At 62.3% G+C, this 98,959-nt stretch carries 83 protein-coding genes and 1 tRNA gene; 37 read left to right on the top strand and 47 right to left on the bottom strand.

Translation table 11 applies throughout. The annotated features are described in order from the left end of the window. The coding region (gene xseA / locus CDA63_RS10380) for an exodeoxyribonuclease VII large subunit (protein ID WP_126546812.1) at nucleotides 1-1,195 on the bottom strand (1,195 nt) is incomplete at its 3' end. 257 nt (nucleotides 1,196-1,452) lie between these two features. Here xseA and CDA63_RS10375 point away from each other — a divergent pair. From CDA63_RS10375 to CDA63_RS10355, 5 genes are all read left to right on the top strand, one after another. Then, nucleotides 1,453-3,549, top strand: coding sequence for a M13 family metallopeptidase (locus tag CDA63_RS10375; RefSeq protein ID WP_242434638.1), 2,097 nt, complete (start codon nucleotides 1,453-1,455; stop codon nucleotides 3,547-3,549). Between the two features lie 131 nt (nucleotides 3,550-3,680). Next, on the top strand, nucleotides 3,681-4,175 hold the full coding sequence (locus CDA63_RS20845) for a hypothetical protein (RefSeq protein WP_165768264.1): 495 nt from the start codon (nucleotides 3,681-3,683) through the stop codon (nucleotides 4,173-4,175). Nucleotides 4,176-4,438: 263 nt separating this feature from the next. Continuing rightward, nucleotides 4,439-5,122, top strand: a complete 684-nt coding sequence (locus CDA63_RS21350) for a plasmid pRiA4b ORF-3 family protein (RefSeq protein ID WP_088464385.1) — start codon at nucleotides 4,439-4,441, stop codon at nucleotides 5,120-5,122. A gap of 57 nt (nucleotides 5,123-5,179) precedes the next feature. Then, the gene (locus tag CDA63_RS10360) at nucleotides 5,180-5,797 is read left to right on the top strand and encodes a recombinase family protein (RefSeq protein WP_088464384.1); all 618 of its coding nucleotides are present in this window, start codon (nucleotides 5,180-5,182) and stop codon (nucleotides 5,795-5,797) included. A gap of 20 nt (nucleotides 5,798-5,817) precedes the next feature. Next, nucleotides 5,818-7,209, top strand: coding sequence for an ISKra4 family transposase (locus tag CDA63_RS10355; protein WP_088464383.1), 1,392 nt, complete (start codon nucleotides 5,818-5,820; stop codon nucleotides 7,207-7,209). A gap of 53 nt (nucleotides 7,210-7,262) precedes the next feature. Here the strand turns inward: CDA63_RS10355 and CDA63_RS10350 are convergent, their stop codons facing one another. Together CDA63_RS10350 and CDA63_RS10345 are read right to left on the bottom strand one after the other, a co-directional pair. Continuing rightward, nucleotides 7,263-8,009, bottom strand: coding sequence for a peptidylprolyl isomerase (locus CDA63_RS10350; protein WP_088464382.1), 747 nt, complete (start codon nucleotides 8,007-8,009; stop codon nucleotides 7,263-7,265). A gap of 111 nt (nucleotides 8,010-8,120) precedes the next feature. Then, nucleotides 8,121-9,359, bottom strand: coding sequence for a zinc dependent phospholipase C family protein (locus tag CDA63_RS10345; protein WP_088464381.1), 1,239 nt, complete (start codon nucleotides 9,357-9,359; stop codon nucleotides 8,121-8,123). A 153-nt stretch (nucleotides 9,360-9,512) separates the two neighbouring features. Between CDA63_RS10345 and CDA63_RS10340 the strand changes: the two genes are divergently transcribed. Further along, nucleotides 9,513-10,556, top strand: a complete 1,044-nt coding sequence (locus tag CDA63_RS10340; RefSeq protein ID WP_088464390.1) for a hypothetical protein — start codon at nucleotides 9,513-9,515, stop codon at nucleotides 10,554-10,556. A gap of 257 nt (nucleotides 10,557-10,813) precedes the next feature. Here the strand turns inward: CDA63_RS10340 and CDA63_RS10335 are convergent, their stop codons facing one another. Next, a complete protein-coding gene (locus tag CDA63_RS10335; RefSeq protein ID WP_088464380.1) occupies nucleotides 10,814-11,464 on the bottom strand; it encodes a hypothetical protein in 651 nt (216 codons plus the stop codon). 263 nt (nucleotides 11,465-11,727) lie between these two features. Beyond that, nucleotides 11,728-13,023 (bottom strand): amidohydrolase family protein, encoded by a 1,296-nt coding sequence (locus tag CDA63_RS10330; RefSeq protein WP_088464379.1) that lies wholly within the window; start codon nucleotides 13,021-13,023, stop codon nucleotides 11,728-11,730. A gap of 180 nt (nucleotides 13,024-13,203) precedes the next feature. On the opposite strand from CDA63_RS10330, the gene CDA63_RS10325 reads away from it, so the two are divergent. Beyond that, on the top strand, nucleotides 13,204-13,455 hold the full coding sequence (locus CDA63_RS10325) for an acyl-CoA-binding protein (protein WP_088464378.1): 252 nt from the start codon (nucleotides 13,204-13,206) through the stop codon (nucleotides 13,453-13,455). A gap of 121 nt (nucleotides 13,456-13,576) precedes the next feature. Here the strand turns inward: CDA63_RS10325 and CDA63_RS10320 are convergent, their stop codons facing one another. Continuing rightward, nucleotides 13,577-13,852 carry a CDGSH iron-sulfur domain-containing protein gene (locus tag CDA63_RS10320; RefSeq protein ID WP_088464377.1) on the bottom strand — a complete coding sequence of 92 codons (276 nt, stop codon included), beginning with the start codon at nucleotides 13,850-13,852 and terminating at the stop codon, nucleotides 13,577-13,579. Nucleotides 13,853-14,036: 184 nt separating this feature from the next. Further along, nucleotides 14,037-14,561 (bottom strand): GNAT family N-acetyltransferase, encoded by a 525-nt coding sequence (locus CDA63_RS10315; protein WP_088464376.1) that lies wholly within the window; start codon nucleotides 14,559-14,561, stop codon nucleotides 14,037-14,039. Nucleotides 14,562-14,720: 159 nt separating this feature from the next. Between CDA63_RS10315 and CDA63_RS10310 the strand changes: the two genes are divergently transcribed. Continuing rightward, complete coding sequence (locus CDA63_RS10310; protein WP_126546811.1) at nucleotides 14,721-15,350, top strand: hypothetical protein; 630 nt, start codon at nucleotides 14,721-14,723, stop codon at nucleotides 15,348-15,350. 98 nt (nucleotides 15,351-15,448) lie between these two features. Here CDA63_RS10310 and CDA63_RS10305 read toward each other — a convergent pair whose 3' ends face one another. Beyond that, on the bottom strand, nucleotides 15,449-15,919 hold the full coding sequence (locus tag CDA63_RS10305) for a hypothetical protein (RefSeq protein ID WP_088464374.1): 471 nt from the start codon (nucleotides 15,917-15,919) through the stop codon (nucleotides 15,449-15,451). Between the two features lie 124 nt (nucleotides 15,920-16,043). Here CDA63_RS10305 and CDA63_RS10300 point away from each other — a divergent pair, with 124 nt between their 5' ends. After that, nucleotides 16,044-16,667, top strand: a complete 624-nt coding sequence (locus tag CDA63_RS10300) for a deoxynucleoside kinase (RefSeq protein ID WP_088464373.1) — start codon at nucleotides 16,044-16,046, stop codon at nucleotides 16,665-16,667. An 87-nt stretch (nucleotides 16,668-16,754) separates the two neighbouring features. Here the strand turns inward: CDA63_RS10300 and CDA63_RS10295 are convergent, their stop codons facing one another. The 5 genes from CDA63_RS10295 to CDA63_RS10275 form a co-directional block, all read right to left on the bottom strand. Then, complete coding sequence (locus tag CDA63_RS10295) at nucleotides 16,755-17,423, bottom strand: DUF2461 domain-containing protein (protein ID WP_165768263.1); 669 nt, start codon at nucleotides 17,421-17,423, stop codon at nucleotides 16,755-16,757. 86 nt (nucleotides 17,424-17,509) lie between these two features. Continuing rightward, nucleotides 17,510-18,316: a DUF547 domain-containing protein gene (locus tag CDA63_RS10290; protein WP_088464371.1), complete on the bottom strand. Its 807-nt coding sequence runs from the start codon at nucleotides 18,314-18,316 to the stop codon at nucleotides 17,510-17,512. Between the two features lie 224 nt (nucleotides 18,317-18,540). Next, complete coding sequence (locus CDA63_RS10285) at nucleotides 18,541-19,371, bottom strand: MOSC domain-containing protein (RefSeq protein ID WP_088464370.1); 831 nt, start codon at nucleotides 19,369-19,371, stop codon at nucleotides 18,541-18,543. A gap of 57 nt (nucleotides 19,372-19,428) precedes the next feature. Then, nucleotides 19,429-20,394: a YitT family protein gene (locus CDA63_RS10280; protein ID WP_088464369.1), complete on the bottom strand. Its 966-nt coding sequence runs from the start codon at nucleotides 20,392-20,394 to the stop codon at nucleotides 19,429-19,431. 176 nt (nucleotides 20,395-20,570) lie between these two features. Continuing rightward, the gene (locus tag CDA63_RS10275; protein WP_088464368.1) at nucleotides 20,571-22,226 is read right to left on the bottom strand and encodes a S8 family serine peptidase; all 1,656 of its coding nucleotides are present in this window, start codon (nucleotides 22,224-22,226) and stop codon (nucleotides 20,571-20,573) included. A 331-nt stretch (nucleotides 22,227-22,557) separates the two neighbouring features. Between CDA63_RS10275 and CDA63_RS10270 the strand changes: the two genes are divergently transcribed. The 4 genes from CDA63_RS10270 to CDA63_RS10260 all read left to right on the top strand — a co-directional run bounded on the left by CDA63_RS10270 (nucleotide 22,558) and on the right by CDA63_RS10260 (nucleotide 27,736). Continuing rightward, nucleotides 22,558-25,113 (top strand): PIG-L family deacetylase, encoded by a 2,556-nt coding sequence (locus CDA63_RS10270; RefSeq protein WP_088464367.1) that lies wholly within the window; start codon nucleotides 22,558-22,560, stop codon nucleotides 25,111-25,113. Between the two features lie 97 nt (nucleotides 25,114-25,210). Continuing rightward, nucleotides 25,211-25,867, top strand: coding sequence for a phosphatase PAP2 family protein (locus CDA63_RS10265; RefSeq protein ID WP_088464366.1), 657 nt, complete (start codon nucleotides 25,211-25,213; stop codon nucleotides 25,865-25,867). Nucleotides 25,868-25,892: 25 nt separating this feature from the next. Further along, nucleotides 25,893-26,051 (top strand): hypothetical protein, encoded by a 159-nt coding sequence (locus CDA63_RS20840; protein WP_165768262.1) that lies wholly within the window; start codon nucleotides 25,893-25,895, stop codon nucleotides 26,049-26,051. Next, on the top strand, nucleotides 26,048-27,736 hold the full coding sequence (locus CDA63_RS10260; RefSeq protein WP_088464365.1) for a sodium:solute symporter: 1,689 nt from the start codon (nucleotides 26,048-26,050) through the stop codon (nucleotides 27,734-27,736). The genes CDA63_RS20840 and CDA63_RS10260 overlap by 4 nt, the downstream gene beginning before the upstream one ends. Before the next feature lie 251 nt (nucleotides 27,737-27,987). Here CDA63_RS10260 and CDA63_RS10255 read toward each other — a convergent pair whose 3' ends face one another. The 8 genes from CDA63_RS10255 to CDA63_RS10220 form a co-directional block, all read right to left on the bottom strand. Beyond that, nucleotides 27,988-28,893, bottom strand: a complete 906-nt coding sequence (locus CDA63_RS10255; protein WP_088464364.1) for a DUF2911 domain-containing protein — start codon at nucleotides 28,891-28,893, stop codon at nucleotides 27,988-27,990. A gap of 70 nt (nucleotides 28,894-28,963) precedes the next feature. Next, on the bottom strand, nucleotides 28,964-29,536 hold the full coding sequence (locus CDA63_RS10250) for a hypothetical protein (protein ID WP_088464363.1): 573 nt from the start codon (nucleotides 29,534-29,536) through the stop codon (nucleotides 28,964-28,966). Between the two features lie 67 nt (nucleotides 29,537-29,603). Beyond that, nucleotides 29,604-29,762, bottom strand: a complete 159-nt coding sequence (locus CDA63_RS20835) for a hypothetical protein (RefSeq protein ID WP_165768261.1) — start codon at nucleotides 29,760-29,762, stop codon at nucleotides 29,604-29,606. A 471-nt stretch (nucleotides 29,763-30,233) separates the two neighbouring features. After that, on the bottom strand, nucleotides 30,234-32,081 hold the full coding sequence (locus CDA63_RS10240; protein ID WP_088464361.1) for an ABC transporter ATP-binding protein: 1,848 nt from the start codon (nucleotides 32,079-32,081) through the stop codon (nucleotides 30,234-30,236). A 125-nt stretch (nucleotides 32,082-32,206) separates the two neighbouring features. Continuing rightward, nucleotides 32,207-32,686, bottom strand: a complete 480-nt coding sequence (locus tag CDA63_RS10235) for an energy transducer TonB (RefSeq protein ID WP_165768260.1) — start codon at nucleotides 32,684-32,686, stop codon at nucleotides 32,207-32,209. A 224-nt stretch (nucleotides 32,687-32,910) separates the two neighbouring features. Then, on the bottom strand, nucleotides 32,911-34,392 hold the full coding sequence (locus tag CDA63_RS10230) for a sodium:solute symporter (RefSeq protein ID WP_165768259.1): 1,482 nt from the start codon (nucleotides 34,390-34,392) through the stop codon (nucleotides 32,911-32,913). A 172-nt stretch (nucleotides 34,393-34,564) separates the two neighbouring features. Continuing rightward, nucleotides 34,565-35,587 carry an MBL fold metallo-hydrolase gene (locus CDA63_RS10225; RefSeq protein ID WP_088464359.1) on the bottom strand — a complete coding sequence of 341 codons (1,023 nt, stop codon included), beginning with the start codon at nucleotides 35,585-35,587 and terminating at the stop codon, nucleotides 34,565-34,567. A gap of 25 nt (nucleotides 35,588-35,612) precedes the next feature. Beyond that, entirely contained in the window at nucleotides 35,613-36,179 is a 567-nt protein-coding gene (locus tag CDA63_RS10220) for a hypothetical protein (protein ID WP_088464358.1), read from the bottom strand. A 193-nt stretch (nucleotides 36,180-36,372) separates the two neighbouring features. Between CDA63_RS10220 and CDA63_RS10215 the strand changes: the two genes are divergently transcribed. Further along, complete coding sequence (locus CDA63_RS10215; RefSeq protein WP_088464357.1) at nucleotides 36,373-37,029, top strand: hypothetical protein; 657 nt, start codon at nucleotides 36,373-36,375, stop codon at nucleotides 37,027-37,029. Nucleotides 37,030-37,120: 91 nt separating this feature from the next. Here the strand turns inward: CDA63_RS10215 and CDA63_RS10210 are convergent, their stop codons facing one another. Together CDA63_RS10210 and CDA63_RS10205 are read right to left on the bottom strand one after the other, a co-directional pair. Beyond that, entirely contained in the window at nucleotides 37,121-38,962 is a 1,842-nt protein-coding gene (locus CDA63_RS10210) for a M61 family metallopeptidase (RefSeq protein ID WP_088464388.1), read from the bottom strand. A gap of 79 nt (nucleotides 38,963-39,041) precedes the next feature. Continuing rightward, a complete protein-coding gene (locus CDA63_RS10205; RefSeq protein WP_088464356.1) occupies nucleotides 39,042-39,689 on the bottom strand; it encodes a class I SAM-dependent methyltransferase in 648 nt (215 codons plus the stop codon). Between the two features lie 50 nt (nucleotides 39,690-39,739). Here CDA63_RS10205 and CDA63_RS10200 point away from each other — a divergent pair, with 50 nt between their 5' ends. From CDA63_RS10200 to CDA63_RS10190, 3 genes are all read left to right on the top strand, one after another. Next, nucleotides 39,740-40,537, top strand: a complete 798-nt coding sequence (locus CDA63_RS10200) for a phosphatase PAP2 family protein (RefSeq protein ID WP_242434637.1) — start codon at nucleotides 39,740-39,742, stop codon at nucleotides 40,535-40,537. Nucleotides 40,538-40,667: 130 nt separating this feature from the next. After that, nucleotides 40,668-40,749 (top strand) — tRNA-Leu (locus CDA63_RS10195). 228 nt (nucleotides 40,750-40,977) lie between these two features. Further along, on the top strand, nucleotides 40,978-41,652 hold the full coding sequence (locus CDA63_RS10190; RefSeq protein WP_088464354.1) for a phosphatase PAP2 family protein: 675 nt from the start codon (nucleotides 40,978-40,980) through the stop codon (nucleotides 41,650-41,652). An 83-nt stretch (nucleotides 41,653-41,735) separates the two neighbouring features. Here the strand turns inward: CDA63_RS10190 and CDA63_RS10185 are convergent, their stop codons facing one another. The 3 genes from CDA63_RS10185 to CDA63_RS10175 all read right to left on the bottom strand — a co-directional run bounded on the left by CDA63_RS10185 (nucleotide 41,736) and on the right by CDA63_RS10175 (nucleotide 45,757). Then, a complete protein-coding gene (locus tag CDA63_RS10185) occupies nucleotides 41,736-44,078 on the bottom strand; it encodes a GAF domain-containing protein (RefSeq protein ID WP_088464353.1) in 2,343 nt (780 codons plus the stop codon). Nucleotides 44,079-44,189: 111 nt separating this feature from the next. Continuing rightward, nucleotides 44,190-44,753 (bottom strand): hypothetical protein, encoded by a 564-nt coding sequence (locus CDA63_RS10180; RefSeq protein ID WP_126546810.1) that lies wholly within the window; start codon nucleotides 44,751-44,753, stop codon nucleotides 44,190-44,192. A 113-nt stretch (nucleotides 44,754-44,866) separates the two neighbouring features. Continuing rightward, nucleotides 44,867-45,757: a T9SS type A sorting domain-containing protein gene (locus CDA63_RS10175; RefSeq protein ID WP_088464351.1), complete on the bottom strand. Its 891-nt coding sequence runs from the start codon at nucleotides 45,755-45,757 to the stop codon at nucleotides 44,867-44,869. A gap of 230 nt (nucleotides 45,758-45,987) precedes the next feature. On the opposite strand from CDA63_RS10175, the gene CDA63_RS10170 reads away from it, so the two are divergent. Next, nucleotides 45,988-47,340: a D-alanyl-D-alanine carboxypeptidase/D-alanyl-D-alanine-endopeptidase gene (locus tag CDA63_RS10170; protein WP_088464350.1), complete on the top strand. Its 1,353-nt coding sequence runs from the start codon at nucleotides 45,988-45,990 to the stop codon at nucleotides 47,338-47,340. 34 nt (nucleotides 47,341-47,374) lie between these two features. Here the strand turns inward: CDA63_RS10170 and CDA63_RS10165 are convergent, their stop codons facing one another. The 3 genes from CDA63_RS10165 to serA form a co-directional block, all read right to left on the bottom strand. Continuing rightward, a complete protein-coding gene (locus CDA63_RS10165; RefSeq protein ID WP_088464349.1) occupies nucleotides 47,375-47,965 on the bottom strand; it encodes a DUF4291 domain-containing protein in 591 nt (196 codons plus the stop codon). Beyond that, the gene (locus CDA63_RS10160; protein WP_088464348.1) at nucleotides 47,959-49,251 is read right to left on the bottom strand and encodes a TlpA disulfide reductase family protein; all 1,293 of its coding nucleotides are present in this window, start codon (nucleotides 49,249-49,251) and stop codon (nucleotides 47,959-47,961) included. The genes CDA63_RS10165 and CDA63_RS10160 overlap by 7 nt, the downstream gene beginning before the upstream one ends. Before the next feature lie 335 nt (nucleotides 49,252-49,586). After that, complete coding sequence (gene serA, locus CDA63_RS10155; protein ID WP_088464347.1) at nucleotides 49,587-51,515, bottom strand: phosphoglycerate dehydrogenase; 1,929 nt, start codon at nucleotides 51,513-51,515, stop codon at nucleotides 49,587-49,589. A 210-nt stretch (nucleotides 51,516-51,725) separates the two neighbouring features. On the opposite strand from serA, the gene CDA63_RS10150 reads away from it, so the two are divergent. Then, nucleotides 51,726-52,433: a hypothetical protein gene (locus CDA63_RS10150; protein WP_088464346.1), complete on the top strand. Its 708-nt coding sequence runs from the start codon at nucleotides 51,726-51,728 to the stop codon at nucleotides 52,431-52,433. A gap of 36 nt (nucleotides 52,434-52,469) precedes the next feature. Here the strand turns inward: CDA63_RS10150 and CDA63_RS10145 are convergent, their stop codons facing one another. Beyond that, on the bottom strand, nucleotides 52,470-53,180 hold the full coding sequence (locus CDA63_RS10145) for a DUF421 domain-containing protein (RefSeq protein WP_165768258.1): 711 nt from the start codon (nucleotides 53,178-53,180) through the stop codon (nucleotides 52,470-52,472). Between the two features lie 182 nt (nucleotides 53,181-53,362). After that, nucleotides 53,363-54,316, bottom strand: coding sequence for an aldo/keto reductase (locus tag CDA63_RS10140; protein ID WP_088464344.1), 954 nt, complete (start codon nucleotides 54,314-54,316; stop codon nucleotides 53,363-53,365). Nucleotides 54,317-54,417: 101 nt separating this feature from the next. On the opposite strand from CDA63_RS10140, the gene CDA63_RS10135 reads away from it, so the two are divergent. After that, nucleotides 54,418-55,248 (top strand): penicillin-binding transpeptidase domain-containing protein, encoded by an 831-nt coding sequence (locus CDA63_RS10135; protein WP_088464343.1) that lies wholly within the window; start codon nucleotides 54,418-54,420, stop codon nucleotides 55,246-55,248. Between the two features lie 164 nt (nucleotides 55,249-55,412). Here the strand turns inward: CDA63_RS10135 and CDA63_RS10130 are convergent, their stop codons facing one another. Next, nucleotides 55,413-56,759 carry an alpha-amylase family glycosyl hydrolase gene (locus CDA63_RS10130; RefSeq protein WP_088464342.1) on the bottom strand — a complete coding sequence of 449 codons (1,347 nt, stop codon included), beginning with the start codon at nucleotides 56,757-56,759 and terminating at the stop codon, nucleotides 55,413-55,415. A 117-nt stretch (nucleotides 56,760-56,876) separates the two neighbouring features. Then, entirely contained in the window at nucleotides 56,877-58,310 is a 1,434-nt protein-coding gene (locus tag CDA63_RS10125) for an alpha-amylase family glycosyl hydrolase (protein WP_088464341.1), read from the bottom strand. 289 nt (nucleotides 58,311-58,599) lie between these two features. Here CDA63_RS10125 and CDA63_RS10120 point away from each other — a divergent pair, with 289 nt between their 5' ends. From CDA63_RS10120 to CDA63_RS10100, 5 genes are all read left to right on the top strand, one after another. Then, nucleotides 58,600-59,829, top strand: coding sequence for a helix-turn-helix domain-containing protein (locus CDA63_RS10120; protein ID WP_088464340.1), 1,230 nt, complete (start codon nucleotides 58,600-58,602; stop codon nucleotides 59,827-59,829). Nucleotides 59,830-59,978: 149 nt separating this feature from the next. Then, nucleotides 59,979-60,506 (top strand): hypothetical protein, encoded by a 528-nt coding sequence (locus CDA63_RS10115; protein WP_088464339.1) that lies wholly within the window; start codon nucleotides 59,979-59,981, stop codon nucleotides 60,504-60,506. Nucleotides 60,507-60,595: 89 nt separating this feature from the next. Continuing rightward, a complete protein-coding gene (locus CDA63_RS10110; protein ID WP_088464338.1) occupies nucleotides 60,596-61,180 on the top strand; it encodes a YceI family protein in 585 nt (194 codons plus the stop codon). Between the two features lie 123 nt (nucleotides 61,181-61,303). Then, nucleotides 61,304-61,654, top strand: a complete 351-nt coding sequence (locus tag CDA63_RS10105; protein ID WP_088464337.1) for a hypothetical protein — start codon at nucleotides 61,304-61,306, stop codon at nucleotides 61,652-61,654. A gap of 258 nt (nucleotides 61,655-61,912) precedes the next feature. Continuing rightward, nucleotides 61,913-62,257, top strand: a complete 345-nt coding sequence (locus CDA63_RS10100; RefSeq protein ID WP_088464336.1) for a hypothetical protein — start codon at nucleotides 61,913-61,915, stop codon at nucleotides 62,255-62,257. Between the two features lie 163 nt (nucleotides 62,258-62,420). Here the strand turns inward: CDA63_RS10100 and ggt are convergent, their stop codons facing one another. After that, nucleotides 62,421-64,169: a gamma-glutamyltransferase gene (gene ggt / locus CDA63_RS10095; RefSeq protein WP_088464335.1), complete on the bottom strand. Its 1,749-nt coding sequence runs from the start codon at nucleotides 64,167-64,169 to the stop codon at nucleotides 62,421-62,423. A 139-nt stretch (nucleotides 64,170-64,308) separates the two neighbouring features. On the opposite strand from ggt, the gene CDA63_RS10090 reads away from it, so the two are divergent. After that, on the top strand, nucleotides 64,309-66,366 hold the full coding sequence (locus CDA63_RS10090; RefSeq protein WP_088464334.1) for an alpha-amylase family glycosyl hydrolase: 2,058 nt from the start codon (nucleotides 64,309-64,311) through the stop codon (nucleotides 66,364-66,366). A 74-nt stretch (nucleotides 66,367-66,440) separates the two neighbouring features. On the opposite strand, the gene CDA63_RS10085 is transcribed toward CDA63_RS10090, so the two are convergent. From CDA63_RS10085 to CDA63_RS10050, 8 genes are all read right to left on the bottom strand, one after another. Continuing rightward, nucleotides 66,441-66,929: a YdeI/OmpD-associated family protein gene (locus CDA63_RS10085; protein ID WP_088464333.1), complete on the bottom strand. Its 489-nt coding sequence runs from the start codon at nucleotides 66,927-66,929 to the stop codon at nucleotides 66,441-66,443. Continuing rightward, nucleotides 66,926-68,008, bottom strand: coding sequence for a glycosyltransferase family 4 protein (locus tag CDA63_RS10080; protein ID WP_088464332.1), 1,083 nt, complete (start codon nucleotides 68,006-68,008; stop codon nucleotides 66,926-66,928). Before CDA63_RS10080 ends, CDA63_RS10085 begins: the two co-directional genes overlap by 4 nt. Nucleotides 68,009-68,318: 310 nt before the next feature. After that, nucleotides 68,319-70,760, bottom strand: coding sequence for a zinc-dependent metalloprotease (locus tag CDA63_RS10075; RefSeq protein WP_126546809.1), 2,442 nt, complete (start codon nucleotides 70,758-70,760; stop codon nucleotides 68,319-68,321). Between the two features lie 406 nt (nucleotides 70,761-71,166). Continuing rightward, on the bottom strand, nucleotides 71,167-72,546 hold the full coding sequence (locus CDA63_RS10070; protein ID WP_126546808.1) for an esterase/lipase family protein: 1,380 nt from the start codon (nucleotides 72,544-72,546) through the stop codon (nucleotides 71,167-71,169). Nucleotides 72,547-72,605: 59 nt separating this feature from the next. Then, a complete protein-coding gene (locus CDA63_RS10065; protein WP_088464329.1) occupies nucleotides 72,606-73,514 on the bottom strand; it encodes a T9SS type A sorting domain-containing protein in 909 nt (302 codons plus the stop codon). Nucleotides 73,515-73,812: 298 nt separating this feature from the next. After that, nucleotides 73,813-74,175, bottom strand: a complete 363-nt coding sequence (locus tag CDA63_RS20830) for a T9SS type A sorting domain-containing protein (RefSeq protein ID WP_165768257.1) — start codon at nucleotides 74,173-74,175, stop codon at nucleotides 73,813-73,815. Between the two features lie 727 nt (nucleotides 74,176-74,902). Beyond that, entirely contained in the window at nucleotides 74,903-75,766 is an 864-nt protein-coding gene (locus CDA63_RS10055; protein WP_088464327.1) for a rhomboid family intramembrane serine protease, read from the bottom strand. A gap of 93 nt (nucleotides 75,767-75,859) precedes the next feature. Beyond that, the gene (locus CDA63_RS10050) at nucleotides 75,860-76,708 is read right to left on the bottom strand and encodes a hypothetical protein (protein WP_088464326.1); all 849 of its coding nucleotides are present in this window, start codon (nucleotides 76,706-76,708) and stop codon (nucleotides 75,860-75,862) included. A 229-nt stretch (nucleotides 76,709-76,937) separates the two neighbouring features. Here CDA63_RS10050 and CDA63_RS10045 point away from each other — a divergent pair, with 229 nt between their 5' ends. From CDA63_RS10045 to CDA63_RS21345, 6 genes are all read left to right on the top strand, one after another. Further along, nucleotides 76,938-77,348 carry a hypothetical protein gene (locus CDA63_RS10045; protein WP_088464325.1) on the top strand — a complete coding sequence of 137 codons (411 nt, stop codon included), beginning with the start codon at nucleotides 76,938-76,940 and terminating at the stop codon, nucleotides 77,346-77,348. A gap of 81 nt (nucleotides 77,349-77,429) precedes the next feature. After that, complete coding sequence (locus tag CDA63_RS10040) at nucleotides 77,430-77,690, top strand: hypothetical protein (protein ID WP_088464324.1); 261 nt, start codon at nucleotides 77,430-77,432, stop codon at nucleotides 77,688-77,690. A gap of 142 nt (nucleotides 77,691-77,832) precedes the next feature. Then, nucleotides 77,833-78,453: a M15 family metallopeptidase gene (locus tag CDA63_RS10035; protein ID WP_088464323.1), complete on the top strand. Its 621-nt coding sequence runs from the start codon at nucleotides 77,833-77,835 to the stop codon at nucleotides 78,451-78,453. A gap of 52 nt (nucleotides 78,454-78,505) precedes the next feature. Next, entirely contained in the window at nucleotides 78,506-79,792 is a 1,287-nt protein-coding gene (locus CDA63_RS10030) for a serine hydrolase (RefSeq protein ID WP_126546807.1), read from the top strand. Between the two features lie 81 nt (nucleotides 79,793-79,873). Beyond that, on the top strand, nucleotides 79,874-81,373 hold the full coding sequence (locus CDA63_RS10025; RefSeq protein ID WP_242434636.1) for a glycoside hydrolase family 10 protein: 1,500 nt from the start codon (nucleotides 79,874-79,876) through the stop codon (nucleotides 81,371-81,373). Between the two features lie 104 nt (nucleotides 81,374-81,477). Next, nucleotides 81,478-81,672, top strand: coding sequence for a hypothetical protein (locus tag CDA63_RS21345; RefSeq protein WP_242434635.1), 195 nt, complete (start codon nucleotides 81,478-81,480; stop codon nucleotides 81,670-81,672). Between the two features lie 167 nt (nucleotides 81,673-81,839). On the opposite strand, the gene CDA63_RS10020 is transcribed toward CDA63_RS21345, so the two are convergent. From CDA63_RS10020 to CDA63_RS10010, 3 genes are read right to left on the bottom strand one after another with little or no spacing between them, the layout of a single operon-like run. Further along, on the bottom strand, nucleotides 81,840-83,126 hold the full coding sequence (locus tag CDA63_RS10020; protein ID WP_088464321.1) for a hypothetical protein: 1,287 nt from the start codon (nucleotides 83,124-83,126) through the stop codon (nucleotides 81,840-81,842). A 51-nt stretch (nucleotides 83,127-83,177) separates the two neighbouring features. After that, the gene (locus CDA63_RS10015; protein ID WP_088464320.1) at nucleotides 83,178-84,767 is read right to left on the bottom strand and encodes a SusD/RagB family nutrient-binding outer membrane lipoprotein; all 1,590 of its coding nucleotides are present in this window, start codon (nucleotides 84,765-84,767) and stop codon (nucleotides 83,178-83,180) included. A 33-nt stretch (nucleotides 84,768-84,800) separates the two neighbouring features. Further along, nucleotides 84,801-87,956 carry a SusC/RagA family TonB-linked outer membrane protein gene (locus CDA63_RS10010; RefSeq protein ID WP_088464319.1) on the bottom strand — a complete coding sequence of 1,052 codons (3,156 nt, stop codon included), beginning with the start codon at nucleotides 87,954-87,956 and terminating at the stop codon, nucleotides 84,801-84,803. 309 nt (nucleotides 87,957-88,265) lie between these two features. Between CDA63_RS10010 and nagB the strand changes: the two genes are divergently transcribed. From nagB to CDA63_RS09985, 5 genes are all read left to right on the top strand, one after another. Continuing rightward, a complete protein-coding gene (gene nagB, locus CDA63_RS10005; RefSeq protein ID WP_088464318.1) occupies nucleotides 88,266-90,179 on the top strand; it encodes a glucosamine-6-phosphate deaminase in 1,914 nt (637 codons plus the stop codon). Nucleotides 90,180-90,340: 161 nt separating this feature from the next. Continuing rightward, entirely contained in the window at nucleotides 90,341-93,532 is a 3,192-nt protein-coding gene (locus CDA63_RS10000) for a SusC/RagA family TonB-linked outer membrane protein (RefSeq protein WP_088464317.1), read from the top strand. A gap of 12 nt (nucleotides 93,533-93,544) precedes the next feature. Beyond that, nucleotides 93,545-94,843 carry a RagB/SusD family nutrient uptake outer membrane protein gene (locus CDA63_RS09995; RefSeq protein WP_088464316.1) on the top strand — a complete coding sequence of 433 codons (1,299 nt, stop codon included), beginning with the start codon at nucleotides 93,545-93,547 and terminating at the stop codon, nucleotides 94,841-94,843. A gap of 50 nt (nucleotides 94,844-94,893) precedes the next feature. Next, nucleotides 94,894-96,072, top strand: coding sequence for an acyltransferase family protein (locus CDA63_RS09990; RefSeq protein WP_088464315.1), 1,179 nt, complete (start codon nucleotides 94,894-94,896; stop codon nucleotides 96,070-96,072). Nucleotides 96,073-96,214: 142 nt separating this feature from the next. Beyond that, nucleotides 96,215-96,739, top strand: coding sequence for a DUF2059 domain-containing protein (locus tag CDA63_RS09985; RefSeq protein ID WP_165768256.1), 525 nt, complete (start codon nucleotides 96,215-96,217; stop codon nucleotides 96,737-96,739). 126 nt (nucleotides 96,740-96,865) lie between these two features. Here the strand turns inward: CDA63_RS09985 and CDA63_RS09980 are convergent, their stop codons facing one another. Next, complete coding sequence (locus CDA63_RS09980) at nucleotides 96,866-98,494, bottom strand: 3-(methylthio)propionyl-CoA ligase (RefSeq protein ID WP_165768255.1); 1,629 nt, start codon at nucleotides 98,492-98,494, stop codon at nucleotides 96,866-96,868. Between the two features lie 160 nt (nucleotides 98,495-98,654). Beyond that, a partial coding sequence (locus CDA63_RS09975; protein WP_165768254.1) for a transposase occupies nucleotides 98,655-98,959 on the bottom strand: 305 nt, incomplete at its 5' end.

Raw genomic sequence — 98,959 nt, 5'->3', positions numbered from 1 at the left:
CGTGCTGGCGCAGGGCGTGGCGGGCGGCCCGGTGCAGCTGGTGTCGTCGCCGCCCCAGCAACTGCTCTTGCTGGCGCAGCTGGGCCCGGGGCGCGGTAGCCGCCGCCCTGATGCGCTCATGCAGCGCCTCGCGGTGGTCCTGGAGCTGGCTCTGCACGGCGCGCTGGGCCAAGCGCAGGCGGCGCCGCAGCTGGGCCGCCGCCGCCTGCACCTGCTGCTGGGCCATTTCCCGGATGCGGCCCCCGTAGCCTTCCAACGCCGCTTCGAGGCGCGCCAGCCGTTCGATGAGGTAGGCAGCCACGGCGGTCGGCGTTTTCAGGGCCAGGTGGGCGGTCAGGTCGATGACGGCCTCGTCGCGCTCGTGGCCGATGCCCGTGAGCACGGGCAGCGGAAACGCCCCCACGGCCGCCGCCAGCCCGAAATCATCAAAAGCCAGCAAATCGGCCTTCGAGCCCCCGCCCCGGATAATAACCACGGCCTCGAACTGGGCCCGGCGGGGCCGGATGGCGTCGAGGGCGGCCCGGATGCTGGCCGGAGCCCCCTCGCCCTGCATGGTGGCCGGAAACAGCGTCAGCGCGAAATCGTAGGGCGCTTCCTGAAGCTGCTGCACGAAATCCTGCCAGCCCGCCGCCGTGGCCGACGAAATAACCGCCACCCGCTGCACCCCCAGGGGCAGCGCCAGCCGCCGCTGCCGCTCCAGCAGGTCGTCGGCGGCCAAGCGGCGTAGCGTTTCAAGCCGCTGCCGGGCCAAATCGCCCACGGTGTACGTGGGGTCGAGGGCCAGTACATCGAGGCTCAGGCCGTACTGCTCGTGGAACTTGATCTGCACCCGGAGCATAATTTTGAGCCCCGGCCGCAACGTGAGGCCGGTTTGCTGCTCGAACGCCGTTGCCAGCTGCTGGTAGCGCTGGCTCCAGATGGTGGCCCGGGCCTGGGCCTTGAGCGTGGCCCCGCGGGCGGTGGTGTGCTGGTCGGTGAGGGTGAGGTAGCAGTGCGCCCCCACGGTGCGGGGCAGCGTGAGGTCGGAGATTTCGGCTACCACCCAGTAGGAGTCGGCGAACCGCTCACTCAGCGTCTGGCGCACCCGGGCCAGCAACTCGCTGAGCGGCAGCGCGGCGGGGGGCAAAGCCGCCCCAGTAGGCGACGAGGAAGGGGAAGAAAGGCCCGGCTCGGGGCGACGGTTGTACAAGGGCATCAGGCCCGCAAGTTACGCAGCCGCGCGGGGAGGTAGCACCACAAAACCGGTGGCCCCCGGGAATGCTGACCGGGAGCCGGGGCGGTTAGAACAGTGGTGAGTTCCGGGCGGCGCCGCCCCCGCGAAATTGTTGTCCGTCCAATGCTTGGGTAGCCCGTTGTACGCCATGCCTTGCGTTAGTAGTGATTCACTGAAAAACGATTTGCCCCTTATTTGGTAGATTTACTTTCCCACACGTCCACCTTTCCTCCTGTTTTATGAAAAGAAATAACAACCTGACATTAGCTGCGGTGGCTGCGGCCGGCCTGTCGCTGGCCAGCTGTGCTTCGAGCAAGCCGGCTATGCCCACCGCAGAGTCGACTACCACCGATGCCGCGCCCATGATGGCTGCCGACCCCACGGGTACCGGCCTGAACGTGGCCAACGTGAACCGGTCGGCCGACCCCTGCAACGATTTCTTTGAGTTTGCCTCGGGTAACTGGCTCAAAAACAACCCCATCCCGGACGCCGAGGTGCGCTGGGGCTCCTTCAACGAGCTATCCGACAAGAACAACGCCGTTATGCGTCAGATTCTCGACGAGTCGGCGGCCAACACTTCTGCCGCCAAGGGCTCGAACGCCCAGAAAGTGGGCGACTTCTACGCCTCAGCCATGGACTCGATGGGCATTGAGCGGGCGGGCCTCAAGTACCTGCAGCCCGAGCTCGACCGCATCAGCAAGCTCAAAACCCTGCGCGATGTGCAGGCCGAGCTGCCCCACCAGGCCCGCATCCAGACCGGCGCGTTCTTCAACGAGTACGTGGGCCAGGATGAGAAGAAGAGCGACGAGTACGCCGTGAACCTGGGCCAGGGCGGCCTGAGCCTGCCCGACCGTGACTACTACCTCAAGGACGATGCCCGCTCGAAAGGCATCCGGACGGCTTACACGACCTACCTGACCAACACCTTTAAGATGTTGGGCGACAACGAGAGCACGGCCGCCAAAAATGCCGCCGCCGTGCTGGCGCTCGAAACCAAGCTGGCCAAGGCCAGCAAGAGCCGCGTGGCTCTGCGCGACCCGCAGGCCAACTACCACAAAATGACGGTAGTGGAGGCCAACAAGCAGTACCCCAACCTCGCCCTGCCCGCCAGCCTCAAAGCCATAGGCCTGGGCGCGGCTCAGCAGGTGATTGTGGGACAGCCTGAGTTTTTCAAGGAGCTAAACAGCGTCATGAAAACGGCGTCGGTGAACGACCTCAAAACCTACATGCGCTGGCATCTGGTGTCGTCGGTTGCTTCGGCGCTGCCCAAGGCCTACGGCGACGAGCAGTTCCGCTTCTCCCAGATCCTGACCGGCGCCAAGCGCCAGCAGCCCCGCTGGAAGCGCATGTTGCGCTCGACCGACGGCGCGTTGGGCGAGGCTTTCGGGCAGGTATACGTCGAGAAAGCCTTCACCCCCGATACCAAGGCGAAGGCCCTGGTGATGGTGAGCAACATTAAGGCGGCCATGGGCGAGCACATTCAGCAACTCGACTGGATGAGCGCCACTACCAAAACGGAGGCCCTGAAGAAGCTGGCTGCCTTCACCGTTAAAATCGGTTATCCTGATAAGTGGAAGGATTATTCGGCCCTCAATATCTCGCGCGATTCGTACCTGCAGAACGTGCTGGCGTCCCGCGAGTGGGAAGCCAAGGATAACGTGAGCAAGTTCGGCAAGCCGATTGACCGCCAGGAGTGGGGCATGACGCCGCCCACGGTGAATGCCTACTACAACCCGAGCATGAACGAAATCGTGTTCCCGGCCGGCATTATGCAGCCACCCTTCTTCGACCCGAACGCCGACGACGCCGTGAATTACGGTGGCATGGGCGCGGTTATCGGTCACGAAATCACCCACGGCTTCGACGACCAGGGCCGCCAGTACGACGCCCAGGGCAACCTGCGCGACTGGTGGACCAAGGAGGACGCCGACAAGTTCCAGCAGCGCGCCGACATGGTCGACAAGCAGTATTCGGCCTTCTCACCCCTCGATTCGGTGTACGTGAACGGCAAGCTGACCATGGGCGAAAACCTGGCCGACTTCGGTGGGCTGGCCCTGGCTTACTCGGCTCTGCAGAAAGCCAACGCTGGTAAAAACGTGCCCAAGTACGACGGCTTCACGCCCGAGCAGCGCTTCTTCCTGGCCTGGGCGCAGGTATGGCGCACCAATGCCCGCCCCGAGTATCTGCGCCAGCAAGTTATGACTGACCCGCACTCCCCGGCCCAGTACCGCACCGTGGGGCCGCTCATGAACATGCCCGAGTTCTTTGAGGCCTTCGGCTGCAAGGAAAACGCCAAAATGATGCGCGCCGAAACCGACCGGGCCCGCATCTGGTAGGTTTACCTGCCTGAAGCACAAAAAAGCGGCCCGCATCTTTGCGGGCCGCTTTTTTGTGCTCAAGTGCTTCCGTTTTCGGGTCAGTTGCCGGTAAATCGCGTACTTACGGCAACCTCGCCTTGCCCTTACGTATGCTTTCTTTCGCTCGAACTCTAGGATTAGGGTTGCTATTGGCCGCCACAGTGGGCTGCCGGCCCGACACCCCCGCCACGGGGACGGCCAGCATGCCGCCGCCCGCCGCCGCCATGCCCGCCCCACCAGCTTCTTCCACCGATACGCCCGCTTCGGCCTCGCCACTTACCGCCCCCGATACGGCCCTGGTACAGAAAATCCGCAGCCCCCGCCGGGGCGATGTGTACGTGGTGGCCTACCAGCCAGCCGGTAGCTTGGAGGAGCGCTACTTCTTCTACCGCGTTAGTAAAGCCGGCCCGAAATCGGTCGATTTGCTGCCCGCCCGCCAGGAGTCAACCGACCCGCAGGCCGACGTCAGTGCCGCCGGCTTCTTCACCGATAAGGCCCTGACTTACACCCGCGCCGAAGCCCTGGAGCTGATGCAGGAGCAGCCCGGCGATGTGCAGCATACGCACCTCATCCGCATCCGGCGGGAAAGCGAGGTGATGAAATAGGGCGGTGGTATTCTGGCGGCTGAATTACACCGTAGGGCAGCAGTTTACAACATACTTGGAATCAATCATACTGTCATGTTGAGCCTGTCGAAGCATCTGCACCGCTTCGTAGCAATCGTTCAACTTGACGTTCTTTTGACTTCGTAAACAGCTTTAGGGCCCTCAAGGCATCAAATCACCACGAGAGCATCAAAAAGTGTGGGGCAGTTGGGGGAGGCCGCTTCTCCGGCTACCTTGGGAAGCCGTAGCTGTCGGCAAAGACCATGACCCAACCACCTGCTGCTTCCACTCCTGACCGCCTAGCTGGGGGCTACCAACTAAAGATTCATCTGCTCGGCATCAGCCCGCAAATCAGCCGGCGCGTGTTGGTGCGGGGCGACACTACCCTGGCCGAGCTGCATCATATTTTCCAGGTAGCGATGGGCTGGGAGAACTGGCACCTGCACTGCTTTCACTTGTGGGGCAAGGACTACGGCCTGAGCTACGCAGGCGGCACATGGTACGCCGATGACGCCCGGCGAGTCCACTTGGGCGATTTCCCGTGGCGGGTCAATGATAAGTTCACCTATACCTATGACTTCGGTGACTACTGGCAGCACCAGGTACGGGTCGAGAAAGTGCTGCCTGCAACAGCAGTCCCCACCGGGCCGGTGTGTCTGAGTGGCCGCCGCGCCTGCCCGCCGGAAGAAGTGGGCGGCCCCCGCGGCTATGACCAGCGCACGCTCGACCAGTTCAGCTGGGCCTACGAAGCGCATGACCGTTTACTGGCCGGCGAGGATATCCGAGAGGACGACGTACCGACCTGGTTCTGGACCTATCGGCCGGAACACTTCGACAAAGACCAGGTTAACCAGAAACTAGCCAAACTGTATCAACTAAAGGGTAATCCCGATTTTCTACTTTCGCAGGGCGGTTACGACTATTTCTTCGCGGATTTAATCTCCTGAAATTTGTATCAAGAAAACCAAGTGGTTTTCTTGATACAGCCCAGGTAGCTTTGCGCCATGCAACAGGCCGTTATTTTCGTGCGCGTCTCCAAAAAGGAGCAGGACTACCAGCGGCAGGTGGAGGACCTGCGCGCTGTGGCCCAGAGTCAGGCCGTGCAGGTGGTGGCCGAGATTTCGGAGAAGATTAGCGGCGCCAAACGGAATCAGGATCGGGAGGGCATCCAGCAGTTGCTGGAACTGAGCCGCCGGGGCGCCATCCAGAAAGTATTGGTGAGCGAAGTCTCGCGTTTGGGCCGCTCCACCGTGGAAGTGCTGCAAATCGTCGAGGAGTTGACGCAGCTGGGCGTCAGTATCTACGTCCAAAACTTTGGGATTGAAACGCTCAAAAACGGCAAACGTAATCCCGTCGCCCAGTTCATGTTCACGCTGCTGGCCGAATTTGCCCGCCTGGAGCGCGAGACCCTGCGCGAGCGCATCCTCTCGGGCATGGACGAGGCGCGGCGGCAAGGCGTCACGATTGGCCGCCCGGTGGGCGCGAAGGAAGACAAAGCCGTCTTTCTGAAAAAGTATGCCGCCGTCGCCCGGCAGCTGCGCGCGGGCCTGAGCGTGCGCAAAACGGCAAAGCTGTGCGACGTGGCCATCAACACGGTTCGTAAAGTGAAGGCCTTGCTGTAATCCTTAAATCCCTTGATGTCATGAACTTCAAACTACAATTGGTGGCGTGCCTGTCGGAAGGCGAAGAGCCCCTGCTCGAAGACGTGTTCACCTGGAGCCGGGAGGACCTGAGCTTAGCTAGCGTGGGCCTAACGCTGGCCGAATCGAAGGAGCTGCTGCAGCGCATTCAGCAAACGATGATTGGGCAGCAGATAACGACGCACCTGCAGGCGCACCAGCCCAGCGGGTTGCGCAAGAAAGGCAGCTACCCGCTCCAGTTGAAAACCTTATTCGGCAACGTCACGGTCGATAGCCCGCGCTACTACTTGCCACCCACCGAGGCCGGACCGAAGACCTTCAGTCCCCTGCAGCACCTGTTTCCGCAGCACGTGACGCCGGAGTTGCTGTACCTGGAAACCAAGTGGGCCAGCCTGATTCCCTACCAGAAAACGGCCGATTTGCTCCACGACGTGCTGCCCCTGAGTGCGAAGCTCACAGGCACGACCATCCAGCAGCACCTGCACGCCGTGGTCGAGGCGCAGGAACGGCAGCTGCCGCAGGAAGTGGCCCCTTTTCACGGCGTTTGCCAGCGCGACCGCGAGGCCTTGCCGTGCCCGCCCCACCCGCTGGTGGTCGGCCTCGACGGTGGCTACGTCCGGCACTGGCATAAAAAAGGCTGTTTCGAGGTGATTGCGGGCAAAAGCATTCCCGCCGAAGGGGCTGCCAAATGCTTCGGTTTCGTGCAGGAGGTCGATGCCAAGCCGCGCCGACGGGTGTTCGAGGTGCTGCGTTCGCAGGGGCTGCAGGCCAATCAAGCAGTGGAATTTTTCACGGACGGCGCCGCGGTGCTGCGGTCGCTGACCAGCTACCTGAGTGCGGAGTCCACCCACATCCTGGACTGGTTTCACCTGACCATGCGCCTGACGGTACTGCGGCAGTACGCGCTGGGCGTGGTCCAGGTCGATGCGGCCGGTGGCAAAGCGCTGCAGGACCGTTTGCATAGCATCAAGTGGCACCTCTGGCACGGCAACGCGGAACGAGCGGTGGAAAAAATCAGGGATCTGGACGATATCCTGGCCACGCATCAAGACGACCCGCTGGTGGCCAAGAAATATGGTAAGCTGAAGCCGTTGAGCAGATTAATTGCTGATTTCCAGACGTATGTAGAGCAAAACAGCAGCTTCATCGTGGACTACTCCGAGCGGCATCACTACGGCGAACGGGTGTCTACGGGCTTTGTGGAGTCGGCCGTGAACCAGGTGCTGGCCAAGCGAATGGTGAAGCGACAGCAGATGCAGTGGACCAAAAAGGGCGCGCATCTGCTCGTACAGGCCCGCACCAAGGTGCTCAACGAGGAATGGGAAGACTGTTTCCGACAGCAGTATCCGGGCTTTCGGTCAGTGCCAGCGGAACCGATGCAGATGGCCGCTTAGCCCAAGTGCCCCACACTTTTTGATGCTCTCAATCACCACTGCCCCATTTTACCTTACCTCAGCACTTTTACTTTAATGTCTACGTCGGTGGTGGGCCAGTTATCGGTGCCCACGGGCTCGTTGGCTATTTTGTCGATAACGTCGAGGCCTTCTACCACCTCGCCGAATACGGTGTACTGGCCGTCGAGGCCCGGGACGCCGCCCAGGGTGGCATAGGTTTGCACCTGATCGGGAGTAAGGGGCCGGCCGGCGTTGGCCCGGGCCTGAGCGGGCGGCATTTTCTCGCCCTGCACAATGTAGAAATCATTGTTAGAAGAGAGCCGGTCGGGGTTCATTTCGCCATCGTAGCGGGCCATGGCCAGGGCCCCGCGCTTATGGAAGTGCCCGGGTCGGATTTCGGGCGGCAGCCGGTAGCTGTGCAGGGCAATGGTGCGCCGCTCCGAGCCCCCGCCCTGCACAACCAGCCCCTTCACCACCCGGTTAAACACCGACTCGTCGAACACCCCCTTGCGGGCCAGCAGCAGGAAATTGGCCGTGTGGATGGGCGTATCGTCGTAGAGGCGGATGCGCATGTTGCCCAGCCGGGTTTGCAGCAGCACCTCGTGGCCGGGGTACTGGCGGCCGTAGGCCAGCAGCAGCCGGGCGGCGTTCGAATCGGCCAGCGCCATCAGGTCGGGGCCGGGCACTGGGGGCGGCGGGGGGGGCGTGGCGGCAGTATCTTCGGACGGCTGCTGGTTACAGGCGGGTAGCGCCAACGCCAACAGGGGCAGCAGCGGCAGGCAAAGAAATCGAAACTTCATAGCAAAAGGTGGGCAGGGAGTCGGAAAACGAAAAAGGGGCAGCTCGGCCCTATGGCCGCGCTGCCCCTTAAAGGTAAAAACCGAAAGCCGAACTGGCCGCGGTGCCTATGGCTACCAGCCCGAACCGGCGGGGGAGCCCCAGCTGTCGTCGGCCTTCTTCTTGGCCTTGGCAGGCTTGGCTTTTTCTTTGGTAGCGGGTCCGTCGGCGGGCTTCACTTTAGTCTTGACTTTGGTGGGCGCGGCCGGAGCCGGCGTCGGCGCGGCCGCCACCGGCGTTGCGGCCGGGGCTACTGTCTTTTTCGCCTCCATATCGGCCGAGAAGGTGGGCATTTCGCGGGCCGCATTGATAAGGTCGCGGCGGGCTTCGGCCTTCATGGGCTCCAGGGCCAGCAGGTTTTTCTGGTCTACGAGCACGTTTTCCTTCCAGGCGCTCAGTTCGTTGTCGAGCTTGTCCTTATCGGCTTTCGAAAACGGGCGCTTCAGCAGCTTGTCGAGGTTAGGCGAGCCGGCCTCTTTCCAGGCCGTCATCCACATCGAGGCCACCAACGTCGGGGCCAGCTTCATCCGGAAGGCCACCATACCGCCTACTTTTTCGTGGTAGGAAGCAGCAAAGTCGTCGGAGTAGGCCCGCTGGGTGCGCCCGTATTTGTGGCTGAATACGTACTTGGTTTGGGGCGTGTAGTTGCGGGTCACGTCCTCCTCAAAATCGAAGGTGGCACCCAAAAAGCCGTACGACTCCTGCACCACCTGCCAGACGTCGGAAAGCGCATCTTTCTGGTAGCGGCCCGGTTCGTTGTGGAGCTTGTACTTGCCAATAAACCGCTCGGGTAGCTTGCTTTCCCAAAGCGCCAGCAGCCCTTCCTGCTTGCTGAGCTGGCCATTGTAGTTCTCGGTGGTACGCAGCGGCACGTAGGCATCGGCCGCGTAGTGGCTCAAGTCGGCCGACAGGCTCAGGATAGCTGTGCTGTCGCCGTCGCGGAAGGCGGCCGTGAGCTTACCCTGGGTTTCGATGATGGCCCAAGGTAGCGTACCGTACTTGCGCAGCGTGTCGGCTGTGTACTTGGCCACGGCCTTTTCCCACTCCTTGGGCATGATGCCGAAGGGGTCCGTGCCGTAGTGGTCCATCTGGATGAAGTGCTTGGGTGCCTCTGCCGGGTCTTGGTCGCGGGACTCGTCGCCCACGCTGCGGTTCACGAGTTCCGGCAGGTGGCGGTAGTAGTAATTACGCATGGCCGGGGGCAGCGAATAAACGGCCAGCTGCGTGATGGTGCGGTGCGTAAATGTGCCCCAGCCCGGCGACAGCACCGGGCATAACAGCACGATAGAGAGGGTGAGTAGGAGTTTTTTCATGAGGGAGCCCGGGCCGCAAGATGGCCGCTAGCGAAGATACAATAGAACAGCTACATAGCGCCCGCAGGCAGGTATTTCCGGCGAAAGCCGCCGGAAGGGCGTATGATGCAACAACCCCTGCCGCCCCTCTTTCGCCCTTACCTCCGCCCGCCCGTGACGCTCATCTCGAAAAAGAAAATTACGTACCCCGTTGGCGAGTTGCTGCGCAACTACCTACTCGAATACGACCGCGAAACCCGCCTGCCGGTTACCTATTCCGACCTAGCCCGCTTCACCGGCGCCTTCCCGCTCCTCGACCGCCAGGGCAACGACTCGCTCTGGGAAACGGTGTACTACGAGCCCAACGCCCTGCGGGAACTGAGCGAGGGACTGGCCGAAGTGTACGCGTTGCTCAAAACCGCCGGCGACTTATCGTATACCGAGCACCTCATTGCCGACCGTATCGACTACTGCCGCTTCGGCAACAGCCAGCCATTTCGGGTGCGCATCGTCAACCAGCTCAACGATAACTACGATTACTTCTACGTGAAAAAGGCCGATGCCTCACGGGTCTATGGGCTGGAGCTGGAGCACATTCTCTCGCCCAACAGCATCAACTATATGCTCTATGGCCCCACGCTTATCGAGGAGCACATTGCCGGCATCCCGGGCGATGCGTTTATTCTGCATCACCTCTCGCGGCCTCATCTCAATCAGGTACGCATTGCCAAGGAGTTCGTGAAATTCAACGAGCGGTGCTTCGCCCGGCTGCTGGGCGATATGCGGGCTTACAATTACGTGATTGACGTGACGCTTGACTTCGAGGATGAGCAGTACCGGGTACGGGCCATCGACTTCGACCAGCAGTGCTACGAGGGCAAGAAGAACATGTACCTGCCCCAGTTCTTCAAAGACAACCGCAAAATCGTGCAGCTCTGCAGCCGGCTACTCAAGCCCGAAACTATCCGCCAGTACCAGGCCGAGGAGCGCACCCTGATGGGCCGGCGGGCCCGCTCGGAGCGCCACCGCCTCAAAGACCTCATCGACTGCCTGCGCCGCGACACCATTTCGACCCGCGAGAAAGTCAACCAGCTCAAGCATGAGCTCAACCGCCACCACGGCACCAAGCAGTTCAGCCGCTGCCGGGGCATGGGCGACGTGGTGCGCCTAAACTTGAAATTGATGCTTATTTCGCCCAAAAAGGCCCTGAAAAGGTAGTTGGTTGCTAGGCTAGCCTCCCAACACGGAGGCCTTAATGCAGCTCAACCTGCTCCACCGATTAGATTAACGTCTTGTTTGGTAAGTTAATAACAAAGTGTCTTTCGTCAGAATTAGAGAGAATTAACAGTAAAGTCAACTATGCTAAAAATCCCGGCAGCCGCAAAGGCCGTCGGGATTTTTAGCATAGTTATAAGCTAGTAGTACCGTCTAACGTAATGATCCTGAATAGCGGCTAAGTATTGTTCACTAGTGATTTATCTTCCTAAGCCAATAACCATTCCGACCGAAAACTCCACTCCTCCGGGGCTGATGGTCTGTACAAGGTCGCGCAGGCTTGGGCTTGGGTAGTACGCCGGATCGTAGGTGACGGGGTCGCCGGTGAGGCGCGAGCCGTAGCCCACCGTGCCCAGCAGGCCAATACGGCCCGGCTGCCAGCGAATACCGCCCCGCAGGTGTGCTACGGCGCTCGGGCTCATCGAATAAATGGCTTCTTCGCCATTCAGATCCACGTTTACGTTTTCGAGCCGGCCGGTGCGTACCAGGTTCACGCCCACATAAGGTGTAAACGCATGATCGGGCCGGAAGTAATAGCGGGCACCAACTCCAATTTTGGCTCCCACTCCGATGCCGGCGCCCACATTCACATCGAAGGCCGGCGACACATTGTAGGCGTATATAACGCCTAAGCCATAAGGGGCGCCCCACCCCATCTCCAGGCCGAGGCTGGAGCGGTAGTGCGGGAACGGGTCGGCGTTAGGCTGGGAGGTGCGTGCATTATCGAATCGGTCCTGGCCACGTGGGCGCTCGGGGTATTGCGCTTCGGGCTCACGGGGTAACTGCTGGGCCTGGCCAGCACTGGCGATGAACAACAGGGCCGCGGCCCCACCAATAAGGTAGCATTTCATAATAGGCGATAGTAAAAAGGTGAGAAGAACCCGTTCGAATCAGCTGCCCGATATTTAAATAGAAACGGCATATATAGCCAGGGCTACAACCGTGCCTAGTTATTGTAAAAAAGTTCATTAACCGCTAATTATTTTTCAAATAGGCCATTGCTATTCACCAGGTAGGTTTTGGGTAGGAGGAATTAACGCTTCGATGCAAGACATGCTTGCTTAGAAAGCAATTATCAGGCTCTCGGGAACAGGTGTATCCCGTGTTCATATCATTACTTATTCTGGTACACCGTACCCTGCTTCATCACGAAGCGCACCCGTTGCATGGCCTCGATATCCTGCACCGGGTCGCCCTCCACGGCCACCACGTCAGCCAGCTTACCTGGCTCCAGCGTGCCCAGGTTAGCCGTCTGGCCCAGTAGCTCGGCGGCCGATACGGTAGCCGACCGTAGGGCAGCTATAGGCGGCATGCCGGCCTCCACCATATAGCGGAATTCCAGCGCGTTCACGCCGTGGCGAAACACAGCCGCATCGGTGCCGAAGGCGATTTTAACGCCCGCCTTGTAGGCCCGCCCGAAGGTGCCCTGCAACTTGGGGCCGATGGCCAGGGCTTTGGGCGTGACGAGGGCGGGGTAGTAGTTTGGGATTTTGGCCGAGTCGGCCACCGATTTGCCGGCCGTGATGGTGGGAACGTACCAAGTGCCGTTTTTCACCATCAGCTTCATCGTTTCGTCGTCCATGAGCGTCCCGTGCTCGATGCTGGTTACGCCCGCCCGAATGGCCCGCTTCATGCCCTCGGCCCCGTGGGCGTGGCAGGCTACGGCCAGGCCCAAATCCCGCGCCGTTTCCACCACGGCCCTTATTTCGGCCTCTGTCATCTGGGCGGCCGAGCCGTCTTTGGCCACGCTGAGCACGCCGCCGGTGCTGGCAATTTTAATGAGGTCGGCGCCGCGCTTGTACTGCTCGCGCACGGCCTGCCGGGCTTCGTCGGGGCTATTAATAACGCCGTCGGCCGGGCCGGGCACGCCCATCAGGTCGAGGCGGTAGCCGTTGGTGGGGTCCATGTGGCCGCCAGTGCCCGATATGGCCTTGCGGGCCGTGAAAATGCGCGGCCCCACCACCTTCCCCTGGTTGATGGCGTTGCGCAACGCCACGTTCACACCCGAGCCGCCCAAATCGCGCACCGTAGTGAAGCCGGCCAGCAGGGTTTTGCGGGCGTGGTCGAGCGAACCGAACGCCACGTCGGCGGGGTTCTGGGTGAACTCGCGCAGGTACTCCTCCTTGCTGGTTTCGCCCTCCAGGTGCACGTGGCAGTCGATGAGGCCGGGCAGCACGGTGCGGTTCTTGAGGTCGATAACCTGGTCTTGGGGGCCGCTGGGGGTGGCGTAGCCCTTCTCGACAGCCAGAATGCGGCCGTTTTCTACTACCAGCGTCATGGCCGGCTGGGCGCGGTCGGAGCGCATATCGAGCAAGCGGCCGCAGTGCAGGTAGGTTTTTTGGGCTACGGCGGCCGGAGCCGATAGCAAGGCGCCGCCGAATAGCAGGCTAGTGAGGAGCGGTTTGAGCATAAGGAGCAGGAAAGTGAGGCGAAAAGATGGGTCGGTGCCTGGAAGATACGCGCAAAATAAACGCTGCAAGCCGACTATTTCGTCCGCAATCCGTACCTTTTGCCGAGGGAATCTGGAAGCCTGACAGTGCTTCGGGCTTCCCTCACTCATTCCATTCCTCCTATTCACCTCCAGCAACTTATGGCCACTCCCCAAGAATTTGAAGCCGCCGCCGCCCGCAGCAAAGAATTGCCTACCAAGCCCGATAACACGACCTTGCTCAAACTCTACGCCCTCTACAAGCAGGGCAGCGAAGGCGACATTTCCGGCGACCGGCCCGGGGGCTTCGACTTTAAAGCCATTGCCAAATACGACGCCTGGAATGGCCTGCGCGGTAAAGGCCAGGACGAAGCCCGCCAGGAGTACGTCGAGTTCGTGAACTCGCTGTTCTAAGCTAGGCCCTGCGGTTAGTCGATAACGGATTCAGCTGTTGGGTCCGCACTGCATTGAACGAGAAATGCCCCCGCTACTGATGTAACGGGGGCATTTCTCGTTTTTTGGCAATGCGCTAGATTTAGCCCAAGGGCTGATCGGGGGTGGCGGGCGGTGGGGTCGGCTTTGCCGGGGCCGTTCCGGGGGCGGGCAAATCGAAGGCGGTGGCGTCGTGCTCGAAGTGGCCTTTGTGCGAACCGTCGCAGTAAGGCTTGTTGGCCGATAGGCCGCAGCGGCAGATGCTGATCCGCTCGCGGCCGCCGAGGCCGTAGGTGTTGCCCTGGGCATCAACGAGTTCGAAATCGGTACCCTCTACCCGGAGGGAGCCGTTGCTGAGAACAGTGAGTTTAGTAGCCATGTACAGTGAATGAGTGACTCGGTGAATGCGTGAATGAGGCGGTAAATTAGGCAGAAGAAAAGTGCTATCCCCCGCAACCTGCCCGCTACGAGCTAGTACTTCACCTCTCACCTCTCACCTCTCACCTCTCACCTCTCACCTCTCACCTCTCACCTCTCACCTCTCACCTCTCACCTCTCACCTCTCACCTCTCACCTCTTACTTCCTTCCGCATCACGTAGTCGTTCATCCAGTAGGGGCCGATGGCAATATCCTCTTCGTGGTGGCGTTGGAAGCCCAAGTGCTCATAAAAGGCCAGGGCGGGATTGTGGCGGTTCACGTTCAGGTCGAGCATGTGGCCGCCGGCTTCGCGCACGGCCTGCTCGACGGCCCCAATGAGCTGCTGGCCCAAGCCCTGGCCCTGGTGCGAGGGTAACACGTAAATCTTGTGTAGCTTATAAAAGCCCGGCTCATCCTGGGTCGAAAAAGAGGCGTAACCGCAGGCCTGACCCGCCACGTACACGAGCAGAAACCGGTGGCCCTGCTCGCTCATCTGCCGCTCTAGGGAGGCCGCCGTGTAAATCACGCGGTACATGTATTCCAGTTGTTCGCGCGAAATGATGAAGCGGTAGGTGGGCTCCCAGGTGGCTTCGGCCAGCTCCAGAATAGTCGGAATATCGGCGGAGGTGGCGGGCTGGATGTGCGCGGGAGCGGCGGCAGAAACTGACATAGCGGGCAAAAAACGGCATAATTCGCGGCAAAACCGAACCCTTTAGGCTCACTTAGCCGTTTTGGGCCGGAAATTGCCTCATCCAACCGGCTGCTGGGGCTAACCCTATACAGCCCTCAGTTCCTTTTTCACCCCGACCTAACTTCCGTTCCTATGAAAATGATGGCCTTCTCCGCGCTGCTACTGCCTATGGGCCTATTGCTAGCGGCCCCCGCCACGGCCCAGCAAACGACCCGCCCTAATGACAGCCTCGAACGTACACTGAGCGACTTCAGCAGCTGGGTCGGCACGCAGGTCGAGCGGGCTACTGTGGCCACCCGCCGCGAACTGCCCAAAATATCGTCGGAGTTCGACCGCCAGAGCCGCCGCCTCGACCAAGCCGTGGACAGCTTGAGCGCCGATGGCAAACGGGAATACAAAACCCAGAAAACCCGCTACGAGCAGTGGGCCGCCCGCCAGGATAGCCTGGAGGCCACGGCCCGCCAGCAACCCACTGCCGCTCAGGCCCAGGACCGGATGCTGGGGCAAAAAGTGAACATCAGCCGGGTGCGCGCTACCGACTTACCCGACTTGTACCTGCGCTTGGTAGAAACCATGCGAACCGAGAAAAAAGGCTGGTCGCAGACGGAGTGGGTTGCCGCCAGCGACGTGCTCAGCCGTCTGAATGCCCGCTATGAGCAGGTTCGCACTGACCTTTCGCTGGAGGAACGTCTGCGCATCCGCACCTTGCAGGGCGAATTCCGAACCCTGGAAAAAGCCCGCGACGTGAAGGATGCCATCCGCGAGTGATTTGCCTGATGACTGGTCGCTCAAAGCATCGGCCCCGCCGCCCTGGTATAATTGGGGCGGCGAGGCCGATGCTTTGAGTGGCGTATTATAGGTTGCCTTTACGTAGAAGTGTCCATTGCCTCAAAGCCAGAGGCAGAAGACTGGCTCCGTTGCTGCAGCCACTGCAGAGCTGCGGGCATGTCGTAGAATAGCTTAAGGTGCAGATGCTGCTGCACCCGCTCATAGAAATCCAAGCTGGCCAGCTGGTTGTGCATATCGGGGGAGAAAACGTAGGCTATGGTGCGCAGCCCCGCGTGTATACATGCGGGCAGCCACTCATATTCCAGCCATTCCATCGCCTCGCTCCAGTCGCCGGTTGCCAGGCGTTTGTCATTGAGTAGGAGTGGGTTGTGGAGCTTGGTCTGGATGTCGAGGTAGCTGCGCGCCACCTGAACTACTTCGCGGCTGGTTAGGTTGCCAAACCATTGCACATAAACCAAACCGCGTTCGGGCGAGTGCTGGATATCCACGAGCGGCTTGCCGTTGGTGTCGGTCAGGGAGCCTAGAGGAACAAGGGACAGATTGTTCATGGCGTGAGGATTAGAGTTGTAATGTACAGATAACGAATTACATAAAACAACGGGTAGCCTGAGGCTGTGTTGGGTTCGGCCGGGAACTGCTATTTTTGGGGCTCTGCTTTTTCGCCCCTCACTTATGCACATTGCAATCGTCGGCAACATCGGGGCCGGCAAAACCACGCTGGCCAACAAGCTGGCCCATCATTTCAACTGGGAAGTCTTCCTCGAAGATGTAGACCACAACCCCTATCTGAAGGATTTCTACGACGATATGCCACGGTGGGCCTTCCACTTGCAGGTGTATTTTCTCAACAGCCGCTTCCGCCAGACGCAGCTGATCAAACAGATCCAAAAGACCAACAAAGGCGTCATTCAGGACCGCACGATTTACGAGGATGCCCACATTTTCGCGGCCAACCTCAGCCAGTCGGGCCTGATGAGTGAGCGTGATTACCAGAACTACCTGGGCTTGTTCGAGTCGATGATCAGCATGGTAGACCCGCCCGACCTGTTGCTCTACCTGCGGGCCGATCTGCCCAAGCTGGTGCAGCAAATCGAGCGCCGCAACCGTGACTACGAGAACAATATCAAGATCGATTACCTCAAGCACCTCAACGAGCATTACGAGGAGTGGATTCGCGGTTATAGCCACGGCAAGCTGCTCATCGTCGACGTCAATAACCTCGATTACGTGAATAACCCCGAGGACCTGAGTGTCATCATCGAGAAAATCAATAGCACGTTATTTGGGCTATTCTAGTAGGAATACGCGAAAAAGCAGGCCTAAATCAAAGTAAGTGGCAATCTGCCGGGCTTTGGTTTAGGCCTGTTTTCGTTGATTTTTACCTTATTCCAGGGCATGGTTCAGAAACGCAACCAGTGGCCTAGCCGCTTGCCAGGCTTCGAGCACGCGGGCCGCGAAGTCGGGCCGCACCACATCGGCGTCGGGAAAGTGCTGCCAGACGAAGAAGCTTTTCAGGCGCAGCCACTCGATGTCGGGGTCGGTGCGGAGGTAGCCTTTAGGGGCCGTTCTCAGGGCTTGCGACTGGTCGAGGCCAGCGGGGAAGTGATGGAGTAGCGTTGCGTTCTGCCGCAGGGCGTGAAAGGTGGGCCCGCTGTAATGAATTTCTTGGCGAATGCGGGCCAACTCCTCTGGGGCGGGCCGCCGGTAGCCGGCGCCCACGTAGGTGCCGCCGCCGGGCTGCACGGCCACGAAGTAGCCGGCCCGGGCGCTGTGCCGCCCGCCGGGCTTAAAGCCGGCGCCCATGTTGCGCTTGTACGGCTCGGGGTCGAGCTGGGAACGGTCGTTTTTGTTGATGCGAAACATCAGGTCGGCGGGGCGCAGGCCGCGCAAACCCGGTTCGAGGTCGGCCGCTGCCAATCTCAGCAGCTCGGCTACCAGGGCCGTGTATTCGGTGCGGGCCGCGTAGTAGCGGGGGCGGTGCTCGTCCATCCAGGCTTTGTGGTTGTGGGCGGCGAGGTCGCGCAGAAAAGCGAGAACGAGAGCGAGATTCATAGGGCAGGCGGAAAACCGGAGGGGCATAAAAAGCCCCGTACCGCTCAGCGGTACGGGGCAGCGCGGGCCGGAGTTGGCCGCCCCGGCTACTTCTTGGCTCTCAGGGCCTGCGTACTGCTGAGCGTGCTCCGGTTGTTGAGCGCCCAGTTGAAGGAGAGATAATCGATAGTCGCAGCAGGCAGTACCGGCGCGTGGGCGTAGCGGTTGATAAAGGCCAGCAGCTCGGGTTCCGACCCGAACTCGGGCGCGTAGGCCCGAAACAAATCCGAAAGGCGGATTTGCTGGGGGCTGAGTTGGTTGAGGGCCGAATCGTTGAGAAAGTGGCGGGTCTGCTCGTCGAGCTGGCGGTTGAGTTGGCTACCCTCATACGCCTCGGCCCGCAACGGGGCCGCCGCTGCCGCGCCGTAGGTGAGGGCGAAGTGTATGCGCGGGTCGTGGAACTGGTCGCGCAGCATTTCCCGCTCAATCTGGTTGAGCGAATAGTTGCGACCACCCACGTTCACGGCCACCGTTTCCCAAGCCGACTCGTAACCACCGACGGTTTTGACGCGGATATCGTTGATGCTGGCAACGGGGTAATATTCCAGTACTAGGTAGGTAGCAGCGGCGTTGTAGGTGTTAAGCCAGAAGGCCTTGGTTTCATCGGGCGTCCAGGTGGCGGCAGGCTGCACTTTGCGCAAGCTTAGCAGATAACCCCGCAGCTGGTCATCGTCAGCATCGAGCAGGGCCTCATAATCCACGCGGCCCTCGGCCGTGACGTAGTGGTGCAGTAAGCTATTCCAGACCTGCTGGAGTTGCTCTAGTTGCGGGTTGCCTGCGGCCCGGCTCGCCGTGGCCAGCAATACCAATGCCGCAAGTAGCAGCAGGCGGCGAATAGGCGAAGGCAGAGGCATAATGAGAAAAGAGAGCAGGCAACAACAACTCCCGAAAAAGTATATGTATTATCCGGGATGATATTGTTTTTTCAAAGGTATCGTATTTTTGCAGCCTGGCAAAACGCTAGCACACTAATAGATATATTAAAAAAGGTTTAAGCCGAGAAAACGCCCGGTGTACCGTGGAATCAGCATTTCTAGTTACTGCAACCACCCAGCTAGGCTATGCCGCAACGATTCCACTAAGCCTTGTAGCTGCTTACCGTTACCGTGTCGCCCACGCGCACCGGACCGGCAGCAGCGGTAGTGGTTACGTTCTGGCCGAACATGGCTTTGCCATCCTGGTTGCGGTAGGCGGCTAAGGTGCGCAGCGGCTCCCCGGTGGGGTTTTTCTGGGCCGTGGTTTGGTCGATGGTGGTTAGTATGCAGCGCCCACAGGCCCGCACGGCCCGGAAGGCTACCCTGCCGATGGTGAATTCGGCCCAGTCATCTTCGGCGAAAGCCGCGCCGCCGCTGAATACGAGGTTGGGTCGGAAACGGTCCATGCCTACTTGCTCGGTCAGGCGGCCGTTCAGCTCGGCCAACGATTCCTGACCGATGAGCAGGAAGGGGTAGCCGTCGGCGAAGCTGACCAGCTGGCCCTCGGGGTTGTAGTCGGGCTCTACGTCGCGGCGCACCATATCCGACATGTACACCAGCTTGCACGATTGGCCCAGCACCTCCGACAGCCATTCGTCGCACTCGGGCTGGGCCCGCCAAGCGAACACCATATCGTCCCAGATGGTGACAAAGAGTGTTTTTTCCGGTGTGCCCGCAAACGGCACGTACAGCGGCAGCATATCGGGCCGCTCCTGATGGCTGAGCAGGAAGCCGTTGTGGGCGGGTGCTACTTTCAGGTGAGCCATGGCCGCGGTCTGCCGCTGGGTCATGAACCGGTTGCGTTCATCCACGATCAGCCAGCGGCGGTCGTGGCGCAGGCCCCGGGGTTCTACCACAGCCTCCGTGAGGCGGATGCCGCCGAGCGATTTTACAGGGTAAATGTAGAGGTCGGTGAGCAGGAGGGGAGCAGCCATGAGGCAAAGATATCAGTTGCCGGTTGTCAGTGGCCACTGACAACCAACAACCAGCCCTTAGTGCAATGGCCGCTTCTTGATCATGCCGCCTTTGGTGTCTTTCACGCTGTGCATGACCATAAAGGCCTGGCGGTCGATTAGCTCGACTTCGGCCCGGAGCTGGGCGAGTTCGAGGCGGGTGATGACGGTGAACACGATATCGACGGGTTGGGGCTGGGCGCCGCGGGTGCCGTAGCCACGCTTGCCGTTGTACACGGTGGCCCCGCGGCCCAGCTTTTCGGTAATCATGCGCCGGATGGCCTCCGAGCGGCCCGATACGATGGTGACGCCGGTGTATTCCTCAATGCCATCAATGACAAAGTCGATGGTTTTGGCCGCCGAGAGGTAGGCCAAAATGGAGTACAGGGCCGTTTCGACCGATAGCACGTAGGCAGCTACGCCGAAAATTACGATGTTGAAAACCAGCACAATGTCGCCGACCGAGAGGCTGGTTTTACGGCTCAGGTAGATGGCCATGATTTCGGTGCCGTCGAGCACGCCGCCCCCGCGCATGGCCAGCCCGATACCGGCCCCGAGAAAAAAGCCCCCAAACACGGAAATCAGGAGCTTGTCGTGCGTCACAATCGGAAAATGCACGGTGGCCAGTACCAGCGCCAGGGCCAGCACGGCCAGCAGCGTCCGCATCGCCACGCCCCGGCCCAGCTGCTGGCCGGCCATAATCATGAACGGCACGTTGAGCACCACAATCAGGACTGACAAGTGCAACCCGAACACCTGCCGCAGCAGCAGCGACACGCCGGTTACGCCCCCGTCCAGAAAGCCGCCGGGCAGCAGGAAGCTTTCAAGCCCGAAACCGGCCGAGAACACGCCCGCCGCCAGCAGCAGCACACTCACTACCTGCCGCCGCCACCAGCGCCGGTCGCGGGCCGTGCGGCGGCCGGGAACTGGCCGGCGCTGGCGTGGCGGCGGCGAATCGTCGGAGCCCTGGAGCTTGCGCAGGAACAGCAGTTGCGGAATCAGCATAGGTAGAGTAGGGGGCAGAGCGGGTTAAAGATGGGTAAGATAGAACGTCATTCAGAACGGGACGAAGGATCTCTACCGTAATAGATAACCCTCAGCGTTAGAATTAGCATTACGGTAGAGATTCTTCGGCTCCGCTCAGAATGACGTTCTTTTTTACCCGCCCTCTTGCTCCCTAATCACTTCACAGCCGGCGTGCTTTGCTGAGCCAGCTGCACGGCGCGGTAGAGATTCACGATGCCGCCGGTGTTGGAGAGGTCGGCGAAATCGACCAGCTTGGTGCCGCCGGGCTGGCGCACTTTGGTGTGCAGGGGCTGGGCCGAGGCCAGAATGATGCGCTTGAGGTCGGCGGCCGTGAGCTGGGGGAAATAGCTTTTGAGCGTAGCCGCGATGCCCGTAACCACCGGGGCGGCCATGCTTGTGCCACTCAGGTTGCCGTAGCGGCCCCCGGGCAGGGTGGAGTAAATCTGGTTGCCGGGCGCGAACACATCGACCTGGGTTTTGCCGAAGTTGGAGAACTCGGCGGCCAGGCCGGCGTCGTTGTCGCGCGAGGATGCGCCCACCGTAATCAGGTTCGGAATGCGCTGGCCATTGCTGAACACCGGGGCCGGGTATTGGAGGGTTTTGTCGAGGTCGTTGTTTTCGTTGCCGGCCGAATGAATTAGCAGTACGCCCTTGCTGTCGGCGTAGCGAATAGCCTCTTCCACGGCGGGGCGCTGGGGCGAGTAGTACTTGCCGAAGCTCATGTTGATGATGCTGGCGCCGTGGTCGGCGGCGAAGCGGATGGCGTTGGCCACGTCCTTGTCGCGCTCGTCGCCGTCGGGCACGGCCCGCACGGCCATAATCCGGACGTCAGGCGCGATGCCCAGGATGCCGGCCGCGTTGGTGCGGTCGGCCCCGATGATGCCGGCCACGTGGGTGCCGTGCAGGGGGTCGGGTCCGGCTACGTCGGGGTTGCCGTAGTTGCGCTGGCCGGCGTTGGCGGGGTCGTCGCCCACGATGGGGCGGGGGTTGAACTTGAGGTTGAGGCCGTAGTCGAGCTGGTCCTGGGTTTCCTTGAGGCCGTTCTTCATCTCGGCCAGAATATCATCCAGCGACGCGAAACCGGTGGGCAGCAGCATCTGGTAGAGCTGGCCGGTGAGCTGGCGCATTTTGGGGTCGGAAGTAGGCGGGTTGCGCAGCGTGGCCGTATCGAGGCGCTCCACGCCTAGGTTGAGGCGGACCAGATCGGCGACCTGGGCATTGTCGGCGTACACTTGGCCGTACTGCTTCAGGCGGTCGGTGTTTTCCTTCACCTTGGCGTCGTAGCTCTTCTTTACTTTTAGATAGAGGTCGTACTCGGGGCGCTGGGCGGCGGGCAGGGCGGCGCGGCTCTTACCCAGGTACTTGGGTTGCAGCTGGGCCAGCAGGCGGGTGTCTTCGAGCGTTTCGAGGTTGATGTTGCGGCCGTCGGCCCCGCCCAGGTAGTTCCAGCCGTGCACGTCGTCCACGTAGCCGTCGTTATCGTCGTCGAGGCCATTGCCGGCAATTTCGCGGGCGTTGCGCCACAAAATGCGCCGCAGGTCGGCGTGGGCAGTATCGATGCCGGCATCAATGACGGCCACCACGACGGGCGTGGTGGGCTTACCGGCCAGCAGCTCCTGGTAGGCGCGGTTCACGCTCACGCCCATCACGCGGTCGGCGGTGGGGTCGAGTAGGTACCACTGCCGGAGGGCGGCGGCATCGGGCGTGACGGTTTCGGGGGGAGCGGGGGCCACCGATTGGGCCGAAGCCAGGAGGGGAAAGCTTAGCGCGAGCCCCAGCACGGACCGGCGCAGCAAAGAAGGAAAGGACATAGAGCCTAAAGAAGAACTAAATCAAAAAAATAACCGCCGCCGGAACATAGAACCGGCGGCCGGTGCGAACAGGATAGTCGATCCGATGGACAGGGCGCGGCCAACGGGTTGCCTGTAACGGCATAAACACATATTCCGTGCCTCAGACGCACGGTACCTGCGTTTTGTTGCCCCGTGCCCGGGTGCATAACCAGCGGGCCGGCGGAATGCGTTCCGATGCGGCGGGCAAACAATTGGGCAAGCGGGTGCTTTCCTCCCCACGGATGCATCCTGCAACCCCCGGCCCCGGCCCGTATCTTTACCCGCTCCGCCGTTCTTTTAAGCTTCCCGCATGACCCCTCGCTGCCCCCTCCGTATTGCCGCTTTATTGCTGGCGCTGCTCACGCATTCCCTCATTTATGCAGTCACGGCCCAGGCCCAGGCTCCCAAAACGTACTCGTCGTCCGAGATTCTGCTGGGGCTCAAGAAGCTCAACGTACTGGGCTCGGCCCTCTACATCGCCGCCCACCCCGACGATGAGAATACCCGCCTGCTAGCCTACCTGGCCAACGGCCGCCTCGTGGAAACCGGCTACCTGAGCGCCACCCGCGGCGACGGCGGCCAGAACCTCATCGGCCCCGAGCTGCGCGAGGGCCTCGGCGTCATCCGGACCCAGGAGCTGCTGGCGGCCCGCCGCGTCGATGGGGCCCGGCAGTTCTTCACCCGGGCCAACGACTTCGGTTTCTCGAAAACAGCCGCCGAAACCTTCACCATCTGGGACAAGGACCAAGTGCTGGCCGATATGGTCTGGGTGATTCGCCAGCGCCGGCCCGACGTGATGATTACCCGCTTCCCGCCCGATGCCCGCGCCGGCCACGGCCACCACACGGCCTCGGCCATGCTGGCCATTGAGGCCTTCGATGCCGCCGCCGACCCCAAGCGTTTCCCCGATCAGCTGCAGTACGTGCAGCCCTGGCAGGCCAAGCGCCTGCTCTGGAACACGGGCAGCTTCTTCGTGAAGCCCGGCGAGGACATGAGCCAGTATTTTCAACTCGATGCCGGCGGCTACAACGCGCTGCTGGGCCGCAGCTACGGCGAAATTGCCGCCGAAAGCCGCACCAACCACAAAAGCCAGGGCTTTGGTAGCAGCGCCCAGCGCGGCGAGGCCCCGGAGTATTTCCAGCTCCTGAAAGGCACCCCCGCCAAAACTGACCTGTTCGACGGCGTGGACCTGACCTGGAACCGGGTGCTTGGTGGCGCGGCCGTGGGTAAGCTGCTAGACCAGGTGATTCGGAACTATGATGCGACTAACCCGAGCGCGAGTGTGGCGGGGCTGCTGAAGGTGCGGGAGGAGACTAATAAAGATTGGTATTCTACTGCACCTGAAAGGACAAGTGCCAGTAAGTTTTGGCGTGAGGAAAAACGGAATGAAATTGATGAGATTATTAGGGCTTGTTTGGGTCTGCACGTCGAAGCAATTTTTGGTTCTGGCAATCCTACTGTTGTGTCAGGTCGAGGCAGTATTCCTGTTGTTTTAGAGATACTCAATAGGTCGAATGAATCAGTTTTGATAAAAAAGGTGGGACCAACTGACCTTGGTCCGGACGACGGTGCGGTTTACACAGAAGTAAACAAGACAGTGAAGCAGAATCAACCATTGGTTATAAAAACTCAGGTTCTATTTACTGCGCCTGAACCGTCCCAGCCGTACTGGTTGGTAAAACCATCTATACCAGGAATGTATCGTGTGGACGACCAACAATTGCGTGGTAAATCCGAGAATGATCCTCAGGACCAGATATTCGTCACCGTCGAAGTGCAGGGTAAGCTGCTCGATATTGCCGTTCCCGTCCAATACAAACATACCGACCCCGTGCGGGGCGAAATTTACGAGCCGCTGACGGTGGTGCCGCCGGTGATGGTGAACGTGGGCGGGCAGGCGTTCGTGTTTGCCGATACTCAACCCAAAACGGTGCCCGTGACGCTGCGGGCCGGCAAGGCGGGCGTGAAAGGTAGCGTGGCCCTCACGCTGCCCGCCGGCTGGGTGGCCGAGCCGGCCAGCCTGCCGTTCGACCTCGCTGCTAAAGACGCCGAGCAGACCGTGCAGTTCCAGGTGCGACCGGGGGCGGGAGCCAAGGAGGGCAAAACCGAGCTGCGGGCCGTGGCTACCGTGGAGGGCCAGGCGTATTCGCGGGGCTACCAGGTCATTGCCTACAACCACATCCCCACCCAAACGCTGTTCCCCGAAGCCACCGCCCCGCTCGTGAAGCTCGACCTCAAGCGCAAGGGTCAGCAAATCGGCTACCTGATGGGGGCCGGCGATGAGGTGCCCGAGGCCCTGCGCCAGATTGGCTACACCGTGACCCTGCTCAAGCCCGAAGACCTCACCGAAACCAGCCTGCGCCGCTTCGATGCCGTGGTGCTCGGCATCCGGGCCTACAACACCGTCGACCAGCTCAAAAGCCGCCAGCCCGCCCTGCTGGACTACGTGAAAAACGGTGGCAACGTGGTGGTGCAGTACGTGGTGAACCGCGGCACGGTGCTGCCCGAAATCGGCCCCTACCCGCTCACCCTCAGCCGCGACCGGGTGACGGTGGAAGACGCACCCGTAACGCTGCTCAACCCCAAACAGCCCCTGCTCAACACCCCCAACCGCATCACGCCCGCCGATTTCACCGGCTGGGTGCAGGAGCAGGGCCTCTACTACCCCGAGAAGTGGGATTCCCACTACCAGACTGTCATTAGCAGCCACGACCCCGACGAGCCCGCCCGCGAAGGCGCCATCCTGGTCGCCGATTACGGCAAGGGTCATTACATCTACACCGGCCTCTCCCTGTTCCGCGAGCTGCCCGCCGGCGTGCCCGGGGCGTATCGTTTGCTTACCAATATGGTGTCGTTGGGAAAGTGAACGAGGCTGTGGCACGGACTTTAGTCCGTCGCCCAAAATGCAAGGATCTTGAGAAAAGGGCGACGGACTAAAGTCCGTGCCACAGCTATGCGCTCTTATGCGTTTTTATCTATGCTTACTTCTCGGGGCTCTGCTGGCCATCCCGCTAATTCTACTGCTGATTATCGGCGTAGATGTACCGCTGGCTAAACTGCTGCACCCGCATGGCGCGCCGTTGCGGCCTTTCTTTCTGAGTTTCATGCACCTGCACGATTCATTGCAGGGCGCCCTACAGGCCCGGCAGCTCTGGGTGTGGTTGGCGTTACTGCTGCTGTTTGCCATCACGCGCTGGCGTCAACGGCCGGAAAGTACCATCTGGCTGGTCGCGCTCCTGACCTTGGTTGGCAGTCAGGCAGCACGCCATCTGCTGGCGATGTATTTCAAGCGGCCCCGCCCGCTTCAGGTGTTCGAACACCTGGCCGCCAACCCGGATTTCTGGCAGGCGGGTCAGTTCGATTCGTTTCCTTCGGGACACGCGGCTGGCGCGGCCGGGCTACTACTGCCTTGGGCGCTGCGGTTTCCGCGGGCGCGGCCTTGGCTGCTGGCGTGGCTGGGGCTGGTGTGCCTGGGGCGGGTGGTACTGGAGTTCCACTGGCTCAGCGACGTAGTAGCCGGCGCGGCTATAGGGCTGGTACTCACCTGCGGATTTGAGCTGGCTACGTGGTGGCTGCGGCCGAAACAGAAAGTGGAGCAACCAATTCTCCACTCAGGATGACAGGTGATTCAACTATCTTTCGACTTTGCCAGTCCCCAACCTACCCGCCGTGTCCGTCATCCCGCCCCAACCCACCGACAAACCACCGCTGCTGCCTTCGTGGCGGGCCTGGTACTGGCTGGTGCTGGGGGCGCTAGGGGCCGAAATCGGGTTGTTCGTGTACCTGACCCGGCTGTTTGCATGAGCGGGCTCGACTGGCTGATTCTGGGCGGCACGCTGCTGTTCATCGTGGGTTACGGCACCTGGCGCACCCGCCGCGCCGGCGACTCGCTCGACGACTACCTGCTGGGCGGGCGCACGGCCTCGTGGTGGGCGGTGGGCCTAAGTATTATGGCCACCCAGGCCTCGGCCATCACGTTTCTGAGCACGCCCGGCCAGGCCTACGACGACGGGATGCGCTTCATCCAGTTCTACCTGGGTCTGCCGGTGGCCATGGTCCTGATTGCCGTGTTCGCGGTGCCCATCTACCACCGGCTCCAGGTTTTTACGGCCTACGAGTATCTGGAAGGTCGATTCGATCGGCGCACTCGCACCTTTGCGGCGCTGCTGTTTCTGGTGCAGCGGGGGCTCAGCAACGGCCTCTCGCTGTATGCCCCGGCCCTAGTGCTGTCGGCCATTCTGGGCTGGAATATTCAGCTCACCGTCTGGCTTATTGGCGGGCTGATGATTGCCTACACCGTGAGCGGCGGCACCAAGGCGGTGGCCGTAACCCAGCAGGCCCAGGTGGCCGTTATTTTCACCGGAATGGTGATTGCCGGTTACCTACTGGTGCATTACCTGCCGGCCGAAGTAAGCTTCACCGACGCTATGCGCGTGGCCGGCCATGAGGGCAAGCTCAACCTCATCGACTTCCACTTCGACCCTTCCGACCGCTACAACTTCTGGTCGGGTATCACGGGCGGTTTGTTCCTGGCCCTGTCCTATTTCGGCACCGATCAAAGCCAGGTGCAGCGCTACCTGGCCGGCCGCGACATCACCGAGAGCCGCCTGGGGCTGCTGATGAACGGACTGCTCAAGATTCCGATGCAGTTCGGGATTCTGCTGCTGGGCGTGCTGTTGTTCGTGTTCTACCAGTTCAACCCAGCCCCGCTCACCTTCAACCGGCCGGTGTACCTGCAAGTGGCTCACTCCGAGCAATATGGTCCCCAGCTGCGGGGCCTGGAGCGCACCCACGCTACCCTGTTCAAAGCCCGCGCCCGCGCCACCGGCCAGCTGGTGGCCGCCCTCAAAACCGACGATATACAGGCCATAGCCACCGCCAAAATGCACCTCCAGGCCACCCAGGCCGCCAACCTGGGCCTGCGCCAGCGGGCCCAAACCCTGCTCAAGCAGGCCGTGCCCACCGCCGAAGCCAAAGACACCGACTACATCTTCCTGACGTTCGTGCTCAACTATATGCCCCACGGGCTGGTGGGCCTGCTGGTAGCCGTGGTCCTGAGCGCGGCTATGGGCTCGGCCGCCGCCGGCCTCAACGCCTTGTCGTCCACCACGGTTGTCGATCTGTACAAGCCGCGCCGGCCGGGCCGCTCGGAGGGGCACTACGTGGCCGCTTCGCGCTGGGCAGCAGTGGGCTGGGGCGTGCTGGGCATCGGGTTCGCCACCTTCGCCGCCCGCCTCGAAAACCTGATTCAGGCCGTTAATATCCTGGGTTCCCTGTTCTACGGCACTATCCTGGGTATTTTCGTGGTGGCCTTCTTCCTCAAATCGGTGAACGGGCGCACGGTGTTCTGGGCCGCCGTAATGGCGCAAATCGTGGTCATGGGCCTGTTCTTCACCACCGATATTGGCTACCTCTGGTTTAACATCATCGGCTGCGCCTTGGTGGTAGTCGGCAGCTTATCAAATAAGCTGGTAGGTACTAGCTCATAGCTTGATGTTCAACAGTTTGCCTCACACCCTAGCCCCGTCTCCTTCAGAGAGGGGGAACTAGTTTTTAGTCTTTAAAGCTAGAGCAGTCACGTTTAGATTAGAAATTAGTTTTAGTTCCCCCTCTCCTTTTTCGGAGAGGGGGCTAGGGGGTGAGGTGCAACGAGAGAGTCCTAACAACAATGCGCCCGGCTCCAACAGGAACCGGGCGCGGATGGCTAGCAGCTAAAAGTTATCAGCTAACAGCTCAAAAACTACTTGGCCTTCTTGGCGTCCATCATCAGTTCGTCGTTCATCTTCACGTAATCCATGTTTTTGGCTTCGGTGGCGAGTTTCTTCGACTGCTCGGCCGAGGCCATGGCACCCTTGTAATCCTTCATTTTCATGCGGATTTTGGCTTCCGTATGCACATTCCAGAACTTGGGGTCGGTGGCGTTGGCCTTTTGTATCCAGGCCAGGGCCTGCTTCATATCCCGGTCGTTGTCGAAGTAGTATACGGCGGCGGCGGCCAAGTCGCCGCTGGTGGGACTGGCGTTGTTAATGACCTTCTCATTGATCTGGGCCATTACCTTCGAATCTACGTCAGCCGTGAGCTTGAACTTCACTGCCGTTTGGTCCCACATCATCACCACGTTAGTGGTAGCGGGGGTGAAGTCGCTGAGGTCGATGGTGAAGATTCCTACTTTATCGTTCAGCTTAATGGGCTTCACTTTAAAGCTGGCTACGTTTTCATCGTCCTTGAAGCCGTCGACGTTGGCTCCCATTTTGGTGCTTTTATTGAGCACGATGGTCCACTCGGCTTTGCCGGGGATGGTGTAGAGACCGTACTCGCCGGCGGCCACTTTCTGGCCTTCCACCATGATATCGTCAGCAAACTTGATGCTGGTGGTGGCATTCGCTCCGGTACGCCAGCGCTGCCCGTAGGCAACTACGCTCTTGTTGCCAACGTCGCCGAAGCCCAGGCGGCCGCGCAAACTTGGTCGTGAATACGTGATGGTGACGTCGGTGAGGCCCACGCGCTGTGTCAGGGTGCTTTTGGGGCTGGGCTGGGGCGTGCTGATCTGGGCCTGGGCGGTGGTGCCACCGAGCATCAGGCCAGTGAGGACCAACGTAGCGCCGGGAATAAAGGCCTTAGCGGAGCGGGAAGTGGAAAATGACATACGGAGCAGAAATGGGGTGAAAATGAGAGTAGATTCGGTAAAAATAAGCAAACCAAACTCGGCCGCTCGTTCAGGCAACTCCGTCGCTGCCCGGAAGGTTGCCGCCGCCGCCCACGCGTTGCTGCGGCACCGCGTGCTGGGCCAGCAGCCGGGCTACATCGGCGGGGGTGGCGGGCGGCTGTAGTTGGCGCAGGTCGAGGTAGTAGCACGCGGTTTCGGTGGGGTAAAGCAGCAGCCAGTCGGTACCCACCCATACGGCCCGCTTCAACTGCGGCCACTTGCTCGAAAACTGCCCCTGCGGGCTCCGGCCAATGATTTCACTATTAGTCAGCCGGAAGTCGAGGGGCTGTTGCAGCCCCGCGTTGCGGGTGTAGCCGCGCCGCAGCTGCCAGCGCATCAGCGCCGCCCTCGACAGCCCATAGAGCACTGCGACCCCCAGAAAAATAAACGTCGACGTCCGCTCGGGCCGGCTGTTCTGCCACAAGTCGAGGCCGATACTCAAGCTCAGCAGCAGCACGGCCACACCCAGCAGCGCGTAGTTGCGGCGGGTAGCCGGCCGCGCCCGCCACAGCCGCAGGTTCACGGCCACATACTCATCAGCCGACAAGCGCACGGCGGACAGGTGGTAGGGTGGTTTGGGCATAAGAAGCGGACGAAAGCACTACACCAATTAAAAGCAGGCAGGCAGGCAGGCAGGCAGGCAGGCAGCGCTAAGCTCCAGGAATAACCTTACCGGCCCGCATATCGCGCCATTGTATCAGCGCCCGCACGTCGGCGGCAGTCAGCGGTTCAGGCAGCCGCTTGAGGTTGAGGTAGTAGCAAAACTCCACATCGGGGTAAAGCAGCAGCCAGTCGCCTATCTCGCGCACGTAATACAGCGAACCCCAAGCGTGAAAGACGGTGCCTAAAGGGTAGTGTAATCGGAGGCCCGCTTCTGAAAACTCTAGTGACTTGGGTTGTGGCCGCGCCTGCTGCTGCCGAAAAGCCCGCCGGTACTCCCAGAGTTGATGCAACAAGCCTAAACTAACCATTACCACTCCCAATACCATAAATGCCAACCCACCACTCGCAAAAGAAAGGCCGAAAGAGCCCGCCAAAACCAGTGCTCCCTTTAGCCATTGCGGCCACGGGTCGGACGTAACGGGCCGGGTTGCCTCGGGGCTGGGGTGCCGCTGCCGCTCCTGGGTCTGGTGAATCAGCTGGTATTCGGCGAACGTGGGCGGGGTGGAGGGAATTAGTAAAACCTGTACTGTTGATTCACCAGCCATAAGAGTATAAATACGGATTGGTATTATTAATCCGTGAATATAAAGCGAAGTTCTATCTGGACAGCGGCGTTCCTACGTCAACTCGAACTGCAAGCGCAGCAGGTTGGCGTAAAGGCCGCCTTCCCGCTCGCTTAGCTCGTCGTGGGTGCCCTGCTCCACAATGCGGCCGCCGTCGATGACCAGGATTTTGTCCACTTTGCGGATGGTGCTCAGGCGGTGGGCGATGATGATGCTGGTACGGTTCTGCATCAGCTCGTCCATGGCGCTTTGCACCAGCTGCTCGCTCTCCGAGTCGAGGGAGGACGTGGCTTCGTCGAGGATGAGGATGGCGGGGTTTTTCAGGATGGCGCGGGCAATGGCCACGCGCTGGCGCTGCCCGCCCGAGAGCTTGATGCCCCGGTCGCCGACCAGCGTATCGAGCCCTTCGGGGAAACCCTGGATGAACCGCCAGGCATTGGCCCGCTCGGCGGCTTCCACGATTTCGGCGTCGGTGGCATTGGGGCGGCCGTAGGCAATGTTCTCGCGGATGGTGCCGCCGAACAGCAGCGTCTCCTGGGGCACAATGCCGATGTGGCGGCGCAGGGCCGTCAGGTCGTAGTCGGCGGCCTCGTGGCCGTCGATGCGGATGTGGCCGCCGCTGAGCGGGTAGAACTGCATCAGCAGGCCGGCAATAGTGCTTTTACCGGCGCCGCTGGGGCCCACGAGGGCAATTTTCTCACCGGCCGCAATGCGGAAACTGATGTCCTGAAGCACCGGTACGTCGGGGCGGGTAGGGTAGTTGAAGGCCACGTTTTCGTAGCGGATATCGCCCTGAATAATGGTGGGTACAAGACCCACGGAGGGTTCGAGGTGGGTGGGCTCGGGCGTTTCGTCCAGAATTTCGAGGATGCGTTCTGAAGCTCCGAGGGTGCTCTGGACCTTGCCGTACATTTCGCCTAAACCGGCAATAGAGGCTCCGATGAAAGCCGTGTAGAGCAGGAAGGTGAGTAGCTGGCCTACTTCGAGGTGGTCGGGTCCAGGGTTGTAAACCAGCGAAGCCGCCCGCCACAAAATGAGGATGATACCGCCCGTGAGGCCGATGATGATGAACGACACGAAGCCGCCGCGGTAGAGGTTGCTGCGCAGCGCCGTGCGCACCACCCGGTCGAGGGCCGTGCCGTAGCGGTTGGTTTCAAACCGCTCGTTGGTGAAGGCCTTCACCGAGTTGATGGCCTGCAATGTTTCCTCGACGATGGTGTTGGTATTGGCCAGCTCCTGCTGGGTTTCGCGGGCCAGCACCCGAATTTTGCGCCCGAACAACCCGGCTACCAGAATGATGGGCGGGAAGGTGAGCAGCATGAACAAAGAGAGCTTCACCGACACAATCATGATGGCCGTGATGCCGATAAGCAGGGTCGAAATCTGCCGGAATAGCTCGGCCAGGGTCAGCGAAAACGTGTCCTGAATCTGGGCTACGTCGGACGTGATGCGCGAAGTGATGGCGCCCACGCGGTTCTGCTCGAAGTAGGGAATGGGCAGCTGCACGAACTTACCGTAGAGCGCCCGCCGGATGTCGCGCACGGTGAACTCGCTCACCTGCGTAAAGAACCAGATGCGCCCGAACGAGAAAAAGCCCTGGAAAACGATGATGCCAAACAGCAGCAGGGCAATCTGGTTGATGCCCAGCACCCAGCCGTTCGAGAGCACCAACGGCTCGTGGTTGGCCGCTCCAATCAGCTTGCCAGCCAGCCAGGGAAAGGCCATAAACGTGCTGCTGCTGAGCAGCAACATCAGCAGGCCTACAATAAATTTCGTTCGGTAGGGCAGCATGTAGCGGAAAATCCGCAGGCTGCGCTTGAGTGATTCCTTGTTTACTTTCGGTTTGGGCAGCTCGGCCATTGCGAGGTCGCTGCCGCTGCTATTGAGTCCACTTCGGGCCATTTCTTTTGGGAAGCTAGGAGTTAAGAGCTAGAAGCGAGGAGTTGGAAGAATGAAGTGTGAAGACCTCTGTTTTGGCTCCTCACTACCTGAATTCCAGCCCCTGGATTCTAACTCCTAGCTCCTCATTAATCAAATTTGGGTTTGCCTTGCTCCACCTGCAAACCCTCGGACACGCCGAAGGGTACGGGCAGGCGTACCTGGATGGGCATCGGCTGGCCCTTGCGGGTGGCGGGTTTCCAGGCTGGCATCTGGCCCAGCACCCGCAGCGCCTCCGTGTCGCACTCGGGGCTTAGGGGCTGCACCACCGAGGGGTTGGTCAGGTGGCCGTCGGCTTCCACCGTGAAGGTCATCACCACGTGGCCGCTGATTTGCTTGACGCTGGCCGCTTCGGGATACTTTAAGTTCTGCTGAAAAAACTGGTTTAGGCCTGCGGCCCCACCCGGAAACTGGGGTGGCACGTCGGGCCGGTTGGCGGCGGGCTTGGCCTGGGCCTGCATCCGGCCCGCTTTCAACTCAACGGGCTGCTTAGCGGGAGTGGTTTGCTGGGCCCAGCCTTTGGTAAGGCCCAAAGGTACGAGCAGCAGGATGAAGAAAAGATGTTTCATAGCGGGGTTTGGGGCTTGGGGTTTTGGCTGATGTTGAACAGGCAAAAAGCACGTCATGCTGAACGAAGGCGGAGTCGAAGCATCTCTACCGCTTCGTCGTAGCACCGTTAGTCAGTATGGCGGTAGAGATGCTTCGACTCCGGCTTGCGCCTTCGCTCAGCATGACAGTTCTTATTACCGCTTTCTCTAATTCTCAACGCGCACTTATAACCCAAGAACAACCACTACGCCACGGGGTTCAATTCGAGGTTGCGGGGGCGCGAAATAGCCCACAGGCCTAGGAAGGTGATGAGGCCGTTGAGGATCAGAATCTCGAAGCCGAACTTGTAATCCCACCAGGCCTCGGAGTTGGCATTGATGAACCAGGTGAGCAGCGGGGCGAGCAGGCACAAGGGCAACACCAGCTTGTCGTGGAGGCCGCGGCTGGTGAAGATGCCGAACGAATACAGGCCCAGCAGCGGCCCGTAAGTGTAGCCGGCCGCTTTAAACACGGCTGTAATCACGCTCTGGTCGTTGATGGCCCGGAAAATCAAGATAATCACAATCAGCACCACCGAAAAGCCTAGGTGGGTCAGCTGCCGCAGATTCTTCTGCTTCTTCTCCTTGTACTGCCCGATGTTTAGCATGTCCACGCAAAACGAGGTAGTGAGGGCCGTGAGGGCTGAATCGGCGGAGGCATAGGTGACGGCGATGATGCCCAGGATGAAGATGACACCCGCAAACAGGCTAAAGTGGTTGGTAGCCAGCAGCGGAAACACGTTGTCACCAATAACAGCCCCGGTTGCAGGGTTGGTCGGCAAGGCAATGCCCTTGGCGGCGGCAAACTGGTAGAGCAGTACGCCCAGTGAGAGGAAGAACACGTTCACGAGCACAATGGCGATGGTGAACCAGAACATGTTCTTCTGAGCGTCTTGGAGGTTGCGGCAGCTCAGGTTTTTCTGCATCAAATCCTGGTCGAGGCCGGTCATCACAATGGTGATGAAAGCCCCGGAGGCGAATTGCTTCCAGAAGAACTTATCATCCTTGGGGTCGGAGAAGTAAATCTGTGACATGGAGCTTTCCTTCACCGTTTTCACCAATCCGGCAAAGCCCAGGTTCAGCTCCTGGGCCATGAGATAGATGCTCACGGCCACGCAGATGAGCATAGCCATGGTCTGGAAGGTATCGGTCCAGAGGATGGTTTTAAGGCCCCCGCGGAAGGTGTAGAGGTAAATCAGGAAAATGCTGACCGTAACCGTCACAGCAAACGGCACGCCCAGCTGATCAAAAACGGCGAACTGGAGCACTCCGGCCACCAGAAACACCCGGAACGCGGCCCCCACGGCCCTGGAAATCAGGAAGAAGAACGCGCCCGTTTTGTAGCTCCAGAACCCGAACCGCTGCTCCAGATAGGTATAGATGCTCACCAGCCGCAGCCGGTAATACAGCGGCATGAGCACGGTGCCAATCACGAGGTAGCCCACCGTGTAGCCCAGTACTACGGCCATGTAGCTCCAGCCCTGCCCGGATACCATGCCGGGAATCGAAATAAACGTGACGCCCGAAAGGGAGGTGCCAATCATGGCGAAGGCCACCATGTACCAGGGCGCGTTGCGGTTGGCAATGAAGAACGACTCGCTCGTGGCCTTCCGCGACGTGAAGTAGGCGATAATCATCAGGACCACGAAGTAGCCCGCAATCAGACTCAGAACAAGGGTGGGGGACATTTTGGTTGAGCTGTTAGCTTTTAGCTGATAGCTGTTAGCTGACTTTGGGGCTATCAGTACTTGCCTGATAACCGCTTGCCGACAACAACATGAAGGTGCAAGCTACAAGCATCCGCTTTAACCCGAAAGCCTGAACGAGACTAACAGCTAATAGCTGTCAGCTAACAGCTCACTAAACCCAGTCCTGCCAGCGCAGCACTTCGCCCACGGCGGGCACGTGCAGCTCGGGGCGCAGCATGCCGGAGGCGGCAATTTCCCGGATGAGGCGCTGCGGCTCGGAGGCGGGTTCGTCGCTCAGGTCGAAGGTGCCGTGGTGCATGGGCACGAGGTGGCCGGCGCGGAGCTGGTTGGCCGCCTTGGCCGATTCGTGGGGGTTGGTGTGGCTACCGGCCATCATGTAGGCCGGTTTGTAGGCCCCGATGGGCATGAGCACGATATCCAGGGGGCCAAACTGCCGCTCGATTTCCTCGAAGTGGCCGTTCATGTTGGTGTCGCCGGCGAAGTAGAGGGTGCGGTCGTCGGGCAGGCGTAGCAGTAAGGAGCCCCAGAGGACCTTGTTCAGGTCGAGCAGACCGCGGCGGTACCAGTGTGAGGCAGGCAGCTCGAACAGCTCGAATGGTGGGGTTTCGCCCAACGCACTTAAATCGAACTGCTGCCACCAGCCGGCTTCCTGCACCGGTAGCTTAGGCGCAATGCCGCGCAGCAGCTTCACCAGGCCCAGCGGCCCAAAAGCGCGCATGGCCGGGTTCTGGCGGGCCAGTAGCTTAATGGATTGCTCGTCGAGGTGGTCGCGGTGGCCGTGGCTGAGTAGCAGCACATCGATGCCGGTCAGGTCTTCGGGGCGGCAGGGCAGGGCGTGGCGGCGGCGCAACCCCAGCGACGAGAACAGCAGCGGGTCAGTAATCATTGTAACGCCCGCTACCCGCAGCACGAAGCTCGAATGGCCCAGCCACACCAGCCCATCTTCGCGGCTTTGCAGGAAAGTGGTGCAATCCACTACTTCGGGTGCCCAGGTATCGGCCTTCTTCTCTTCCTTCTGCGGGTTTTTGCTTAGCTGCCACTTGAGCAGCGTACCGAACTCGGGCTCATAGAGCTGCTCGCCGTTGCAGTATTCGCGGCCCAGTATTTTGTTGCCGGGGTAATTAGGCTTGATGGTAGATAGCTGCGGATTGCGAACGTAGCGGGGAGTGGGCATAGAAAAACGAAGCGCCGGAGAGATATTAGTAGCCCCAGGGGCTGCCATACGAGTTGCCGTATGGGCTGCCCGGGTAGGCCGTGGCCCCGTTGCTTACCCGCACCCCGCCCGACACCGAGAAGTTCTCCGTGATATGGTAATCGGCCCGCAGGTTTACGCCCTGGCCCAGGTTGCCGCCGAAACCGGCATACGGATTCACGCCGGGCAAACCGCTTGGCGTGAGGTCTTTCCAGGCTGATCCGGTGAGCAATAACCGCGGCGACACCGCGTACTGCCCGCCGCCCTGGATGAGATAATGATTGGTGCCCAGCTGATTGAAAGAGCCGTTTTCGGCCCGTGGCGCGGCCATCATGCCTGGCATCGTCCGCAGGTACGTAACGCCCCCAAACACCGAAAACCGCTGGGTAAGCGGCAGCGAAACCGTGGGGCTGAGGTAGGTGGCCGAGCCGTAGCGGCCGGCAAACGTAGCGCCGGCCTGCAGGCTGTACGAGGGCTTCAGGCCCAGCCGTGGGCCGGCCGGAGCCGCGTTCTGGGCCAGGGCGGCGGTAACTGCCAGTAAGGCAGCAGGCAGGAGATACAGAAATCGGGGCATGGGCAAAGCAGCAGTTGAGGTCGGAGGCGGTCAGGCAAGATACGAAACCCCGCGTGGTGGGGCAAAATGCCATTTTGCTTCCAACGAACCGGCTAGCCTCTTGGTGCCTGCCGGGCCATAAAACCATCGGTTTAGCAGAATGCTGTTTCTTTGACCACCGCGTCGCGCCTCCTTCGCCCGCGTCTCCCCGTTCATGCCCGACGAATTCCAGACCTACCAGCGCTTTCCCAACGCCACCGTAGCCCAGCCCCTGCTGCACCTGCTCCACGAGCATGGCTTCGACTACGACACCCGGCTCGACCAGCTACCCATCGATGCCTCGTTCGCCTTCAACGAAACCAGCCGCTACTTCCTGGTGCAACTGCGCGCCGCCGATTTCGAACGCGCCCATACCCTGGAGCTGGCCGCCGCCGAGGCCCAACTGGCCGATTTGCCAGCCGACTACTACCTGTTCAGCTTCCGCAACGAGGAGCTCCTCGATGTGCTGGGCAAGCCCGATGAATGGAACAGCCTCGACGTAGCCCTGGCCCAGCGCCTGCTCCAGGACCGAGGAGCGGCCCCAGGCCCGGAGACGCTGGAACAGCTACGCCAGCAACGCCTACAGGAGCTGGCCCGGCCCGAGCCCCGGCAAAGCCGCTGGGTGGTGGCTGGCTACGTGCTGGCCATTTTCGGGGGCGTGCTGAGCTTTTTTATCGGCTGGCACCTCTACTCGCACTACCGCCAGCTGCCCAACGGCGAGCGGGTGCCCGTTTTCCAGGCCCCCGACCGCGCCCACGGCCAACGACTTATGGTGCTGGGCATACTGGGCTTCTTGGCCCTGCTGGCCTGGCGGTTTTATATGAGCCGGTAGGAGGTGAGAAGGGGTAGTGGTAGGTAAGTAAGTCATGCTTCGACTACGGCTCCGCCTTCGCTCAGCATGACGTTCTGATAAACTCGTTATGCTACTTCGCCTTACTGCCCAGCCAGGCGGCGCGGAATTTCTTCTGCGCCCGGCTTAGCGGCTGCTTGGCTTCCTCATAGGTAATGACTTCCAGCGTCGGGTCTTCGATCAGCGTGACGGGTACGGTACGCACGCCGGTCCGGGTGCGCGCTTCCAACTGCACCACGTCGCCGGGTTTGTGTTCCCCCAGACGCTGCTGAAAGCTTTTACCGCTGCTAATGCGCTGGCCGTCGAGGCGGAGTATTACGTCTTCGCGGTCGAGGCCGGCGGCGTAGAGGGGCGAGCCCACGGTGGTGGTGCCCAGCGTGGCGGTGCTGTCGGCAGCGTTGAAGCTCAGGCGAGCCGCCAGGCTGGCCTGGCCGGGTTTGGCGGGGCGCACCAGCAAGCCAGCGGGGGCCAGTAGTGTGGCATAGTCGGGGCGCTGGTGGCCGAGGATGTGCTGGCGAAAGAACTGGCCGGCAAAGGCCGTATCGCGGGCTACTTCGCCCAGTACACGCTGCAAGTCAGGCAGCGTGTAGGGCCGGGCCGGGGCGTAGTTCTGCTGCTTACTACCAAACTGCTGCCAGAGCGTGCGCATGTAGGTATCGAGGTCGGTTTTGAACCGGGCCCGCAGCTCCAGATCGAGAGCCAGGGCATTGGCCCCGCCGATGTAGTAGTAGCTCAGGTAGGTATTCACGCGGTTGTTGGGGTCGATGGCGGCGGCGGCATCCACGAACGGGGCCTGCTGGCTCATCTCCACCGGCGAGTACCGAGCAGCGCCGGGGGCCAGCGTGATGGCGCTTACCAAGCCCGTGAGGGCCTCTTTGGCGTACGCCGAATCGGTGTACACGCCCGCCCGGCGCAGCAGCAGCTCCCCGAAATACTGGGTAAAGCCCTCGGCAAACCAGAGGTTGCTGCTCATGTTGGCCCGCTGAAAATCGAACGGCTCCAGGTCCTGGGGGCGCAGGCGCTCCACGTTCCAGCTGTGGAAAAACTCGTGGGCCACGGTGCCCAGGTTGTCGAGGGCGCCGGGGCCGCGGAGGGGGCGGCTGCTGGTGAGGCTGGTGGAGTTGCGGTGCTCCATGCCGTCGGAGCTGGTCTGGGGCAGGTAGTTGGCCACAAACGTGTAGCGCCCGAAATCGTAGGCGGGCAGACCCCCGAAAATGGCGGCCGCCTCCTTCACTACTTTTTTGGTCTGGGCGGCGTAGGCGTCGAGCTCGGTGAGCGTGCCGTCGTGGAGCACCTTCAGCTCGATGGTCCGGCCGCCTTCCTGCCAGCTGCACACCTGCTGCTCACCCAAAGAGGTGGGCGAATCCATGAGGTATTGCAGGTTGGGAGCCGAGTAGGTGGTGCCAGCCGCGTCGGGCTGGAGCTGCGAGGCCACCGTCCAGCCGGGCAGCAGGCCGAAGCGCACCTCGGCGGGCCGCTGCTCCAGCCCTTCGGCGTAGGCCAGCGTGGCAGGCATGTTCAGGTGGGCGTGGCGGCCGTCAATGCCGGCGTAGGTGCCGTCGGTCCGGTCGCCGAACAGGGTATAGGTGAAGGTCACGGTGCCGTCGTGGCCGGCTACGTCCCAGCCGTAAGGGTCAGGCTTGGTCAGGCGCAGCGTCTGGCCCCGCGAGTCGGTGGCGGCCACATCGTACACGTTCTTGGCGAATTCGTGGAGGGCGTAGCGGCCGGGCGAGGAGCGGGCCATGCGCACGTGCAGCGGCCCAGCCGGCAGCTCCCGGAAAGTCACCGTTATGCGGGCTTCGTGATGAACGGCGTTTGGGAAGGCCAACTCGTAACGAACAGGGGCCTGGGCCTGGGCAGGGGTAGCCAGCGCCAGCGGCAGGCTCAAAAGCAGCAGGGCAGCGGTTTTCCGCATCAACATAATTAGCAGCAAATAAGAATGGAGTTGCAACCTAACACCTGCCGGCTAAAGTAGGGTACCGTGCGACCTTTCCCTACCGCCATACGCTGGCTTCCACCATGCCCCCGTAAAACTGCCCGGCCGGTTCCGGGTGTAGTCCCAGCCGGGCCAGCTCGGCCTCAATTGGGGGGAGCCGCCGCCCGCTGATGCCGGTAATCAGGCCAAAAAAACTGTACATCAGTTTTAGCAGCAGCCGGTGCCACCAGGTGCGGGGCGGCCCGAAATCGGCCAGCAGCCACGGCCCCCCCGGCTTGCGGACTGCCCCCAGCCGCGCCATAATGTGCCGGAGCCGGGCGGGCTCGAATAAATCGAGAAAAAAGAACGTAATCAGGCCACCAAACTGCTCCTCGGACCCCAGGCTTTCCTCCGTGCCCAGCCGAAAGTTCACTTGGTTGGCAGCCTGCGGGTAGTGCCTAGCCAAATAAGCCCGGCTGCGATCCAGCATCCGGGGCGAGGCTTCGAGGTACACAATGCGGGCCTGCGGGCGGCGGCGCAGCACCTCGCCCAACACCCAGCCCGAACCCCCGCCGATGATGAGCAGCCGCGGCTGGTCCGGCGGCAAGCCCCGATCCAGGGCCGCCTGCTGGGCCCGCTGCAACGCCCGCCCGTACACCAGCCGGGAAAACGGGTCGTAAAACGCCGCTACGTAATCAAATCCAGAGTCGGGGAGGGGAGCAGGCATGGGTTGGACTGGTTGCGAGGGGCAAGATGGGGCTGTTTTCCCGGTTGCAGATGGCTCATCCAAACAGGAAGGAGCGTACCCGCAAGCTCCAGGCCACCGACCGTTTCTGGGTTCTACCGTATGTTAGGACCATGACCAACCATTTGCGCCGGCTGCTGGCCGGCTTTATCCTGTTTGCAACCGAATTTGCTATTACCCTGACCCTGGGTACGGCGGGTGTGGTGGCGTTCCTGGCCCTGAGCCGGGAGGTGTTCGACCAGGATGCCGCCACCTTCGATGCGGCCGCGTTCCGGTGGGTGCGCCAGCTGCTGGGGGCGGGCCGGCAGCAGTGGGTGGAAGCCGTCACGTTTCTGGCTTCGCGCAACTTCATTACGGTGGCAGGACTGGTGCTGGTGGCCTGGCTGCTGCTGGTGCACCGGCACCGCTGGTACTCGCTGCTGGTGCCGGTAGTGGCGTTAGGCAGCATTACGCTCAACCTGCTGCTCAAACAGATTTACCAGCGCCCCCGGCCCTTGCTGCCCCTTACCTCGGCCTCGGGCCTGAGCTTCCCCAGCGGACACGCCATGATTTCGGCTTCCTTCTACGGCCTGCTGATTTATTTTGCCTGGACGAGCCTGCGCCGCCCGGCGGTGCGTTACGCAGTAGTCGCCACCCTGTCTGCCTTAATCGTGCTCATTGGCCTGACCCGCGTATACCTGCGGGTGCACTACGCCACCGACGTGCTGGCCGGTTTTACGGCGGGTCTTGCCTGGCTGATAATTGCTATTCCGCTGCTGAAACAGCTGGAAATACAGGTGGGAAAGCGCTTCAAAAAGCAATTGCAATCAGCTGAAAAACAGTCTATATAGTCTCAAAATAGCCTTTTGCCGAATAATTTTACGCCTTTTTTTCAGCGAAAACTTGCGGCGCTGCGGAAAAGCCGCCTATCTTTGCAGCATCAAAAGGCGCTTATCTGAAGGGCCATTGATAAAAACAGCTGCGCTTGTGGCGAAATTGGTAGACGCGCTGTCTTCAGGCGGCAGTTCCGCAAGGTGTGGGAGTTCGAGTCTCCCCGAGCGCACAGAAAAGCCGGTCCAGCAATGGGCCGGCTTTTTCTTTTGATCACAGGTTGGCGCTGATTTTTTCCGCTGATTGGGCAGATGTGGTTTCGCTCGCTTTGAACACAAAACAGAACGAGCTTCGGCGGGCTTGTTGCACCGGTGGCTGTTGCAGATTGAACGGGCTGCAACACACCTGCGTAATTAGCGAGAAATTAGCGTAAATCTGTGATCAAAATCAGCGCTAATCCGTGATCAAGAAAATAACTGCCCGCGTAACGGCCGCGCTGAGTTTGCTCACGCTGGAATTGGTGATTGTAGGAAGCGTTTTTTTAGGGGCGGCGGTCCTGTTTTTCTACCTCACGCGGGTGGTATTCGTCGCCAATTCAGTGCGGTTTGATAACTGGGCTTTCGGGCAGCTTGATGCGGTGCGGACCGCCTGGCCGGGTCTCACGCCGGTGGTGCGGAGCCTCACGTTTTTCGCCTCGCTGCCCTGGCTGGTAGCGGCCGGCCTCGGCATTCCGCTGCTATTGGGCTGGTGGAAGCATCGGCACGAAGCCTGGGAGGTGTTTTGGGCGGTAGCGGGTTCCTCCCTGCTCAACCAACTGCTCAAAACCTATTTCCACCGCCTGCGGCCCCAATCAGCTCTGTTTCAGCAGGCTGGCCTGAGCTTTCCGAGCGGCCACGCCATGATCGGGCTGGCCCTCTACGGCTGCCTGGCCTGGATTGTGTGGCGGCACCGGCACCACCCGGCCTGGGCCATTGCACTCCTCCTTTTCGCCTTCCTTATCGGTCTGACCCGCGTGTACCTGCATGTGCATTACGCCACCGATGTGCTGGCCGGTTTCGCCGGCGCACTACTCTGGCTGATTCTGCTGCGGGTAATGTTTCGGTTGAGTGTTAGGGGTGATGGGGTGAGGAGGTAAGAAAGAACGTCATTCTTCGCTACGCTCTAAACGACGTCCCTTTTCAGTCCGGCCTCCGTTATCAACTTCTCACTTCTCACTTCTCACTTCTCACTTCTTCCCTCCAGCTTCACCTTTACCCGTAGCGCCAACAGGCCTTTGGCTCCCTGGAGCTCTTCGAGTTCGAGCTCCTCGATTTCGTCTTCGAGCAGGCCGCGGTCCTGGAGGTAATCGAGGTATTCGAGGTACTCGTCGGCCTCGCGCTGCTGGGAGTACACTAGGGCCAGGTAGCCGGGCTGAGTGAGCCGCTCGTTGGTGCCCAAAATAGTGGCCTTGTCGATGCGCTTCTTGATGATTTCGTAGCGGATGTTGTAGGCACCATCCACGTCGAACTGGCGCTCATCCTGGCGGAAACGGATGCTCAGGGGCTGGCTGTGGATGAGAATCAGTTGGGTGGTTTCAAGCGGAACGGGCAGCGTGTCGCGCAGGGCTACCGTGCGGCGCGTAATTTCCACCATCGTCAGCAACTGCCAGAGGCGCAGGTTTTTGAGGAATACCAGATCGAAAGGCTTGTCTTCGACCAATGCCGCGCCCACGTAGATATTATGCTCCACGCCATCGGTTTTGAAGCGCTGGAAGTAGTGCGGGAACATGGCCTGGGCCTTGGTATCCTCCTCATCGAGGTAGTTGGCTACGGCATCATTGAGCAGGGTAGTGCTTTGCTCGAAGGCCTTGCGGCGCTTATAGAGGATGCCCAGTTCAGGGTCAATCTGGGCCCAGTACTGGGCAATGACGGGCCGTAGCTCGGCCGTGTTCTGGCCCAGGTACTCGAAGAGCGGCTCCATCTCGGTGCGCAACGAGTCGAGAATGTTCACCTCGTCGCCGCTCACAATGCCTTGGCGCAAGCGGCGCAGGTTCTTGCTCACGTAAAATTTCAGCTCGTCGAGAATGGGTAGCTGCTGAAACTCGGAGGCCTTTTTGAGTACTTTGCCGGCCAGGGTGAGGTGCTCCACCAAGTCGCCCTGAATGGCCTCGTTGCGGGCTGTGCTGCTGCCCCGAATGTCGCTGGAGCCGTGCAGCGGGTACACGTCATGGAACACAATATCCTCCATTTCGGCCTGGCGGTTGCCGTCTTCCAGCTGCTGAAGCAGGTTTTGGGCCGCATCGGTAAAGCGCCATTCCATGGTGGGGTGGATGGCCGTGAACTTCTCCTTCACGATGGCCTGCACCCGGGTCTGAATGTCTTCGGCGTTGCGCTTCACGGCCACCGCGAACAGGGGCAAAAACTGGTTCACGTTTTCGAGGCTGAACTCGTTGAGGTCGCCCACGTTGGGCGAGCCCAGTTCCAGCAAGCCCACCGTATCGTTGCCGTAGGGCAGCAGGGCCAGAATGGCCGAGCGGATGCCCAGGCTTAGAATCTGCTCGCGCAAATCCTCTGGAATGTCGGCCTGCTCCACGTCTTCGATTACCAACGGGCGGCGGTCGGCCCAGAGGCGGCCATAAATCTGGCGGAAGCCGGAGCTGGCGTCGGGCGTATGTAGCTGCTTGGTGAGGAAGCTGTGGTTGATTTTGCGTCCGAAGTCCACGAAAGCCCGTTTCTTCTCGTCGTAGGCGGCAATGCCGAGCTGCAGAAACGGCTTGCCAAACAACACCCGCAGCTTCTCCTGAATCTGCTCCAACCGGTCGGAGGCCTGGAGCACGTCGCGCTCCAGCAGATCATACTTTAGCTCCGACAGAATTTCCTGCTCGGTTACATCAACGAGGTGCAGGATGTTGAAGCCCTCAATAACAAAGTGCTCGGGCGGCAGCTGCTCCAGCCACAAATCGGTGCGGTGGGGGTTACGGCTCAGAAACTCGAGCTGCTCGGCCGTCAGCTCCGGCTTGTCGCCCACCAGCGTCACCTCCAGAAACGTGGCGTTGAACTCGACGCCGTAGTGGCGGTACAGGCCAATACTGTAGTCGGGCACCGTGAAAATAATACCACCCTGTAAGGGCAGCTTCACCCCATATACCTTCTCCAGAATGAGCTGGTAGGCCATGCGGGTTGTAAAGGTATCGAGCTGCTCCATCGTGATGTTGAGCGGCTGCTTGATAATGTGCTGGGCGTTGAGCAGCACCTCGGCAAAGCGGGGCGTCTGGTAGAAGCTGTGGCGCTGAAATGGGGCCACTGCCCCCACGATATCGGTGGGAAAGGAAGCGGGCGGAAATACGGCCAACATCAACGTTTCGACCAAGTCGCAGTTGCAGGCGAGTTGTTCAAGGTCGGTGATGGCCCCCCGGGCCCAGTCGGCGGTTGCTACCTGGGCCCCCACCGAGCGCGAAAGCAGGGCGATGCCTTCGTTGGTAGACGTTTCGCCGGCTTTCCAGTACGCAATGAGCGGCTCCAGGCTCAGCGTGGTTTGGAACGGGAAAGTGGACTTAGGGGCAACGACGGGTTCTTTCAGCATAATGGAAGCGGTTCGGGCGCACCCTGCCGAAACCGGCAGCCGCACGCATACGACCTATACGAGTCTGCCGGACCGCCGGACGTGGCATGCCGCACCACGCGTCGCGTCGGTTTAGGGCTTGCGCAGCACATTGAGCTCCACGAGGCCGTTTTCGCCATCGGCGTCCTTTAAGTTGATGGGGCTCGCGGAGCCGTTGACATAGACGAGCTTGCGGGTGTTGTTGAAGCAGGTGCAGCAGCCATCGGCCTGGTACTCGGTGGTCAGTTGCACGCTGTCGATGGCATAGTCGAAGCTGTGGATTTTGGCCGTGCGGGTTGGGGCCAGGTAAACCCGGTAGGCGTACTGGTCGAGCTTACGGTTGCCGGCCTGACTGAAGGGTGTGGTATTATTGAGGATGAGCGGCTGACGGGCCTGGAGCGTGGTGCGTTCCAGTTGCACGGTATCGGCTAGCAGCAGCTGTTGGGCATCGGGCCGGAGCAGCCGCCGCACCAGAAACACGGTTCGCAGCTCACTGACCTTGAAAGCCGGGCTGCTGCTGGTGCCCAGCGTATCGAAACGCAGGCCAACGGCATCGGCAAAGGTATCGTTGCAGTCGCAGGCCGTGGAGCCGCAGCAGGCCGCCAGGGCGGTGGTCATCACAAGTATCGAAACCCAGGTAAGAAAGGAGCGCAGCATAGGGCGTAAAGATAACGGGTGGCGACCGGCCGGGCCGCAAAAAAAGCGGACCCGCGCTGGCGGGTCCGCTATCCTAACGCCCGAAGGCAGGTGCATATTGGCTCAGCTGGCTGTTACTCCTTCACGAAGCGGCGCGTCTCGGCCCCGGCGCGGGTCGTGATTTTGAAGAAGTAAGTGCCAGCGGGCAGGTCGGCTACCTCCACGGCCAGCGTGTGCGGGCCCTTGTCCTGTTTGCTGTCCTGGGCGACGGTCCGCAGGGTGTTGCCCCGGCCGTCGAGCAGTTCCACGGTTACGGCCCCGGCCTTCGTTACCTCGTAGGCCAGCTCGGTGGTAGTGGTGGCGGGGTTAGGGTATACCAGGCTCTGGGAACGCGCTTTGTCGGCCCGAGCTGGGGCATTGGGGTCGAGCAGCAGGAAGGCAGTGGGCCGTAGCAGGCGGCCCAGCGCGCCGCCATGCCGGGGGTGGCGGCCCGGACGGGCAGCCGTTTCCGGCTTGCCAGCGGGGGCGAGGGCTCGCAGATCGGCCACCCATTTTTCCTGCTGGGGTTTGAGCGCGTGAGTCAGGCGGTTGATGTCGGTGGTGTAGCGCTGGGCCATTTGCTGCACATTGGCCATGATGCCCTTGGTTTCGGTGCGGAGCTGCTGCACCTGCTGCTGCTGGGCTTCGGTGAGTGTGGGGCGGGTACCCGGCGTAGCAGCGGCTGTTCCCGCCGCTGGCCGCAGCGACTGGCGCAGCGCGCGCCCCTGCACCCGGACTTCGCGCAGCTGGTTGCGGTAGATGGCCAGTTGGGCGCGGTCGGCCGTCGTGAGCTGGCTTTCCAGCTGCCGACGCTGTTCGCGCACGGCGGGCAGCACATTTTGCCGCACGTAAGCACGGGCTTCGTGGTGGGCCGGCGCGGCCGTTGCCGTCGTTTGGGAAGTGGGGGCCGTCTGGGCAAAGCTGGCCGGGGCCGTGGTCAGGAGCAGGCCGCAGAAGAAAAGGACGGAGAGAAGGGTTGTTTTCATAATAGCGTACGGGAGTAAGGCGGCGAGTGTGGCCGGTTTCTGGCAGTATAGAAGCGCTCCGGGGGCCGGGGTTTAACCCCGTCGGCAAAAAAAGCCTGGAAGAAACGTAAAGAAAGTAGTTTTGCAGTGATACGTGGTTGGTTTGGCTGGGCACGCTGATCGGTATTTTAACGGTCCGCGAGCGAGAAAAATGCGCCGGTTCGCCCGCTATTCCGCAACTTGCGGGCAGTATGTACGCCGCCCTGATTCGCTGCCTTGCCCTCGGGCTGGCCCTGTTGCCCCTCGCCCTCACTGCCCAACCCAGCCCGCCCGCCGCGCCGCGCCCGGCTCCCAACCCCGTCTGGCTCGGCCAGCAGCTGCTCGAATCGGCCGTACTACGCCGCCACCACGTGGGCCTGAGCCTGGTAGATGTAGCCACCGGCCAGCAGCTGTTCGGCTTCAACGAAGACCACTATTTCACGCCGGCCAGTACCATGAAGCTGCTGAGCCTGTACGCCGGCCTGCGGCTGCTGCCCGACTCGCTGCCCAGTTTGCACTACGTGCTACGGGCCGATACGCTGCTTTTCTGGGGTACCGGCGACCCGACCCTGCTCCACGGCGACGTGCCCTCGCGCCGGGCCTACGAGTTCCTGCGCACCCGGCCCGAAAAGCTGTTCTATGCCACTGTGCCTGCTCCACCCTCCTTCGGCCCTGGCTGGAGCTGGGACGATTACGGCTATTATTTTCAGCCCGAGCGCGGCCCGTTGCCCATCTACGGCAACACCGTGCGCTTCTATGGCCGGCCGGCCCAGGCTCCGCGCGTGCTGCCGGCCTTCTTCCGGCCGCTCACGGCTCCCGCGCCGCCCACGCTGGCCAACCCCGCCAACGACCACGTGCGCCGGCCCCTAGAAGAAAACCAGTTTTTAGTGTTTCCGGCTACCCGCAACTGGGTGGATGAGGTGCCGTTCCGGACCAGCCCCGGCCTGCTGCTCCAGCTGCTCCAGGACACGCTGCGCCGCCCCGTGCTGGCGGCCGGCCCGCTATGCCTTCGGCCCCAGGATTCGGTGCGCACCCTGCGTGGTCTGCCCGTCGATTCGCTCTACCGCCGCATGATTCGGGTGAGCGACAATTTCCTGGCCGAGCAGCTGCTGCTCATGTGTTCCTCGGCCCTGGGGGCCGATTCGCTCAGTCCTGCCCGTACTATCCGGGCCATGCAGGGCAACTACCTGCGTACCCTGCCCGATGCGCCGGTGTGGGTCGATGGCTCGGGCCTTTCGCGCCTGAATCTGCTTACGCCCCGCAGCCTGACGGCGGTGCTGCTGCTGCTGCACCAGCAAATTCAGGAGCCCCGGCTGCTGAGTTTACTGGCGGCGGGCGGCGGGCAGGGCACCCTGCACCGGGCATATTTGGCGGGCAAAACAGGCCCCTGGCTCTGGGGCAAGACGGGCACCCTCACCAACACCCATAACCTGGCCGGCTACCTGCGCACCCGTTCGGGCCGGCTAGTGGCTTTCAGCTTCTTCAACAACGGCTACGTGGTGCCCACCAGTGACATTCGCCGCGAGATGGAGCGGGTGCTCACGCTGGTGCGCGACCGGATGTAGAGTGCTTTCTGGATGGCTACCCAATGCGGCCGGATTAGCTCGCGGCAGGTTCTAGGAGCAGGTGCGGTATGGCCGGGGTCGGATAAACCCCTTCGTGTGGCAGCCGGGCCGTGGCTTCCTGCAGGTGGCCTCCCTCAACCAAGGCATAGATTTCATGAGCCAGATCCGTTACGTCTGTAATCTCCACTACCCACTCGTGCACGTACCGCGATACGGCTTCACCGGAGAGCCCGATCTGAATGGCCCGATGCGGCAAGGGTTGGAGGTGCAGATCCCGCTCCGGGTCCCATTGGATGCGTACAGGAGCAGCCTGCAGGCTGTTCTCCCACTCAGTTGAGTTCAAATGAGCGGCAGCTTCGAAACGGGACAAGCAGGCGTGTTGCAGGGCCCATTCGAGCCCGGTGCGCTTTATTTTTAGGGCTAGTATCCGTTCCTGATTCACTTTCGTGGCCCAGCCCGAACGGTACATCATCCATAGGAAGGAGGGCTTGATCCAAGTCATGCGAGTCGCTTTGAAGCCGGGCAGCACCAGACTTTGCTGGGCTACGGCCGAAAGGGCAATGGCCGGGTGGTAGGCCTGGTACACGGTGAGCGTGTGCTCGTCGTAGGCAACACGAATTAGCATAGGCGAAGAACGCGGGTCATGAGTAGAAATAAGTCAGGGACGCGTTGAACGCGCCCGCCGGTAGAGGCTAACAGGAGGATGCGCAGAAGCCCATGGCGCTCCACCGAGGCCAGATGGGCCATTGAGTCGTCAGCAACCGGGTTACTTGAGCACCTTGGCCAAGGTTGCTTGGAGCTCCGCCCCGTGCAAGTTGGTGGCGATGATGACGCCGTTGGGGTCAAGCAGGAAGTTCTGGGGATGGCGCGCACGTTGTAGAGTAGGGCCACGCCCTGCTGCCAGCCGCCGGGCGTCCAGAGCTGGAGCCAGGGCAGGTGGTCGTCCTGCACGGCCTTGAGCCACTTGGCGCGGTCGGGAGCATCATCCAGCGAGATGCCGACGACCTCGAAGTTGCGGCCCTTGAACTGGTTGTAGTACTGAATCAGGTTGGGGTTGTCGCGGCGGCAGGGGCCGCACCAGCTGGCCCAGAAATCGACCAGCACGAACTTGCCCCGGAAGTCGGCCAGCGTAAAGGCTTTACCGGTGGGGTCGGGCAGAGTAAAGGCCGGGGCCGGAGCACCGACGGCCACCCGTTGCAGCGCCGCCACCTGCCGGCCCAATGCTTGGCCCTGGGCCGTGGCTTTGAGGTGGGCATCCAGGCCCTCAAACAGCGGCCCTACTACCGCGTAGCTCGGAATGGGCCCACCCACGTCCTGCACGGCATCGAGACTGACCAGACTGGCCGGGTGCGCCTTAATGAAGCTAGTCCGCAACGCCAGTTCGGCCGGTTCGGTGATGTTCTGCTGAGCTTCGAGGCGGGGGAGGATGCCCGTGGCGGCCCGTCGGTCGGGTGGGGTAGCGTAATACTCCTGTCGCAGAGCTTCCATCGGGGCCTGCACCGGCGCGAGTTGCTGACGGAGCTGCTGATACTCGGTGTTGAGCGGGGTGCCTCCCACGGTGGCATGCGCCAGCGAATCGGGGCTACTGACGCTGATAGTGCCCTTTTCGAGGTAAATGGCGCAGTTGTCGGCCTGCCCCGTGAGCAGGCGCCGGTACTGCCCTGGCCGCACCAGCACCAACCGGCCGCGTACGGGCCCATCCGTAATGCCGCGGAGCACGAACGTGCCGTTCTTCACGGTCGCCGAATCAGTAATCTGACCTTGAAACAATCCTTCGCGGCGCAGGTACACTTTGGCTGGCCCCTGTAGCAGCCCTAGTTGGCCTTTCAGGGTAAAGGAAGTAAGGTACTGGGCCTGGGCCAAAGAAGTGCCGGCCAGCAGCAGGGCCGGCAATAAGCTAAAACGATGCATAAATGGATAGTTAGGAGAAAGGAGAATGCCGGGCGCAAGATATTACCCGACCCCCTAAATCAAAGAAACCTATCCGATTCCATTTGTTGCCCTGCTCACAATTTACTCGCAGCCTAACGAAGGGCGTGGTGCTCAAGATGGCGGGATTTTTTAGCCCCGGAAGGACGACACATCGGTCGTCAAAAGATGCCAGCAAACCAAAAGCCCCAGCAGGGCGATATCTCGTGCTAACGAATGGCAACGCCCCGTTGGGACCTCAAGCAAGAATGGACAGCTGTTGGTTAGCTCTATACCGTCCCTGCGGGACTAAAAACGAAAAGCACTTGGTTGGTAGTTTAGTACAACACCCGGAATTTAATCGTGTGCTCGACTTCGCGCAGGGCTTTGATCAGCTCGGGCTCGTACTGCTTGTCGACGTCGGTAATCACGTAGCCTATGTGCTCGTTGGTTTTCAGGTACTGGCCGAGGATGTTGACTGAGTGGGCGGCCAGCACATTGTTGATGCGGGCCAGCACGCCGGGCACGTTGTGGTGAATGTGAATGAGGCGGTGGGCCGGCTGGTCGGGTAGCTGAATGTTGGGGAAATTGACGCTCTGCTGGGTGTTGCCGGTGTTCACGTACTGCATAATCCGTTCGGGCACGAACTCGGCGATGTTGCGCTGGGCCTCGGCCGTAGAGCCCCCGATGTGGGGCGTGAGCAGCACGTTGGGTAAGTCCCGTAATTCACTCTCGAAAGTCTCGTCGTTGGTTTTGGGCTCGTGCGGAAACACATCGACGGCGGCTCCGCCCAGGTGGCCCGAGCGCAGGGCGGCGGCCAGGGCGGGCACTTCCACCACCGGGCCGCGGGCGTTGTTGAGAAACAAGGAACCCGGCTTCATGCGGGCAAACTGCGCCTCCCCGAACAGGTCCGTGTTTTCGGGGCGGCCATCCACGTGCAGAGTCACGATGTCGGCCTGCTCCAGCAGCTCGTCGAGGGTGCGGCACTTGATGGCGTTACCCAGCTGGAGCTTCTCGGCCACATCATAATACAGCACCTGCATGCCCACGGCCTCGGCCACCACCGAAAGCTGCGAACCGATGTTGCCGTAGCCCACGATGCCCAGCTTCTTGCCCCGGATTTCAAACGCGCCCCGCGCCGATTTATCCCACTCGCCAGCGTGCATTTTGGGGCTTTTTTCGGGGATGCGGCGGGCCAGCATAATAATTTCGCCCAGGGCCAGCTCCACCACCGAGCGGGTGTTGCTGAACGGGGCGTTGAATACGGCCACGCCCTTTTTCATGCAGCCCACCAAGTCAATCTGGTTGGTGCCGATGCAAAACGCGCCGATGCCGATGAGGCGGTTGGCGGCTTCGAGCACCCGGGCCGTGACTTGGGTTTTGCTGCGGATGCCCAGAATGCTTACGCCCTCCATGCGCGCCATCAGCTCGTCCTCATCGAGCCCGCCCGTTACGGTTTCTACCTGGTAGCCTTCGGCCCGAAACAGCTCCTCGGCGCGCGAATCGGGGTTTTCGAGCAGCAGGACTTTAATGCGGTTTTTGGGGTAGCTCAGGGTCATGGGGAGGTTGTTCTGGTAGAGAAATTCGTCGAAGCTGGGCAGCACCTTATCGGCGTGGGCCACCACGGCGGGGCGGGTTACGTTTTCGGTGAAGGCGTAGAAGCGGTCGGCCAGGCCGGCCTCACGGATCTGGTAATCGGTGTAGCCGTCGCCGAGGGCGTACACCGGGCCATTGAGGTCGAGCAGGCGTAGCTGCCGGATTTTGCCGCCGTCCTGGCTCAGCACGTTCTCCGGGTCGAAGCCCGTGATGCGGTCCTCGGCGTCGAAGGTGAAGGTGTTGGCCAGCACGTGGTCGGCGTCGATGCCGAACTCGGCCACCACCGGCTCGATAAACTCGCGGAAGCCGCTGCTCACGATGTACACCCGGCCCGGAAAACGCTCGAAGAAGCTCCGGTTGCGCCGGATGCTCGCCGACACTTTGCCCTTGAGCCGCTCCACTAGCTGCCCGATGTGCGCCCGCCGGGCCGGCAGCAGCGCCAGCCGCTGCCGGAGCGACTCCGAAAACTTCAGCTCCCCGCTCATGCCCCGGTCAGTGAGCTCCCGAATCTGGCCCACGATTTTCTCGCGGTCGGGTGAGCCTTCAAGGGCAATGTCGGCCAGCTCATCGAGGCCTTCCACCTGGGTGAACGTGCTGTCGAAGTCAATGATGAGGTAGGGCAGGGGCACGGCGGGGCCGGCGGCGGGTTGGTCGGGCAAGTGGTCGGACATATCGGGCAACAAGGTAGGGCACGGCGGGGCAATGGAGCCGGCATGCGGCCGCACTCCGCCCAATCAGAAGAGCAAGTTACCCTTGCTTCCCGGTCTGTTTTTCTAACAGCAGAATGCAACCGTTCGCAATTTCACCGGCTCCCAGGCCAAGGGGGTATATTGCGCCCCCAGTGCCCCCAGTCAACCCCAACTATTTCCTGACCACCGCTTATGAAACACCTGCTACTACTCGCGCTCGGCCTCGGGGCCGCCACCGCCCAGGCCCAAAGCACCGAGTTCACGCTGCACGCCACCTCAGGCTACTTCGGCTACCGGGGCGCACTGGCCGAAGGGCCCGCACTTATTATCGGAAACGATGGCACAACGGGGGGCGTTGGCTTTACCACTTTGCCCTATGGCAAGCGCTTCACGCTCTCGTATGGCGGGGCCGGGCAGGTGCAGCGCGCTACGGCGCACCATTTGGTGCTCGGGGCGCACCTCGGATACGAGTGGCTGCGCAGCCGCGTGCAGGTCGCGGCCCTCTCTACATCTAGCTTCAGTAGCCGCATTATACCTGCCAGCGGACAAACCACCTTCACCGGCCGCTTTGTCAACACGCATGTATTTGTGGGGCATCGCTTTGGGGCGGGCTCCTTCCACCTCGATGCCACCCTGGGCCCAGAACTAGGTGTCCGGCTCAGCGAGCGGGAAAAAGGGGAGGCATCGGGTGGCGGCTTTACCGTCCGCACCAACAACCGCATCAGCGACGATACCAAGCTCGACCTTCGGGCCCGCGCCAACTTAACGGCTTACTATCAGCGGCTGGGCCTGTCGGTGTGCTACTCTTACGGCCTACTCGACTACGAGCGCAACTACGATGGTGGCACCGGCGACCTGTATAGCCAGATGCTACGAGTAGGATTAGCCTACCGCCTGTAAGCCGCCGAAGCGACGAGCCAAGGGCAGCTGAACTTCTCAACTCACCCGGCGGGCCGTGTTGGCGGGCAGCCAGCTTTCGTTCTGGCATACCGGGCAGCGGGCCTCGGTAGCGGCGGCCAACTCGCGCACATGGCCGCAGTTGGCGCAGGCGTGGGGGCCGGGCTGGGTGGCCGTGGGCTGGGCCTCCCGCAGCAGCTCGGGCCAGAGGGGCAGGCCGGGAAGCACCTGCTCATCCTCGAAAAAGAACACGCTGAACTCGCCGGTGGCCTCAATGTAGGCCCGGCGTACCTGCCCCAGGTGCTCCACCTGCAGCTGCCGCAACTCGCCGAAGAGCTCCTTCAGCGTTAGGTTCTGGGAGTTGAAGCCGGGTTGATTGATGACGCCCTCTTCCACCAACAATACGGGTTTGCCTTCCAGCCAGTCGGAAAAGCGCGGGTACCACTCGGTGAGGCGGTTGAAAAGCACGTAGAGGGCTGTGACAACCACGAATACGGTAGCGGCCGGCAGCAGGGGCGTATCCTCGTAGAGCATGGAGTCGCCGGCCGCGGAGCCTAGACCCAGAATGATGCTGAGCTCGAAAATGGAGAGCTGCCGCACCCCGCGCCGGCCCATAATGCGCAGCGCCCCCAGAATCAGGAGGTAGGTGAAGCCGCAACGGAAGGCAATTTCGAGCAGAAAAGGCCACGATACGTCGTCGGCCCACAGCATGCGGTGCCAATCAAAAGGAATAATGGGCGGCTTATCCATGCGCAGCGGGAGGGGAGGTAGGGCGTGGTAAAGGAGCGGAACTCCGAATGGGTACGTGATTCGGCGCAAAAACGTCATTCAGAGTGAAGCGAAGAATCTCGCGTGCTACTCATTGAGGCTTATTTCAACGACAGCACGCGAGACTCTTCGCGTTGCTCTGAATGACGTTTCTTTACTCCTTACTACTTGCTAGCCTCGCTGAGCTGGTGCATATCGGCCTCGCTCAGCTCCAAGTGCATGGCCTTGATCAGCTCTTCGACCTGCTGGGCGCTGGTGGCCGAGGCAATGGGGGCGGTGAGGCCGGGGCGGCCCATAATCCAGGCCAGGGCCACCTGGGCGGGCGAAGCGCCGGCATGGCGGGCCACTACGGCATCGAGGGCGTCGAGAATGTGGTAGCCCCGGTCGTTGAGGTATTTGGGTCCGATGCTGCTGCCGCGCACGCTCTGGGCGAGGTCTTTTTCGGAGCGGTACTTGCCCGTCAGAAAGCCCGAGGCCAGCCCGAAGTACGGGATGATGCCCAGGCCGTGTTCCTGGCACAAGGCCAGCAGGTCTTTTTCGAGGGCTTCGCGGTTGTAAAGGTTGTACTCGGGCTGGAGGGTTTCGTAGCGCGGCAGGCCCTGGGTGACGCTGGCTTCGAGGGCCGCCCGCAGCCGACCAGCCGAGAAGTTGCTGGCCCCGATGGCCCGTACTTTGCCTTCTTTAATCAGCTCGGCGTAGGCCTCCAACGGCTCGGTAACGGGGCGCTCCTCATCGTCCTGGTGCGATTGGTACAGGTCGATGTAATCGGTTTGCAGGCGCTGGAGCGACTCCTCGACGGCCGTTTTGATGTAGGCCTTCCCCAGGCCCTGGCGACCATCGCCCATCTTCATGCCCACTTTGGTGAGGATGAGCACCTCATCGCGGCGGCCGCGCTGCTTCAGCCACTTGCCGATAACGGCTTCCGACTCGCCGCCCTGGTGGCCCGGGGCCCAGGCCGAATACACGTTGGCCGTGTCGATGGCGTTGCCGCCGCCGGCCACAAAGGCATCGAGTACCCGGAAAGAAGTAGCCTCGTCGGCGGTCCAGCCAAACACGTTGCCACCCAGCACGAGGGGCGCGGTGCGCAGGCCGGAGCGGCCCAGTTCGCGGTGTTGCATATGCAAGAGGATTAGGATAGTAGTGTGCGGGTTAAACTCCCGGCCGAGCCGTTAGGTTACCGGAACCTGTTACTTTAGACCGGAATAAACCCCCGTACGCGATGCTCAGAAATCCTCTTCTGCTCCTTTGGCTGTTGCTGCCAGGGCTGCTGTCCAGCAGTACCCGCCTACAGGCGCCCACCATGACCCAGCGCGATTTCGAACCCTACTTTCTGCGGCAGGGCGTAGAGGGGTCTTTTTTGCTCTACGACGCACCCGCCCGGCAGTTTGTGGCCTACCGGCCCGACCGCTGCCGCGAAGGTTTTCTGCCCGCTTCCACCTTCAAAATTCCCAACACGCTCATCGGCCTCGCCACCGGCGCTCTGCGCGACACCTCCGAAATCTGCCGCTGGGACGGCGTAACGCGCGACTTTCCTCAATGGAACCAGGATATGCCGTTTGCCCGGGCCCTGCGCGTGTCGGCGGTACCGTGCTACCAGCAGCTGGCCCGTCGCATTGGGGTGCCTGCCTACCGTACGTGGCTGCGCAAGCTGGGCTACCCCGGCATGGTGGTTACGGAAAGTACGCTCGACACTTTCTGGCTCGATGGGAAGTCGCGCATTACGCAGTTCCAGCAGATTGATTTTCTGAGCCGCCTTCAGGCCGAAGTGCTACCCGTAGCAAAGCAGCACCAGCGGGCCGTCAAACAGCTGCTCATCCTGAAGAAAACGCCCCAGTACACGCTTTATGGCAAAACCGGGTGGCGCTTCCGCTCGGCCCGCAACCCCGATAATGCCTGGCTGGTGGGTTGGATAGAACGCGCCGACGGACGCAAGGCCTTCTTCGCCCTCAACGTAAAGCCTGCCGGCGGCCAGCCCGCCGACGCCCGGTTCGCCGCCAGCCGCCGCATAATTACCGACGCCATTCTACAGGAACTGGGGTGGATGAAGTAGAAGCTCGTTGTTGGTTGACAGCTGTTTATAAAGGAACGTCATCCTGACGAAGGAAGCACCCTCTCACGCCACAACAGCCGTAGCCACGACCCGCCTCAACGTTAAAGGGTCTTTTCTTCGTCAGGGTGACAAACCGGTTACTGGCAACCATCAGCAACGAACCGCTACACCTGCTCCAGCACGCGCCAGCCGTGGGCGGGTACGGGCAGCGTGTCGGCTGCCTGGAACATCAGCTGATCGTGGCTGAACACATCGTGCCAGGTACCTGCGGCGGCCTCGGGCAGCGGCAGATCCTGCGTTTCGGCTGCGATGTTGATGACGCAGAGCACGGCCGCGCCGTTTTTGTGGCGCCGGAAGGCGTAGAGCGAATCAGAGCCGGGCAGACGCTCGAAGCAGCTTTCGGGGTCGCCGTTGAGCAAGGCCGGGTGGCGGCGCTTGAGCTGGAGCAGGCGCGTGTAGAAATCCTGGAGCGGGAAATCCTGCCACGCAATCGGGTCTTTATCGAAGAAGTCGAGCCGCTTTTTAAGGGCCGCTTCCTGGCCCGAGTACACCAGCGGCATGCCGGGCAGTAGCACCGTGAGCACGGCGAAGGGCAGAGCCAGCGGGCCGAGGCGCTCGTATTCGGTGCCGTCCCAGCTGTTCACGTCGTGGTTGCTCGTGAAATTCATTAGGTACACCGAGGGCGGGTACTTGGCCCGCTCGGCGGCGCGGTACTCGTCGAGGGTGGAGAGGGAGGCTTTGCCCTCAGCAATCGTGTCGAGCAGGTAGTGCAGGCGCAGGCCGAATGTCATGTCGAAGGCCTGCTCCAAGAGGTGGGTATCGGAGTTGAACTCCTCCCACGTTAGCCCGCCCGACGGATATAGCTCATCCCATTCGGCCAGCATGAACACGGGCTTGAGGGCTTCGAGGGCGGGGCGGGCCTCATCCCAAAAATCGGTGGGCACCAGCGCCGCCACGTCGCAGCGGTAACCGTCGATATCGGCTTCGCGCACCCAGTAGCACAGTGCGTCGGTCATGTAGCGGCGCAGTTCGGGGTTGCCGTAGTCGAAGGCTACTACATCGTGCCAGTCGGCCACCGGGGGCACGAGGGCGCCCTGGGCATCGTGCTGGTACCAGTCGGGGTGCTGGGTCACGAGCGGGTTGTCCCAGCTGGTATGGTTGGCCACCCAATCGAGCAGCACCCGCAGGCCTAGGGCGTGGGCGGCGGCCACGAGGTGGCACAGGTCGGCCAAGGTGCCGAATTCGGGGTTCACGCCGAAATAGTCGCGCACGGCGTACTGGCTGCCGAGCGTGCCCTTACGGTGCTGCTCCCCAATCGGATGAACGGGCATCAGCCAGATAATGCTGATGCCCATAGCCGCCAGCCGGGGCAGGTGCGTCTCAAAAGCCCGAAACGTGCCCTCGGGCGTGTATTGGCGGATATTGACTTCGTAGATGGTTGCGTTGAGCGCCCAAGCAGGATGCTGAACCTGAAACTGTTGGGCGTGAGGGTGCGGCGACGATTGGGACATAACAGGCAATAGGGGCGCGATAAGGCGGGTCAGATAAGGACGAAAGCGGGGCCAGGTGGCTGCGGCTCCAACACACGTAAATCGGGCCGTCGTAGTTTTGTTTGGCGCTGTTAGCGGCTACCGTGCATCGGGTAGCCGCTCGTACACGCGGTAGCCGTGGGCGGGCAGCAGCACCTTCGAGCCCGAGCCCAGCCGCAGAATCTGCTGGCTGAACAGCTCGCGGTAGGTGCCCGGCCCGAGCGTGCGCATGGTCAACTCATGGGGTTGGGTGTCGAGGTTGACGGCCGTGAGCACGGCGGCCTGCTCGCGGCGGCGCACGAAGCCGTACACCCAGGGGCTGGAGCTGAGAGGCAAGGTTTCCATTTCGGCGCAGGCGTCGCCGTTGGCCAAAGCCGGGTTGCGTTTTTTGAGGTTCAGCAGCCGGGTGTAAAAGTCCTGGAGCGGGTAGCCGTTCCACGGAATGGGGTCTTTCTCGAAGAAGCTGAGGCGTTTTTTAAGCGCTGCCTCCTGGCCCGAATACACCATCGGGATGCCTGGCAGCAGGGCTGCCAGTACGGCCTGGGGCAGGGCGTTGGCCCCCAGCCGCTCGTATTCGGTGCCGTCCCAGCTGTTGATGTCGTGGCTGCTAGTGAAGTTCATCAGATACACCCCAGCCGGGTACTTGGCCCGCTCGGCCTCCAAATAGCGTGTAATGGCCCCCGTGGGCTGCTGGCGCCGTGCAATGCTGTCGAGCAGGTAGCGCAGGCGCAACGCGTAGGTGGCGTCGAAGGCCTTTTCGAGCAGGTGGCTGTCGGGCGTAAACTCGCCGGGCTTCAGGAAGGGTGGCGCGTGCAGCTCGTCCCACTCGGCCAGTAGAAACACGGGCTTGATTTGGGCCAGCGCGGCGCGGGTGTCGTTCCAGAAATCGGTGGGCACCAGCCCGGCCACGTCGCAACGGAACCCATCCACGTCGGCCTCGCGCACCCAATAGGTCAGGCTCCCGGTCATGTAGCGGCGTAGCTCGGGCTTGCTGTAGTCGAGGTCAATCACGTCCTGCCAATCGGCTACTGGGGGCACGAACCGGCCCAGTGAGTCGCGCGTGAACCAGTCGGGGTGCTGGCGGGCCAACTCGCTGTCCCAGCTGGTGTGGTTGGCTACCCAATCGAGAATAACGTGCATGCCGCGCTGGTGGGCGGCGGCTACTAAGTGCTGCAAATCGGCCAGCGTGCCCATTTCGGGGTTCACGGCCCGGTAGTCTTGCACCGAGTAGTAGCTGCCGAGCGTGCCCTTGCGCTTCACCCGGCCGATGGGGTTGATGGGCATCAGCCACAGAATACCCACGCCCATGCTGTCGAGGCGGGGCAAGTGGGCCTCGAAGGCCCGAAACGTGCCCTCGGGCGTGTATTGGCGGATATTGACCTCGTAGATGCTGGCCTGGGCCGCCCAGGCCGGGTGCTGCACCGTGAATGGCGCCGGGGCCGGGCAAGCCGGCGGCGGCCCGGCGGGTTGGGTTTGGCAGGCGGCCAGCAGCGTGACTAACCCAAGGAGGTGGAGGAGGCGGAAAAGAGGCATGGGCCCAACATACGCAGTTTTCGGGCGCCAGGGCAGGTTGGATTGGTTGCCTTGATACGGGGCGTGGCGCTTGCTGCCAGCGGCAGCGGTGAGCCCACACCCGGTTGGCCCACCGAAGTTGATGCGGCAAGCGCCCTAAAAAATCTTGTAACGCCCCTTTTTGGCCTCCCTACTCACGCCGACTGTGATTAGTTGTCAGGGTACTATTTTCTGGCAGAACAATGGCAACTTGCAGCCAACCACCAAATCATCAAGCCGAACAACCGCTAAACTGCTTAGGGAGAGGAAAATGCAGATACCCTTTACGCCGCTTGTAATAAGCCTGCTGGCCGTGGTGTCCCAGGCCATTTTTGCGGCCGGGTTGCTGGCGCTGGCCCGCCATAACCGCCGGCCCAACCGCTTTCTGGCCCTGCTCATGCTGGCTATTGCGCTGTGGCTGCTCGATGGATTTTTCCGGGTGGCCAGCATCTACGCCCAGAATGCCGACTGGTACTTCGCGCCCATTTACTATTCCTTCGCGTTCGGCCCGTTGCTGTACTTCTACGTGCGCAGCCTGCTCAACCATAATTTCCGGTTTCGGGCGGCGCAGCTCTGGCACTTCCTGCCGGTACTGGCGCAGGCGGGGCTGTACTGGGGCCTGCGCCTGCAACCCTACGCCACTCGCCTCTGGTTCTGGGAGCACGTGCACCGGCCCTACACCTACCGGCTGGAGTTCATCGGGACCTGGGTTTCGCTCACCGTGTACCTGCTGCTGAGCCTGCGTCGGCTGGGGCAATACCGGCGGTGGCTGGTAGATAATTTCTCGGAAGTGTCGGAGCTACGGCTCCGGTGGCTGCGGGTGCTGCTGGTGCTGGTGGCCGTCGTGAGCCTGCAATGGCTGCTGGAAGTGGTGATGCGCGAATTATTCGGCCTGTTTTACCAGTATGATTACTCCACCGAACTGCTGGGCGGCGTGTTGTTTCTGATTGGCGTGGTGGGGCTGCGCCAAGCCGATATGCGGGCCGTGAGCTTCGTCCCGGAAGCCGAGCAGGCAGCAAGCGAGGCGGCGGCTCCCGCCCAATTGGCCGGGCCGCGGGCCGGTTCGGGTGCCGCCCTGGCCCCCGACATCCTGCTGGGTAACCTCACCGCCGCCTTTCCCGCCGCCAAGCTGGCCCCGCCAGCAGTGGCACCGCCGCCGTCCGCCGTCGATGCGGGGGCGCTGGCCCGCATCCGGCGGGCGCTGGAAGAGGAGCAACTCTACCTCAACCCCACGCTCACGCTGGCCGAGCTGTCGGCCCACACCGGTTTAGCGCCGCGCCTGATTTCGTTCACTGTCAACCAAGGCTTTGGCCAGAGCTTCAACGACCTAGTGAACGGATACCGGGTGGCCGAGGTAAAGCGCCGCCTCGCCACCCCCGACGCCCAGCGCCTGACGCTGCTGGGCGTGGCCCTTGAGTGCGGCTTCAACTCCAAAACCACGTTCAACCGCATCTTCAAGCAGTTCACCGGCCGGGCCCCGAGAGAGTGGAACGGGGAATGAGGGTGGTGTAGAATAAGGGTGATAAAACGGGTCACCATTTTGCCGAATTAACGCCCACATCATGATTTGGGGCGTCCCAAAGCCAGATTCGGGGCGTTTGGGGTGATTGGAGCGGGCACCTTTGGGTCGTTCATTAAGCCCCAAGCCCCATGAGAATCCTGTTGCTACTGGCCGTGCTGGCCGCCGCACCAACTGCCCTGCGCGCCCAAACCGCGCCGCCTGCGGCTCCCGCCTGGACCGACCACCGCCGCGTGCTTCCCGACAAGCTGCGGCAGGTGCCGGTGGGCCTCACGCTCTGGCACACGCCCAACCCGGTGCATCCCGAGCCCAACCCCGAGCAGCCCGGCGGCTTCGTCTGGAAGCATAGCACCATGGTGCGTTCCGAGGTAGGGCAGGAGCTAACGGTGGTGGAGTGCGGCAGCTACATCTGGTACAGCGAAGCCGGCTGGCTGGCCAACCTGCACGAAACGCCCGCCGAATTTGCCGCACTGTTCCGGTGCCCCAACGGCCGCCTGCTCCCCGGCCGCACCTACACCTTCGCTCAAAATTACCGCTACGCCGACAGCGCCCAGCGCCTCTACGGCGGCGACGCGCTCTGGTACGTGCTGGCCCGCGACGCGGCCGGCAAGCTCTACAAAGGCTTCGGGCTGATTGAAACTGAAGCTACTCCGCGCTAACGCCGGCAACCGACGCCCGCCAGCGCTCCACCCAATTTTCCCGCACCCGGGCCGCGAATCAGCATACGCGCCCACTTCCTTTTCAACTGATGAAACTCCTGACGCTCTTTCTGCTCCTGACTTACCACGCGCCCCAAACCAGCCCCGCCACCCCGCCCCCGCCAACGGTTTGGGCGACCCCCGCCGTGTACCAAGTGGTTCCGGCCACCGTTACCTGGACCGGCTACGCCGAAGTGGGCGGCTACGCGCCCAGTGGCACCGTGCGGCTGGGCCGGGGCCGCTTCAGCTATGATGGCCAAACGCTGCGCCACGGCCGTTTCGAGTTCGATATGACGACCTTGGACCAGGAGCAGGCCCAACTGGCCGAGCACCTGCGCGGGGAGGATTTTTTCGCCGTGGCAAAATACCCAACGGCCGTTTTCGAGCTGCGGGAAGTACGGGCCGGCATGGCTACCGGGCAACTCACCTTGCGCGGTGTCACCCGCCCCATCCGCTTCCCGCTCGTCGTGGAGGCGCGGCCCGACGGCCGGCTGCACGTCAGTGGTCAGGCTACTGTCGAGCGCACCCAATTTGGTATCCATTACAACTCCAGCAGCTTCTTCCAGAATCTGGGCTCCTACGCCATTCGCAACGAGTTCCAACTAGCCTTCAACCTGGTAGCGATGAAGAAGTAAGGGCAGAGGATCAGTGCTGGCATTCGCTCATATACCGGCTCCCGGCCTCACGCGGGGCAACACCGGCGGCCTGGGTGGCGTACTGGTTCTATTAACCGATTCCTCTCCTAACCCCGCTACCACATGGACCACGCCGCTCGCATCGAACAAACTATTCAGGGTATCTACGACACATTTAACAACCCCCAACAGCATCCCGTAGAGGCTGGCCTGGGCTATATCGACAGCTGGATTGACGCCCTCGACGGCCTCGGCGGCTCGGCCCTCACGGGCTTGCAAGGCGAGTTACGCAACCTGCGCGGCCACGTCGAGCGCGACGACCGGGTGGGCATAGCCGCCAGCCTCCAGCTGCTGGGCCAGGAAACGTCGCGCATGGCCCACGACCTGCATAGCTTTACCGACGGTACCGGCGACCAGCTTCGCCACTTGGGCCAGACGCTGGTAACGGCTGCCGGCAACCTCAAAATGTCGTAGCCGGGTTAAGCCGGACTCAGAAGCGTACATTTTTTTGGCTGATTTACTATTGTACAACATTACGGCCGGAACCGCTGCCAACGTCGCGGTTCGGCGTTGTATGAATGCCGCTACCGGGCTGCTAACCGCCCTGGCCGCCGCTACAGTCGAGTTGAAGATTTGTTTTGTTGTACTATGTTTAACAAATTGATTATCAACTTTTAATGAGTTTGCTGGTAGAAGGTACATATCATTCTTTCCACCAAAACCCTCATCGTTATGGATTCGTCCACCACCAAAGGAACTGCCCAGATAGACGCTACCCTGCAAGCCCTCCAAGGCGGCCTCAGCGCTGCCGCCCCCGCCGCTGGCGGCAACATCGACAGCTGGGTGACTACCCTCAAAGGAGCCAACAGCCCCGCCCTGAGTGCCATTGCCTCGGAGCTGGAAAACCTGAAAACCGCCATTGGCAGCGGCGACGGCAGCAAAATCAGCAAGTCGCTGAGCACGCTGGGCGAGCACACCACCAAAGCCGCCGGCACCGCCACCGACGATGCCAAAGCTAAGCTGCAGGAGCTGGGCCAGACGCTGAGCTCGGCTGCTAAGTCGTTGCAGTCGGCGTAATCGAGAGGCCAGAAGCCAAGCGTTAGGCGCTAGCCTGGCGTCGCCTGTCATCCTGACGAAAGAAGGACCTCACTCCACTAAAACGAGTCGTTGCTACGGCTGTTCTGGTGGAGTGAGGTCCTTCTCTCGTCAGGATGACAGGCGTTTACGTTCGCCCATAATCCTAATAGCCCGCGGCCGCATCGTCGCCGCGGGGGTCGGCGCCGCCTTCGAGCTGGCCGCTGGGCAGCACCCGGATGATTTCCATGCGGCCCCAGGCGTTGCGCGGGCTAAGCTGGTAGCCCCAAGCCCGGAGCGAATCCTGAGCAGCGGGTAGCAAAGCTCCGACTTCCACGTCGAGCTGATCGGGGAGCCACTGGTGGTGCAGGCGGGGCGCGGCCACGGCCTGCTGGGCATTCTGGCCATAGTCTACCACGTTCAGAATGCCTTGCAGCACGCTCGTGATGATGGTGCTGCCGCCGGGCGTGCCCACTACCAGGGCCAGTTTGTTGCCTTTAGTGAGGATGGTGGGCGTCATGGAGGAGAGCATGCGCTTGCCGGGGGCAATGGCGTTGGCCACGCCGCCCACCAGCCCGTAGGCGTTGGGCGTGCCGGCCTTGCTGCTGAAATCGTCCATCTCATTATTGAGAATAAAGCCCGCCCCGGCCACCACCACCTTGCTGCCGTAGGCCCCGTTGAGGGTGGTCGTGCAACTCACGGCGTTGCCCTGGGCATCCACGATATTGTAGTGCGTGGTCTGGTCCGACTCGTAGGCGGGCAGGCCGGTGCCGGCCGCCACCTGGGCGCTGGGCGTAGCCCGGTGGGGGAGGGTGGAAGCCATCCGCTGCTGGTTGTAGGTGGGTGCAAGGAGTTGCGCAACTGGCACGCGCCCGAAGTCCGGGTCGCCGAGGTAGGTGGCGCGGTCGGCGTACACGCGGCGCTCGGCCTCCGTAATCCAGTGCGTGGCCTGGGGCGAGTGCCAGCCGGCGGCGGCCAGGTTGTAGGGTTCCAGCATTTGCAGCATTTGCAGCAATGCTACGCCCCCGGAGCTGGGCGGCGGGAACGTGAGCACTTCGTAGCCCCGGTAATGGCCGTGGAGCGGCTTGCGCCACTGGGGCCGGTAGCCCGCCAGATCGGCTTGGGTAATCAGGCCCTGGCCGCGCTGCATTTCGGCCACGATAAGCTTGGCGGTAGGGCCGGTATAGAAACCGTCGCGGCCCTGGTCGCGGATGTATTCGAGGGTGCGGGCCAGCTGGGGGTGGTAAATGGTTTCGCCGGCCTGCCAGGAGCCGCCATCGGTTTTCAGGTAGGCGCTGGATGGGTTGAAGCGGACGAAGTCGGGGCGGGTACGGTTGAGGCCGGCGGCTTCCTTTTCCGTCAGCTTCAGGCCCTGCATAGCCAGCTGCACGGCCGGCTCCACCACATCTTTCCAGGGCAGCTTACCCAGTTTTTGGTGCAGCTCCCACATGCCGGCTACCGTGCCCGGTACGCCGGCCGCCCGGTGGCCCAGCGTGCTCAGGTCGGGCACTACATTGCCGGCCGCGTCGAGGTACATATCGCGGGTGGCGGCGGCGGGGGCCGTTTCGCGGAAGTCGAGGGCCCCCTCGGCCCCGTCGGTACCGCGGTACAGTAGAAAGCCGCCGCCCCCGATGTTGCCGGCCACGGGCAGGGCTACGGCCAGCGCGAACTGCACGGCCACGGCCGCATCGTAGGCATTGCCCCCGCGTTGCAGTATCTCCACCCCGATGCGCGTGGCTTCGGGGTGGGCCGATACCACCATGGCCCTGGCCATAATAATGGGCGTGGCGGCCGGTACCGGCGCGGCCAAGCTGGTTGCGGCCACAGTTGCAACAGTGGTGGGGGAGGTACTCGGGGACGTGGTGGTGCAGGCGGCCAGCAGGGCCACCAGCACCGGATAGAACGGGCGTTTCATAGCCGTAAGGTAAGCAGTGGCGCGGGGAGTAAACGGGCCCGCCGCTACGGTGGCCGCACCGATTTCCCGTAGCTTTCACGACCCTGCTGTTATATTCCCCGTAGTTTTGAGTTGATCCTTACCAAACTACTTCCGCGCTATGTCTTCTGCCCCTGCCTTCACCAGTGCTGCCGCTACCTCGTTGCCCCCGCTGCCCCTCGTGCAGCACGACCCCTGGCTGGCGCCCTACGAGCCGGTGCTGCGGCGTCGGCAGGCCCGCCTGGAGGCCCGGCTAGCCGAAATCGTGGACCAATATGGGTCGCTGAGCAAGTTTGCTACGGCCCACCAGCGGCTGGGGCTGCACTACGACGGCCGCCGCCGGGGCTTCTGGTACCGCGAGTGGGCCCCCGCCGCTCAGGCCCTAAGCTTGATCGGCGACTTCAACGGCTGGGACCGGCAGGCCACCCCGCTCGCGCCGGGCGCCGACGGCGTGTGGGAAGTATTTCTGCCCGATAAAGAATACCAGGACCGCCTGACCCACCACTCGCTCTACAAGGTGCACGTGGTGTCGGCCCACGGGGCCCAAGACCGCCTGCCGGCCACCCTGCGCCGGGCCGTGCAAAACCCCGAAACCCATGATTTCGCCGGGCAGATCTGGCGGCCGGAGCAGGCTTTTGCCTGGACTGACCAGAAGTTTCGGGTGGCCAACGCCGTGCGCGAGCCGCTTATTTACGAGGCCCACGTGGGCATGGCGCTGGAAGAAGGCCGGGTGGGCTCCTACCTCGAATTCGCCGAGCAGGTATTACCCCGCATCGAGGCCGGGGGCTACAACTGCCTTCAGCTGATGGCCGTCATGGAGCACCCTTATTACGGCTCGTTCGGCTACCACGTGGCCAATTTCTTCGCCGTATCGTCGCGCTTCGGCACCCCCGAGGAGCTTAAATACCTCATCAACGAAGCCCACCGCCGCGGCATTGCTGTGCTGCTTGATATCGTGCATTCGCACGCCGTAAAAAACGAGGCCGAGGGCTTGGCCAACTTCGACGGCTCGGGCCACCAGTATTTCCACGAAGGAGCCCGGGGCGAGCATCCCGGTTGGGATTCGCGCCTGTTCGACTACAGCAAGCCCGAGGTGCAGCAGTTTCTGCTCAGCAACCTGCGCTACTGGCTCGAAGAGTTTCACTTCGACGGCTTCCGCTTCGATGGCGTCACGAGCATGCTCTACCACCACCACGGCGAGGGCGTGAGCTTCGGCGGCTACGAGTCGTATTTCGGGCCCGAGGTTGATGAGGATGCCGTGCTCTACCTGCAACTGGCGGCCACGCTGGTGCGCGAAATCAAGCGCAGCGCCCTGCTGGTGGCCGAAGACATGAGCGGCATGCCCGGCCTGTGCTGGCCCATTGCCGAGGGCGGCATCGGCTTCGATTATCGCTTGGCCATGGGCATTCCCGACTACTGGATCAAGCTGCTCAAGCACACCCGCGACGAGGATTGGAACCTCTACGACCTATGGTACGTGCTCACCAATCGCCGCGACGGGGAGAAAACCGTGGCCTACGCCGAAAGCCACGACCAGGCCTTGGTGGGCGACAAAACCCTGGCCCAGTGGCTGTTTGGCGAGTCTATTTACACCCACATGCACCACGCCGACCCCGACCCCGTGGCGGCCCGGGCCGTGGCATTGCACAAGCAGCTGCGGCTACTCACGCTCAGCCTCGGCGGCGAGGCTTACCTCAACTTCATCGGTAACGAGTTTGGCCATCCTGAATGGATCGACTTTCCCCGCGAAGGCAACGACTGGAGCTACCAGTTTGCCCGCCGCCAATGGAGCCTGGCCGATAACCCCGACCTCAAGTTTCAGCAGCTGCTACGCTTCGATGCGGCCATGATAACCCTGGCCCGGCGCACCCACTTGCTGGCCGCCGGCCCCGCCCGCCAGCTACTGCTCGACGCCGAAAATGAGGTGCTCGTTTTCGGCCGTGGTGCGCTGGTGTTCGTCTTCAGCTTCCACATCGAGCGCAGCATCCCCGACTACCGGTTCTTCGTGCCTCAGGCCGGCCGCTACCGCATCGTCCTCGATTCCGACAACCCCGAGTTCGGCGGTTTTGGCCGCGTTGATGACGGCTACGAGTTCGAAACGTTCGAGGAAGATGGCGTAAATAAGCTCAGCGTGTACGCCACCAACCGCACCGTGCTCGTGCTGGAGCGGGTGGGGTAACAGCCTTCAAGAAAGCAGAAAAAGGCAAGGGCGGCAATAATGCCGCCCTTGCCTTTTTCTGCTTTCTAACTGTTCTACTGCTTGGTTTTGCGACCCGATTCGGCTTGTTCGAGGGCCTCGGCGATGCGCTTGTCGCGGGCTTCGGGCTTTTTGGCACGGCTGATATGCTGGGCCAGCTGCTTGCGCTGGGTGAAGGGCAGGGCGTCGAATTGGTTCTGTAAACCCGTACGCTCCAGGGCCCGGGAAAGCTCGTCGGGCAGGTCGAGGCCGGCGGGGTTGGTATCGTGCCAGAGTATGACCTGCACCGTTTCGCCCCAGGTTTTGCCAATGGCGTTACGTACTTCCTTACGCACGCTGAAGCCGTGCTGCTCATCGGTAAGGGGCACTAGGTTCAGGCGAATCGGGAACCCATCGATGGTGCCCTGCACGGGCAGTGAGCCTTTGGTGCCGTAGTCGGTAATTACACTGAAGGGCACTGCCACAAATACGCCGTTGTCGCCGCCATCCATTTCCAGGGGGGCTTCAAACTCGTGGCGGCGGGGGGCGGAGGTTTCAGAATTCATGGGGTAGGCGGAAAGAGAGGAGCCGCGGCCGGATGGCCGGACAAACGGGTTTCGAGTTGATGGAGAATGGTGTTTACCGTCGCGGTATCGGTGAGCGGGACCATGCGCAGACGCTCGGGCGACAGCTGGTACCGCTCCAGCAGCAGGCGGGCTACATCGTCGGAGGCGGCCAGCACGAGGTCGGCGCGGCGCAAGGCCAGCCGTTCGAGGGCCAGGCTCCAGCCGCTGGCGCCCTCGGCACCCCGTTCCTGGGCCAGCTCGTGCACGTGCAACACCAAAGGCCGGCCAGTCAGTTGCCTGATTTCCATCCCCGCCAGCCACGTGGGCCAGTCGACGGCGTAAATAACGGCAAAATCCTCCTGCAAGGCCCGGCGGGTCGCAAAGCGGGCGTACTGAATCACCTGGAAATTAAGGTCGGTGGTGGCGGGCAAATCAACGCCCAGCGCCGCCAACGCCTCGGTCAGCGTGGCCCGTACCCGGGGCGGCTCCGTTGGCTCTGGCTCCGGTTCGGGGAGGGTTTCTGCAGACACCTGATCCAGTTTGCGGGCTTCGCCAGCCTCGGGTTCAGCCTCACGGGCAAAATCGTCGCGGTTGATCAGCAGATCAGCAGCGGCCACTTCCGGCGGCGGCCCGGGCAATCCGGACGCCTCGACCGGGGCCGGCATCGAATTTGGTTTGGGAGCATCAGGTGATGATTTGGCCTGCACTTGTGCTGTGGTTGCGATGGAGGCCGCCTCCCGGGGGGTAGCCCCCTGGTAAGGTGCGGCCGGGGCGGTATAGCTACCAGGGCCACCGAGAGTGGCCCCCACGTAGGGCGCCGCCGGGTGCCGCCAGGCCGCCGGGCGCGGATTAGCGCGCGCATTCAGGTCGTTGGTCAGGTCCAGTTCGGCGAGGCCAGTTACGCGCAGGTCGGGGCTGGCTGCGAAGGCTGGGGCCGGCAGGTGGGGTAGCATTACGGCCAGCGGGGCCAGCGGGGCCAACCGGCCCACCAATGGGCGAACGAGCGGCACCGCTGCTTCCCCGGAGCGGGGCGCTTCGTTCCAGCCGAGCAGCAACACGCGGAAAGGGGCAACAATCATAAGCTAGCGGAATAGGGCAGGGTCTAGCGGAAAGACGGCAAGGTAGAAAAAAAAGGTGCCCGCCGCACAACCGAAGCCTTCCGCCAGCCAATACCAATACCGCGGCACTTTATTCAGCGAAGTCAATTGGGGGCAGGTTGCGGCCCGCCATAGCTGGAATGGGGATAAGGAGAACAACGAAGCCCCCACCCCGGCTAACCCGTGCCATACCAGCGCGAAGGTGCTCCGGCAAAGCAGCCGCAATGGCCGCCTCACCGGAGCACCCCGGAAAGTTATTGCCGCTGAAATATTACCGCAGCCCGGGGAAGAATTATTCCACCACCAACCGACGGCTCTGGCTTCCGCTACGCACCAGGTATAAACCGGGGCGCAGGGTAGAGGGCAAAGTGAGCAGCAATGCCCCGGCCGGTGGGCCGAGGGCCGTGAGCAGCACCCGGCCGCTGAGGTCGAGCACCTGCACGGGCTGGCCGGCCCCAACCCCGGCTACGGTCACCTGGCCCCGGGCCGGATTGGGCCAGAGCTCCAGCGTGGCCGGGGGCAGCGGTACCGCCACGGTCTGTACTTCCGAGAGGCTGGCCGTGCCATCGTCGTCGAGCTGACGCAGGCGGTAGTATACCAGGGCAGAGCCGTAGGTGGTCAGCTGAACATCGTCGTAGGTGTAGCTGGCGGCCTGGCCCTGGCCCGGCACCCAGGCCACGCGCCGAAAATCGGTGCCGTCGGGCGACATTTCCACCGCAAAGCCCGCGTTGCGCAACTCCGTGGCCGTGCTCCAGCTCAGGTGGGCTACCGTGCGGCGGGCCTCGGCCCGGAAGGCCGTGAGCGTAACAGGTAGCGGCACCGGCTGGCCCTCCAGCGTCATGTTAACGGGGCTCAGGGCGAAGAACACGTTGCCCAAGGCCTCCACTTTCACCCGGCCCTGGGTGGTGGTAAGGGTAGGAAACCGCACCTGGGCCGTACCATTATTGGGCGTGCTGGCCAGCAGCGTGGTGGCAAAACTTTGGCCGCCGTCGCTGGAAAACAGAATCCGCACGTTGGCGCAGCTCACCGGTGCCTGGTCGGTGCCCAGTACGTCCCAGGTGATGGTATAGAGGCTGTTGGGCGCCAGCGTGATGGCCGTGGCGGGGGCCGTAACCCGAAACGGACCGGCGTTGGCCACGCTCAGAGCAACGTTGGCCCCGGCCACGCCGCCGCGGTTGTCGCGGGCCGTAAGGCGGAAGTTGAGCGAGCGGGCCACCAGGGGTAGAATTTCGCCCTGGGAGCTGGTGTTGCCGAGCAGGGCACTCAGCTGCGGGAACGTGCGCTCGGCGCTGGCCACGGGTGCAAAGCTGCGGAACAGCGGCGGCCCGCTGGGGTCGGTGGCGGCGCCGGCCAGGCCGCTGGGGTTGCCCAAATCCAGCTCTTCCCAACTGTAGGTAAGCGCGTCGCCGTTGGGGTCGGAGCCTGTGCCGACGAGGCGGAAAGGTGTGCCCTGCGGAATGGCGTAGGTACTGGTTGGCACGCTTACGCTCGGCGGCTGGTTGCCGCCGTTGGCTACCAGGTTGCCGCAGGTTAGCTTCGGCAGAATGGCGCTCAAGCTACCGGCGTGGAAAAATACGATGCCCGGCCCCACATTGTCGGGGGCGCAGCGCGAGTCGTACGACATAATGGTGTTGCCTGCCCCCGGCTCGTAGGCCAGGCTGGCCCCCCGGTTGCCCCCCGAACAGTTGCCCTGGTCGCCGTTGAAGGTGTGGTTGGAGCCCAGCTGGTGGCCGATTTCGTGGCGGGTAACCGTGGTCATGAGGCCGTCGGAGCTGGCCGTGGAAGCCCCGCCCCCCTTGCCCGACTGGCCCGTGAAGGCGGAGCATACGACGCCCACGTAAGCCACGCCCGAGTAGCCGTTGCCGGTGCGACCCAGCACGTGGCCGAGGTCGTAGTTGGCGAACCCCAGCCGGGTGTTGAGCACGGCGGCATTGGCATTCATCAGCGACACGGGTGAGGTGTCGGGGTAGGGGTCGGTGGCGGCATCGGGGAAGATGAGCTGGTCGTTGCCGGCCACCAGTTCCAGCCGGAGCGCGAATTCGCGCTCGTACACGCCGTTGAGCGAGTTAACCAGCGTCGCGATTTTAGCCTGGGTTCCGGCTACCGTGCCGCCGCCCAGCTGCTGCACATACTCGCCGGTGGCAGCTATGGCCAAACGCAACACGCGAATCTGGCTGCCATAGGGCGCGGGCGGGGCCGGCGCGACGCCTCCCGCGGGGCGCTCGGCCGAAGCGCCGGGTGGCAGCAAGGCCTGGCAGTCGAAGGTGGCCGGCTCCTCGGTCCGGGTCTGGTAGAGCGCCGTGGCCCCGCCCGATTCGGCCCGCGAAATCACTACCGGCCCGGTCGGCGTGAGCAACTGGGCATCGAGCCCGGCTGGCGTCCAGGAAAGGCGCACGGTTGTGGTGGGGTCGTCGAGCGAGCGGCCGGCGAACGTACGGATGCGGGGGTAGCGAGCGGCCAGCGCCGGGGCCATCACCGCCACCCGCGAGAGGGTGTAGCGGTGCAGGGTGCCATCGGGGTGAGGTAGTTCCAGCACCGGCCCGGCCGCCGTTGGGGCGGTGGTTTCGGGCTGCACCTGGGCCAGGCGGGCCGCCAACTGGGTGGTATCGAGGCGAAACCAGGGAGTAGGAGCATCCCCTACCGGTCCCCGGTTGGCCGGGGTGGGCACGGGCTGCCAAAGGGGCAGCCCGTTCTGGGCGTGGGCCGGCAACGATACGACAACGGAAAGCAGCACGCTGCCGAGTAGCGGCCGAAGCCAGGGTTTTGGTTGCATGGAAGGAGCGCGACACATGCCCCAAGCGGGGCTGGCAAAACGAATGATTGGTGAACCAACGTCTTCGCAACCAATTAAATGCCTCCTCCCCGGCTCCCTTTCTTCCTCCTTCGGGGAATCGGTGGGGTTAGGTATAAGAAATATGAAAATACCATGATAACTTCCTGATAGATTGCTGTTTGATATATACTGGGTTCAATACATAATTCGGGCATCGGCCCACATGTCCTCCCGCTGGTGCCCCGCTGCGGTACTCCGGTATCGAATACTTCGGCCCTGAATTCTAACGGGCCCAGGCAGCTTGCGGCGGAACTGCCGGCCAAGGGGCTGGCCGCCGCACGCTGCCGAACCAGCAGATTGGCTATGCTTACGGCTTAAGCTGGTCGCGCAAGTACTGGTATACCTCAGGGTTGCTGAGCAGGGTGCCGTGGTGGAGCTGGGGGTACACCTGGGTCCGGATGAGCAGCTCGGGTGGCGCGGCGCGGTCCTGGAAGATGCGGCCGGCGGCACTGCCGGCTCCCACCAGCCCGTCGCCGAAGTAGTCGTGTAGCGCCGAATTGGCCGATTTCAGCAACGAGCCCACCAGCACGTGGTAGCGCACCCCGGGCAAGGGCGGTACCACCGTCCGAGGCGGAAACAGGTCGTCGGCGTGCTCGCTCTGCCAGTCCTCATCTACCAGCAGCGCGTGGCGCAGGTCCTTGATGCCGTTGCTGCGCTGGTCGAGCAGGCCGCTGATGGCGCGGGTGGGCCACAGGTTGATTTTGCGCAGCACGAGGCTGGTAAAATGGCTGTTCTGCTCCAAGAACGACCCATCGTTGGGTACGCCCAGCAGAAATACGTCGTGCAGCCGCGCCAGCCAAGTGGTGTTTTCGGATTTTGGGGTGGGTTGCTGGGCGTCGCTTGCTGGCTTCTCGTTCGCGGGGTGGTCGGGCGCGGCTGCCTGCTGGGCAGGGCCGGAAGCCGTCGGTTCCGGCCCTGCCTTCGGCTTGGTCGTCTCGTCGTTTTCAATCAGCCCATAATATCCCGCCGAGCGGATGATTAGGCCACCCATACTGTGGCCCACCAGCGCCAGCTCACCCACGGCTTCGGGGTAGGTGGCCACCAGTTCGGCCAGCAGCTCGTGCAGGTGGCGGCCGTTCTCCGAAACATGCAGGCCCGAGTTGTAGCGCACGTACAGGCAGCTCACGTTCAGATCCTGCTGCAGACGCGGGCCGAAGCGCAGATCATCGGGGCCATTGCCGGTCTGCCAGATAATCTCGTCGCCCATTAGCCCGTGCAGGAACACCACCGTTTTGCGCGGCCGTCCGCCGGGCGCGGGCGTCAGGTGCAGGTCGGCCACGGTTATATCGGCGCCGTAGCGGCGCAGGCTGAAGGCAATGGCCCGGCGGTCGGCGCGGGCAGCTAGCTGGTCGCCGAATGCCCCATTGAGCACCGGCAGCGTGAAATGCAGGTTGTCCTGGCCCACCCGGTAGAGCGCCCCGGCCCCGTCGAAGGGCGCACGGGCGGCGCGCCCCAGGGCCGTGGCAACCCGTTTCCAGCGCGCAGGCCGCTTAGCCGCGCCGTCGTCGTCGTCGTCAGGAGAAGCAGGCTGAGCGTCAGGGGTTGGGGGCAGGGTGTTGGGCACGGCAGCAGCAGTTGAGGCCCCGCCATAACTGGCGGCGCGCAGGTTGCCACAAGATACCGCCTTACCGGCAGTTCGCGCCCGCGCCGCCAGCTCCCGCGCGTCTACTGCGTCGTGGTTATGCAACTAAAAACCCCGCCAACGATGCCGTCAGCGGGGTTTTAAATCGAAAGAATGGGTGCCGCTTACTGAATGACCAGTTTACGCACAATTGGCCCGGCCGCTGTTTCCAGGCGCAGCAGGTACACCCCGCCCCGCTGCCCGCGCAAATCGACGAGGCGGCCAGCGGCGGCGCTGGCTGGGGCCGTACCCTGGCGCAGTATCTGGCGGCCGGTGGCATCGGTGATGGTAAGCGGGGCAGTGGCCAGCGCAACATCCGTGAGCGAGGCCAGGCTGAATTCGCCGCTGGCGCTGGGGTTCGGATAAACTTGCAACGCGGCGGGGGCAGTGGTGCCGGCCCGGATGCTGGTTACGGTGCCCACCAACTGCACGTCGTCGATAAACAAAACGCTGGTAGTACTGGCGTTGGGAGCAATGCCCGACGCGAAAGCAATCCGCAGGGTGTCGGGCTGCTGGTTGGAGTGGTAGCGCAGCGGCATCTCGACCAGCGTGTAGGCGGCTCGGGGAGCCAGCACCTGCCTCGTGGTAGCCACCGAATCGGATTTATTTGATAGAACCAGCAGGACGCTTGCCATGTCGGCGGCCGCGCTGGGGCCTGTAAGCTTGTACCAGAACTGTAGCCGGGCCGGCCGGCTGGTGTACGGCACACCGCCCCGGCTGCTCTGCGAGCTGATTGCTCCCAAAATAAGTATCCCCGGCAAAGCCAGAATGGAGTTGCCTGCATTCTGGACCCGGGCCGCGAAGCTGCCCCCGTACGCGTCTGCGGATTTGGTAACCGTGCGGGGTATCAGGAGCAGCGGAAAACCGAAAACGTTGGCGACATCGTCGCCCGTAAGCCAATTGGCGGGCAACTCTACGCCGTTGCGCAGACCCCAGGTTTCGAGGTTGCCGTTGGGCACCGCAGCGGGCGTTTGGGCCCGGGCCGCCAGGGGCAGCAGCAAGCCAGCAACCAAGGCGAGGAAACGTGTTTTCATAAGGATAGAAATCAGGAAAAAGCGAGATGGAAATGCGGTAGCCTAATGAAGCAGAAAAGCAGGTTCAAAGTACCAAATAAATCAGGAGCAGACGGTCAGCAAATCTGCCAGCGGGTACCCATCACCCTGGCGCTCCTGCCGCAACTGGCGGCGGGCAGCCTGTCACAAGATACCGCTTTACCGGCAGTTCGCGCCAGCGCCGCCAGTTGCCTGCGGTCTGTTGGGGCTTTGTTATGCAACTAAAAACCCCGCCAACAGTGCCATTAGCGGGGTTTCAATCGAAAGCACAGGTAAATGCTTACTGAATGACCAGTTTACGCACAATTGGCCCGGCCGCTGTTTCCAGGCGCAGCAGGTACACCCCGCCCCGCTGGCCGCGCAAATCGACGAGGCGGCCGGCGGCGGCGCTGGCCGGGGCCGCGCCCTGGCGCAATACCTGGCGGCCAGTGGCATTGGTGATGGTAAGCGGGGCAGTGGCCAGCGCGGCGTCCGTAAGCGAGGCCAGGCTGAATTCGCCGCTGGCGCTGGGGTTCGGATAAACTTGCAGCGCGGCGGGGGCAGTGGTGCCGGCCCGGGCGCTGGTTACGGTGCCCACCAGCTGCACGTCGTCAAGCAGCAAAATATTATTGTTAGTCGAGCCCGCGAGAAATTGTATGCCCATACTATCAGGTTGAAGTCCTGAAATATACCGCAACGGTATATCGGCCAAGGTATAGGTAGCCTTTGGGAGCAGGGACGACAGTATCACGGCTACCGAATCAGCGTTATTTGTCAGTTTAAGGAAAATACTGGCCGACGCAACGGTTGCATTCGAACTGGTGAGCTTATACCAGAATTGCAAGCGGGCGGGCCGGCCGGTAAACGGTATGCCAACTACCTTAACATCATTCTGCGCCGAGCTTTGCAAAGAACCCTTCAATAGTAAGCTGGGTAAAAAACTTTCCCCAGAGCCTGCGCCTTGCAAACGGGCCGCGAAACTACCGCCGTGCGCATCCGTTACTTTCGAAACGGCGCGCGGGATGAGTTCGATGGGAAAACCAACAAAAGCTAGCAGGTCTCCGGACGTAAGCCACCCAACGGGGTTCTCTGCACCATTGCGGGTTTCCCAGCTTTCGAAGTTGCCGTTGAGCAGAGTAGTTGGGGTTTGGGCCAGCGCGGCCAGCGGTAGCACTAAAGCCACCAGGATGGAGAATAATTTTGTTTTCATGCAGGAAGGGAGTAGATACAGGAGAAAGCAATAACTGAAAGGATAGGAAAGACTTACCCGCTAGAACCGCATCCGCATCAAGTGGCACTCTAAAATATTTTATCAAGCTAGCAGGGCACTTACATGCAGCGCGATGGGCAATATTTAAATTAAAGCACTACTACATCAGCAATGGCTGCACTCATTTTGGGCCCACCCCAGACCCCGGCCGGGCCGGCAGTACTGCGCCCAGGGCCGCGCCCGTGAGTAGCCCGCCCACGTGAGCAGCATTGTCGGTGGCGTGGGCCTGAAGGCCGCCGGCGAGGCTACTCACCATAAAATAGAACACGAATAGCAGCACCGTGTAGCGCTGCGACCGGGAAAGGACCGCCGGCCGCCGCACGAGCGTGGCCAGCAACAGCCCATAGAGCCCAAAAATGGCCCCCGACGCGCCCACTGAGTTTACGCCCGCCGTGTGCCACCACAAGCTGGCTAGGCTGGCTGCCACTCCGCTCACCAGGTATACGCCCAGCAGCCGCCCCGAACCAGTAATGCGCTCCGTGAGCAGGCCCAGGAATACGAGGGTTGTTAGGTTGAACAGCAGATGGGCGAAGCCGCCGTGCAGGAACGTGCTGGTAAGCAGCCGCCAGGGCTGGCCGGGCAACGTGAGGGGCGAAAAGTTGGAGCCCCAGCGGATGAGGTCGGCGCTGGCGGGCTGCCAGAGATTGGTGCCGGCCAGCCCTAGCAGCACGTAGGCCACTAAATTCAGCCAGAGCAGCGTGGGCGTGGCCCGGTAGCCCGGCCGGAACCCGAAAATGCCTCGGAGCGTGCCGGTCAGCCCGCCGCTGTTTGCGGCCGGCTCGGCCGCGGGCAGTTGGGGTGGGAGCGGGGCCGCGAGGTCGGGCACGAGGCCGCGCCGTTGCAGCTCGCGTACGGCCGCCGGGCCCACGGTGGGCGGGTACTCGGCCGCGTGTCGGGCCAAGTACAGCAACTCAGCATCAGTCTGGCCCGCGAACAGGGCTGCCGGATCAGACGGGGGTAAATTGGGGTCGGAGGGAGCAGCCATGGGCGAGGGGGAAAACCAAGGACTAAGGCTTCACAAACCCTGCCAGCCCCCACCGCCTGCCAGAGTTGCCGAACGGCCCGGGGCGGCTGCGGCTTAGAGTTCGGTGATGTTGCCCTTCATCGGAGCGCGTTTGCTGGGCTGACCCAGCAGTTCGTTCCCAATATCGGCGGCCTCGAAGTCGCCCCGTTTTTGGTCGCGGTCGGAGTACACTTCGCCGAAACGTTCATAGCGGGTCTTAAAGTTTTCGAGTACGATGCGCCTTAGCGTTAGGCCCTGCTGCATGAGCGTAAGCCGGTCTTCCATAGTGGGCGTAAGGTGTTGGTTATATGCTTTCGCGCCCATGAACCAGTCGATGCGCTCTAGGGCAATGGTTACCTGGCCTGGAAACACTGCCGTAACCGAATCGCCCAGGGCCTGGGCCGTGAGGTAGGCGGCCGTATTTTCGGCCAGCCAGTAGCGGCGGGCCATGCGGGCGTAGCGGCCGGCGGCTGTAGTGTCGGCCCGGTCGGCGGCGGGTAGCAGGCGGCGCGTTTGGGCCACCTGCCCGGCGGCTTTCTGCTCAAAATCGGGTAGTTGGTGGGCCTTAACCGCTTCGAGCACGATAGGCTCCTGGCGAGCCGGCGCGGTGGGGGTGGTAGTGGGCGTGTCGCGAAGGCTCCACCAGCCCAGGCCGGCCAGGGCTACCAGCCCGGCCGCCGCCGCTGGCCACCAGCGTCGCCCGCTCGCCGGCTCATCGGCCTGGTAAGCCACGTCGGCGGCGGCATCCGGGGCATTAGCCGCAGTCGCGACGGAATCGGGGATGAGCGCACCGCGCCGCCGCAATTCGCGCCCGGCTTCGGCCACTACCGCCTCGTGGTATAGCTCCGGGTGCTGGGTCAGATATTGAAGCTGGGCGGTAGTTTTTTCCAGGAACGAATCGGGGCTGGCAGCGGGGCTCGACATAGGATAAGGAGGCAGCGGATAAGGCGAAAACGACTCCAAATTGGGGAAAATGCCCGAATTTCCAATCGCCTTTTGTCAACGCCAACGCTGTGGGGCGCGTATAACCAAGCAGTAGCGGCCGGATAGCCACCGCTCTATCACCCCTTTATTTTCCATTGCCAAAGTGCGCTTTCGGGTGGCGCTGTGGCCAACGCATCATCTTTTTTTCATTTTAACCAATCCCTTTTTTATGGCAACTGATAAGAACATTCCTAACGAAGAACTTGAAAACGAACACAACCGCACCCAGCAGCAGGTTGCCAATAGTGGCAATAATGCACCCCGCCCCGAGAACGTGGGTGGTGTAAGCGTGCAGCAGCAGGGGGGCAAGTCGCTCACCTCTTCGCCCGATAGCGAGGGTACCCACGGCGGCAACCGGGGTGGCTCGCACGATGGCGGCCCCCAAAGCGCCCAGGGCAGCAGCAACCGCGGCGGCCAGCCCGGAGCCGATCAGAAGAATGACGGCGGCGGTGCCGACCAGGAGCGGGCCGACCAGACGAAGAACACCACAGCTTATAACACAGAGTACACCAATGCCCGCTCGGCCTCCAGCTCGGCCAATGATGGCGGCAAAATGGGCGACGCTGATAACCCCGCCTAAACCAGTTCTCCGGCCCTGCGCGTGTCCGTATTTTACACGAATGCGGGTAGGACCGGCTTCTTTTCCTCAAATCTCTACTCCATGAATAACTCTCCTGAGAAAGATAAGAACGCCGGCGCGGCTGCCCTCGTTGCCGATGGCGCGGCCTCGGCCGCCCAGCAAACCGATTCGGCCGAGCAGGCCGGTAGCAACCCTGAAGCAGCAATTCCGGAAAGCACCCAGGAACACATGGGCGACGGCTCGGGCATCCGGGGTGGCTACGGCGACAGCGACCAGACCAACGGCCTGGAAGGTGGCCCGACGAACCCCGAATCATCCCGCTCCGACAAAAAGGCCGAATAACTTTCGCTCTACCCCAATTAAACCGCCCGGCCAACAAGTGGCTGGGCGGTTTGTTATGAGCCTGTTTCAATAACCATTTCCTCCGTTTCGCGTACGTCCTCGGGTCCGTTGCTGAGCCAATGGTTGAGCTTCATCATTGATTATGGCCGCCGAACCCTCCGCATTTTCCATCACAACTTCTGCCGCCGAATATCGCCGATACTTACTCGGCAACGCAGAGGGAGAAATGCTCGATGTGGCCAAGCTGATTCCGGGCCTGGTGCTTGATCTACGCTTTGCTACCGCCCAAACGTTGCTGGGCCGCCCCCTTTATGCCCGGGCGCGGGCCCTGTTGCGCCGCCCCGTGGCCGAAGCTTTACAGCGCGTGCAGGCAACGCTCAGCGGCTGGGGCCTCGGGCTGTGCCTGTATGATGCCTACCATCCTTACAGCCTCACCACCGAGCTCATGTGCCCGCCCGATAAGCTGGTAGACCCGCCCTGGAGCCATTTGCCCCATACGCGGGGTTGCGCCGTAGGCGTAGGCTTGATCGAACTGGCCAGCCAACGCCCGCTGCCGCTACCTACCGATTTCCACGAGTACCAGCCCGCTACTCACTCCGGCTACGGCCAGCTCCCCGCCCACGTGCTCTTCAACCGCAGCATGCTGCTGGCCGCCATGAAGCAGCAGGGCTTTGCTAATTATCCCGGCGAGTGGTGGCACTATGCCCACCAGCGCTGGGCCGATTTTAGCCCGCTGGATATTTCGTTTGAGGAGTTAGGATAAGGTGGATTCGGAATAGGCGGGTATTACCTTGGTGTTCGTGTTCGAACTGGTTATGAAGCGTTGGTCCCTATTTCGGCTTGTTTTCCTGCTGGCCTTAGGTGGCGCATTACCGGGGCGGGCCCAGAGTCGGGCCAAGCACTGGGACGGCCCCGGCAACCCCCTTAAACGGCTGTTGCGCACCGATTCGGCCCGGTTTGGGTCCGTGCTCCGGCACCCCGACGCCTACCGCGTACAGATCCTCTATACCCGCATCCGGCGCGACGCCCGGGGGCGGCCCCACTTCCGGCGCTATGGCTACCGGCTTCGGCCGCGTGAGTACTTCTATCCGGCCAGCACCGTGAAGCTGCCTACGGCGGTAGTAGCGTTGGCCAAGCTCCGGGGCCTGCGCCCGGCCGGCCCCGATTCGCTGACCCGCGAAACACCCCTGCGCATCGACTCGGCCTTCGCCGGCCAGACGCCGGTGCTAGTGGACCGCAGTGCTCCGCTGCGGCAGCCAACCATCGGTAATTATATCCGCAAGGTGTTGCTGGTGAGCGATAATGATGCCTTCAACCGCCTCTACGAATTCGTGGGCCAAGGCCCGCTCAACGATCAACTGCGCCAACATGGGCTGGGCCGTACCCGCATCATCCACCGGCTGGCGGTGGGCGACGCCGAGCCGGCTTCCCGCCACACCAATCCTTTTGCTTTTTTCGCCGATACCACAGCCCGGGAGCCGTTCTACCACCAGCCGGCCGCCTTTAATGCTGGTCCGCTGCCCCGGTTGCGGGCCACTGGCTACCGCCTGGGGCGGGCCCATCTGGCCGGCGGACAACGCGTGGCGGAGCCCCTCGACTTCAGCGCTAAAAACGCCTTCCCGCTCTCCGATCAGCAGCGGGTACTGCGGGCTATCCTGTTTCCGGCAGCCGTGCCCCGCCGCCAGCGTTTTGGGGCGCTCCGCCCCGCCGACTACGCCTTTCTGCGCCAGTACCTGTGGCTTCCCCCCGGCCAGAGTAATTTTCCGCGCTACGACCCGGTCGCTTACCCCGGCGCCTACGCCAAGTTTTTGCTCGCGGGCGGGGCAGGCCAACTGCCGGCCGGTGTGCGCAGCTACAATAAAATTGGGCAGGCCTACGGCTTTCTGATTGATAACGCCTACCTCACCAACGAGGCCGCGGGGGTCGAGTTCCTGCTTAGCGCGGTGGTGTATGTGAATGCCAATGGCGTGCTCAACGACGACCAGTATGAATACGACACGGTGGGCCTGCCGTTTCTGCGGGAGCTGGGACAGGCCGTGTACGAGCAGGAACTGGCCCGGGCCAGCCGCCGCAGCCGCCGCGCTTCGCCGGTCCGGCCCTGAGCGGCCTTGAGCCGCCCTGTTTGGGCTCCCCGCCCCGATTCCGTAACTTGCCCTCGCTTTTCGTTTTTAGTTGCGTTTCTGATGGTGCGAGTGCTGGCTGCCGGCCGCTGGGTAGGAGTATTACTGGGGTTGCTGATGGGGCTGCAAGCAGCCTGGGCTCAATCGGGGGAAGCGCCACCCAAGCGGGAGCTGCGGGGCGTCTGGATTGCCACGGTCGAGAATATCGACTGGCCCAGCAGCCGCAACCTGAGCCCCGAGCAGCAGCGCCGCGAGTACCGCCGGATGCTCGATAACCACCAGCGCAGCGGTATCAACGCGGTATTTGTGCAGGTGCGGCCCGCCTCCGACGCCTTTTATAAGAGCGAACTGGAGCCCTGGAGCAAGTGGCTGACCGGCACCCAAGGCCAGGCCCCCACGCCTTACTACGACCCGCTGCCATTTCTCATTGAGGAAGCCCACGACCGGGGTATGGAGTTTCATGCCTGGTTCAACCCCTACCGGGCCACGATGGACACGCTCAGCCGTCGGCTGGCGGCCAGCCATCCCTACCGCCGCCACCCCGAGTGGTTTATCCGCTTCGGTGGCAAGCTGCTGTATAACCCCGGCCTGCCCGAAGTGCGCCAGTACATCAACCGCGTCATTCTGGATGTGGTGAGCCGTTACGACATCGACGGGGTGCATTTCGACGATTATTTTTACCCCTATCCGGAGGCCAGGCAGGTGATCCATGACGAGGAGGCCTACGCCCGCTACAACCCCGATGGCCTGAAACTGGCCGACTGGCGGCGCCAGAACGTGAACCTGCTCATCCGCGACCTGCACGACTCGATCCGGCAGGCCAAGCGCTGGGTGAAGTTCGGCATCTCGCCTTTCGGCGTGTGGCGCAACCAGAACACCGACCCCAACGGCTCCGACACCCGCGCCTTCGAGGGCTACGATGGCCTGTACGCCGATGCGCTGGAATGGACCCGCCAGGGCTGGGTCGATTATGTGCTGCCGCAGCTGTATTGGAGCACCGGCTTCAAAGTGGCCCGTTACCCGGTGCTGGTAGAATGGTGGGCCCGCAACGCCAACAACCGCCACGTATATATCGGGCAGGGCGCTTATCGGATGCTCGAAAACACCCGCTCCGATACCATCTGGCGCAACCCCCGCGAGCTGCCCCGGCAGGTGCGCCTGAACCGTACGTTCCCAGCCGAAATTCAGGGCAGCGTGTTCTTTAGCTCGAAATCGTTGATGGCCAACGCCCTGCACACCACCGATTCGCTGCGCCAGCACGAGTTCCGCTACCCGGCCCTGGTGCCCGTGATGCCCTGGCTCGATGCCGTGCCGCCGCTGCCACCCCAGCGCCTCACGCTCACCGCCACCCGGTCGGCCAATGTACTCACCTGGCAGCCCGCCCCGCCCGCCCCCGATGGCGACCAGGCGGCCTACTATGCCCTCTACCGCTTCACGCCCGAGCAAACGCCCCGCCCCGACGACCCGCGCAACCTGCTAGCCCTAGTGCGTCCCCGCGCAGGTTACGGCCTGGCCTTTACTGATACCACCGGCCGCCCGGCGAAGCCTACGCCTACTACCTGACCGCCTTCGACCGCCTGCACAACGAGAGCCGCCCAGTTTGGGTGCGCACCACCGGCCGCGCCGCCGAAATCATCGTGGCCCAAGCCCCGTCAGAGCCAGAACCTATGCCGGCTCCTACAACCCCAGCCGCCCCGGTTCCGGCTGCTGCTGCCGAACCGGCTCCGGTAGCAGCGGCCCGGTCCGCTACCCGCCCGGCCGCCACTCGCCCCGCCGCCGCCCAGGCTCCCACCAAAGTCAAGGTGAAAACCAAGACCAAGAAGCGTAAAGGCTTCTTCGAGCGGTTGTTCGGGGGACGGTAAGCAGGAAGGCTAGCGGTCAGGTAGCCGATAATCAGCATAAAAAAGGAACGTCATTCAGAGCGAAGCGAAGAATCTCGCGTGCTAATCGTTGAAGTAATCTTCAATGACAGCATGCGAGATTCTTCGCTTCGCTCTGGATGACGTTCTTTAGCTAACAGCTAACACAACTACAGCGCCTTCACGGCCAGCGTCACCACTACATCGGTAGCGGAAGTGCGGTTGAGGCCCGTGACGGTGAATATGGCGTACTGATCGAGGCCCCGCAGGCGGATGATGTAGACGCTGCCCACGGCCACGTTATCGAGGGTGGTAAGCTGGGCCGAACTGGCGGCCGTGAGGTAACTCTGGCGGATGCTGTTGAGCGTGGCCGCGTTGTAGGCCGCTGCCGTGGAGGCCACGAACCGGCTGGTGTTCAACGTCTGGAGGCGCACTGTGTTGGTGGCGGTACTGGTGATGGCCACGTCCTTACTGGTAGCCGGGCCGGCAGCCGGCACGGTAGTAAAGGTCGTCAGGTCGAAGGCGGCCAGGTCGCCGCCGGTGGGGCCGGTGTAGGTGAGCGTGACGGCGCGGGCCGTGGCCAGGGCCGTGGGCGTACCGGGCGTGATGGCGGGGGCCGTTACCGTGGCCATCCGGATGCTGGGGGCCAGCGGCGGGATGCGGTCCTGGTAGCGGGTTTTGGCCTCGAATCGGAACACCACGGGCTGGCCGCTGCTGCCGGCGGGTAGCGTTAAATCGACGTTTACAGTGGTGGCGGCCCCGCTCTGGGTACCAGCCACCGGCACGCGCTGGCGGGCAAAACGCCGCTCGGCGGCCGTGCCCACCTTCACGTAGGTAATCAGGCTGTCGAGGTCTTTGCGCAGAATGCCGGCTGAGGTGATGGCCGAGGCCGACGTGATGCTGCCTTCGTTGAGTACCACCGGGAAGCGTACTACGTCGCCGGGCACGGGCGTGGCCCCGGCGGGGGCCGTGACGTTGGTGGCCGCATTCAGGCGGATGGTCGGGTCGGGCTCAGCAAGGCGGAAGCTGAAGTTGCGGGTTTTGGTCTGCCCGTTGGTGCTCACCACCACGGCATCAACCCGCACATTGGCCTTGTTGGCCCCGGCCGGCACCGTGTAATTCACCACCAACGTATCCGACTGCCGGATGCGCGAGAAGGCCGGTTTGTAGGCAATAGTCTGCACCAACACCGAGTCGCGGGCGGGCTCTATTTTTTGCAGAATGCGGATTTCCCGGATCGGGTCGGTCTGCTGGGCAAAGCGCAGCTCGAACTGCACGATTTCGCCGGTAGCGTACTTGCTGGCCGTGCCCAGGGCGTTGGCCGTGAAGGTAGGATACTGCGCCCCGGTTTCGGTGTAGTACGTATCAAGCTCCTTGTCGCAGCTGCTCAGCAGCAACAGGCCGCCCAGGGCGGGCAGGAGCCGGGCCGTCGCCCGAATAAAGGTGGTCAGAATCATAGGGAATTTCAGGAAAAATAGCCAGAAGAAAGATGCTAGCAAGCCGTTGGCTCAGGGCCGGTCCCACCACAGCGGCTTGCCTACGTAGTCGTCGTTGGTGGTGGCCCCGGCTTCGGCAAACATGCGAGCAACCTCCTCGGGGTTGTAGAGGGTTTCGGTGGCGCCGGGCAGCAGGCGGCGCGGGAAGCGCAGCGCCGGGTCGGGGTTGGCCGATAGGGCCGGGTTCACGCTTGTGCCGGTAGGGTACTGGAAGTTCACGTACACAGCCGGGCTGAAATCGTAGCGTCGCAGATCCGACCACGATTCCGGATTCAGGAACATGGCAATGTACTTCTGCTCCATAATGGCCCGGGGCAGCGCCGGGTTGCCGGGCGCGGAAAGCTGCTCCGGCGTCTGGGCCACGGCCGCGCTGGCCAAGTAGGCCGTAATCTGGGCCGGCGTGATGACGGGGAACGTAACGGCTGGCGAAGCAAACGTGCCGCCCACTCCAATTTTGGCCATGTGCGCCCGAATGCCTTCTTTGTAGGCCGTCAGGGCGCGGGTTTTGTTGCCGGCCCGGAAAGCGGCTTCGGCCTCAATAAACTTGAGCTCGTGGTAGGTGATGACCTCGAAGTAACCCAGGTCGCGGGCGTACCAGCTGGCGTAGAAATCGGTGATGGTCGTGCCCGGCGTAAGGTTGGTGCCGGTAGGCGTGCCCGCGCCGGGGGCCGCGCCCGTGCTGGTAGTAGGCGCCATAATACCGAAGCGCGGGTCCGTGACGCCCGCAAACGTGGTGCCGTTCAGGTACTGGATGATGTTGTTCGAGAACGTGGCCCCGCCGAAGTTGGCGCGGGTGGTGCCGAAGATGTTAGTGGTGTTCGAGAGCGGGGCTACGGCCGTCTGGAACTGCAGTTGGGCGTCATCGGCGGTGGCTTTAAAGCCCTTGTCTACCAGGGCCAGCACGGCAGCGGGGTCGTAGCTGGCCTTTTTGGTGAGGTGGTTGAGCTGCCGGGCCTTAAGCGAATTGGCCAGCCGGATCCATTTGCCGGTGTCGCCTTTGTAGAGAATATCACCACTCTCGCTGGGCGAGGTGCTGTAAAAGGCTCGCGTGTTCTGGCTGGGGTCCTTGCTCATCTCGGCAATGCCCTCGTCGAGCAGCTGGTTGATGGTGGCGTAGAGCTGCTCCTGCGAGTCGTACTTGGGCTTGTAGTTGGCGCCGCCCTGGTAGGCCTCCGAGTAGGGCACGTCGCCCATCATATCGGTGAGGTGGGCCAGAATCAGGGCCTGCATGATTTTGCCCGCGCCCACGTAGTACACCGAGCCCTCGGCCTGGGCCGCCTTGATCATGGGCGGAATGTTGCCGCCCGACTGAAAGTAGGAGTAGTTGAACGTGTTGGTGCTCTGGGCATTGGTGAAGCGGTACTGGTCGTTGCCGCCGCTGTTAACGGTGCGGCTCACGATATACTGCTCGATGTAGGGCGTGCGCAGGCTCGTGAACATCTGGGTCTGGATGCCGTTGCTGATGATGCTGGGCAGCAGGAAGTTGGGCGTAGCCTCCGAGGGGTTGTTGGGGTTGTCGTTGACGTCGAGAAAACTCTCGCAGGAGCTCAGTGCCCCGGTTCCGCCCGCGAGCAGCCCAAGAAACAAAAGATATTTTTTCATAACAGAAAGTCGGGAAGAAGTAAGAAAGGCGACCTAGAAAGTCACGCGCAGGCCCATGTCCACGCCGCGGGTGGCGGGCACGTTGCCGTAGTCGAAGCCGTTGGAGCCGCCGCCACGCACGCCCGAGCCAGCCGCCGCCGTTTCGGGGTCGGCGCCGCTGTAGTTGGTTAGCAGCACGAGGTTGCGGCCGGTTACGCTGAGCTCCAGGCCTTTGAGTACGTGGGTGCGCTCCAGCAGCGAGGCCGGCAGGCTGTAGCTGAGCGTGAGGTAGCGCAGGCGGCTCCAGGAAGCATCCTCAATGAACGGCGTGCCCACCGCGGCCAGAATGGTCTGGTAGTAGCCTTGAGTCAGCTCGACGGGGCGGGCGTTGGGCGTGTAGGTGCCGTCGGTGTTGGCCGTCACCCCATCAAACACCACCTGCTTGTAGCGGTCGGCGGTCCGGATGCCGGTACCGACGTTGGTGGCGTACAGGTCGTTGCCATTCACCACCTTGCCGCCCACCCGGAAATCGAGCAGCGCACTCAGCGAAAGGGCTTTGTAGGTGAACGTGTTGGTGAGTTGGGTGGTGAAGCGCGGGGCGCGGTTGCCGGCGTACATAAACGTGTTGCCCGGAATGGGGTAGCCGGTGGTGGGGTTGATGAGCAGCTTGCCAAAATCGGCGCTGTTGCGGTCGGTTACGCGCTGAAAATCATAGGCCCCGATGCCCGTAATGGGCCGGCCCAAGAAGGCGCCGCCCTGGTGTACGGCGGTAATAAAGGCATCCGACTGGAACACCACCGTGAGCGGCGAGGGCAGCGACTCGGTGCGGTTGGTGTTGTGGTAGAAGTTAGCCAGCACGTCCCAGGTAAAGCCCGAGGCGGTGCGAACCGGCGTGCCGTTGAGCGTAATTTCCTGGCCTTCGTTGGTGACCACGCCGCCGTTGATGTACTGCAGAATAAAGCCCGTGGCCTGGCTCACGCGGGGCGCAATCAGCTGGTCTTTGGTGCGCGAGAAATAGTAGTTGACATCGAGGCCGAGGCGGTTTTTGAGGAACTGCAGGTTGATGCCCGCCTCGTAAGAGCGGGTGCGCTCGGGCTTCAGAATTGGGTTCGAGCCGAAGAAGTCGTTGCGGAAGCCCCCCCCGATGTAGGTGTTGCTCGTGAGCGGCGAGAGCACCCGGTAGGGGCCCGTGTCGCGGCCCACTTCGGCCACCGACGCCCGGATTTTGCCGTAGTTCAGAATGTTGCTTTGGTCGAGGCCCAGCGTGCGGGTAAACTCGTAGCCAGCCGCCACCGAGCCGTAGCCGAAGCCCTTACCAAACACTTTGCCTTCATCGGGCCGCGGCAGCGTCGACGACTTATCGTAGCGGCCCTGCAACTCCAGCGTCACCTGCTCCAGCACCGACACGCTCAGGCGGGCAAAATTGCCCACCAGCCGGCGCGTGCTTATCCGTTGCAGGGCGTTGCGGTTCACCGTGTTGTTGATGCTGATAAAGGTCGGGTTCTGAAAAATCAGGCCCGTGTAGTCCACCGCTTCGTCGCGGCTCTGCTCAATGGTGTTGCCCAAAATCAGCGAACCGCGTAAGGCGGGGCTGAACGTGTGCTCCATGGAGGCCAGGGTGGTCGCCGTAATGAGGCGGTTCAGGTCCACGGTTTCGGCAATGCCGCCGTTCTGGTTGCTGGCCTGCGAGGTGCCCACGGCCCGCACCGAAGTCGAGTGGGTATTGGAAATGTCCGTCCCGATGTTGTGGCTCAACGTCAGGAAGGGTAGCACCTTGAAGCTGAGCTGGGTGTTGCCCAGAAAGCGGTTCGTGCGGTCGGTTTGGGGGTTGTAGATGGCCGACCAGTAGGGGTTGTCGGCGTCGGCGTCGATGCCGTTGTTGGGCGGCAGCAGGCGGCGGCGGGTGCCGTCGGCATTCAGGTAGTTGCGGGCGTCGTCGTTGCGGGGCCAGTTGAGCAGGCTCAGCAAAAATCCGCCCGACGAGCTGCCGGCCGTGGTCAGCAAACCCGGGCCCTGCAACGTGCGCCGCCCGCCCGAGTTCAGGTACTGGGCCGAGCCCGTGACGTTGAACTTGGTTGATAGTTGGGCGTTGCCGGAAAGGCGCACCGTGGTTTTGTCGTACTTGTTTTCGGGCGTTACGCCGCTCTGGTCGAGCCGCGAGGCCGACACGAAGAAGGTGGCTTTCTCCGAGCCGCCCGACATGTTCAGGAAGTTCTGGTAGGTGTAGCCCTTGTCGAAGAAATTGCCCAGGTTGTCGTACTGGGCCTGGCCGGCCCCGAAGCGCGGCCCCCAGGAGTTGCGGGTGGTGGCATCGAACACTCCGCCCGAGCCCTGCTGGTACTCGTGCTGAAGTTTGGGTAGGCGGTTCACCTCATCCACCGAAACCTGGGTGCGGTAGTTGAGCGTGGTGCGGCCGGCGGTGCCTTTTTTGGTCGTGATGACAATGGCTCCGTTGGCGGCGCGCAGCCCGTAGAGGGCCGCGGCGCTGGCGCCCTTCAGCACCGTAATGCTGGCAATGTCCTCGGGGTTGAGGTCGCCGGCGCGGTTGGGCGTGCCCACCGAGCGGCCCAGCAGCCCGTTGAACTGCGAGCCCCCGCCCGGAGCCGTGCTCTCCTGAAACGAGGAGTTGTCCATGATCATGCCGTCAATCACGAACAGCGGTTGGTTGTCGCCATCGAGCGAGGTGCCGCCCCGGATAACGATGGCCGAACCCTCGCCCGGCGCCCCACCCGACGACGTGATGTTGACGCCCGCCACTTTGCCCTGCAGGGCGTTCACCACGTTGGTCTGCCGCGAATCGATAATGTCCTTGGCCTTCACTTCCTGCACCGCCGTCACCAAATCGCGGCGGTCCTGGGCAATGTTGTAGCCGGTAATCACCACGTCGTTGAGGGCCGTGGTATTCTCTTTCAGAATGATATCGATCGTGCTGTCGTCGCCGATTGCCCGCTCTTGGGTGGTGAAGCCTATGAAACTAAAGCTGAGCGTACTGCCCGGAGCCGCCTGCAACGAGTAGCGGCCCTCGCTGTCGGTGGTAGCGCCGTTGGTGGTACCCTTCACGAGCACCGTTACGCCGGGCAGCGGCGAGCGGTCGACGGCCGCCGTTACGACGCCCGTAATGGGGCGGAGTTGCGGTGCCTGGGCCTGAGCCCGGCTTACCGGGGCGAGCAGCATGCCCAGCACCGGCCATGACCAGTAGATTTTTTTCATAAGAAAAATAAAAGGGTAGGAGAGAACAGAATCTGCTGGTTGGTGCGGCGTAGTGGCCTTTATGCTGGCCGGCAGCGTGGTGAAAGGGCGCTGGTGCGTAACAGAGAGAATGTATATGGCCCGACGTGGCCAGATTTCGCGGGCCGACACCAACAGAAAAAACGGGGCTGCATACTACGAAAAAACGTTGATAAACTTGTCTTGAAGTCTGGGGCTGGCTGCGGTACAAATTCACTTTTGAATGCTGGCCGCAAAATGCCAAATTTCCCGGGCCGTCGCCGACGGTTCTTCCACCACTTACTCCGCGCCATGCCCACTGCCGCCCCCCGCGTCCCCGTCCGCATTTTCCCCGACTCCGAACTGGCCTCCGCGCAGGTGGCCCGCGAGTTGGCCGACTTCATCCGCGAGCGGGCCGCCGCGGGCCGGATGGCCGTGCTGGGGCTGGCCACCGGCTCGTCGCCGACCCGCGTGTACGAGGAGCTCGTGCGCCTGCACCAGCAGGAGGGGCTTAGCTTTCAGAACGTCGTCAGCTTCAACCTCGACGAGTACTACCCCATGGCCCCCGACTCGCTGCAGAGCTATGTGCGCTTCATGCACGAGTACCTGTTCGACCACGTGGATATCCGCCCCGAAAACATCCACATTCCCGATGGTACCGTGCTGCCTGAACAGGTAGCTGACTACTGCCGCGACTACGAGGCGCAGATAGTGGCCGCTGGGGGCATCGACTGGCAACTGCTGGGCATCGGGCGCACGGGCCACATCGGCTTCAACGAGCCCGGTTCGGGGGCCGGCTCGCGCACCCGCCTCATCACCCTCGACCACATCACGCGCACCGATGCAGCCTCTGATTTTTACGGCGAGGAAAACGTGCCCCGCCGGGCCCTCACGATGGGCGTGGGTACTATTCTCGAAGCCCGCCACGTGGTGCTGCTGGCCTGGGGCGAAGGCAAGGCCGCCGTGGTGAAACGCCTGGTGGAAGGCGAGCCCACCGACACCGTGCCGGCTACCTACCTGCAGCACCACCCGGCCGTGCAAGTGGTGCTCGACGAGGCCGCCGCCGCCGAGCTCAGCCCCCGCAAAACGCCCTGGCTGGCCGGCGAAACCTGCGACTGGCAGCAGCCGGCCCTCGTGCGCAAGGCCGTAACCTGGCTGGCCCGGCTGGTAGAAAAGCCTATCCTCAAGCTGCTCGACGAAGACTACAACGAAAATGGCCTCTCGGAACTATTGGCCGAATCGGAAGGGCAGGCTTACGCCATCAATATCCGGGTTTTCAACGAGCTCCAACATACCATTACCGGCTGGCCCGGCGGCAAGCCCAACGCCGACGACACTTTCCGCCCCGAGCGGGCCGCGCCCTTCCCCAAGCGGGTGCTTATCTTCTCGCCCCACCCCGACGACGACGTGATTTCGATGGGCGGCACCCTGCTGCGCCTCGTCGACCAGGGCCACGAAGTGCACGTGGCCTACCAGACCTCGGGCAACATTGCCGTGTTCGATGAGGAAGTTGTGCGCTTCGCCGAGTTCGTGGCCGATTATGATGAGCTGTTTCGGTTCGATGACCAGCCCGCCGAAAATCTCTACCAGCGGGTGGCCGACTTCCTCAAAACCAAGCAGCCCGGTCAGGTCGATTCGGCGGAAGTCCAGCAGATCAAGGGCCTCATCCGGCGTGGGGAGGCCAAGAGCGCCCTGCGCTACGCCGGCCTCGACCCCGACATCCGCGCCCACTTCCAGGAGCTGCCCTTCTACGAAACCGGCCGGGTGCGCAAAAAACCCCTGGGCGAGGAGGATATCCGCTTGACGGTGGAACTGCTGGAGAAGCTGCGGCCTCACCAGATTTTCGCGGCCGGCGACCTGAGCGACCCCCACGGCACCCACCGCGTGTGCCTGGCCGCCATCATGCAGGCGGTAGCGCAGCTGCGCACGCAAGGGGCCGACTGGCTGGCCGACTGCCGGGTGTGGCTCTACCGCGGGGCCTGGCAGGAGTGGGACATCGACCAGATTGAAATGGCTGTACCGCTAAGCCCTCAGGAGCTCACGCGCAAGCGCCGGGCCATTTTCAAGCACCAAAGCCAGAAGGACCGCCCCCTGTTTCCGGGGGCCGACCAGCGCGAGTTCTGGCAGCGCGCCGAGGCCCGCAACCGCACCACCGCCCGCCTCTACGACCAACTTGGCCTACCCGAGTACGAGGGCATCGAGGCGTTTGTGGAGTGGCATTTCTGAGCCGTGGCGCTATGAGGGTGGCGCAACCCAGGTTTGGGCGGCTGACAACTGCAGGAAGGAAAAGCCGGACCATCGGGCAAAATCTTATATTGGTCGGGAGGTACCGCCGGTTTACAGTGCCGGAGCCTCCCGTTCTTCGTCCACTCCCAATTCCCACTCCTATGCTCAAACACTACTTCTTGCCCGGGCGGCTGCTGCTGCTCGGTGGGCTGGCCACGTTGCCATTGGTGGCGGCCCGGGCCCAGGCCAGCCAGCCGTACGCGTTGCAGGGCCGGGTAACCGACGAGCGGGGCCAGCCCCTGCCGGGCGTAACGGTGCTGCTGGCCGGCACCACCCTCGGCACCGCCACCGACGCCGAGGGCAACTACCAGTTGGCCGTCAGCCAGCCCCCTGGTCCATACCGGCTCACGCTGTCGGCCATTGGCTTCAAAACCGAAACGCGCGCCATTACGCTCGGCACCAGCGCCGCGGTGGTTACCAACGTCACGCTCAACTCGGCTAGCCAGTCGCTCGACAATGTGGTGGTTATTGGTTCGACGGTGAGCGTGAACCGGCGGGAGCTGGGCAACGCCATTACCACCATCGACGGCGCCGAGCTGCAGAAAACGGGTACCGGCCAGGTGCTCAACGCTTTGCAGGGCAAGATTGCCGGGGCCCAGGTAACCCAGAACTCGGGCGACCCCTCGGGCTCCATGTCCATCAAGCTGCGCGGTATTACCTCGCTATCAGGTTCCTCCGACCCGCTCTATGTGATTGACGGGGTAATTGTGAGCAACCAGAGCACCAACGTGTCGCAGCTGGCGCTGAGCAACGATGTGGGCGTGGCCAACCCCGGCCAGAACCGCTTGGCCGACGTCAACCCCAACGATATCGAGAGCCTGAACGTGCTGAATGGGGCCGCTGCTGCCGCCATATACGGGTCGCGGGCCTCCAACGGCGTTGTTATTATTACCACCAAGCGCGGGAAGTCGGGTGCCCCGCGGGTGTCGGCCTATACCAGTTTTCAGCTTAACGAGCTGCGCAAGTCGGTGCCGGTGAACACCTACGGCAAGCAGTTTGGCTTCGAGGGGCTGCGGCTGTACCCGATTGCGGGCGTATCGGCGGCGCAGACGACGGCCAACCCTGGCACCACGACCATCCCGATTACGCGAGCCGGCACCACGACCCAGCTGGCCAGCAACCTCGTGGATGTGCAGCGCTACGACTACTTCAAGGAGATATTCCGCACCGCCTACGGTACCGATAATGGGGTGTCGATTTCGGGCGGCTCCGAACGGACGCAGTACTTCGTGTCGGCGGGCTACCTCAATAACGAGGGCATTATCAAGGACACCAACTTCAAGCGCTACAACCTGCGAGCCCGGGTAGACCAGCGCCTGACCAACTGGGCCAAGATTTCGGCCGGGGTGAGCTACATCAACAGTTCGGCCAGCGAGAAGGCTAACGGCAACGTTTTCTACAGCCCCATCAACGCCATCAACATCACCAACAACATCTACGATATCACCCGGCGCGATGCCAACGGCAACCTGCTGGCCGTCGAGCCCACCCGCGTCAATCCGCTCTCGACCATCGAGGACATGCAGTTCACCCAGCAAACCAACCGCACCATCTCCGACGTTCAGGTGAACCTGACCCCGTTCAAGAACTTCTCGCTCGATTACATTCTGGGCGTTGATGCCTACTCGCAGGTGGGGCAGGGCTACATCCGGCCCTATCCGTACCAGGCCCAGGCCGGCCTGCCGGCGGCGCGTTATCCCAACGGCTTTGCTTCCGACGCCAACAACACCGAAATCAACCTCAACTCCGACATCAACCTCGGCTACGAGTATGATTTCTCGGAGGATTTCAAGCTGAATCTACGGGCCGGCTACAGCTACCAGTTCCGGCGCAACAGCCTGGCCGCCCAGCAGGGCCAGAACTTGGCTCCGTTCATCACCACCATCCGGGGCGCGGCGGCCAGCACCGTCACGGCCGACTACTCACTCGACCGCTCCGATTTGAGCGGTTACTACGGGCAGGCCACCATCGGCTACCGCAACCTGGCCTTCCTGACCGGCGCCATCCGCCGCGACCGGTCGTCGCGGTTCTCCAGCTCCGAAACCAATCAGTACTACCCTAAAGTAAGCGGCTCATTAGTCGTATCGGATATCGACGTGTGGAAGAACGCGGGCTTTGCCACGGCCTTCAACTCGCTGAAACTGCGGGCCAGCTACGGCGATGCCGGCAACCTGAACGGCATCGGCCCCTATGACCGGTTCTACCAGTTCAGCCCGGTCACGTTTCCGCGCAATGCCCTGGTGCCGGGTACCACCCTGGCCAACCCCAACGTGCGGCCCGAACGCCTAAGTGAGCTCGAAGGCGGGGCCGACCTGGGTTTCCTGAGCGACCGGCTGGGCCTGAGCGTCACGGTGTATCGCCAGAAAATTACCGACTTAGTGGTGCGCCGCAACTTGGCCCCCACCACTGGTGGCTCCTCGATTGTGAACAACGTGGGCACCATGGAAAACAAGGGCCTGGAAGTGTTGCTGACCGGGACGCCAGTGCGCACCACCGACTTTACCTGGGATGTGTCGCTGGTGTTCAGTCGCAACCGCAACAAGGTGCTGAGTTTGCCTGGCTCCGACGGCAACGCCCAAGCCATTACCATCGCCAACTCGGCCGGAGCCCCGGTGTATCTGCTTCAGGGCCAGCCGGCGGGCGTATTCTACGGCTCAACCTATGCCCGCAACCCCGATGGCTCGCTGCTGCTCACGCCCCAGGGTTTCCCGCAGGATGAGCGCACCAGCAACCAGGCCGTGGGCTCGGTGAGCTACGTGCCCGCCCGCGGGTCCGATGGCCAGCCCAGCTACGCCCCCGGCACGGCCGTGGCCCAAACCATTATCGGCAACCCCAACCCCGACTGGACCGGCTCGGCCAGCACCAGCCTCACCTACAAGAAGCTGAGTTTGCGGGTGCTGTTTGATGCGGTACAGGGCGTAGACGTGTTTAATGCTGACAAGCGCACCCGCCAGGGCGTGGGCCTGGGCGACTTGGCCGAGCAGGAGTTGCGGGGTGAGATTCCCCGGGGCTACATTTTCTCCATCTACAACACCCAGCAGTTCCGCATTGATGACGGCTCGTTCGTCAAGCTGCGCGAGCTGGGCCTGAGCTACGGTTTACCCACGTTCACGAAGTACATCAGCGCCCTCGATTTGTCGCTGATCGGGCGCAACCTCTACTCGTGGGATAAATACAACGGCTTCGACCCCGAAACCAGCGCCGGCGGCTCGTCGGACCTGCTGCGGGCCGTCGATTTCGGCAACGTGCCTATTCCGCGCTCCTATCAGATTCGCCTCGCGGCCACCTTCTAGCCTTCGCTTCCCATGAAAAAGATACTGCTGTTTTTCGCCGCCGCTAGCCTCGGGCTCGGCAGCTGCGACCAGGAATACCTCAACCCTAGCACCGTCAGCCAAGACCAGGCGGTGAGCTCAGCCGATGGCCTGATTCTGCTCAGCAACGGCCTGCAGGCCCGCTACACTACCGGCGGCCTCGTGAGCGTGCTCTACAATAAAGTGGCCGCGGGCGGCCTGAGCACCCGTGAGTTAACGGTGCTCAACGTGGGCAACATCGACGAGTTCAACGTAAGCACGGGCGGCGCCAGCGTAGTGAACGACAACGCCGTAGTGCGCAACCTCTGGACCCAGTCGCAGCTGGTGCGGGCCAACGCCGACCTGATTCTGGCCAACGCCACCAATGCCGTTGATCCGGGCACCCGGAGCGGCATCGTGGCCTATGCCAGCATTTTCCGGGGCCTGGCCCTGGGCACCATTACCCAGTTTTTCGAGCAGACCCCGCTGGTAACGGGCGACAATGCCGCCTTCGTGCCCCGGCAGGAGGCCTTGCGTAGTGCCGTTACCCAGCTCGAAGCGGCGGCCACCCAGCTGGCGGCCACGCCCGTATCGGCCGCCTTTACCAGCCGAATTATTCCTGGCATCGATCTGGCCAACACTATCCAAGCCCTCATTGCCCGCTACAGCCTCGAACTGGGCGACTATGATAAGGCCCTGGCTGCCGCTGGCCGGGTGAATTTGAGTAGCAAGTCGGTGTTCAACTTCGACGACAACGCCCGCAACCCATTGTATGACGTAGTGTTTGGCAACCGCAATATTTTCGAGCCCACCAACACGAGCCTGGGCCTGAGCGGGGCGCTGGCTCCCAACACGGCCGACAAGCGAATACCGTTTCTGGTACGGGCTGCCCCCACGGCTACCCAGAACCGCGGCCTGGGCTTTTACACGGCCAACGGAGCCCCCATTCCGGTATACGTGCCCGGCGAAATGCTGCTGATCAGGGCCGAAGCCTACGCCCGCAAAGGAGAAGTGGCCAACGCCGTGACGGAGCTTAACAAGGTGCTCACCAAGCAGCCGGCCGCCGACCCCTTTGGCCTCGGTGCCGACCTGCCCGCCTACGCCGGCCCGCTGACGGCCGACGCCGTGCTACTCGAAATCCTGCGCAACCGCTCCGTGGAGCTGGCTTTCCAGGGTTTCCGGCTCAGCGACAGTCGGCGCTTCGGGCGGCCTGGCCCAGGCCAATCGGGGGCTGAACGTAACCGCAATTTCTATCCCTACCCACGGGTCGAGCGCGAAAACAACAGCAACACCCCCGCCGACCCGGCTAATTAATCCCGGCTTAGCCCTTGCTTTCGTTCATCCAGCTACACCAGCTAATAGTGATGCAGAAAACTACTCAGGCTGCCCTCGAAACCACTGGCGCGGTGCCGCTGGCCGAAGCATCCCAGCCCGGCCGCCTCATCAGCCTCGACGTGTTTCGGGGCCTCACGGTAGCAGCCATGATTCTGGTGAACAACCCCGGCGACTGGGGCCACATCTATGCGCCCCTGGAGCACGCCGAATGGCACGGCTGCACGCCCACCGACCTGATTTTTCCGTTTTTCCTGTTCATCGTGGGCGTGAGCATCACGTATGCCCTGGGCTCGGCGAAGCGAGACCCCGCGCGCCATGCGGCCCTGCTGGGGCGGGTGGCGCGCCGGGCAGCGGTGCTGTTTGGGTTGGGGCTGTTGATGGCGCTGCAGCCTAAGTTCGACTTTGCTCACCTGCGGGTGCTGGGCGTGTTACCGCGCATTGCGCTGGTATTTCTGGCCTGCGGGGTAGTGTTCGTGAAAACGGGCTGGCGCACCCAGCTGGGGCTATTGGCGGCGCTGCTGGTTGGTTATAATGTGCTGCTGCAACTGGTGCCCGTGCCCGGTTTCGGCCCGGCCAACCTGGAGCCCGCCACCAACCTCGGCGCCTGGCTCGACCGCACGGTGCTGGGCGAAAATCACCTCTGGGTGCAAAGCAAAACCTGGGACCCCGAGGGCCTGCTGGGCACCCTGCCGGCCATCGGGACCGGGTTGCTGGGGCTGCTGGCGGGCCAGTGGCTGCGCCGGCCCCGGCCCGATGCGGCCAGCCGGGTGGTGTGGCTGCTGCTGGCCAGCGGGGCGGCCATCGGGCTGGGCCTCGTCTGGAACCTGTGGTTTCCCATCAACAAAAGCCTCTGGACCAGTTCCTACGTGCTCTACACCGGCGGGCTGGCCGGTGCCACGCTGGCGGCGCTCTACTGGCTCTGCGACGTGCAGGGTTGGCGCGGCTGGATCACTCGTTTCGGCACCGTGTACGGCGTAAATGCCATCACCGTGTTCTTTCTCTCGGGCGTTATTGCGCGCTGGCTGAATATGTTGATGGTGCCTACTGCCTCGGGCGAAACCCCGGCCAAAAACTGGCTCTACGAGCGGCTGTTCGCGTCGTGGCTCAGTCCCATCAACGCGTCGTTTGCCGGGGCGCTGGCCTGCGTACTGATCTGGTACGCGGTGCTCTGGCTGATGTACCGGCGCAATATCATTGTCAAAGTCTGACTACGGATTGGCGCGGATTTCAATGAATTTAACTCCGCTGTCTTTCGGTTCACGGATTTTGTAGGCGGTTCCTGGGATGATTGGGTTGGAGGCAGACGGTGTCAGCGGGCCGAAAAACAGCAATATTTCGTACCTCTGCCGGATGAAACGACTCTTTCTGCTGCTGGCCGCTGCCGTGGTGCTGGCCCTACCCCCGGCTTCGGCCCAGACGACAACGACTCCGGCTGCTGCTCCGGCTACTACTGCCACTGCTGTTCCGCTCTCGGCCGGGCACCGCAAAGCGGCCGAGGCGTTGCTGGCTGCGACCAACTCCGAGCAGAACCTGACGCTGACCGTGGATCGGATGCTAGCCGGGCAAATCGAGCAGAACCCCGGTATGAAGTCCGTGGAGCCCGAAATGCGCGCCTACCTCACCAAATACATGAGTTGGGCCGCTCTCAAAAACGAGATGGTGGAGCTCTACGCCAGCGCCTTCACCGAAAAGGAACTTAAGGAATTAACGAAGTTCTACCTGACTCCCATCGGCCGCAAAACCATCGAGCAACTACCGCAGCTAACCGTTGCTGGCATGGAAATCGGGCAGCGCCGCATGCAGGAGCACTTGCCCGAGTTGCAGCAAGCCATTGCCGAGAAGATGAAAAACCAGACCCCCGGAGCAGAGCAGTAGGAGGTTGGTGAAAAGGCTGCCATCCCGAGCAGCACGAAGGCCCTACGGAGAAGCTAACTTCTATCGATTAGCTTCTCCGTAGGGCCTTCGTGCTGCTCGGGATGGCATGATGCTTAATCCCTCATTTCAGTCTCCCCAGGCATACCCCGCGAACGTCTGGCGAATTTTGGTTTTAAGCAGCTTGCCGGTAGCCGTATGGGGCAATTCGTCCACGAATTCCACAGCTTCGGGCGTCCACCACTTGGCTATTTTGCCCTCGTAGAACGCCAGCAGCTCGTCGGCGCTGACCTCGTGGCCGGCCCGGCGCACAATTACCAGCAATGGCCGCTCGCTCCATTTGGGGTGGGGCAGGCCAATAACGGCGGCTTCGGCCACGGCCGGGTGGCCCACGGCCAGGTTTTCCAGCTCGATGCTCGAAATCCACTCCCCACCCGACTTGATAACGTCCTTCGAGCGGTCGGTGATTTGCATGAAGCCGGCCGGGTCGATGGTGGCTACATCGCCGGTGCCGAACCAGCCGTCGGCGGTTAGGTCGCCGGGCGCGTCGGCCCCAAAGTACTCTGCCACCACCCAGGGGCCGCGCACGAGCAGGTCGCCGAAGGCCACCCCATCGTGGGGTAGTGCCCGCCCTTCGCCGTCCACGATCTTCATATCAACCCCAAAAATAACCCGGCCCTGCTTGGTCTTGAGGGCGAACTGCTCTTCTGAGCTCAGGCTCAGCTGCTGGGGCTTAAGGGTGCAGACGGTGCCCAGGGGCGAGGTTTCCGTCATGCCCCAGGCGTGGCGAATCTGTACGTTCAGCTCCTTGTCAAACGCCCTGAACAAGGCCGGCGGGCAGGCCGCGCCACCCACCACCGTCTGGCGCAGAGTGCTAAACTGCAGCTGCTTCTCGCGCATGAATGTTAGCAACCCGAGCCAGATGGTAGGCACCCCGGCCGAGAACGTCACGCCTTCCTGCTCGAACAGCTCGTAGAGGCTGGCCGCATCCAGGCCCGGCCCGGGCAGCACCAGTTTGCAGCCCAGCATGGGCGCTAGGTACGGAATGCCCCAGGCGTTGACGTGGAACATGGGCACGACGGGCAGAATTACGTCCTGGGATGAGCAGTTGAAGCAGTCGGGCAGCGCGGCGGCGAAACTGTGCAGCAGCGTGGAGCGGTGGGAGTAGAGTACGCCCTTTGGCTCGGCGGTAGTACCGGAGGTGTAGCAGAGCGAGGAGGCCGTGTTCTCATCGAACACCGGCCACTGGTAGTCGGCGTTTTCGGCGGCTACCAGGTCTTCGTAGCAGTGCAGGTTGGGAAGGGCAGTGCTTTCGGGCATGTGGGCCCGGTCGCTCATCAGCACCCAGGCTTCTACGCCGGGGCAGTGCGCCGCCAGCTTTTCCACCAGGGGCAGAAAGGTAAGGTCGAAGAACACGGCCCGGTCCTGGGCGTGGCCAATGATGTAAACAATCTGCTCGGGAAACAGGCGCGGGTTAATGGTGTGGCACACCGCCCCCGAGCCCGACACGGCGTAGTAGAGTTCCAGGTGGCGGTGGGTATTCCAGGCCAGCGTACCTACCCGGTCGCCGTTGGCAATTCCCAGGCGAGCCAGAGCATTGGCCAACTGCCGGCTGCGGCGGCCCAAATCGACGTAGGTGTAGCGGTGAATGAGGCCCTCGGGCAAGCGGCTCACGATCTCGGTATCGGCGTGCCACTTCTCGGCGTGTTCCAGCAGCCCCGCGATGCGCAGGGGCTCGTTCATCATCAATCCTAGCATGAGAGGCTTCTTTGGTGGGAGCCTTTAAGCTAAGGGTTTTCCGGTGGAGGAGCATAGAACAGGGGGCCGCGGGTCGCCGCGCTGTTCAAGAAGGACTCTGCGACCCGCGACGTTTTCTTCGGCGGGCTTCAGCGGAAACGGCAGTAGTCACTAGAGCCTGTTATGGACTAGTGGCTCGGAAAACGCCTTTTGCCAGCAAGAGTGTCGCAAAGGCCAGGAAGTGAAATTGCTGCATGGTCAGGGCTAGGCGTTCGTAGTCGCGGGCCAGGCGTCGGAAACGAGCGGCCCAGCCGAAGCTGCGCTCGACCACCCAGCGGCGGGGCAGCAGCACAAAGCCGGTCTGGCCTGCTGGCTTAGCAATTACCTGTAAGTCAATGTCATGCACGGCTGCGGCGTACGCGGCGTCTTCGCCCGTGTAGCCCTGATCTACATACGCCACCTCTACCTTTTGGCCCGTGACCTGCT

Source organism: Hymenobacter amundsenii, from assembly GCF_002204745.1.
Taxonomy (GTDB): Bacteria; Bacteroidota; Bacteroidia; order Cytophagales; family Hymenobacteraceae; genus Hymenobacter; species Hymenobacter amundsenii.
Note: the sequence above shows the minus strand (reverse complement) of the source record. Positions and strands in the feature narration are given on the sequence as shown.

Coding starts and splice junctions, on each gene's coding strand:
- CDA63_RS10040 (WP_088464324.1), top strand. CDS start 77,430: ATGAATAACTCTCCTGAGAAAGATAAGAACGCCGGCGCGGCTGCCCTC.
- CDA63_RS10100 (WP_088464336.1), top strand. CDS start 61,913: ATGGATTCGTCCACCACCAAAGGAACTGCCCAGATAGACGCTACCCTG.
- CDA63_RS10090 (WP_088464334.1), top strand. CDS start 64,309: ATGTCTTCTGCCCCTGCCTTCACCAGTGCTGCCGCTACCTCGTTGCCC.
- CDA63_RS10135 (WP_088464343.1), top strand. CDS start 54,418: ATGCTCAGAAATCCTCTTCTGCTCCTTTGGCTGTTGCTGCCAGGGCTG.
- CDA63_RS21350 (WP_088464385.1), top strand. CDS start 4,439: ATGACCCAACCACCTGCTGCTTCCACTCCTGACCGCCTAGCTGGGGGC.
- CDA63_RS10110 (WP_088464338.1), top strand. CDS start 60,596: ATGAAACTCCTGACGCTCTTTCTGCTCCTGACTTACCACGCGCCCCAA.
- CDA63_RS09990 (WP_088464315.1), top strand. CDS start 94,894: ATGCAGAAAACTACTCAGGCTGCCCTCGAAACCACTGGCGCGGTGCCG.
- CDA63_RS10105 (WP_088464337.1), top strand. CDS start 61,304: ATGGACCACGCCGCTCGCATCGAACAAACTATTCAGGGTATCTACGAC.
- CDA63_RS10145 (WP_165768258.1), bottom strand. CDS start 53,180: ATGGATAAGCCGCCCATTATTCCTTTTGATTGGCACCGCATGCTGTGG.
- CDA63_RS10010 (WP_088464319.1), bottom strand. CDS start 87,956: ATGAAAAAAATCTACTGGTCATGGCCGGTGCTGGGCATGCTGCTCGCC.
- CDA63_RS10025 (WP_242434636.1), top strand. CDS start 79,874: ATGGTGCGAGTGCTGGCTGCCGGCCGCTGGGTAGGAGTATTACTGGGG.
- CDA63_RS10200 (WP_242434637.1), top strand. CDS start 39,740: ATGGCTCATCCAAACAGGAAGGAGCGTACCCGCAAGCTCCAGGCCACC.
- CDA63_RS10335 (WP_088464380.1), bottom strand. CDS start 11,464: ATGAAATGCTACCTTATTGGTGGGGCCGCGGCCCTGTTGTTCATCGCC.
- CDA63_RS21345 (WP_242434635.1), top strand. CDS start 81,478: ATGCCGGCTCCTACAACCCCAGCCGCCCCGGTTCCGGCTGCTGCTGCC.
- CDA63_RS10120 (WP_088464340.1), top strand. CDS start 58,600: ATGCAGATACCCTTTACGCCGCTTGTAATAAGCCTGCTGGCCGTGGTG.
- CDA63_RS10230 (WP_165768259.1), bottom strand. CDS start 34,392: ATGTCCCCCACCCTTGTTCTGAGTCTGATTGCGGGCTACTTCGTGGTC.
- CDA63_RS10350 (WP_088464382.1), bottom strand. CDS start 8,009: ATGAAGTTTCGATTTCTTTGCCTGCCGCTGCTGCCCCTGTTGGCGTTG.
- CDA63_RS10285 (WP_088464370.1), bottom strand. CDS start 19,371: ATGGCTGCTCCCCTCCTGCTCACCGACCTCTACATTTACCCTGTAAAA.
- CDA63_RS10055 (WP_088464327.1), bottom strand. CDS start 75,766: ATGGCTGCTCCCTCCGACCCCAATTTACCCCCGTCTGATCCGGCAGCC.
- CDA63_RS10000 (WP_088464317.1), top strand. CDS start 90,341: ATGCTCAAACACTACTTCTTGCCCGGGCGGCTGCTGCTGCTCGGTGGG.
- CDA63_RS10270 (WP_088464367.1), top strand. CDS start 22,558: ATGACCCCTCGCTGCCCCCTCCGTATTGCCGCTTTATTGCTGGCGCTG.
- CDA63_RS10170 (WP_088464350.1), top strand. CDS start 45,988: ATGTACGCCGCCCTGATTCGCTGCCTTGCCCTCGGGCTGGCCCTGTTG.
- CDA63_RS10045 (WP_088464325.1), top strand. CDS start 76,938: ATGGCAACTGATAAGAACATTCCTAACGAAGAACTTGAAAACGAACAC.
- CDA63_RS10115 (WP_088464339.1), top strand. CDS start 59,979: ATGAGAATCCTGTTGCTACTGGCCGTGCTGGCCGCCGCACCAACTGCC.
- CDA63_RS09995 (WP_088464316.1), top strand. CDS start 93,545: ATGAAAAAGATACTGCTGTTTTTCGCCGCCGCTAGCCTCGGGCTCGGC.
- CDA63_RS10355 (WP_088464383.1), top strand. CDS start 5,818: ATGAACTTCAAACTACAATTGGTGGCGTGCCTGTCGGAAGGCGAAGAG.
- CDA63_RS10015 (WP_088464320.1), bottom strand. CDS start 84,767: ATGAAAAAATATCTTTTGTTTCTTGGGCTGCTCGCGGGCGGAACCGGG.
- CDA63_RS10080 (WP_088464332.1), bottom strand. CDS start 68,008: ATGATTGTTGCCCCTTTCCGCGTGTTGCTGCTCGGCTGGAACGAAGCG.
- CDA63_RS10260 (WP_088464365.1), top strand. CDS start 26,048: ATGAGCGGGCTCGACTGGCTGATTCTGGGCGGCACGCTGCTGTTCATC.
- CDA63_RS10125 (WP_088464341.1), bottom strand. CDS start 58,310: ATGCCTCTTTTCCGCCTCCTCCACCTCCTTGGGTTAGTCACGCTGCTG.
- CDA63_RS10085 (WP_088464333.1), bottom strand. CDS start 66,929: ATGAATTCTGAAACCTCCGCCCCCCGCCGCCACGAGTTTGAAGCCCCC.
- CDA63_RS10150 (WP_088464346.1), top strand. CDS start 51,726: ATGAAACACCTGCTACTACTCGCGCTCGGCCTCGGGGCCGCCACCGCC.
- CDA63_RS10205 (WP_088464356.1), bottom strand. CDS start 39,689: ATGCCTGCTCCCCTCCCCGACTCTGGATTTGATTACGTAGCGGCGTTT.
- CDA63_RS10375 (WP_242434638.1), top strand. CDS start 1,453: ATGAAAAGAAATAACAACCTGACATTAGCTGCGGTGGCTGCGGCCGGC.
- CDA63_RS10265 (WP_088464366.1), top strand. CDS start 25,211: ATGCGTTTTTATCTATGCTTACTTCTCGGGGCTCTGCTGGCCATCCCG.
- nagB (WP_088464318.1), top strand. CDS start 88,266: ATGCCCACTGCCGCCCCCCGCGTCCCCGTCCGCATTTTCCCCGACTCC.
- CDA63_RS10360 (WP_088464384.1), top strand. CDS start 5,180: ATGCAACAGGCCGTTATTTTCGTGCGCGTCTCCAAAAAGGAGCAGGAC.
- CDA63_RS10225 (WP_088464359.1), bottom strand. CDS start 35,587: ATGCCCACTCCCCGCTACGTTCGCAATCCGCAGCTATCTACCATCAAG.
- CDA63_RS10030 (WP_126546807.1), top strand. CDS start 78,506: ATGAAGCGTTGGTCCCTATTTCGGCTTGTTTTCCTGCTGGCCTTAGGT.
- CDA63_RS10065 (WP_088464329.1), bottom strand. CDS start 73,514: ATGAAAACACGTTTCCTCGCCTTGGTTGCTGGCTTGCTGCTGCCCCTG.
- CDA63_RS10165 (WP_088464349.1), bottom strand. CDS start 47,965: ATGCTAATTCGTGTTGCCTACGACGAGCACACGCTCACCGTGTACCAG.
- CDA63_RS10295 (WP_165768263.1), bottom strand. CDS start 17,423: ATGAATCTCGCTCTCGTTCTCGCTTTTCTGCGCGACCTCGCCGCCCAC.
- CDA63_RS10210 (WP_088464388.1), bottom strand. CDS start 38,962: ATGCGGAAAACCGCTGCCCTGCTGCTTTTGAGCCTGCCGCTGGCGCTG.
- CDA63_RS10185 (WP_088464353.1), bottom strand. CDS start 44,078: ATGCTGAAAGAACCCGTCGTTGCCCCTAAGTCCACTTTCCCGTTCCAA.
- CDA63_RS10180 (WP_126546810.1), bottom strand. CDS start 44,753: ATGCTGCGCTCCTTTCTTACCTGGGTTTCGATACTTGTGATGACCACC.
- CDA63_RS09985 (WP_165768256.1), top strand. CDS start 96,215: ATGAAACGACTCTTTCTGCTGCTGGCCGCTGCCGTGGTGCTGGCCCTA.
- CDA63_RS10290 (WP_088464371.1), bottom strand. CDS start 18,316: ATGCCTCTGCCTTCGCCTATTCGCCGCCTGCTGCTACTTGCGGCATTG.
- CDA63_RS10215 (WP_088464357.1), top strand. CDS start 36,373: ATGCCCGACGAATTCCAGACCTACCAGCGCTTTCCCAACGCCACCGTA.
- CDA63_RS20845 (WP_165768264.1), top strand. CDS start 3,681: ATGCTTTCTTTCGCTCGAACTCTAGGATTAGGGTTGCTATTGGCCGCC.
- CDA63_RS10325 (WP_088464378.1), top strand. CDS start 13,204: ATGGCCACTCCCCAAGAATTTGAAGCCGCCGCCGCCCGCAGCAAAGAA.
- CDA63_RS10315 (WP_088464376.1), bottom strand. CDS start 14,561: ATGTCAGTTTCTGCCGCCGCTCCCGCGCACATCCAGCCCGCCACCTCC.
- CDA63_RS10345 (WP_088464381.1), bottom strand. CDS start 9,359: ATGAAAAAACTCCTACTCACCCTCTCTATCGTGCTGTTATGCCCGGTG.
- CDA63_RS10280 (WP_088464369.1), bottom strand. CDS start 20,394: ATGCTGATTCCGCAACTGCTGTTCCTGCGCAAGCTCCAGGGCTCCGAC.
- CDA63_RS10035 (WP_088464323.1), top strand. CDS start 77,833: ATGGCCGCCGAACCCTCCGCATTTTCCATCACAACTTCTGCCGCCGAA.
- CDA63_RS10240 (WP_088464361.1), bottom strand. CDS start 32,081: ATGGCCCGAAGTGGACTCAATAGCAGCGGCAGCGACCTCGCAATGGCC.
- CDA63_RS10320 (WP_088464377.1), bottom strand. CDS start 13,852: ATGGCTACTAAACTCACTGTTCTCAGCAACGGCTCCCTCCGGGTAGAG.
- CDA63_RS10250 (WP_088464363.1), bottom strand. CDS start 29,536: ATGCCCAAACCACCCTACCACCTGTCCGCCGTGCGCTTGTCGGCTGAT.
- CDA63_RS10160 (WP_088464348.1), bottom strand. CDS start 49,251: ATGCATCGTTTTAGCTTATTGCCGGCCCTGCTGCTGGCCGGCACTTCT.
- CDA63_RS10300 (WP_088464373.1), top strand. CDS start 16,044: ATGCACATTGCAATCGTCGGCAACATCGGGGCCGGCAAAACCACGCTG.
- serA (WP_088464347.1), bottom strand. CDS start 51,515: ATGTCCGACCACTTGCCCGACCAACCCGCCGCCGGCCCCGCCGTGCCC.
- CDA63_RS10020 (WP_088464321.1), bottom strand. CDS start 83,126: ATGATTCTGACCACCTTTATTCGGGCGACGGCCCGGCTCCTGCCCGCC.
- CDA63_RS10175 (WP_088464351.1), bottom strand. CDS start 45,757: ATGAAAACAACCCTTCTCTCCGTCCTTTTCTTCTGCGGCCTGCTCCTG.
- CDA63_RS20830 (WP_165768257.1), bottom strand. CDS start 74,175: ATGGGCATACAATTTCTCGCGGGCTCGACTAACAATAATATTTTGCTG.
- ggt (WP_088464335.1), bottom strand. CDS start 64,169: ATGAAACGCCCGTTCTATCCGGTGCTGGTGGCCCTGCTGGCCGCCTGC.
- CDA63_RS10050 (WP_088464326.1), bottom strand. CDS start 76,708: ATGTCGAGCCCCGCTGCCAGCCCCGATTCGTTCCTGGAAAAAACTACC.
- CDA63_RS10305 (WP_088464374.1), bottom strand. CDS start 15,919: ATGAACAATCTGTCCCTTGTTCCTCTAGGCTCCCTGACCGACACCAAC.
- CDA63_RS10140 (WP_088464344.1), bottom strand. CDS start 54,316: ATGCAACACCGCGAACTGGGCCGCTCCGGCCTGCGCACCGCGCCCCTC.
- CDA63_RS10130 (WP_088464342.1), bottom strand. CDS start 56,759: ATGTCCCAATCGTCGCCGCACCCTCACGCCCAACAGTTTCAGGTTCAG.
- CDA63_RS10255 (WP_088464364.1), bottom strand. CDS start 28,893: ATGTCATTTTCCACTTCCCGCTCCGCTAAGGCCTTTATTCCCGGCGCT.
- CDA63_RS10220 (WP_088464358.1), bottom strand. CDS start 36,179: ATGCCCCGATTTCTGTATCTCCTGCCTGCTGCCTTACTGGCAGTTACC.
- CDA63_RS09980 (WP_165768255.1), bottom strand. CDS start 98,494: ATGCTAGGATTGATGATGAACGAGCCCCTGCGCATCGCGGGGCTGCTG.
- CDA63_RS10330 (WP_088464379.1), bottom strand. CDS start 13,023: ATGCTCAAACCGCTCCTCACTAGCCTGCTATTCGGCGGCGCCTTGCTA.
- CDA63_RS10275 (WP_088464368.1), bottom strand. CDS start 22,226: ATGTCCTTTCCTTCTTTGCTGCGCCGGTCCGTGCTGGGGCTCGCGCTA.
- CDA63_RS10235 (WP_165768260.1), bottom strand. CDS start 32,686: ATGAAACATCTTTTCTTCATCCTGCTGCTCGTACCTTTGGGCCTTACC.
- CDA63_RS10310 (WP_126546811.1), top strand. CDS start 14,721: ATGATGGCCTTCTCCGCGCTGCTACTGCCTATGGGCCTATTGCTAGCG.